Origin of the sequence: Clostridium folliculivorans, from assembly GCF_024341905.1 — a bacterium.
Taxonomy (GTDB): domain Bacteria; phylum Bacillota; class Clostridia; order Clostridiales; family Clostridiaceae; genus Clostridium_AR; species Clostridium_AR folliculivorans.
In genome coordinates, this window is sequence record NZ_BQXY01000006.1 from 1 (window position 1) to 115,343 (window position 115,343).

Sequence of the window (115,343 nt, forward strand, 5' to 3'; positions counted from 1 at the left end):
TTGGGTTATTGGTGCAAGAGGGCAAGAAGACACTATGTTTATAAAACCAATATTTAAGTATCAATGGGATAAAGTTGCTTTCAATGAGAAAGTTTATACTAAAATAGAAAAAAGCTCATACATTTCTGCATACGGAGACAGCAATATAAATGCAATAGCTATGAGACATAATAAAAATAAATCCATTAAGGTAGACAAAGAATATAGAATAAAATATATTTGGCCAAATTTGAAAAAGTGGCTATCAATCTTCCATGGAGTAGCCTCAAAATATCTGCAAAGATACCTTAGTTTTTTCATAATCATAAACTTGGATAAGGCGATCGATTATATGGAATTGATATATGATAGATTATTTGAAGGAAATAGATTTATAAAAACTGATGAAATAAGAATTACAAGTTCGCTTTTTTAAAGAAATTATAATTCAATGTAACTATGAATAATCCATGAGAAGTATATCGGGAATTTAGCTGTTTGTTGGATTATAATTTATTATAATTAGAAGAATATCTTGATATTAATGAAAATTAATAAAACCACTTATAAAACTATAAATGTTTAATGAACCTTTGAAACCATTAAAAAGATTATAAAGTGATCAATATAATTCTGAAAAAATTAACAAGAACATAAATCAACAAATATGATTTTGAAAAATTAATAAGCCAGTAAGGAAACTAATGTTACTCAAAATTAATCACAAAGAGATAGAGTTTTGTCCGAAAAGTATTTTTAATACTGTACTAGTTTTAGAAAAGTGGCTTTAAAATATATAGTTAATTATATGGTTGTCCACCTACATGTATCAATATTTAACAACATTTATTTAATAAATAATTGTATAAAGAAAAAATGTACTATAAGTACAGAACTATAATAATAGTAGTGTGGCTATTGCAAAAATACACTATTATAACTATTTTCATAATTTACTGCGATACTTTTATGAATAAAACTTATTAGAACTTATATATAAAGCTTTTGCTTTTGGATTTACCCTGTGCAAAAGTTGGTATCAATCTTGAAGCTATGAAAGAGATTATTGGAACAGTTAGTATTACAGCTAAGCTTCCTGTGAGACCTTGGATTATTTCTACATTAACCATGTCCATATTTATAAGCTGATTGTAGCTTACATTATAAAAGTAAATTATGATAATCATGTTTAGGGAAGCACCGGCAAAGGCTAGAATTAGTGTATTTGCCATAGTACCCATCATATCACGGCCTACATTCATGCCTGAAGTAAACAACTCTTTTTTACTAATCTTCTTATTTGATAAATATACTTCTTGTACAGAAGAAGCTATAGATATACTTAAATCCATTACTGCACCTAAAGAGGATATTAAGATTGCAGCCAGTAGAAGTCCTTCAACCTTGAGATTAAATTTTGCAGATATCATATTAAGGGTTTCCACATCTTGTGTGCTATAGCCAGTTAAATGAGCTAGTTTTCCTACAATTAAAGCAATTATAGCAGCGATGGTTACACCAAGAATTGTACCGAATATAGCTGATAAGGTCTTAGCACTATATCCATTAAGTAAAAGTAAGGTTATACAGGTTATTATCAATATAATTAGCACCGCTGAAAGCACTGGAGAGTAACCTCTATAAAGCATTGGAATAAATAAAAATATTATAGAAACAAAGGTGAAGGCTAGTCCGATAACTGACTTCATTCCTTTTCGTCCTCCAATAGCACATAATAAAGCGAAAAATATTATAACAAACGAATATTGTATAGGAGCTCTATAGTAGTTATAAACAATAACTTGATACTTTGAACCAGCAGTATCAATTTCTGTGATGATTTTCATGCCTTTTTTAACATATACACTATGAGTGTCGCTAAGGTAGTTAGTTATATCTTTAACCTCTCCTTTATGTTCTCCAGATAGTATCTTTACACTAATCTCTTGGCTTCCGAGAAATATACTAGAACCATCTTCAAAAGGCTTTACTGATTGACTTTTTATGGTTAAAACTTGGGCTTTCTCATATTTTACATAAGATTTATCATTTTGCTTACTATAACCTAATGGATGATTATTATTAAACATGTAAAGAAATGAAGCAAATAACAGAAAGAATATGGACCAGATTATAACCTTGCTGGTTTTTAAGTTTTTAAACACTATGGTACCTCCTCTAATTTAAACTATAGTGTTAAATGTAGTCCTAAATTTAAATATAAAGTATATAGAAAGCTGAAAAAAGCACTATTGTGAAGATAAGGTTAAAGGAATGTTAAGATTTTCAATAAAGATACAAAATAACAAGAAATTTACAAAAGTTAATTGGCAGTTAACTTATGCTAAATAAAAAGTTAACATAGAAGGACTATACTTCCAAATGGTGGTAAAAATATTTTAAGGAGGTATTTATTTAGTGCGAAGAAAATTAGTATCCTCAATTTTAGCTACAGTTATGGTGTTTACGACAGTTATGAGTAATGTAAGTACGGTATTTGCTGCAGACAATAATACAAACAATTCAACTACAAGTGCTACTAGTGGTACTACTGACAATATTAGAGAAATAACACTTTCACCAGGAAGAGATGCATCAGAATTAAACTTAACATGGTATTCAATGAAGAATTCAGGTGATGCCGAGGTTCAAATTGTAAAGAAATCTGATTATTATGGACAAACATTCCCAGCTGATAAGGCACAAACCTTCAAAGGAACTAAAAATGATGGAAACGATGGGCTTACTTCTAATAAGGTAGTGGCAACTGGAATAGTAAAGTCTACAGAATATGTTTATCGTGTTGGTGATGGCACAAATTGGAGCCAAGCTTACCAATATACATCACAGAATTCAAGCTCATATAATTTCATATTAGCCGGTGATCCACAAATAGGGGCAAGTGGAAATATTGACAACGACAAAACTGGTTGGGTATCTACAGTAAACAAGGCTGCAACAGCCTTTCCTAACTCAAGCTTTTTATTATCTGTGGGGGATCAGGTTAATAATGGCGGTGAAGTAAAAGGGATAAGTAACGAAACAGAATATTTAGCTTATTTTGCGCCAGAACAGTTAAAGAGCTTACCAATAGCGGCTATAGCTGGAAATCATGAAACCTATGGAGCTGGACATAATACACACTTTAATATGCCAAATGAATCAACATACGGAACAGTTTCAAGTGCTCCAACCTCAGGTGGAGATTACTATTTTACTTATGGAAACACTTTATTTATGATGATCAATAGTAATGATGTTAACTCTGCAGATCACGAAGCTTTTATGAGAGAGGCAATAGCTAAGAATCCAAACGCAACTTGGAAGGTAGCTTCTTTACATCACTCAATATACAGCTCAGCGGATCATGCAACAGATGATGATATAATTTCTAGAAGAAACTCATTGCCGCAGGTTTTCACTAGTTTAGGAATAGATGTAGTTTTAGATGGGCACGATCATTGTTATACAAGAACTTATCAAATGGTAGGCAATCAACCTACAAACCAAGTAAATGATAAGAAGGTTTCAATAACAAATCCATCGGGTACAATCTATCAGGATGAGACAGTTATTAAACCAACTGGTGTTGCTTACATCACAGCAAACTCAGCATCTGGAAGTAAGTACTATGAGATGAAGCAAGCAAATACTCAAAGCTATTATGAAGCGGTAAAGCAACAACTTCATGTACCTACCTTCTCTAATGTTGAAATAAATGATAACAGCATTACAATCACAACCTATAGAACTGATAATATGGAAAAGACTGATAGATATACAATAGCAAAGAGTGATATTAAAGATGAGCCAACACCAAGTGTTAGTGATATAACTTTTGCACCAGGTACTGCTACAACTGAGATTAACTTTACTTGGTATTCAGATGTAAATTCAAGAGATACTGAAGTACAGGTTGCTAAGAAGTCTGATTACACAAATGGAGTTTTCCCAGTAGCTAAAGCTAAGACCTTTGTAGGTAAAAAGGCTCAAGGAAATAATAATGCTATATCTAATAAGGCAAATGTAAAAGGATTATCTCTTGGAACTGAGTATGTTTATAGAGTAGGAAACGGGGTAACTTGGAGTGATACCTACAACTTTACAACTCAAAATCCAACAGATTATAACTTCTTACTTGCTGGAGATCCACAAATAGGAGCAAGTGGAGATATAAACAAGGACAAGAGCGGATGGATAGATACCTTAAACAAAGCAACCTCAGCTTTTAAAAATTCAAGCTTTTTACTTTCTTTAGGGGATCAAGTGAATAACGGCAAGGAGGTTACTGGCGGAAATAATGAGCCTGAGTACTCAGCATACTTTGCTCCAGAACAATTTAGAAACTTACCTATAGTAGCATTTGCAGGTAATCATGAGACTTCTGGAAAAGGACACAATACTCATTTTAATGTGCCAAATGAATCTTCTACTTATGGAATAGTTGATACTAAGCCTGACACTGGGGCAGACTACTATTTCAACTATGGAAACACATTATTTATGGTGTTAAATAGCAATGATACTAATACCGCTGATCATAAGGCTTTTATGGAGGAAGCTATAGCTAAAAATCCAAGTGCTACTTGGAAGGTAGTGGCTCTGCACCATTCCATATATAGCTCTGCAAATCATGAGACTGATGCAGATATAATAGCAAGAAGAAATACTATGCCTCAGGTTTATACTGAGCTAGGAATAGATGTGGTTTTATATGGACATGATCACTGTTATACAAGAACTTATCAGATGGTAAATAATGAAGCTAAAGTACAGAATAAGGATGATAAGAAGACAGCAAACAATCCTTCTGGAGCTACTTATCAAGATGAGAAGGTCACTGATCCTACAGGAGTTCTTTATATAACTGCCAACTCTGCTTCTGGAAGTAAGTACTATGAATTTAAGGAACCAAATAGCAGCAATTATTATGAGGCAGTTAAGCAACAGTTCCATGTCCCAACTTTCTCAAATGTAGCTGTAAATATAAACAGTATTATAATAACTACTTATAGAACTGATAACATGGAGATAACCGATAAATACACAATAGAAAAGACAAATGCAAAAGCTTCACAAGTTGTTAATAGTGATGCAAGCAAAGTTGTAGATACATTAAATAAGGCTGGTGAAGGTTCCAATATTACAGTAGATGTAAGCGGAAGCAAAACAGTTGATAAGACTATATTTGACTCTATAAAGGGAAAAGATAAAACTGTTAATTTTGTACAAGATGGTCTTCAATGGTCATTTAATGGTAAGGATATTACGAGTGTCACAAAGAATATAGATATGAATGTCAATATAGCAAGCGTAAATAATTCATCCTCATCAAACAAATCTGCAATTGCTGCAAAGGTTGGAAATGCAGGAGCTACAGTTGTATCCTTTGCAAACAATGGACAACTTCCAGGAAAAGCAACTGTAAAAATTAAATTAGATATGCAATGGCTTTTAGATCCAACTAATGCAAAGAAAAATATGTACGTATATTATTATAATGAAACAACTAAGAAGTTAGAAAACATAGCAAGCGGATTAAGTGTAAGTAACGGATATGCGCAGTTTAATATAACTCATAATAGTGACTATATAATCTCCGATAAGGATATATCAGAACCAGTAGCAATGAGCATAAGTGATGCAAGGGCAAAGGCCTCTGGAAGTGCTGTTTTAACAGGCGTAGTTACTAATGTTGTAGGAAGCAACGTATTTATGCAGGACGATAATGCTGCTATATGCCTAAACAATATACCAAAGGCTGATCTAAAGAGGGGAGATAAGATAACTGTAACAGGGGATTTATCAAACTATCATGGGCTTATTGAAATAACTCCAAAGGATTTACCAAGTGTTACAGTTGTAAGCAGCAACAATACTGTTACTCCTAAGGTTCTAACAATAAGTCAGGCAAATGACTCTGTACAGTCCCAGCTAGTAAGATTAAAAGGGGTTACTTTAAAAGATATAAATACTTCAGCATCATCAACAATAGAAGACAGCACTGGAAGTATTGTAATATATAAGATGCCAGAATTAAAGGACTTCAAGGTTGGCGATAAGATAGATGTGGTAGCATCTGTAATGAAATATGATACTACTTTAGAACTTTCAGTTTCAAGTGCTAGTGATATTACTAAGCCAGGTCAGGCTGAAGCAAACGGTGTAGTAGCAAAGATTGATGCACTACCAGCTACTTTAACTTTAGAAGACACACAAAAGGTTAGTGATGCAAGAAGTGCATACAATGCACTAGGTGATGATACAAAAATGCTAGTAACAAACTTAGCTAAGCTGACTTCAGCAGAAAATACAATAGCAAAGCTTCAGTCAGATAAAGCAGCTTCAGATGCAGTAATAGGAAAAATCAATGCTATACCAACAAGCTTAACTGTTGCAGATGCACAAAAGGTTACTGATGCAAGAAAAGCATATGATGTTCTAAGCGATGACCAAAAGAAGCTAGTAACTAATTTATCAGCATTAACCTCTGCGGAAGATAAGATTAAAGCTCTGCAAAACACAGCGCCAAACTCAGGAAACAACAATAATAACAATACAAATACTAACACAAACAATACATCTACTAGTACAAGTGGTTCAAGTAATCAAACTATAAGCACCATTCCAAAAACAGGAGCAATAATAGGTACTGGAGTATTACTTGTAATAGGAATAGGGCTAATTGGCTTAGGTATATTCTTTATAAGAAAAAATAAAAATGAACAAGTAGCAGAATAATAAAAGTAGTAGGGTAATAAAAAAGAGTTGTCTTTAATAGTTTTTACTGTTAAAGGCAACTTTTTATATTTATTATCATATTTTACACAGCGTTGAAAGAGATCTTTTTTTTCTAATAAAAGACTCCTTTATTAATTTGATTATTTGGATTGATAGCCTCATTAAATAGGTAAATCATCAAAATCATTTGTTGTGTTTAAATCAAATCTTATATTATTATTTTACCTTTTTTGGATTTTAAATAAACTGATCTTCAACAGAAATAATATTAGCTAAAAGTACAGTATAAAATATAGCTTGGTTTTGGTTATATAAGATGTTTAAATAAGTCATTAAAAAAGTTTTTATATCGTATTAAAATGTAATAAGCTAATAAAATTTTGCCACAATAATGTGGCCAAACTTTACATGTAACTAACGATGAAGTAAGAAAACTTATAATATATAATACACGTATAGGCAGGTGAGTGTATGTATTTAAACGATAAAAGGTTTTTGAAATTATTTAAGTTGCTTTCAAATAGTAGAGTCCCAATGAAAAGTGAAGAGCTATGTGAGCATTTAGAAATAGCACCACGAACATTAAGAAATGATTTGAAAAATTACAAGCTAACTTTCTTAGAAAATGGGGTTAAATTGATATCAAAACCAGGCGTTGGATATTATTTTGAAATTTTTCATCAAGATTTATACTTCAGATTTATACAAGATCTTATAAAAAAAGAAACACAAGATCAACATTTAATTCCAGTCTACCCCGAAGAGAGGATTAATTATTTAATAAAATTATTACTAAGTACAGATAAGTATATAAAGATAGAGGAACTAGAAGAGAAACTTTTTGTTAGTCGCTCAACATTAACAAATGATCTGAAAGAAGTTAGAGAAAGACTTGAGTATTATCATTTAGATATAGAGAATAAGCCTAATTACGGAATGAAACTTATTGGCGAAGAATTTAATAAAAGATCATGTATTTCAAAATATTATTTTCATACGGATTTATATGATTCAGTTGTATTGAGCACAGAAAAAAATGAACGTAAAGAAATCATCAAAAAATTATTATATGATACGATTACAGAAAATAATTTTACATTAACAGATATAGGATTTAGAAATCTTGTAATACACATAATGATTTTATTAATGAGAATAGATAAATTAATAGAAAATGAAATCATAGAACCTATATATATAAATCTAGAAGATGAAAAAGAATTTAAAATAGCAGGCATGATAATAGATAAATTAGAAAATCAATTTAAAGTTAAGCTTCCTAAAAAAGAAATATATTATATAACCATCCATTTATTAGGCAAAAAGTCAATGCAATATAATAATGATACCTTATTAATTAGCCAAGAAACTCAGGATTTATTGAATTATATATTTAAGCATATAAAACAAAATTTTAAGTTGGATTTTTCACAAAACTTCGAGTTATTTACTTGTTTAGCATTACATTTTCAACCTATGATGAATCGTTTAAAGTATGGGCTTTTTATTGAAAATCCTTTAATTGATAAAATAAAGAATGAAAATTCTTTGGCTTTTGAGATATCCCTTTATGTTGGAAGTATTATAAAAGAAATAAAAAATTATGACGTTAATGTTAATGAGATTGGATATATTGCATTACACTTTGCTTTGGCGCTTGAAAGACTTCATGAAGAAATAAGGAGTAAAAATATACTCGTTGTATGTGCTAGTGGAGCGGGAAGTTCACAAATATTGTTATATAAATTAAAACAAAAGTTTAAAAATTATATTAATGATATAAGAGTAGCAAAGCTGTATGAGTTGTTAGACATAGATCAAAGCAAATACGATTATATTATATCTACTGTTCCTATTGATTTTAACACTCAAATACCTGTCATTAACGTACAATATTTTTTAACTGAAGAAGATATTGATTTAGTAAAAAATATATTTACAGAAGCAGAAAATGACTATTCTTTTATAAATAAATACTTTAAGGATGAATTATTTTTTAAGGATTTGAAAGGGTCTACAAAAGAAAAAGTACTTAAAAATATGTGTGATGCAATTCAAAAGATAGTTGATATTCCACCAGATTTTTATAAGTTAGTTATTCAAAGAGAAGAGATGGCATCTACTGAATTTGGAAATAACATTGTATTGCCACATCCAATTAAACCTATAACAGATTCAACTTTTGTGGCAATAGCTATGCTTGAGAAAGCGATAAAATGGGACAAACAGCAGATTAAGTTTATATTTTTAATAAGTACACAAAAAGATAGTACGGAATCTCTAAGCTTATTCAATGAGAGCATAGCTGCTTTAGTTTTCAATAAAAAAGCTATGACTGAATTAGAGAAAAATCCAACTCTAAATACATTTAAGCGCATTATCAAGGAAATGGCTATTCAGGAAAAAGAAAATACAATTGATAGCATATTTAAATAATAGACATTAAGAGTTTATTTAAATTAGTCTAAGGAGAATTTAAATGAGAATAATACTTTGTTGCTCTCAAGGAATGTCATCGAGCATATTTGTGAGAGCACTACGAAAAGAGATAAAGGAACAGAATTTAGACTATACAGTAGCATCAATAGGACTATTCGAATTATCAAAATATATAGATAAGACAGATGTTGTTTTACTTGCCCCTCAAGTCAAATATGCTTTAAAAGATGTTTCAAAGATGAGTGGTAATTACAATATTCCTACAATTTTAATTAATGAAAGCGATTATGGAATTATGGATGTAAAAAAAGTTTTGAAAAGTATAAAAGTTGATTAATAAAATGCCACAGATATGTGGCATTTTATTAAGTTAAAATATGATTCAATATATCTTATTATAAGTACATAAAGCAAAGGAAATAATTCAATTATAGAAAGAGGTAGTAGTAATGAGAAAAATAGTACTATTATGTAATGCAGGAATGTCTACAAGTGCTCTAGTAACTAAAATGAGGCAAGCGGCTGAAAAGATAAATTATGAATGCGAAATAAATGCATATGCGGCAGTAGAGGCTTCAAATGTAACTAAAGGTGCAGATATTGTTTTTTTAGGGCCACAAGTGAAGTACTTATTAAGTGAAGTTAAAGAAAAGGTAAAGCCGATTCCAGTAGAAGTTATCGATATGATGGTATACGGAATGATGGATGGTGGAAAAGTTATAAATAGAGCAAAACAAGTGTTAGGGGATATATAAATGGACGGAATAGAATTAATAAGTTTCAAAATAATATCTGCAGTAGGAGAAGCGAGAAGTAATTATATTGAAGCGATTAGAGAAGCTAAAAAAGGTAATTTTGAAAAAGCTGATTCTCTTATAGAAGAAGGTGCAAAGGTTTTTATAGAGGGGCATCATGCACACTCTGAACTGATTCAGCAGGAGGCAAATGGAAAAGCAGTTGTACCAACCTTGATGTTAATGCATGCTGAAGATCAATTGATGAGTGCTGATGCATTTAAAATTATTGCGCAAGAGTTTATTGATGTTTATAGAAATACAAACTCTAGGTAAAACACATTTTAAATATGGGAATTATATTCCCGTGCAAATTGTGTAATCGTATAAAAACAATGAAAAGGTTTCCGAATGGAATAATTATTAGAGATATTATTATTAAAAATATTAATAATATATAAAAAAATAGGGGGAATTTAAATGGCTATTAATTTAGACAAGGTTCAAGAAAGAATACAACCTTTAACAAGTGCAATTGGGCAAAATAAATATTTGCAAGCAGTAATGAAAGGTATGATGTTAATATTACCAGCTACAATAATGAGTGCCTTTGCAACTTTACTTAAGATATTTCCAATACCGGCATACCAAAGTTTTATTGTTAGTAATGGATTAGGGAAATATTTTGATGTACCTATCAATTTTACAAATAACTTTATGGCAGTACTTGTTGCATTTGCGGTGGCTTATGCACTAGCTACAAGTTTTCAAGTGGATGCATTTCCAGCTGGATTAATATCAATGGTATCATTCTTTATTCTTACACCTTATACTCTAGGAGATATGGGGCCTCTTGGCCAAGCGTTTACTATTTCTAATCAATGGTTAGGTGCTATGGGAATATTCACTGGAATGATTGTTGCATTTGTAAGTACTAGGTTATACGTAGCTATTATCAAAGGTGGCATTGTTATAAAAGTACCTGACAGTGTTCCAGAATTTGTTGCTAAATCATTTTCAAGCTTAATTCCAGGTATTATAATATTAACAATATTTTCAATTATATCAGCAGCATTTAGTATGACAAGTTACGGAAGTATACATGTATTAATTTATCAATTCTTGCAAGCACCTTTAACTTCTTTAGGTTCAGGAGTTGGATCTGTTATTATAGTTGCTGTATTAGCTCAATTTTTATGGTTCCTTGGACTTCATGGACATGCTGTTACTTTAGGTGTAGTAGCACCAATATGGGCTGCAATGGATGCTCAACAACTTGCTGCTTTTTCATCAGGACAACACTTACCTAATATTACTGGTATGGCTTTCTTCTTTACTTATTGCGCAGGAAACTTAATACAACTAGCATTTATGTTAGCATTTATGGCTAAAAGTGCAAGATATAAAACTTTAGGTAAGGTTGCTTTTGTTCCGGCACTATTTACAATTGGTGAACCACTAGCTTATGGTACTCCTTTAGTAATGAATCTTGTATTCGCAATACCTTATGTATTATTGGATGGTATTGTAATGGCAGTAGCTTATTATTTAACTGTTTCTGGAATTCTTCCACCAGTAGCTGGCGTAAGTACACCAGCAGGTACACCAGTAATTCTTTCAGGATTTATACAAGGAAGCTGGAGAATTGCTGCATTCCAAGCTGTAGCAGTTTTATTTAGATTTGTATGTTGGTATCCTTTCTTTAAGATTGCTGATAATATGGCAGTAGAGGAAGAAAGAAAAGCAGAATTAGAAACAGTATAATTTATAAAATAAGTTCCTATCTTATAGGTGTTTTATTCAAATAAGATAGGAACTTATTATTGTTATAAAGATAATAAAAGGAGAATTATAAGTATGAATATAAGTAATATTAGAATCAATAATCAGGATTTATCTATAAAGGTAGATTCCAACTCATTAATAATAAGCTGGATAGCAGATAAAAGACAAAGGAGCTATGAAATTAATATAGAAAAAGAAGATATTAATATTTGCAAAAGTAAAAAAGTAAATTCTGCTGATAATATAATTTCTCTAAAGGATTTACAGTTAGAGCCAGAAACAGAATATACAGTGACAATAAGGTTATGGGGTGAATCTGATAATTGTACTGGAAGTACAAAATTTAGGACAGCCCTTTTTGGCGACTTTATTGGTAAATGGATATCAAATGGAGAAAAATTAGAAAATGAGATTGACTATTATAAAGACAACAGAAACTGTTTAATAAGAAGAAAATTTAATGTTAGTGATGAAATAAAGGAAGCTTTTTTATATATAGTGGGATTAGGGTATTATAATGTGTATTTAAATGGAGCAAAAGTTGGGGAGTCTGAATTAAATACTGATTGGACAAAGTATTCGAAAGGTATTTACTATGATGTTTATGAGGTTAGTAAGTTTTTAAATAAAGGTGACAACATAATTTCAGTTGAATTAGGAAATGGATGGTATAACCCAGCACCATTAAAATTATTCGGAAAATACAATCTTAGAGATGTGTTAGATATAGGGGAACCTAAGTTAGTTGCAGATTTAAAGATAAATACACAAGCTGATGAAAAGATTAATATTTCAACAGATGAATCTTGGGAAGTATCTAAAGGTCCGTATCTTTTTAATAATATATATTTAGGTGAAAGATTTGACGCTAGACTTGCTAATGAAACATGGAAGGGGTTTAACTCTTTAGATGTTAAATGGGAAAATGCTGTATTAACTACATCTCCAGGTGGAAAATTAATGGCTAGCTTTATTGAGAAAAGTGAAAAGGCTAAGATTGTTCAAGCGAAGAATATGAGCATAAATAAAAATCAAAATGTATTAATAGATTTTGGTGAAACAGTGCAAGGATTTATTGATATTAATTTTATTGGAGAAGCTGGACAAGAAGTGCAATTGATATATGGAGAAAACTTAAATTCAGATGGCACAGTAAATGTAATTTCAACTTTAGCAGGATTTGTTGGAAGATTTTTTGGCAATTTTCAAGTACCAGGTGGACCTGGAGCACCTGAAATAGCAGATCAGAGAGATTTATGTATTTTAAATGATGGGAAAACACATTATGTTAATAAATTTACCTATCATTCTTTTAGGTATGTTGAAGTTAAAGGAATATCATTAGAGAATATTACTGATATTAAGGCTATATATGTTCATACAAAATTGGAGGAAGCAGGTTCATTTAAATGTTCAAATGAATTATTGAATAGATTATATGAGGTGGCTAGGAATACAAAGTTAAATAATATACATTCACTTTTTGAAGATTGTGCAAGAGAGAGATTCGGATATGGTGGCGATGTAGTATGTCTATCAGCTTCGCAAATGTTTATGTTTGATACAGAAAACTTATATGAAAAAGTAATAAAAGATTTTAGATATGACATAAGAGAAAATGGCGGGGTTACAGAAACAGCACCATACATGGGGATAAAAAGTAATGGAACAGGAGATGGAGCAGGACCACTGGGATGGCAATTAGTATATTCTTATATAATCAAAAAAATGTATCAATACTATGGCAATACAAAAATTATAGAAAGTGAATATAAGTATGTAAAAAATCAAGTGGACTATTTAATTAGTCTTGGTCTTGAGTATTTATCAAAATGCTGCTTAGGTGATTGGGGAAGTACTGATGCAGTTGAGGTTGATAATAGAAAGGTGGCTCCTGCTGCTGGATTTACAGCAAGCTGTTTCTATTATTACCATATATATTTGCTATCTGAATTTGCAAAAATAATTGGAAATGAAGATGATTACGAAGAATATAGAACTAAAGCTGAAGAAGTAAAAAGATCAATAATTAGTTTATATAAGAATGAAGATGGTACTTATGCAGATAAGAGCCAAACTAGCTACGCATTTGCTTTGTATTTTAATTTAGATGAGGAGCCTCAAAAGCTTGCGGAGAAATTTGCAGATAAAATAAAGAATAACAACTATTATATAACTTGTGGTATTTTTGGAATGTTTATGACCTATGAAGTTCTAAATAAATATAGTTACCAAGATGTTGTTTATAAATGGATCAGCAAAGAAGGAGAAAATACTTTTTATAGTATGATTAAGAGAGAGCAAAGTACTTTAAGCGAGTATTTTGTTTATGGGGAGCCTGGATCAGACAACCATGCAATGTATAGTTCATATATACAGTGGTTTTATGAAGGATTGGCTGGAATAAACATTGCTGAAGATTCATATGGAGCAAATAAGATATTTATCAAACCATATTTTGAAGAGGATATTGATTTTGTTCATTGTAAATATAAATCTATAAAAGGAGATATAGTAAGCAATTGGATGAAAGATAATGATGAAATTTTATGGCATATTGAAATACCTAGAAATTTAAGCTCATGTTTGTTAATTTTAGATAAAAAATATAAGAATTTTGTACGGGAATTTGAAGTTGAAAAAGAAGATGAAAATTCTATTTATATAGAGATATCTTCTTGTAATGGTAGAGTTAATCTAAGGCTGTGCAATAATTAGAGGAAGATCGTAGAGTTAAGGACGGATAAAACTTGATATGTAAAAATAAGGAGTGTCATTTATGGAATTTTTAGTTTTAGATGTTGGTGGATCATCTATAAAATATGCAGTTATGAATGAAAAAGCAGAGTTTTTTGAAAAAGGGAAGGTACCTACTCCAGTGGATAAAATAGAGAATTTTATAAATTCAGTTGGAGAAATCTATGATATATATAAGCACAGAGTTAAAGGTATAGCTATGAGTATGCCTGGGCGTATAGATAGTGATCGTGGATATTTATATACTGGTGGAAGTTTAGAATATAATACAAATAAGGAAATCGTAGCATTACTTCAAAAACGATGCCCAGTACCTATTACAGTAGAGAATGATGGTAAATGTGCAGCTTTAGCAGAAGCTTGGCTTGGAAGTCTTAAAGATTGTGAGGATGGAATAGTTGTCATATTAGGCACAGGAGTTGGTGGAGGAATTATCAAGGATAAAAAGCTTCATAAAGGGAAAAATTTCATTGCAGGGGAGTTTAGTTTTATTTTTACTAATAATGCAGCTTTTCAAAGCGAGTATTCTCATATGTGGGCTGGACAAGCGGGTGTGTCTGGGCTATGTATTCCAGTGGCAAAAATTAAAAACTTACCTATAGAAGAAGTAGATGGAGTTAAAGTTTTTGAGTATGCAAATGCTGGAGATAAAGATGTCCTTAATATATTAGATGATTATTGCTATAGATTAGTTTTGCAACTTTTTAATTTGCAATATATTTATGATCCAGAAAGGATATCAATTGGTGGAGGAATAAGCAAGCAAGAGGTATTAATTAAATATATAAAAACGAATATTGAAAAACATTTCAATAAGTTAAATCCCAATATAGGGATAAAACCAGAAGTAACTACTTGCAAATTCTACAATGATTCAAACTTAATTGGAGCATTATACAATTATCTAATAAAATAGTTGATAAGTAAATTTACTTTATAATAAGGCTATGTTTAAGAAAATTGTTTAAATTAATTCTTTGCGTAAGCTCATTAAAGCGTCGGATGATTAACCAATTAATTTCAACACAGCGCTTTAACAGCGCCTATAATAAAAATATGACTGTGCTTCTCTGTTAAAAAGAAAAGTACAGTCATATTTTATTTAAACATAAGTTAATTAAGCTTATGTTTTTTTCTGTATTCAGAAGGAGTGCATTCATAATTCTTTTTAAATATTTTATAAAAAAAGTTAGTGTTTTCATATCCTATGCTTTTTGAAATATCTAATATTGAAAGATCAGAGTTTTTTAAGAGAAAACAAGCTTTTTTTAACTTTGCATCTTGTAATATAGATATAAAATTATTTCCTTGAAATTTTTTTATTATTGAACCTAAATAGGTTGGATGGAAGTGAAATTGTTCTGCAACAGAAGCTAAAGTTGCATCTTTACAATTATTTTGTATATAGAGAATTATATCTGTTATTTTAGTGTTTTTTAGTAAACCATAATTTTCAGAATTTGATTGGTTTTCAAATACTCTAAGAAGTTCTGAAAAAATTATTACCATATAACTGTTAATAACTTCGCTTGAACAAAGAGAACTATCAAAGTACTCGCAAAGGACATATTCCATCAGTTTTGCAAGTATTTCAGATTCCTCAGATCTAAAAAGGATATAATCATTATAATTATTACTTTGATAAATTGCATGAATAAAAAAGCTTGAAATTAAGTCATTACCAGATAGGCGATTTATTAAAATATCATCAAGATATTTTTTGCTCATAACACAGTTTATAATAATATCGTTTTCAGATGTTTGTGCAATTGAATGTACAACATTTGTATCTAATAAGCAAAATTCACCTTTTTTCATTTCAATTTTATTGCCGTTTACAGTTTGATGAAACTCACCGGAATACACATAAATCATTTCAATATAATTGTGATGATGCTCTGGAGTTTCAGCAAAACGAGGATGACATACAAATGTAATATCATCTGTTAAATTAAAAATAGTTCTATTATCAAAAGGCTTTTGAGAATTAATTAAAGCATTTTCAATAGATGAACTGTCAAAAAGAGCGAATTTCTTCATAATTTTCTCATCAAAATAATTATTTTTTATAAAGTTTTGTAATGAGTTAATATCTTTAGGATTTATTTTGCTTAATAAAAATCTCTCATAAAAAGTATATTCTCGTAAAAAAGAATCAAGTTCAGAAGAATTCATAACATCACCCTAGTTATATATTAATTTTTGATTCAGCTACTTAATACATAATAATTTAGCATAAAAGCAATTAAAAAACAAACCAAATAAAAAAATATACTTAAATAAATATAAGCTTGATTTTGGTTGTACAACATGTTTAAATACGTCATTAAAATAATAATCATATAATGTTAAAATGTTTACATGAAAAGCTTTTCAGGTAAAGTATCATAAATTAATTTTTATTTCAAGAATAGTAAACTTTGAGTATGTAATGGAGGTATTACAATGGAAGGTTTAGATAAGAATATCGCAGTTAATGAAACCAGTAAAATATCCTTTGTTGAGAAGTTGGCATTTGGTGGAGGCGGATTTGCTGGAAATATAATGATACAGTCAATTAATATGTATTTAATGTTCTTCTATACAGATGTATTTAAAATAAATGCTATGGTGGCAGGAACTTTATTTTTGGTAGCAAGATTAGTGGATGCAGTTTGTGATTTTACTATAGGTTATTTAATGGATCACACTAAGACTAAGTGGGGAAAATTCAGACCTTTTGTAATGTTTGGCTTTATACCGTTTTGTATACTAGGCGTAGCTTGCTTTGTTGTACCAGGCTTTAGTGATTCAGGAAAAGTAGTATATGCTTACGTAACCTATATAGGATTTATGATAGCAACAACAGTTGCAACATTGCCAGGTCAAGCAATATTACCAGCAATTACACAGGAACCAATGGAAAGAGTTAAACTTAATAACTATGCACAGTTTTTAGGTATGACTGGAATGATGATTGTAGCAGTAGGAATGATGCCATTTGTTCAGATGTTAGGTGGAAAAAGTATGGCTAAAGGCTTCATTCTTACAATGTCAATTTTTGCAGTAATTGCTGCAGCACTTTACTTGTTTTGGATTTCTAAAGTAAGAGAAAGAGTTGTTGTAAAAAAGGTAGAAGAAATAAAATTGAAAGATGCTTTGCCGATTATATTTCAAAACAAATACCTATTATTACTAGTAGGAGCTTTCGTGTTCTTTATGTCAGGCTTTACAATTAGAAACAATGTTCAAATGTACTATTTAATATATGCTGTTAGAAGACCAGATTTAATACCAACAGTCGGCTTACTTTCTATGTTGCCTTTAATCGCCACAATTCTTCTTGTTCCAGTTATAGTTGGCAAGATTGGAAAGAAGAATGCTTTAATTCTAGGTATGTCTATAGTTGTTATTTCAAACGTAATTCAATACTTTGTTGGATATAATAATTTGACAGCAATACTTGTTTTAACAGCGGTATTTGGTATTGGATCAGGATTATTTGTACCATTAGTATGGGGTATACTTCCGGATACAGTTGACTATGCTCACTGGAAATTTGGAAAACGTACAGAGGGCATAATAACTTCTACTTTTGTATTTACTCAAAAAGCTTCTTCAGGTATTGCAGGATATATAGCTGGAGCTGCTTTGGTTGCAGTTGGATATATGCCAAACGCAGCACAATCACCAGCAACATTAAATGGAATATCATTTTTATATAATATAGGTGGAGCAGTATTTGCAGTTATAGCAATAATCTTTATGTTATTTTATGATTTAGACTCGAAGAAATATAATGAAATCGTAGAGGATTTACACAAAAGAGATGCTGAAAACTAAATCTACTTTATAGATCTAAATATGACCGTACTTTTGTAAGTGGGAAAAGAGGTACGGTCATTGTTTTTTAACGAACAGTAAAGCATATATTTTAGTATAGAAAAGGAAGTTTGATTATGAAAATTGTTAGATTAAGAGCTAATCATTTTGAAAATCCAATTGGTTATGATATAAATGATCTAAATCTTTCATGGATTGTGGAGGATACGAAGGCAAAGAAGCAGGAAAGTGCACAAATAATAATCAGTAAAAGTGATAAGTTTCAACCAGAAAATATAGTGTTTGACAGTGGTAATTGTAAAGACGCAGACAGCCGTTCCTTTAGACCCAATATTAAAATGGATCCGTATAGTTGCTATTATTGGAAAGTAAAAGTTATAGGAGATAATGGGGAAGCTGCTGAAAGCGAGGTAGCTACATTTGAAACAGGAAAATTGAATGATCCATGGAAAGGTATATGGATTACCCCAGATTTAGATAATGGTATTCATCCATATATAAGAAAGTCTTTTTTGATTGATGGAGAAATTAAGTCAGCCAGGGTCTATGCTTCTGCTGCAGGTATTTATGAAATTGAGATTAATGGAGAAAAAATATCAGATGAATATCTATTACCTGGGTATTCTGTATATGACTGTTGGATGCAGTACCAGTCTTTTGATGTAACGAAGTACTTAAAATCTGGGAAGAATGCCATTGGTGCAATGATTGGTAAAGGGTGGTTCTCTGGACGTTTTGGACTAGGCGGATTCGAAAATACTTATGGTGATCGAATGACGTTAATATGTGAACTAGTAATAACCAAAGTAGATGGAACTAAAGTTGTTATAGCATCAGATGAAACCTGGAAAGCTCACAAAGGACCGGTTATTGAAAGCAGCATTTATGACGGAGAGTATTATAATGCAAACTTAGAAATAGCAGACTGGTCAAAAGATAATTGTGATGATGATAGTTGGTTAGGTGTAAAAACAGTTGAATTGAAAGTTGGACCTATGTCAGAGCGGTTAAGTCCTCCAATAGTAAAACATGAAACTTTTAGACCTAAAAAACTCATCACTTCAAAAGGAGAAATAGTTCTGGATTTTGGACAGAATATGGCAGGCTGGGTGGAATTTGATGTCAATATTCCTCAAGATGAAAGAGTAATAATTCAGTATGGAGAACTTCTTCAAAATGGCTGTTTTTATAGAGATAATTTAAGAAGTGCAAAAGCAGAATATAAGTATATTTCAAACGGTAAATCAGCTCATGTAAGACCTCATTTCACTTATTACGGTTTTCGTTATATAAAGGTGGAGGGTGTGAATGTAAACCCAGATGATTTTACTGCATATGCGATTTATTCACATATGGATGAACTGGGAGATATAAAAACTTCTGATGAAAGAGTAAATCGTTTGATTTTAAATGCAAAATGGGGACAAAAAAGTAATTTTGTAGATGTTCCAACAGACTGTCCACAAAGAGATGAACGTATGGGATGGACTGGAGATGCTCAGTTTTTTTCAGGTACAGCAAGCTTTTTTACTAATACAGCAGCATTTTATAATAAATATATGAGGGATCTCAGAGAAGAACAAAAATTGATTGATGGGTCAGTACCTGTGATTATTCCTCGTGTTAGAAATCAAAGAGAAGTTGGAACAGGCCATGGATCAAGTGCTTGGAGTGATGTAGCAACAATTGTTCCATGGACAACTTATCTATTCTTTGGGGATAAAGAAATGCTTGAAAAGCATTATGAAATCATGAAGGACTGGGTTGGTTATATAATAAGACAAGATGAAGCAGATGGGGGGAAACGTTTATGGCAAACAGGAAATCATATTGCGGACTGGTTAGCTTTAGATAATCCTGATAAAACAGATATTTTTAATGGAGGTACTGATCAATATTATGTTGCAACTGCATATTATTATTATTCTGTGAGATTGATTGGAGATGCTGCCGAAGCTCTTGAGAAGAAAGAGGATACAGCTTATTATAGAAAACTTCAGCAAGAAATAAAAGAAGCGTTTTGCAAAGAATATGTGACTCCAAACGGAAAAATTTCTGTAGATACTCAAACTGCTCATGTTTTGGCATTATTTATGGACTTGCTTCCAGAAACACATCGTACACGTGTTGCAGAAGCTTTAAAGATGAAATTAGTTAATAAAGGAACACATTTAGACACAGGATTTGTAGGAACACCATACATCTGTAGAGTTCTTTCTAATGTAGGTGCAAACGACTTTGCTTATAAGTTATTATTCAATGAAGATTTTCCAAGTTGGCTTTACAGTGTCAATATGGGGGCAACTACAATTTGGGAACGATGGAATTCAGTTAATGAAGATGGATCAGTGAGCAGTACCGGAATGAACAGTATGAATCACTATGCTTATGGTTCTGTAGTAGAGTGGATAGCAAGAGACATATGTGGATTAAATCCAGTTATTGATGAACCAGGATTTAAGAAAGCTCTTATTAAGCCTCAACCATTCAGATATATGAATAATGCTTCTATTACGTATAAATCTGTTTCAGGAACTTACAAAAGTGGTTGGCAGTTTGTGGACGAGAATAAAATAAAATACAATTTTGAAATACCATTTAATTGCGTGGCAGAGATAGTTCTTCCAGATGTTAAACTTGGAGATGTGATAATAAATGGAGAAAGATCTCTAATAATAGAAGAAAAAGATAATAATGTAGTAATGAAAGTAGAGGCAGGTAAGTTTGAAGTTATCTGTAAACCATCTTGTGATTACTACCCTTATTTAAATATAAATAGTTCCTTAAAGGATGTGCTAGCATGTGAAGAAGGGATAGCCATACTTAGAAAGTATATAGGTGCACAACTTGATAGTTTTAGGGAAATCCCAGAACTACTTGATTTATCATTTAATAAGCCACTAACAGCTAATCCTATTTTTGGGCCTTTATCTATTTTAAAACAAGATCAAATCGATTCTTTAGCAGAAGAATTAAGTAAATGCAGGGCAAAAATTTAAATAGAATTTGAAAATAGGAATGCTAAGCATAAGTACAGCATTCCTAATATATAAGAAAAAAACAATGTTGAAATGGGAGTGCAGGACAATGGAACAGTTGGAGTTCTTTAGAACTGAAAAAGTTTCCGAAAGGATAACAAGAATTTTTGGTCTCACAGGTGAGTTGATGTATTTAGTTGAAGGAAATAATAAATCTGTGCTAATAGATACAGGTACAGGTGTTGGAGATTTAAGCGAGTACGTAAAAAAGCTTACTAGTAATCCTATCACAGTAATTTTAACACATGTGCATGTAGATCATGCCTCTGGGGCAGCAAGTTTTGAGGATGTATACATGAATCATGTTGATGATGAAGTCTATAAGGAGCATAATAATTTGGATTTACGTAAAGATTATGTGAAGTCTCAATTTAAAGATTTTAATAAAATAAAAGATAGTGACTACGTAAAAGTAAAAACTTCAAAGGGATTTAAGCAGTTAACAGACGGGACTAGCTTTAATCTTAGTGGAGTAACACTAGAAGTTTATAATGCTGCAGGACATACCCCAGGTCAAATGGCAATTCTTTTTAAAGAAGAGAGAATATTAATGACAGGAGATGCAGCAAATCAAGCAACTTTTCTATTTGATAAAAATTCATTAGGATTATCTAGTTATGAAAAATCAATGAGAGACTTACTATTAAAAACAGAAGGCAAGTTTGATAGAATACTTCTTTCTCATGGAACAGGGGATGCACCAAAGGAATTAATAAATAATATTATTCAATTATGTGCAGAGATTAGAGAAGGAAATTCTGATGATATACCTTTTGATTTCATGGCACAAAGAGCATATATTGCTAAAAAAGTTAATGAACAATTTGATCGGATTGATGGTGGATTTGGGAATATAATTTATTCAAAAGAAAAAGTTAAAAAATAAAATAATTCTCTTAATTAAGAGTAGTAAGGACAGCTTAAACGGTGTACATCGATTTAGGTTGTCCTTTATTTTTATCAAATAAATAATGCAAGGTTAAAAGCGTCAAACACGAATTTAACCTTGCAAACAAGAATTTAACTTTTCTTTTTACGAATTTCTTTTAAATTGGGTATTGACCTAAAGTTAACTTTATCATTTATCATAGTTATGTAAATACAATTAATAAGTACTAAATTAAGATTTAAAATTGCGAATAATGAGTAAAAATGGGGGATTAGAGTTATATGAAACTAATAAAACAACAGCTACTTACAGGTGAAAGAGCATTATTCCATAGTAAAGACTTGAAGGTTTCTTATTCTACTTTTGCTGACGGTGAATCTCCATTAAAGGAGAGTAAAAATATTAAAATAGACCACAGTATTTTTAAGTGGAAATATCCCTTATGGTATTGTAAAGATATTTTGGTAGAAGATAGCGTATTGTTTGAAATGGCTCGTTCTGGAATCTGGTATACAGATAATATTGAAATAGTGAATACTATAATTGAAGCACCTAAGAACTTTAGACGTGCAAAAAGGATTAAATTAGATAATGTAAACATACCTAATGCTGGTGAGACTTTATGGAACTGTGATGAGATTTCTTTCAAAAATGTAACAGCCAAGGGAGATTACTTTGGTATGAACAGCTCAAATATCAAAATTGACAGATTTCAGTTGGTAGGCAACTATTCATTTGACGGAGGAAAAAATATTGAAATCCATAATGCAAAAATGCTGTCAAAGGATGCATTCTGGAACTGTGAAAATGTAACAGTCTACGATTCCTTTATTTCAGGAGAATATCTTGGGTGGAATTCTAAGAATTTAACCTTTGTAAACTGTACCATTGAGAGCTTACAGGGCTTATGTTATATTGACAATCTTGTGATGAAAAATTGTACATTGTTGAATACAACTCTAGCATTTGAATATTCTACAGTAGATGTACAGATTTGTAGTGAAATTGATAGTATTATGAACCCGTCTGGCGGTATAATCCGAGCAAAAGGGATTGGTGAACTGATTATGGATAAGACAAAGATAGATCCTGAGAAGACAAAGATTACAACGGGGGAAATAAAATATGCAATATGATTTTTCATCATTAACAAACAGGCATAATACAAATTCTCTAAAATGGGATGTGAATGAAAATGTGCTACCTATGTGGGTGGCAGATATGGATTTTAAAACCGCTCCGGAAATTATAGAAGCGATTCAGGAAAAAGTAGCAAAAGGAATTTTAGGTTATACCATTGTTCCAGACGATTGGTATCAGGCCATTAGTAACTGGTGGGAGAGAAGACACAATTTTTATATAGATAAAGAATGGTTGATTTTTTGTACAGGAGTTGTGCCTGCTATTTCTAGTGCAGTTAGGAAAATGACATCTGTGGGGGAAAACATACTGGTTCAGACACCTGTTTACAATATCTTCTTTAATTCTATTGTGAATAATGGCAGAAATATTGTGGAGAATAAGCTGTTGTATGATGGAAAACAATACAGTATTGATTTCAGAGATTTGGAAGATAAACTTTCTGATCCACAAACAACCATGATGATTCTATGCAACCCTCAAAACCCTATAGGAAAAGTATGGGATAAGGAGACATTGGAAAGGATTGGAGAATTATGCTATAAGCATCACGTGCTTGTTCTTTCGGATGAGATTCACTGTGATTTGACTGATATGCAGCATGAATATATTCCATTTGCCTCTGTTTCTGAAATATGTGCAAATAACAGTATCACATGTATTGCACCAACAAAAACCTTCAACATAGCTGGAGTACAAACTGCAGCAGTTATGGTTCCAAATGAGGTGCTAAGGCACAAAATAAATAAGGCGCTAAATACAGATGAAGTGGCTGAACCAAATGCAATAGCTATGGAAGCTACAATTGCAGCCTTCACTAAAGGAGAAAAGTGGCTTAACGAGCTTCGCTCCTATATAGAAGAAAACAAGAAAGTTGTAGAGAAGTTTATAGCATCTGAACTAACGGAATTATATCTGGTTCCTTCTAATGCAACTTATCTTTTGTGGCTTGACTGTAGTAGAATTGCACAGGATACAACCTGTCTATGCGAGTTCTTGCGTAGTGAAGTAGGATTATATCTTTCTACCGGCCAATCCTATGGAGAATCTGGAAGAGGTTTTATTCGGATGAACATCGCATGTCCAAGAGCACGTTTGGAAGATGGACTTACTCGTCTGAAAAAAGGATTTGAATTATATAAAAAGGTTTGTGGAGATACAGGTATTATATGATGGTGGGGAAGGTTATATTTATTTTATTTGTAACTTCCATAATTATTAAGGTAATAATCACATATAGAAATAACGAAAAATTGCCAGTACTAACTACTAAGGCAAGGCTCATTATAAAAACAAGAGATATTCACACTGATGTACATGTGAATGGTGCTATCACTAGTAATACAGATTTAATTTTAGTTTTTGAATTAGATACTGGCAGTAAGATAAAGTTTAAAGTTAGAGAGCGGATTTTTAGTGGAGTACCTGAGTATGAATGGGGCAAGTTAGATTATAAAGGGGAACGTTTTTTAAAATTTAGATCTGCTAGTGGATGCATAGAAAAATTATGATTAATAATAACTAAGTTAAGAAAGAGGGCCATCATGAACTATACAATTAGACAGGTTGCAGAAAAAATGGGGGTTACGGTTCCAACCTTGCGTTACTACGATAAGGAAGGACTTCTTCCTTTTGTATATAGGAAACCAAATGGAACTAGGGTTTTCAAAGATGAAGATTTTCAAAGACTAGATATCATAACTTGTATGAAGAATTCTGGAATGTCTATAAAAGACATAAAGAGGTACATGGACTTGTGTGAAGAAGGTGATAGTACCCTTAAAGAGCGTATGGATATTTTTCTTGAAAGAAAAGAAGATGTTCAAAAGCAAATGGAAGAGTTAAATAGGGTTATGCAAGCTATTATACACAAGATAGGGTATTATGAGACTGCAATTGAGGCTGGCACAGAAGCCATTCACAGACATCAAAAAGATCAAGACTAAGAAGATAAATATAGAAAGAATAATTACATTGTTAAATATAGATAAAAATAAAAAATGAGAGGTATGAGAATATGAGTAAATCAAAAGTATTATTTACAAAAAATATTACACCAGAGAGTTTGGTCAATATTTACAAAGAACTAGGAAAAGAACTAAGTGGTAAGGTTGCAGTTAAGGTCCATTCTGGAGAACCTGGAGGAAAGAACTTTTTAAAGCCAGAATTTATGAAAGAGTTAGTTGACTATGTTCATGGAACAGTAGTTGAATGCAATACAGCTTATCCAGGAAGAAGGATGGAGTCTAAAGAACATTGGAAAGCAATTCAAGAGCATGGATTTACTAATCTATTTAAGGTAGACATTATGGATGAAGAAGGAGAGCTGGAGCTACCAATTAAGGATAGCAAACATTTAAAAGTTAACTATGTTGGCAGTCACTTAGCAAATTATGATTCTTTATTAATATTATCTCATTTTAAGGGACATCAAATGGGTGGATTTGGAGGAGCATTAAAAAATACTTCAATTGGTATTGCATCAAGTAAGGGAAAGCTACATATTCATACAGCTGGAAATGCCGACAAACCTGATGGTTTCTTTAATACACCTCAGGATGCATTTTTAGAGTCAATGGCAGAAGCAGCCAGTTCAATCGTTGACTATAGAAAAGATAATATTGTATTTATTAATGTTATGCGTGACATTTCAATAGATTGCGATTGTAATTCTTGTCCAAAGGATCCGGAAATGAAGGATATCGGAATTCTTGCTTCTTTAGACCCAGTTGCTTTAGATCAAGCTTGTGTTGATTTGGTATATAAATCAGACGACCAAGGAAAAGCAAGTTTAATACATCGAATGGAAGAAAAACATGGAATTCATACTGTTGAAGAAGCTGCTAGGGTAGGTGTTGGATCCAGAGAATATGAACTAATTGATATAGAATAGAATAAATAAGATATTAAAAATAGGAAAGGAGCAGATAGAATGAAAAAGAGTATATCGATTTTTTTTACGCTTGCTGTTATTTTTACTTTTGTAGGATGTAATACTACTAAATTAAATAACAATAAGACATCATCTGAAAAGTCTACTGCTTCTGAGAGCAACTCAAGCTCAATTGATACAGAAAATAAAAGTCAAACAGATAGTGCCAAGGAGAATGCAATAGTGAAAGAAATGACTACCATAAATATATTAGTTCGAAATAAGACATTTATCGCAACTATTGAGGATAATGATACTACTAAAGCGTTTATTAAGCAATTACCCTTAACGGTGGATATGTCTGAACTCAATGGTAATGAAAAATATAATTATTTATCAAGTAATTTGTGCGCAGATAAATCTATATCTCCAGGTAAAATTAACGAAGGTGATTTAATGCTTTATGGTAATAACTGTCTTGTTCTTTTCTACAAGTCGTTTAATACCTCATATAGCTATGTAAAGATCGGACACATTGATAACACCACTGGTCTTCTTGAGGCTGTAGGCTCAGGTAAGGTAAATATTACATTTTCAATTAATTAATAATCTGAGTTTTATCAAAGAGAACTAGTTAATTAATTTCAATGAATTGGTATTAACAAGGAGGAAGTCCAATGCTTAATTTTTCGTATAACAATCCAGTTACAATACATTTTGGAAGTGATGCATTAGAAAAGCTCCCGGAAGAAATAAAAAAATATGGAGATAAAGTTCTACTTGTTTATGGAGGAAATTCCCTTAAGTCCAGTGGGAACTATGAAAAGATTACTGATGTACTTATAAAAAATCAGATTTCATATGTGGATTTTGGTGGAAATGTAACGCCAGCTTATTCAAAGGTATTGGAAGCAATAAAAATATGTAAGGATGGAGCTGTGGAGGTAGTGCTTGGTATAGGCGGCAGTGTATGCATGGATATGGCGAAGATCATTGCCTTCGGTGCTAAAAATGATAACCTTTGGGACTATCTTTCAGGAGAATTTTCACCAAAGGATAAAGAAATGTTGCCTGTAGGTGAAGTTCCTACATTCCCTTCAGGTGGTTCAGAAGTAGATGCAGCAGCTGAAATAGAAGATCATGAAAGCGGAGAACGTGGTTCATTGTATGGTAAATATCCTTCATTTGCTATATTAAATCCTGAATTAACATATTCAGTAAATCAGAAAGAAACTGCTTACGGTGCTCTAGTGACCTTTGCACAATTATTCTCAAGCTATTTTGGAGGAAGCAGTAAAATTGCTGAAGGCTTTTGCGAGACAGTGATGAGAACAGTTCTAGATAACATACCGGTTGTCTTAAATAATCCAAAGGATTACGAAGCAAGAGCTGATCTTATGTGGGCATCTGCGGTTAACACTTTTGGAATGATAAGATGTGGAAAAGAAGGTGCATGGTCCCTTTACGGCTGCGAAACAATTGCAGAGGAATTATTCCATGTAAACTATCGTCAGGCTGTAGCAGTCATTTTTTCAAAATGGATAAGGGTTATGTCATACCATTATAGCGATCAAGTGTATAATTATGCTGTTAATGTAATGAAGGTAGATCCAAATTCTAAAAGTAAAAAACAAGTGATAGAAGAAGGAATTACTGCAACAGAAAGTATTTATAAGCGATATGGAATTGCCACTACGTTTAATGAAATTGCAGAAGTTCCAGAAAAGGAAGCTATACTAGAAGCACTTAAAGAATTTGAGGATGATGATGTACTTACAAGGGACGAAGTTAAAGATATAATACTAAGATGTATTCTATAATAGATATTTAATTTTTACTTGTAAGAATATTTATTTTGTTTTAAGGCTATTGGATTTTAACGAAATATGTTAAGAAGAGAAGTGCTAATCTTGCGAGGATAGAGCGCTTCTCTCTTTGCTTCTTTCAAAACTGTAGCTTAAATATATCACTTAAAGTACAGAAATCCCTTACAACCCTGATTTTATCAATAACTTTTTAAAAAGTTATAAATTTTTAAAGTTAAAAAGTTAAATTTTTTACATGGTAAAAATTTAAAAAGTTTTAATTATAAAAATTTTTAAATTTACAGTTTTCTTGTGTTTTAAAGCATATATAACAATTTAGAAAATTAAAAGAGCAGGTTATTGATTTGAATTTTTAATAATATAATAGTGGTCTTGTTGATAAATTAGAAAGTGCTTATAATTAACTTAATGGAAAATATAACCTTAGGCAAAATCTAAAGTTTCAAGGGGAGAGCCATGAGCGAAAATTTAACAATTGAAGATTTACAAAATCAAGTAAACGAACTTACGGATAAGGTAGATAAATTGAATGAAATAGTTAGGCTTTTATGCAAATCAAAAATGCCGGATCCAAGATACCCATATTCACATTGGCTTTTATACAAAGGAATTGACAATAAATTAAAAAGAAAATTAGGCTATGTTTTGAATATACTAGAGATGAGATTTAGAGGTGAAGCAGTGGAAATACCTGAAAAAACTAGCTTTGTAGACGATGATTTAAAACAAGCTCTTTATGTTAATCAAAAGCCTACTTTTGGAGAAGTATGTGTGGTCTTAAAGAGCTTATTAGGAGAGAAGTGTCCAAGTGATGTTGATACGTCTATATTGCTGATGAGTTTACTGAGAGAAGGAAGGCATGTAGATTTATCAACACATCTTTTAGTCGATGCTTCTAAAAATACTGACTATTCTGCTCATAATTTTAGCCAGTTTATATAATATAAAGCTTAAGGGTTTAAATATAAGTAAATCTTTTATTAAGTATTAGTCTATATTATAATCTGTTATCTGATTAAGAGGAATAGATATCCCAGTTCAATTATTTAGAAAGCACACTACGATTTGTTTGACTGTTATAGAGAATTATTTTGATAGATACAATCTAATTGGAACTGGTTTATCTATGACATTTATTATTATAAGATATATTTTGTACTATCTTGGAAATGAACCGTTATTTATATCAATGCATGTACCGTTTATATATTCTGGGCTATCAGTTGCTAGCCAATATATTGTTTTTGCAACTTCCTCTGGTTTGGCGAATCTATCTAAATAAACGCTGCTTTTTATATCTTGTTTTCTTTGCTCAGGTATTAGCGTCATCATATCTGTTTCTACGGGTCCTGGGGCTACAGCATTTATTATAATCCCTTTATTTCCTAATAACTTGGCGAAACTTTTTGTTGCATTAATTAATCCAGCCTTTGATACACCATACCATATATCTGGATGTCCAATTTGTCCTGCAATTGACGATGTGTTTATAATTCTCCCATTGCCAGATGCAATCATTGATTTTGAAACATGTTTTATAAGTTCTATTGGTGCATAAAGATTGATATTCATAATTTTTTTTATTTCTTCTTCCGAATAAATATCATAAGGAATAGAACTCATTATTCCAGCATTATTAACTAATACATCTATATGACCAAGCTTACCAACTAACTTCTCTATGCCACTTAAATAAGATAAATCGTACTGGATCTTTTCAACATTCTCATTATCATTGAATTCAAAATCAGTGTAATCTCTTGCAACTGTTATAATTTTATAATTATCTTTAAGAAATAGTCGTGTACATTCTAATCCGATGCCCTTATTTCCGCCTGTTATTAATACAGTTTTCTTCATTACATTCACCTCTTTCTTATTAATTTTATAAGTTACATATTATTATATCATGTACTTTTATAAACATTATTGCATAAAAAATACAACTGGCAAGAATTAATAGAGTGGATTAATTTAAATAAAAATTTTGAAGCATTATATAATCTATGATTTTAAGAGTATAAAAATATTACCAAATTAAATAATTATAAAAAATGAATATAAACAAATAAAAGTTCAATAATATTAAACATAGAGCATATAATATATAAAAACACAAATTAGGTGTTGACAGTACATTGTATAATTGATAATATATGTATAATTTAATAAATAAAGGCTTTGAAGAGGAAGAGTAGTTATATAACTGAAATAAAGAGAGGGAATGACGGTGGAAATTTCCTATGATGTGTATTATGAAGGTAGCCTCTGAGCTGTAAACCGAAATCTATGAGAGAGTAGGCTTTAACGGAGATCCCGCTGTTAAAAGGGAAGTAGTATCGGCAGTATAAAATGCCCGCACTATAATGAGAGTGTACATCAGTACAAACTTAGGTGGTACCACGGAGATTATCCTTCGTCCTATATTTAGGACGGAGGTTTTTTTATTTTTATAAGAATTTTGAACTTCTGTTTTGTTTAGAATTAACGGCTAGTCGTTTTGATTTTATATAATATGCAAATTATTTATCAATTTATGATGCAGAAGATAGTGCACGATTTTCTAGTATTATAAACCAACTTTTTTTACTGTAAGGAAATATATAAGAATTTTATAGAAGCTAAACTTAGATATTTCAATAGGTATAGAAGTTTTTATGGATATACAGTAAAAGATAATACTTATTCGCCTGCCAAATTTTCCTCATATACATTCGGAAAGGCAGATGCGCAAAAAAACTCACTGAAGAAGGTAGCTTCAGTAACTTTTTATATAGGAGGAATCAATATGTTAAGTAAAAAATATAACCCATCAGAGGTTGAAAATAAATGGCAACAGTATTGGCAAGATAATGAGATATATAAATATGATTTTAATAGTAATAAAGAAACTTTTTCGATAGATACACCACCGCCTACTATAAGCGGAAGCCTTCATATAGGTCATATATTTTCCTATACTCAGGCTGAAATTATAGCAAGATTTCAAAGAATGCAAGGTAAGAATGTATTTTACCCTTTTGGTTTTGATGACAATGGTTTGCCTACAGAAAGACTTGTAGAGAAAGAAGAAGGTATAAGAGCATCATCTATGCCTAGAAGTGAATTTATTGAAAAGTGCTTAAACACCACTAAAAAATATGAGGAGGAGTTTAAAAGTCTTTGGACAGCAATGGGCTTTAGTGTAGATTGGAGTCTTCAGTATGAGACTATTAACAAAAGAGTACAAAGAATATCTCAAAAGGCCTTCATAGATATGGCTAAGGCAGGAAAGGCTTATATAAAGCAGTCACCGGTTTTATGGTGTACTACTTGTCAAACCTCCATAGCCCAAGCTGAACTTGAAGCAACAGAAAAGGAAAGCACCTTTAATTATATTCCTTTTTTTGTTGATGGGGAGGAAATTATAGTTGCAACCACTAGGCCAGAACTTTTATATGGCTGTGTATGCTTATTTATAAATCCAGAAGATGAAAGATATAAAAAGTATATATGTAAAACCGCTGTAGTACCACTTTATAACTTTGAGATACCAATTTATTCAGATGAAAAGGTAAGTTTGGAAAAGGGAACTGGTGTAGTTATGTGTGCAACATTTGGCGATACTACTGACTTAGAATGGTATGAAAAGCATAAATTGAGTTATAAAAGGGTAGTTGAGGCTAATGGTAAAATATCTGATGAAGTTCCTTATATAGGAGGGTTAAAGGTAGCTAATGCTAGAGAAAGGATAATAGAGCTTCTTAGAGACAATAACCTTTTAATAAAAAGTGAAGCTATTACTCATAAGGTTTCAATTCATGAGAGATGTGGAAAGCCAATAGAGATAATACCTTCAAAGCAGTGGTATATTGATATATTAAGTGAAAAAGAAAAGTATCTTGAAGCAGCTGACAGCATAAACTGGTACCCTGCTTCAATGAAGACTAAGTATATAAACTGGGTTGAAAACCTGAAGTGGGACTGGTGTATTTCAAGGCAAAGATACTATGGAGTTCCATTTCCACTTTGGTATTGTAATAAATGTGGTAAGACTATTTTTCCAAAGGAAGAGGAGCTTCCAATAAATCCTATAGAGACAAAACCAGCTTCTGTTTGTTCTTGTGGATGTAACGAATTCACTGCTGAAACAGCTGTATTTGATACCTGGGCTACTTCTTCTTTAACTCCAATGATAAATGCAGATTGGAAGGGTGAGAAGGATCTAACTAAGAAACTTATCCCTATGGGAATGAGAACACAAGCACATGAAATTATTAGAACCTGGGCCTTTTATACCATAGTTAGAAGTTTGTTTCATACAGGAAAGCTTCCTTGGAAGGATATAATGATATGCGGGTTCGTTTTAGCTAAAAAAGGAGAAAAGATAAGTAAGTCGAAAAATAATGGCACTTTATCACCAAAGGACCTTATTGATAGACATTCTGCTGATGAACTTAGATATTGGTCCGCAGGTGCAAGGCTTGGCACTGATACTATGTTTTCTGAAGAGGAACTTAAGCAGTCTAAGAGATTTATTACTAAGCTTTGGAATGCAGCAAGCTTTTGTATTATGCAGCTTCAAGATTTTGATGGAGAAAGACCAGAGGAGCTTCTACCGATTGATAGTTGGATTATAGAAAAAGCTAAAAGCATAGAAGAAACCATGAAAGGATATCTAAATCAATATGAGATAGGGCTAGCTAAGAAGGAAGTAGATGAATTTTTCTGGAGTGATTTTTGTGATAATTACCTAGAAATAATAAAGGACAGATTATATAAGCCTGAAATACACGGAAGCAATGAGAGGAAATCAGCTCAATATGCCTTATATAAAAGTCTTTTAGAAATACTGAAGCTTTATTCTATATACGTTCCGTACATTACTGAAGAGATATATCAAGAGTATTTTAGAGCTTTTGAAAAAAATATATCTATTCATAATTTAGGATGGGGGATTGATGTAGATACAGAAAAAGAGAAAATACTTGAATTTGGAGAATTTATTGAGGAGATTGTTTCAGAGGTAAGAAAGTATAAATCTGAAAGAAATCTCTCCTTAAAAGAAAGCTTGAGCAATCTGAATATTAATATGTCTAAGGAATTTAATAACTATTTTAATAGAACCTTAAAGGACCTAAAAGCATGTACTTGGGCAGAAAATATTGAATTGCATTTTGATGAAAAGTTTAGTGTAGAAATAATAAAGTAAGGTTGAATTGAAAAAAAGCATAGGCTAGATGGTATATAGCTTATGCTCTTTGATCTATTATGTCTATTATGTCTATTAGGATTAATAAATTTTGATAGAAGTTGTTTGATCGTTTACTGCAGAACCTACGTAAGAGCTATTTGATGTAAAGGTCCATTTTGTACCTGTGAAATTATCGTTTTGATATAGTTCCACAGTCCAGCCAGAAGGTACCTTTAAGGAAGAAATCCAGTCATTTGGGATTCCAGCAGCATTAAGCTGAGTCATGGTGTAATTTCCTTTTGGCAATGCTATTGAAGTTCCGCCATAATTAGCATCTTGATAGAAGATAGCATTGTTAACAGTTACTGTTTGATAGATTTTACCCATGCTTGTAAGGTTATCACTACTATCATATAAGGATGAGTATTTTGTTACTGGATCAGTAGGACATTTATCCATGAACCAAGCGTATCTTTCAACGAAAGGAAGGCTCTCTAGCATTGCGACTACACTTTGCATATAAGAATCTGCAGCCTGTTGAGATACTGGGACACTAGTTGGAATTCCCCATGCATTTATATCAACAGTTCCTAGTTCTGTGATCCAAATTGGTTTCTTATATTTGTTATATACATTAGTTATCTTAGTCTTTATATCATTTATTGAATTAGGGTTTGTGAAGTCTGGATAGAAGTGAAGGGCGATAAAGTCAACTTTATACCCTTTGTTGTTAGCTTGAGTCATAAAGTTATCAAGCCAGCCATTATCAGGCGTAGTTGGAGCAGGGGTTCCAAGACGTAAGCCAGTACTCATAAGTTGAGGCCAGTAACCTATTGCTTCATCAACAGACATGGCTGCTTGACCTGCTAAGTCAGGCTCATTGAAGGCTAGAAGATTTTTAAACTTTCCTGAAGCTTTGCCTTGAGTTAGGGCTGTAATATTTGAGGAAGTTACATAATCTCTTCCCCAAACCATAGGTACATACTCCATATTTGTAGAAGTTGTGGCACTGTAGTTAGTTGACCAGTTGTAGAACCAGCCTACATTAAGGTCGCTAAGTTTAGTAAGGTTATTATTGCAGTAGTAGTTAGAAGCAACTCCTTTTTTTGATACACTTCCAACTGCTAATGCCTTTTCAGGTTTGAAAACACCGAAAAGACCTACTTGTCCTATAACAACTAAGGATGCAAGTGAGAGTAGCAATGATTTCTTTTTAAATACTTTAGTGATCATTTTTATAATCCTCCTGTTTTATATATTTTTAATCTATTTAAAGTTTTAATAGATTACAGTACTGAAAATCGAAGAGTTATATAAAGAAATTTGTTGGAAAGATGAGAGATTTTAAAAATATATAATCTAATGAAAAGAGATTATATTGATGCATTTAGAAATGTAATCACTTAGTAGATTTTTTTAGTAGAACCCTTTAATGATAAACAAGAATAAGTCATAAATTGAAGTATTTGAGTAACGAATCAAAGATGTGTTTAGTTATTTTTATATTGATAAAAACTGAAAATGTATCGTTTTATAGAAAATATCATAACATAAAAAGTGGGAAAGTACATATAACCTGGCAAAAAATATGAAAATAAAAACCATAAGTTTATTTATTATAAAAAAGAGCATTATAAGTATTGTGAATATTATTAAAGGGAGTTGAAAAATATGAGTAAAGTGTTATATATAAAAGCAAATTGTAAACCAGATGAAGCATCAAGAACTTTTAAGATAGCTGATAATTTTATTGAGAAGTATAAGGAGCTAAACCCAAAGGATGAAATAATAACTTTAGATTTGTATAAAGAGGATATTAATTTCTTGTCAGCAGAAGATCTTGGGTCTGTTTTTGGTCCTAAGAATGAGGAAAGCAAGAAGCATCCTGTATTGAAATATGCATATCAATTTGCAGAAGCTGATAAATATGTTATTGCTGAACCTCTATGGAATCTAAGTATACCTGCTATACTAAAGGCATATATCGATTATGTAAGTGTCACAGGTATAACCTTTAGATATACAGAACAAGGTCCAGTTGGTATGCTTCAAGGTAAGAAGGCAATAAATATAGTGGCAAGAGGCGGTGCATACTCAGAAGGTCCTGCAGCAGACTTTGAAATGGGAGATAGATACCTAAGAACGATTTTTGGGTTCTTTGGAGTAACAGATTTTACCACAGTAGCAGCGGAGATGTTGGATGTTATGGGGCAAGATGTAGATGCAATAGTAAATGGTGCAATAAATAAGGCTAAAGATTTGGCGAAAAATTTCTAATTATTGAGTAAAGGATAGTTTATATAAATGTTAATGGATAGTTATTGTAACTATCCATTTTTATTTAGGGAATTATAAATCAAGTAGGCTATAGATAGGTATGCATAACAAATTTAAGACATAATATGAGTTTTATTAAGGTTAAGTGTATAACTGTATTAACACAGTTTATGTTTTTTATATTTGAAAACGATTTTAAAAGTTGTATATAATAAAATAGATTATATCTTTTAATACAATAATTTATAATTGTGCTCTGTTAAAATTCAATTAATACGTGTTTTGAATTATTTTCTAAAGAATTTCTATATAGGTATAAATTGATAGTTAAAATAAGGAGCTTAAATTAAAATCAAAAATTAGAATATAGTATCTATAATAAAATAATAAGGATTAAGAACATAAGGAGGATATACATATGAGTTTTCCTAAGAATTTTTTATGGGGTGGTGCTGTTGCTGCACATCAATTAGAAGGCGGATGGAATAAAGGAGGAAAAGGTCCAAGCGTTGCTGATGTTATGACAGCAGGTGCGCACGGAGTTCCAAGAGTCATTACTGATGGAGCAATTCCAGGCAATAACTATCCAAACCATGAAGCTATAGATTTTTATACTCATTATAAAGAAGATATTGCTTTATTTGGAGAAATGGGCTTTAAATGCTTTAGGACATCAATTGCATGGTCAAGAATTTTTCCTAATGGAGATGAATTAGAACCAAATGAAGAAGGACTAAAATTTTACGATGACATGTTTGATGAACTATTAAAAAATAATATAGAGCCAGTAATAACTTTATCTCATTTTGAAATGCCTTATGGCCTAGCAAAAAAATATGGTGGCTGGAGAGGTAGAGAAGTAATTGACTGTTTTGTAAGATATGCAAAGACAGTATTCACAAGATATCAACATAAAGTAAAGTATTGGATGACTTTTAATGAAATCAATAATCAAAAGAATGTGGATGTAGATATATTTGCATGGACTTGTTCAGGCGTTAGATTTGAAGCAGGTGAAAATAGAGAAGAAATAATGTACCAAGCAGTTCATCATGAACTTGTAGCAAGTGCATTAGCAATAAAGGCTGGACATGAAATAAATCCAGAGCTTAAGATAGGTTGCATGATTGCTTTTGTTCCAATTTATCCATTTTCATGTCATCCTGATGATATGATGCTTTCTGTAGAAGCAATGCATGACAGATATTTATTTGCAGACGTTCATTGCAGAGGACATTATCCAAAGTATGCATTGAAGGAATGGCAAAGAAAAGGTTATAATATAAAGATGGAACCTGAAGATGCTAATATACTACAAGAAGGAACTGCAGATTATATTGGATTTAGCTACTACATGTCTAATGCAGTTAAGACTGGAGCTAACGAGGCTGCAGATGGATTGTCTGGTGGTCAAAAGTCAACAGTTAAAAACCCTTATGTAAAAGCATCAGATTGGGGATGGCAGATTGATCCGGTAGGTTTAAGATATTCATTAAATATGTTATATGAGAGATATGAGTTACCATTATTCATAGTTGAAAACGGCTTTGGTGCTATCGATGTAAAAGAAGAAGACGGTACAGTAAATGATGACTATAGAATAGCATATTTAAGAGCACATATAGAAGAGATGGAAAAAGCTATAAACCTTGATGGAGTTGAGTTAATGGGGTATACTCCATGGGGATGTATAGACTTAGTTTCCTTCACTACTGGGGAAATGAAAAAACGTTATGGATTTATATATGTTGATAAAGACAATGAAGGTAATGGAACACTTGAAAGATCAAAGAAAAGATCCTTTGATTGGTACAAGAAGGTTATCTCAACTAATGGTGAGGATTTGAGTGATAACTAGTTAAGAGTAGAATAATTTAAAGTATCTATAATAAATAAGAAAGTAAAGCACAGGTTATTTAAAACGTGTCTTTACTTTCTTTTTATATATAAAAATAATTAGATAACATTAATATTAAACTAATAATGAGAAGCTTCTTTAAGTAAAGGAGTAAAGTGAATATTTCTTAGGCGATATCCCAACAGTTTTCGTAAATGACTTTAAGAAATTACTATAATCGTTAAATCCACATTTCTCGCACACATCATTTACATTAGAGCCAGATGCAAGAAGTGATTTAGCGATACTGATTCTTCTTGCTGTAATATACTTATTAATTGTAGTTCCAGTAGTAGATTTAAATATTCTACATAAATAAGAACTACTTATGTAGAAGTGCTTTGATAAACTTTCGATAGTGATTGGATTACAGATATTAAGATTTACATAAGTAAGGATATCTTCAACTAATTCATTATACTTGTAAGAGGCATCTTTCAAGTCATCCATAGCACTGGCTTGGTATAATGAATTAATCATTACCAATAATTCCATAAAGGAACTTTTCTCAATGATATCACTTCCGTATGCTTCAACAGAATTAATCTTATTTACATAATACATAAATCTTTGCTGCTGATCTTTTGTCAGTGATAATTTGTGATTAAAGTGTTCTGGACGGAAGGAAAAACAATAATCTAAATTAGTCATTGAAGTAGAAAGATTTCGTACAAATTCAGGATGTACAGATATAACAATTCGTTCTAGCTTCATCTGGTCAGTTTGAGATAAATAATGGCTTTCGTATTGGTTAATTACAAATAAATCACCTGGATTTATGTCATAGAATTTATTATTTATTAAAAATTGCTTACTTCCACAGATCGAATAATATATTTCATAACAATCATGAACATGAATATCCATACTTTTCTCATCTTTGTACAGATGGGCAATTGCAAAACTTTTAGTATTCATACATTGTAGTATCGACTCTTTGCATGAATTAAGCTCTTTCAAGATAGAATCACCTCTTTGTAATTTAGTATATATAAGAACTTATATTTCAAAATTGTTTCATAGAAATCGGTTTAAGATTCAGAAATATATGTAGGATAACATTTTTGAACCTTCAAAATTGAATCATTGATATAAGTATAAAATTGTTGTTCAATAATTGCAATATTTAATATAAAAAATAACAAGAAATTGAAAATGTTAATTGCTATACTTGATATAAAGATGCACCAGTTCGAACCGAAATCTATCTTTAAAACTCTCACGGTTTCTTGTGAGAGAATTTAAAAATAATAAGTTTTATTACGAAGTAGAAAGAAGACTTTATTGAGACATAAGTGTTCTTGACATTAAATGGTTTAGATTTTGTAAGTGGGCACATTTTTTATGTTGATTGAAGTATCTTAACTCAACTAGGAAAACTGAATCAATAAGCTATAAAAAAGTGGCTAACTAATTAATTTCAGAACAGTGCTTTAACAGCGATTAAAAAATAAGAAAACAAATAGGTTAGAATATAAAATTGGAGGAATTTATAACATGAAGATAGCATTAATCAATGAAAATAGCCAGGCGTCAAAAAATGAAATAGTATATACTGCTCTAAAGAAGGTTGTGGAACCTATGGGACATCAAGTATTCAATTATGGTATGTACGGGGCAGAAGATAAAAATTCTCTTACTTATGTTCAAAATGGTATACTAGCAGCTATATTACTTAATTCTGGTGCAGTAGATTATGTAATAACAGGCTGTGGTACTGGGGCAGGTGCTATGCTTGCATGTAACTCATTTCCAGGAGTTATATGTGGGTATGTAGTAGATCCATCTGATGCATATATGTTTGCTCAAATAAATGACGGAAATGCAATATCTATGCCGTTCGCAAAAGGTTTTGGATGGGGAGCAGAGCTTAATCTTCAATATGTTTTTGAAAGACTTTTCGAAGGTGAAAGCGGACGAGGATACCCAAGAGAACGTGTTGTACCTGAACAAAGAAACAAGAAGATATTAGATGAGGTTAAGAAAGTTACCTATAAAGATATCATAACAATACTAAAGGGTATAGACCAAGACTTATTAAAGGGAGCAATAAGTGGAGAAAAATTCAAGGAATATTTCTTTGAAAATTGCAAGAATGAAGAAATAGCTTCATATATAAGAGAAATATTAGTTTAATGGATGCACATATAACTTTAATCACGTAAATAGATATCCAAATGAAAAAATCGCTAAGGGATCATTTAGCGATTTTTTTTACATGTGCTTTCATTTGCTAAAAAAATAGTATAGAATAATAAGTGTGGCAATGTTCACGTGAACAATGGCGAATTTAATGAGTTTTAGAGATTTCAATATTCATTGATTATAACAAGATGAAGCAATACAAATTTATATAAATAGTTATAGAACAATTATAAAATGATCGGACGGTGATGAGTCTTGACTACAGATATGACAAAAGGTAGCATACCTAAACATTTGATTAGTTTTTCAATACCATTGATTCTTGGTAACTTATTTCAACTTACCTATAATGCAGCAGATTCTATTTTTGTAGGGCGTTTCGTAGGAACTAAAGCATTAGCTGCAGTAGGTACAGCCAATCCTATTATGAACATAGTTATGTTCTTAATAATTGGTATTTGCATGGGCGCATCTGTTTTAATGAGCGAATATTTTGGATCTGGGAATATCAAGAAACTTAAGAGGGAAGTTTCAACTACAATGATTGGTGGTTTCATCTTCACTTCATGCATAATTATTTTTTGTGTGGCATTTACTAAACCAATTTTACGATTAATAAGGACTCCAGAAGAACTTATTCCAGATGCCTCTATTTATTTAAGAATAATTTTCTTTGGGCTTATTTTTACCTTTTTATATAATGTTTTTGCGGCAACATTAAGAAGTATTGGAGATTCAAAAACGCCACTTAAATTTCTAATGATTTCATCTATTTTGAATGTGGTAATGGATATAATATTTCTAAAATTATTTCATATGGGAGTAGCTGGAGCAGCTATAGCTACCGTTACAGCTGAGATGTTTTCTAGTGTTTTTTGTATTGCATATATATATTTTAAGGTCCCACTTTTACGTTTTTCTAAAGAAGAAATTATATTAGATAAAGCTTTACTTAGAAGTACAATAAATTATAGCTGGGTTACTGCAATGCAGCAGACTTGTTTATATGTAGGAAAAGTATTGGTCCAAGGAGCGGTAAATCCACTAGGTATACAAGCTATTGCAGCCTTCAATGCAGTTAATAGGGTAGATGATTTTGCTTTTATGCCAGAACAAAGCATAGCCCAAGCAATGACTACTTTTTTAGCTCAGAATAGAGGTGCTAAGAAGAATGACCGTATTAAGCCAGGATTATGGTCGGGGTTAAAGTTAGAAACTATTTACTGGTTCATAATATGTGGAGTGATTTTTTTAGGATCAAGGACCATAATGAAACTTTTTATAAATGGTAGTGATGATGTAGTTGTAAATATGGGAGTAATGTATCTTGAAATGATGGCATTTTTCTATCTATTACCTAGTTGGACAAATGGAATACAAGGGTATTTTAGAGGAATGGGTGATTTAAAGATAACATTAATGTCAACCTTTGTACAAATGATTGGACGAGTGATTTTCTCTTATATATTTGCTCCAAAGTTCGGAGTTGCAGGCATAGCATTGAGCTGTGGTTTTGGATGGATTGTAATGCTAAGTTACGAAGTTCCATTCTTTATAAAGAGTATAAAGAAAAGCTAGTGTAAATCTTATATATTTATAAAAAGAAAAAAGTCTAAATGATATTGGTAAAATATAAATCAATATTATTTAGACTTTTTTCAAACGATATTGATTCGTTATTTTTAAACAATCTTTACAACAGTACCTATAGGTACTAAATTTGATAACTCCAGTACATCTTTGTTATACATGCGAATACAACCATTTGAGATGTTTTTGCCGATTGAAGCAGGATTATTAGTTCCGTGAATGCCGTAATCGCCATTAGGGGCATCGAGTCCTAGCCACCTTACACCAAATGGGCCACCTGGATTTGTAGCTTTATTTACTATCTTAAAGGTTCCTTTTGGAGTAGGTGTCGAAGCTTTGCCTACAGCAACTGTATAAGATTTAAAGAATTTATCGGACTTAAATAAGGTTAATGTATGGGCTTCTGTATTAATTGTAATACTATAAATTGCCCTATAATACTGAAAATAGTCATCTGAGAATGGGTAATCAAACATAGAGCTCCTAAAAAATAATAATTGATATAGAATATATTATTATGATTAATAAAATTAAGTGAATATAAGTTTAATGAATAAGATAATAATAATGCTTAATTAGAATTGGAGTGAATTTTTATCCAACTAGTGGTGAAATGTAGACTAATATTACAAAAGAACCTTTAAAAGACCAGTATATTTATGCTTGAAATTTATTACCAAGTTTTATTGTTTGGGATATAATAAAAGCACCACAGGTGCTATAGAAAGCTATAATGCATAATGATAATTAGTTTTTGGTAAATTAGGAGTGCTTAGTATTTTGAATATTAATACATAAAGCAAATAATTAATAAAAAGATAATAATAATTGTTATGCGTTAAAATTTTACATAAATGCATCGTGGTAAAACAAAAATATAATTGAAAAAGGCAAATTTGCCGAAAGGCAAAGACGCAAAGCTATGGGCCTAAACGGTTATATACCGCATGGTTGCCAGGTTGCCAGGATTCCTTTTAGGACCCTCCCGGCTTTCGATAGGAGGAGTTTATATGTTAAAATCAAAGTTTTTCTTAGCACTATTTATGGCAGTATCTTTAATTATCCCAACTCAAGCACTTGCAGCAAATAAAAATAGTGTTAAGACACCAGTAGTTACACAAACTACAAGTACGCAAAATTCAACATGGTTGTGGGATACACAGCAGATAGTAAGCAATTCAGATACTATACTTAATTTTGCGGCAACTAACAATGTTAAGAACATATACCTTCAAGTCAATTATAGCTTAAAACTTGATTATTATAAAAACTTCATTAGAAAGGCAGCTGCAAAAAGTATAAGTGTACAAGCATTACATGGAGCTCCAGATTGGGCATCAGATAACGGTGCATATAAGCAACAACAACTTTTTGATTGGTTAACCAAGTATCAAAGCTCTGCATTAATAAATGAAAAATTTAATGGTGTACACTTGGATGTTGAACCATATTTAAATACACAATATAACCAAAATATGAATGGAGTTATAGTTAACTATCAAGGTTTATTATTAGATGCGGTTAGCAAGACTAATGCACTAGGTATAAAACTAGCTGTAGATGTACCATTCTGGTTCGATGGTGTAACTTACAATACTAAATATGGAACTGGTAACTTAGCTGAGTGGATAATAAAGAATGTAAAAAATGTAGTTATAATGGCTTACAGAGATACTGCAGCAGGAACAAATGGGATAATTAGCGTAGTTTCTAAAGAACTAAGATTAGGTAAGCTATATGGCACTAAAGTTACAGTTGGAGTCGAAACTCAGAAATCTAGTGAAGGTGATTTTATAAGCTTTTATGAAGAAGGACGAGCTTGTATGAATCAAGAGTTGAATAAAGTTTATATAAGCTATAGTGGAAACTCAAGTTTTGATGGATTTGCAATTCATCATGTTATGAGTTGGATGGTTTTAAGAAAGTAATCCTATGTGTTAACAGACATTCTCGAAAGAGGGTGTCTGTTTTCTTTTAAAATTTTATTCAATAGGATTAAATAAGGTGAGATTATGGTAATTTACTGAAATGTAGTGAAGAACTTTATGGTAAATAAGCTTCAAGCCTCATTATAAAATATAAAGAAAAACAAGTAAGTCATGCTATAATTATAAAGGATACAAGCCTTAAATATTCTACTATATTTAGGTTTATAGATATAAAGATGACTAGCGCATAGCACTTAATATGCGCTAAACATGGACATGGAGGAATAAAAATGAACAAGGCTTTTGTATATTCAGATCAGTGTGAATTTCAACCAGCAGGAGAAGGCGTACAGAGAAAAATATTAGCATACGGTGAGCAACTAATGGCTGTTGAAGTGCATTTCGAAGAAGGAGCAGTGGGAACACTTCATAGCCACCCACATACTCAGCTTTCATATGTATTAGAAGGAGAGTTTGAGTTTGAAATTGGTGGGATTAGAAATATTGTTAAAAAAGGTGATACCTTATACAAGATTCCTAATGTAATTCATGGATGTAAGTGTATTAAAAAAGGAGTATTATTAGATGTGTTTACTCCGTATAGGGAAGATTTTATAAATAAAAGATAATGTTAAATCAAATAAAGCAACACTTCATATTTTGATATATAAATATGAAGTGTTCTATCTTTATATATCAAGAACAACCTTAATAGTTATTCTAATTTTAGGTGATTAAAAATAATAGCATAAATAACAATAATCGACAAAAGATACTAAAGTGTGTTGAAAGTACGATGAATAATATGTTAGAATTATATAGATAAAGTATTTTATAAGTAAAAGCTGAAAAATTTAACTTTTTAAGCAGAAATTAATGACAAACTTTGATATGAATTTTTATGAAATAGCAAAAGTAATGCTGATATTACACGAAAAATTTAATAGTAGAAATACTATAAAAGCACCGCTAAAAAGTGATGCTTTTTATATATTGAAAATTATATATAGTTAAAATTTACTGAAGTAAGTGTAAAATAGGATATATAGAAATGTATGGATTAAGGGTTATTCAATATATGGTAACCTATATAGTTGACTGGATGGTAATGAAACAAAACATTATTATTGTTATATATTACATAAGTCCATTTATTGATTGGTAGTTCTAAATTAATATTTACTATGATATGATACATTTATGAAACTTGCGAAAAAAACAATAATATGTCGAAACAGTAATTTTACGAGGAGGATGGAATCTTGGATATTTTTCTAGTCATAGGAGTTGTAACAGGTCTTCTTTCAGTTGTCGTAGGGATGATTGTAAAGGGGGCAAACGTAGCAGTACTATTAAATCCAGCAGCAGCAATAATTATTCTTGTAGGAACAACAGCAGCGGTGATGAATTCTTTTCCTAAAAAGGAATTTCTTAACATTCCTAGAATTTTTGGAAAACTTTTTAAAGGCGAAGGAAAGGAAGACCCTGCAGAAATAATAAAACAATTAGTAGAGATGGCTCAAACAACTCGTAAAAATGGGTTATTAGCACTTGAAAGCACTGTACAAGCTATGGAAAATAAATTTATGAAAAAAGGCTTAGAAATGGTTGTGGATGGTGTAGAACCAGCAGATATTGTTGAAGCATTAGAAATTGAAATTGATGGAACAGAAGAAAGACATAGGGCAGGAGCTTCGGTATTTACTACAGCAGGTGCCTCAGCACCTACACTAGGAGTTTTAGGAGCGGTTGTTGGACTTATAGGAGCTCTTGGTAACTTAAATGATACAGAAAAACTAGGGCATATGATAGCAGGAGCCTTCGTTGCTACACTTTATGGTATTTTCTTTGGATACGTTGTTTGTCATCCATTTGCATCTAGACTTAAAAGAAAGTCCCATGAAGAAATAAGTACAATGAAAATTATACTTGAAGGTATACTAGCTATTCAGGCTGGAAAGAACCCTAAGAGTATTGAAGCTAGATTGATTGGTATGTTAGAACCAAAGGAAAGAGAAAAAGTTATTAGTGCAAATGCTGAAAAGTAAAGGAGATAAGTGATGAGAAAGAAAAAAGAGCATCATGAAGAGCATGTAGATGAAACTTGGCTTATACCGTATGCGGACATGCTTACACTCCTATTGGCACTTTTTATAGTTATGTTTGCTATGAGTAAAGTAGATTCACAAAAGCTTGAAAAACTTAGTGCCGAGTTTAATGTTATATTTTCAGGTGGATCTTCTGTGATGTCTGAAGGTGGAACTAATGCAACTGCAGTTGTTCAATCGCAAGCGGCAAACGCAGGGACTTCAGCAGAGAAATCCAATACTCAAAAAGAAGAAGATACGATGAATGGACTTAAACAAAGCTTAGAATCAGAAATCCAAAGTAAAGGATATGCTGATAATGTTAAAGTTGAGGTTAATAAAGAAGGGTTAGAAGTATCAATACAGGATGCAGCATTGTTCAATTCAGGTGATGCACAAGTATTACAAAACGTAAATCCATTACTTCTTGAAATATCAAAAATGGTACGCGGATTAGATAATGAAATTAAGGTTGTAGGTCATACAGATAATGTGCCTATAAGTACTAGTAAGTTTAGATCAAACTGGGACTTAAGCGCAATGCGTGCAATAAATGTTATGAATTTTATGGTTAACTCAGGTGGAGTAGGTACGAATAAGATTTCTATACAAGCATATGGTGAATATAGACCTAAGTATAGTAATGATACAGCTGAAGGAAGAGCCAAGAACAGAAGAGTTGAAATTTTTATAATTCGTAAATATGCACAGACTACAGATACAAGTACTAGTACAAGTAAATAAAAAAAAGCTTACCAGCGAGTGGTAGGCTTTTTTATTTCAATAATAATATAAAAAACAGCTTTAAGAGTATAAAGATAATTATAAAAGAATAGAATTTACCAAAAGCTATATTTTTGAGAGGTAGAATTGTCAAGAAAGATATGTCAAAGAGAACTGATAACATCTACATTAAAGAGGCTAGAAAATAATAAAATAAAAAAGATAAACCTAATTTGGTTAGAAGCCTGTGGCTGTTCGGGAAATATAATTTCGCTTTTAGATGCAGCGACACCAGATGTTTATTATGTCTTATCTGAAATGGTTAACATGACCTACAATAATAGCATCATGGGAGCTGAGGGGCAAAGAGCGTTTGATAAATTTCTTGAAACCTTAGATACAGAATTTATATTGGTAGTAGAAGGGGCAGTTTCTTCTAAAGACTCTGGAATTTATAATATGGTAGCAAACTATAATGGGAAGATTATATCTGGGGCAGAAGCAGTAACCCTAGCTGCAGGGAAAGCAAAATATATTTTGGCAGTGGGTACCTGTGCCTCATATGGGGGGATTTCTGCAGCCAAGCCTAATCCTTCTTCAAGTAAGAGTGTTATTGAATTTCTAAGTAATCAATCATATCAGATTATAAGGGTTCCAGGATGTCCTGCAAATCCTAGATGGGTGATAAGTACTATAGCTCATTTGATATCATTTGGATTGCCACAATTAGATTCAGAATATAGGCCACTATTTTTATATGAAGAAACTATACACACTCATTGTTCAAGAAGATCTTATTTTGATAAGAAAATATTTGCAAAACAGCTAGGTGACAAAGAATGTATGTATCAATTAGGGTGTAGAGGTCCAATAACAAGGGCGGATTGCGCTTTAAGGAAGTGGAATGATAGAGTCAATTGGCCTGTAGAAGATAATACCCCTTGTATTGGATGCGTAAACAGAGGATTTCCAGATGAGATGGAGCCTTTTATCAATTTTCAATCAGGAGAAAAGTTATGAGTGAAAAAATTGTTATAAATCCTATCACAAGAATAAGTGGCTTTATGCAAATTGAAGTAACTATAGATAAGAATGTTATAATTGATGCCCGAAACAATGGGTTTTTGTTTAGGGGATTTGAGGAAATGTTAAAAGGAAGATCGCCTTTTGATGCTATTTATTTCACTGAAAGAATATGTGGTATATGTTCTACTGCTCATGGATTTGTATCTGCCCTTGCATTGGAAGATGCGTTAAAAGTTCAGCCTGATGAGAATGGAAGTATGATTAGACAGATAATGCATGGATGTGAATTTTTACAAAATCATATAAGACATTTTTATCAATTTACAATACCGGACTATGTACAAATAGATATGAACCCAGTAAACGATAATAATGGGCGAAAATATAAATTACCAAAGGATTTAAATACAAAGTTAAGTAATCATTATGTAGAAGCTCTTAAATATAGTAGAGATGCACATAAGATGCTGGCTATATTAGGTGGAAAAGCACCTCATAGTCATGGAGTTTTTGTTGGAGGCGTTACAGCCAATGTTATTGTGATAGATATTATAGAATTAAAATCTATACTGGCATCCATTAAAGATTTTATTAATAATGTAATGTTAGATGATATTAATATTATTTCAAGATATTACGGTGAGGATTTCAAGAACGGAAAAGGTTATGGCAATTTTATGAGTTATGGAGCTTTTGATAATAGTTTCAATGAACCCCAGACATATGTTAAAAGTGGCGTGATGATAAATAATATAAGATATGATTTTGATCCTGCAAAAATAGAAGAGGATTCTGTTTATACCTATAGCCCAAGTTCTGTTGGGGGTGGAAGTATATCTTCTGATACTAATAAGAAAGATGCTTATACATGGGTTAAGGCAGCAAGATATAATGGGATGCCAATGGAGGTAGGGCCACTTGCCAGATTGTGGATAAATGGAAAGTATACTAACGGCGTATCTACATTAGATAGGGTTACAGCTAGAGTTATAGAAGTTAAGATAATATGCGATATAATAGAAAGGCTTTTAGAGATGATAAAGCCTTCAAAAGCTACTCAACAGATATGGAAGGTGCCACAAAGTGCTGAAGGAGCAGGCCTTAGAGATACTACAAGAGGTGCATTAGCACATTGGATTAGCATAGCTAATCAAAAAATTAGTAAATACAATATAATAACACCATCTGGATGGAATATATCGCCAGAAGACTCTAAGGGAAATAAGGGTGTTATAGAAAAGGCACTAATAGGAACCTATATTGAAGATGTTAAAGCCCCTTCTGAAATAGGAAGAATAGTAAGGTCCTTTGATCCATGTGTTTCCTGTGCGACTCATGTAATAAGTGATCAATATAATGATTTTGTTATGAGGCTTGTATGATTAAAGTTATAGGTATCGGGAATATATTAATGTGCGATGATGGAATTCCAATGAAGATAATTAATGTTATTGAACATAAGCTGAGAAAATTAGATTTAGATATACAATTTATAAAGGCAGAAACTGATTTAGATTTTGCACTAGACTGTTTAGTAGATAATGATTTAATATTTATAATTGATAGTACCTATTTTGGTATAGAGTGTGGATCTGTTACATTAATTCCATTAGATGATAATGAACGATATATCAGTTCTTCATCCTTTATGCATAATAGAAGCTTAGTTTCAGAAATTAAAAATTCTAAATTCAATATAAGCGGTTTTATTATAGGGATAGAAGTAGATCAGATATGTTTTAGTTTGAGCTTATCGAAAAAAATGGTTAAAGAGTTTAACAATGTATGCAATAAGGTTTATGAGATAATTAAGGAAAATTGCACGAGCTTAATGTTGAAAAAAGCTGATAATTATCTTTAAATAAGTAATTATATTATACTGATTAAATTTTAATTTAGATAGAATATTAGATAGGTTATTTATGTGTTTTTTATAATGGAAATGAAATATCTATATGTAAGTATACAATATAAGAACTAGGGTTGACTTTTCAAGTTATGAGAAGTCAACCCTATATATTTTTAGAGATACAATATAAAAGCTATAAGCTAGTTATTACTTACTAATACTATAACTAATCTTCTGGTTCCCAAAGTTTTGTGCATTTGGAATAGCATTAGGGTTATTTTCATAATCAAAGAATATATCAATCCAGTATTGAGATTTTTGGAAGGCTAAATCCCCTTTATCTTGTACAACAAAGGAACTTTTATTTCCATAGCCAGGGAGGTAAAGAGGACTACTTGTAGTGATTATTGAACCGAATGGAAATATTGGTGCAGAATAAGCATTGGATCTATCTGATGGATGTACAGCACAGGTAGTATAAGGAGTTGGAGAAACTCCAGAAGCCGTAATTCCTCCTACTGGAGAGGTGTAAGCAGTAAAATCTTGATTAGTATAGGTTTGTCCATTTCCGGTGCTGCTTCCAGTTTCCACTATTCTCCACTTTTGAGCGGCACTTTCGTTATCTGAATAAATATCAACATTTGTATAATCAGCAGTTCCAGCTGCATAAACATCAAGAGCTTTTTTGCTATTGGTGTTTATAAGTTTATATGTTCCATCACTATTAGCTACAATGCTCCACTTTTGAGCAGCAGTACCATTGTCATCGTAAATATCAATGTTAGTGTAATCAGCGGTTCCGGCAGCATAAACATCAAGAGCCTTGTTACTATTTACATTTAGAAGTTTATATGTGCCATCAGAGTTAGAATATATTGTCCACTTCTGAGCATCAGTTCCATTATCTGTGAAGATATCAACATTAGTATAGTTAGCAGTTCCGGCAGCATAAACGTCAAGTGCTTTACCGCTACCAGCATTAATTAATTTATAAGTTTTTCCTGAAGTTATAGAGGCTGCAGAAGCATTGACAGGTTTCAGAATACCAACTGATAATAATGCTACAGCAGCTAAAGCTAGGAGCCTTTTAGAAAATACATGTTTACCCATTTTTAAAACACATCCTTTAATTTTATTAGATTTGAAAGATACATATATAGAAAAGAAATAAAAGTAGATTTTGGTTAAGTTATTTCAATAATTAAAGAGTCTTCATAATCACTCCTTTCTGAAAAGAAAAATAAGAAAATAAATATAAAAGAAAAGGGAATTAAAGAAATGTAACGTTATGATAAAGTTGAGGTGTCCTTGTTGCAAGTGTATTCACTAATTAAATTATATCAAGTTGCATTTAAGCGGTCAATATAAGGTCTGTTAAGTTTCTGCATGTTATTAATTTTATTTAGATGTCCTATCCTAGAACTTTTTGATAAGATATTGTTAAGGGATATTGTACTGACAGTCAATTTGAGAATATAATAGGATAAGTTGTCTTACCAATAGATTATAATTAATGTAGTATTATCAAAAGTTTGATACCTAAACAGGGTCTAGAGCGTCTAATTTATATTTGATTACTTTTGGTAAAGGGAGAAATAATAATGAGCGTATTAGTAGAACTATTAATGAAATTTTGGTACTTATGGATTTTAATGATTTTAGCTTTGATACTAGATCTTTTTATGCCGAGGATTAAAGACCGCCTTGGTGAAAAGTCAGTTGAATTTTACTTATCTGGATTGGATGAGAGTAAATACGAGATAATTAATCAATTGATATTAAAACTAGAGGAAAATACTATACAAATAGATAATATTGTTGTATCGAACTTCGGTATTTTTGTAATACAAGCTGAAAATTATAAAGGGAAGATCATTGGAAGAGAGTTTGATGAAAGCTGGCAGCAAAGACTTCATGTAAAGACGGAAAAATTACAGAATCCTATATGTGAAAATAATAAGCATATACAAGCTCTACAACAAATACTAAAAGAATTTGGCGAATTAAGATACATTCCAATTGTAACTTTTACAACTAATGTTGATTTGAAAGTTACATCCAATACTAATGTTGTGTATACAATCCATTTAGTGAAAACAATTAAAAAATACACTGAAGAAATAATAAGTGATATAGATAAAAAGAAAATTTATTCTGAACTTATGTCACTAAATACAGATAGAAATGATATATAAAGATGAAATACTTCAATTGAACAGATAAACTACTTTAATCCTTAGACTCCAAATAAAGATTTCCATGAATCTACGAATATTTATCTTGATAGATTCAAATATAAAGTAGTTTATATTTATAGAAGTAAAAATAAAACTTAATATCAGACCTGAATTTCTTAACTCATGTTTAGAAAAGATAGCTACGAAAAAAATCACTAATAAAGTATTAGTGATTTTTTTCTGTATAGAAAAGCGTCGGCAGTTGCTTTGTAATGCTTGATTATGAGGCGGAATTAAAAATACCTGCAAGTACTCTATGTTTAATAAAAGGAAAATCATTTGAATTTAAGTGAGAAGATAAAAAATAATCTATCTTCAATTTAAATATAACATCATTGGATTGTGTAGTCATCAGACAAGTAATTTAATCCTAAATCAGTAAAAAGCTGAGCATAAAAAGCAGAGTTTTTATCATCAGCAGTAAACTTAAGCTTTATTGAAGATTTAGAGCTTTTGTAAAAAATTATTATGAAAATTTTTACAAAATAGTATCTATACATATTAATCTTCGTATTAATATATATCGTATTCATTTTGCTCTATGTCACTTGTAAATTTTATGCCTTAATACATAAGTTTTATTGATTGTATTAAATGAGAGGTATATAATAAATTAGTGAAAATTTACAATAATATGGAAAAAGAGTGTTTTTTTATCTATAAGGTGATTTATGTTTGGAAAAGTGGAAAGTATTATAAGTGGCACATTTATTTTAATAGTAAGAGATTTTTGTAGAAAAAATTGTATCAATAATTTTACATTTATCATAAACAATATAGTCTTAAAAATTAATCATTGAACATAGAATGAAATATGACTTTAGAGAGGGGGCATGAAGTTAAAATTTCATTACTAAATTTTGCTGCGATTATAAAAGGAGATGGTATTACGGAAAAAGATAACAGTAAACGCAATAAAATTTTGATAGGTAGCATAATTTCTCTTACTGCTCTACTTGTAATATATTTAGGTATGACCATATATTTTAGGAATCATTTCTACTTTGGTTCAGAAATTGATAGTATTAGTGTTTCAGGAAAAACTGTAGAAGAAGTAGAAAAGCAAATGCCATCTACGGTTAAAGCCTATACGTTGCAGTTAGAATCAGATAATAGCAAAAAGGAACAGATTACTGCAGATGAAATTGGATTAAAGTATAATTCAAATGGACAAGTAAAAAACTTGAAAGACAAAGAAAACCCATTTGGCTGGGTAGTAGCAGTTTTTAACTCAAAAGAGTATAAAATTTCAGAAGCAGTTTCTTTTGATAAGGAACTGTTAAAGAAGAAATTAGATAGCCTATCTTTTTTTGAAAGCAGCAATATAGTTGAACCTAAAAATGCAAGTTTTAAATATGAAAATGGAACTTATAATATTGTAAACGAGGTTAATGGTAACAAAATCAATAAGGATAAACTATATAGTATTGTCTCAGATGCAATTCTTAAAGGCGATGAAATAATAGATTTAAAGAGTACAGATTGCTATGTTAAACCTCAAATTACCGCAAGTTCACAAAAAGTTATTGATACTAAAAATACTCTTAACAAATATGTGGCTTCAAAAATTACTTATACTTTTGGAAAAAGTACAGAAGTTTTAGATGGTGCTACAATAAACAGTTGGATAAAGCTTGATGACAATTTAAATGTTTCTTTAGATGAAAGTAAGGTAAAAGAGTATGTTTCTAAGCTCTCTAATACCTATGATACAGTTGGCAAAACTAGAGATTTCGCTACTACACTTGGAAATAAGATAAAAGTGAGTGGTGGCGATTATGGATGGTCCATTAATAATGCAAAGGAAGCTCAAGCTATAATTTCTGATATAAAAGAAGGAAAGTCTGAAACTAAAGAGCCTGCTTATACAATAAAAGGTGTCTCAAGAGATAATAATGATATAGGTAGTACTTATGTTGAAGTTGATATGTCAAAGCAGCACTTATGGTTTTATAAAGATGGTAAATTGGTAGTTGAAGGAGATGTAGTTACAGGTAATATAAGCCAAAACCACTCCACTAGAGTAGGAGTTTACTATATAAAATATAAAGAAAGAAATACTAACCTAAAAGGACAAGATTACAATGTTCCTGTTAGCTATTGGATGCCTTTTGATCAAGGCATAGGAATACATGATGCAAGTTGGAGAAGTGCATTTGGAGGCAATTTATATAGGACAAATGGTTCTCATGGATGCGTAAATTCACCATTTTATCTTGCTAAAGCTGTATATGAAAATATTCAAGTAGGTACACCTGTTGTTTGCTATTATTAATAAAGACTTTAAATAAGATTAGTAAATCTTGATTTGTTTATTCTATTTTAATCATTAATTTATGAATATTTGAAAATCTTATAATAACAAGATTTCAAACAAGCATAAATTAATGTTCTTTAGACAAGCTTAATAGTGAGACAAACTCAATGTTCCCTGTAATTTATACAAGGGTTTAGAAAGCTGTATCATAGCAATATGTTAGGATACAGCTTATTTAATTTATAGGTTATATTTATAGAGTTCCTAACTCAAATATTAATTTATACATACCTGAAGATCCCCAGAAGCCGGGATTTTCGAACAAGTATAAATTAAGTTTCGATATAGGAACTCTAAAAGCATAGTATGAATAGCCTTTTAATTTCAAGACGGTGCATATCGACATTGTTAGCTGTTTAAAGCAAGCAGGTTAGAGATTGTCCTGTTTATGTTAGTCTCAAAATCTATAGAGAAAGAATCAGTATTTATAATAGAGTATCTGCAGTTATTTGATTTATTTTGTATATAACTGAAAATTATCTGGGCTTCATCTATATCATTCTTATCAAAACAAATTGAGTTATTTAAGCTAACATTGCTAAAGTGCTCTAATGTAATTTTAATCAGTTGATCAACTAGTTGATTGTTTGGGAGAAGACTAAATTTTTCATTAAAAATAACTTTATTATCTTTAATTAGGAAAAATTTTATGGAGGATTTGTCCAAGTTTTCTATGAGCATTATATTTCTATTTAACTCCATGTAGTTGATCATATTAGTTCTGTTTACAATATAATTTATAGCTTGTATATAATCTCTATATTTTGCAGCAGCTTCAAACTCTAATTTATTAACTGCATCAAGCATTTTATACTCTATTTCTTCAATTACACCTGTGTTATTCCCTTTAAGTAAAGATATAATTTTATCTATAGTTGATAAGTAACTATCTTTAGGAAAGCTTTCCATACAGATACCCATACATAATCCTAAAGAATAATTTATACAGGCAGAAGAACTTTTGAATTTATTGCTACACAAAATTTTATAATGTTCTTTCAATCCCAGAAGAGCTCTTTCAATTTTATTAGAACTTGTATAGGGGCCAAAATACATATTTCCATCATTAATAGAGTAAGTATCAGATAGATATATTTCTGGATATTTACTATTTAAAGCAATTTTTATGTAGGAGTATGATATTGGGCTTTTCATCAATTTATTGTAAATAGGCTTGATTTCTTTTATCAGTTTACATTCAAGCATAAATGCTTCAAATTCAGTGTCTGTAATAATATAATCAAAATCCTTTAAGTTTTTCACTAGCTTAACAACTTTAGGAGAATGTGATTTTGAATTTGTAAAATAAGATGAAACTCTACTCTTTAAATTTTTAGATTTTCCAACATAAATTATTGTATCTAGAGAATCCTTCATAAGATATACTCCAGAACATGAGGGGAGATTTTTAATTTTCTCTTTTAAATCCACTATATCACCTTTCAAAAATATTATTAATTTATGCAAAAGTTATTACTACGTATTTACAGTAAATCCAAAAATATAACACTGTTTCTAAATAATATATACCTTAAAATTTAGATGGTACATGGTAATATTTCAATATAAGATAATTATCATTGCTTAATGATAGGGTTATAAATTCAGTTTATATATTTAATGACCAGTTGACAATGTCTATTTATGGAAGTATATGAGGAAGATAATATAAGATGCCTTAGAATAAAGGCGTATCTATATAGAATGAATATTGAACTAGATATAAATCTAGGAAGTCTGGCTATTAAGAGGAGGGGAAGAATGAATAAAGATATTATGACTGCTTCAAAAATACTACAGAATAATTCAAATGAATTAAAAGATAAATATAACTTTGGTGAAAATGTTTATATATTTGACGAGTCAATGCCAAAAGATTATATACAAGATATATGCGATAAAATATTTAGAGCTCAGGAAGCTAATCATTTTGGTGAAGAAAGATATGCTATTTTCTTTAAACCTGGTTCATATGACTTAAATATGAAAGTTGGGTTTTACACGCAAGTAGCAGGAATTGGGGAGACACCTTATGATGTAAACGTAACAGGCTCAATAGAGGTAGATGCTGCTTGGAGTAATGGTAATGCCCTTTGTAACTTTTGGAGAGTATGTGAAAACCTTAGTATAACACCAACCAATGGAGTTGCTAAGTGGGCAGTATCTCAGGCGTCACCATTAAGAAGAGTATATATAAAAGGAGATTTAACCCTATATGATGGAGGATGGTCAAGCGGAGGATTTTTAGCTGATTCATTGATAGAGGGAGAGATAATTTCAGGGACACAGCAGCAGTGGTTTTCAAGAAATAATGAATTTAAGACATGGAACGGAAGCTCATATAATATGTTTTTTGTAGGAGATACTAATCCACCTGAAGGACAATGGCCAGAGCATCCATTTACTAAGATTGAGGCTGCTCCTGTTATGAAAGAAAAACCATTTTTAATGATAGATGCCGATGGAGATTATAAGGTATTTGTTCCTGAGTTTCAAAGAGAGACTAAAGGGACTACATGGAAGGAAAGAAAGGTTTTAGGTAAGAAAGTATCTCTTGAAAACTTTTATATAGCTTATTCAAAAAGAACTAGTGCAAGAGATATAAATTGTGCTCTTGAGCAAGGTAAAAATATACTATTTACTCCAGGAATATATCATATTGATGAAACTATAAACATAAGGAAGAAAGATACTATAATATTGGGTATTGGAATTGCAACTTTGCTTGCTGATAATGGTGTAGTGATTATGTCTATTGACGATGTTGAAGGAGTAAATGTTTCAGGGTTACTTTTCGATGCTGGAACAGTAGAATCTTTGGTATTGCTAGAGGTTGGAAAAGAAGGTGAATCTAATAACAATTCATCAAATCCAATTGTGCTAAGTGATTTGTTCTTTAGAGTTGGAGGAGCAGATATAGGCAAGGTTGAGGTGTGTTTAAAGATAAATAGTGATTATGTGATTGGTGATCATTTTTGGGTATGGCGTGCAGATCATGGAAAAGGTGTAGGTTGGGATACCAATATCACTTCAAATGGAGTAATAGTAAATGGTAATGATGTCACCTTATATGCACTTATGGTTGAGCATTTTCATAAATATCAAACTATATGGAATGGTGAGAGAGGAAAAACTTATTTTTATCAAAGTGAAATCCCGTATGATGCACCAAATCAGGCTAGCTGGATGAATGGTAAGACTAAAGGATATGCATCCTATAAGGTTAGTGATAAGGTAAATTCACATGAAGCCTACGGTTTAGGGGTTTATAGTTATATCATTAATCGTGGCATTAAGCTTGATAGTGCCATTGAGATGCCAGATAAAAAGAATGTAAAGATCAAAAATGCAGTTACAGTTTATCTAAATGGTCACGGTGGGATTTCTAATATAATTAATAAAGACAACAAATCTGTGAATTGGTTTAATCGTATGAGTAGAAGTATGGAATACTTGCAAAAATAATAGTTCTAAGTAAAGGGAGATGTTGTAAAACTATTAAGGAAATAGTTTTGCAACATTTTTTTGTTTTAGTATATCTTACATATTTCAACAGGACGCTTTAGTAGCGCCATATTTTTAAGTTTTTTCACCAGAAGCTGTGAAAGTTTTAAAATAGACTTCAGATTGAGTATGCACATTTTTTATAATCACAGTAAAAAATAAAAAAAAATTATTATTTCGAATATAGTATATTGATTTATAGTTATATCTGTTATATATTATATATAACAAATATAACTTGTATAATTAAAAATGAGAGGAAGTGCAGAATGCTGATAAAGATAGATTTTCAAAGCGAAGTACCTATATACCTCCAATTAAAGAATCAAATTGTCCATGGAATAGCAAGTGGAGAGCTTAAGCCAGAAGAAAGTTTACCGTCAGTTCGTCAAATGGCAGAAGATATCGGTATAAATCTTCATACAGTAAATAAAGGATATAACTTATTAAAAGATGAAGGCTTTGTAACAATAGATAGACGTAAGGGTGCAGTGGTTAATGCAATTCCAATAAAGCAAAATGAAAAGGCTACAAATTCTTTGAAGGAAGAATTAAAGAACATTATTGCACAAGCTCATTGTTTTGGAGTTTCTAAGGAAGATTTTATTAGTGAATGTAAAAAATTATATTATGAATATGAGAAGTGAACCTTAAGGAGGTTTGTTTATGAGTGATTTATTTATTATGAATTTAATGTCTGCTTTAGTTATAGGATTATTGTATGTTACGTTTTTGCTTACTCCTAAAATGACTAGAAAGGATATAATATTTGGAATTGTAATACCACTAGATAGAGCCAAAGACAAAGAGATTGAAGCAGCTACCAAAAGTTATTATGCAAATATTACAATTTTCACTACTGTTATTGCTGTTCTATATTTTGTAGTTCAGAATACTATTTTTAATAATCCAGCAATTTTAGTAGCAGTAGTTTTTATTATAATTTTTGTGTATTTTTTAATATTTTTAAAAGCTAATAGTAGAATTAAAGCTTATAAAGCTAAAAATAACTTGCTAGCAAATAAAAAGCAGATGGTTTATGTAAATACAGAAATGTCACAAAAGTTGAGAAATACTGCAGTACTATCATCCTTTTGGTTCATAATACCTGCAATAATAGCGGCTTGTAATCTAATATTACCATTGATGAAATATGATCAGCTTCCTTCTAAAATAGGAATCCACTGGAATATATATGGAGTAGCAGATAACTTCATCGATAAGTCTGTAGGGGCAGTAATAACAAATGGGATGATGATGGTAATATTAGTAGGTATATTAGCTTTTGCTAACTACTCTATTGCAATTAGTAAAAACAAGATCGATGTAGCTCAGCCTATGTCTTCATCACAAAAATTATATAAATTTAAAAGATTTAATTCAATCATGTTATTTTCATTAACTTTAGTAATTTCTAGTTTAATAACAGTATTTAATTTAAATTCATTAAATCTAATTTCTGTTAATTTAGCAAAAATAACTCCAGTGTTGATAGTTGCCTTTGTACTGATAATTTTTGTACCGATATTCTTAACTTTTAAACTTGGCCAAGGAGGAAGTAATTTAAAAACTTCAACTAATGAAGATATCGATAATACTGTTAGTAATATAGATGATGATATATTTTGGAAGCTTGGATCAATATACTATAACCCAAATGATCCTTCGCTTTTCGTAGAAAAACGTTTTGGTGTTGGTTGGACATTAAACTTTGGCAATAAGATTGCCATTGCCATATCAATTGGATTTATAATTTTAATACTGGCAATGTGTATATTTCCTTTGATATTTTCTTAATTAATTTTAAAGTAAGGGGTAAATGTAATGGTAAGTAATAGTGTGATTATTTCTTTAGTTGTTGTTATGGTTTTATGTTTTGTAGTTCCTATAGGAACACTCATCTTCTTTAAGGTAAAAGAGCATTTCTCTATAAAAACTACTTTCGTAGGAATATTAGGGTTTGTGTTATTTAGCTTAGTACTAGAGCAGTTTATGCATAAGGCGGTGATATCCTCTAAAATATTAACAGTGGGTACGTTAGGTTTTGGTATTTATGGAGCACTTGCTGCTGGAGTTTTTGAAGAAGTTGGACGTTTTGTAATGTTTAAGACTCTGCTTAAAAAAAATAGAGAGTGGAAAGATGGTATAGGCTATGCAATAGGTCATGGAGGAATAGAGGCAATATTGTTAGGTGGATTAGGCATGGTCAATTCATTAGTTATAGCGCTAGCTGTAAATTCAGGTACACTAGGAGTATTACTAAAAGGCCAGAGTTCATCTGTTGCAGATACTGTGAAGAACTCTGTAGTAAATGCAACTGCTGCAGGGGTAGCACTTGGCGGAGCTGAGAGAGTATTTGCATTTATAATTCAAATAGCTCTTACTTTTGTAGTTTTATATGGAATAAAGCAAAGAAAGAATATATACCTTCTAATAGCAATTTTAATTCATGCTTTAGTTGATCTTGCGCCAGCTTTATATCAATCTAAGATTATAACTAGTGTTGCAGCTATAGAAGGATTGCTATGTATTTTTGCAATAGTTGGATTAGTATTTATAGTTAGAAGTAAGAAAATGTTTGAAAATGCTGAACTTAATGATTAATAATAGAAATAGAAATATGAGAAAGGCCATGCAAGTAAAGGAGCAAGTTCCTTTATGTGCATGGTCTTTTTTTCTTTAAGTCTAGCAGACTTTGTTTCTACCTGTACGCTTTGCAAGGTATAAAGCATCATCAGCTGCATCCAAGATATTATTGATATTAACTACTGAATCAGGATAAGAAGCTACGCCTATAGAAACTGTTACATGAATTTGCTTATTGTCCTCAATTGTGAATAAGGCTTCTTCTACATTTTTTCTTATCCGTTCTGCAATTTCGGCTGCATGCTTACAATTACAATCAAGTAAAATTGCGGTGAATTCTTCACCACCATTCCTAGAAACTATATCGAAGCTTCTGCAAGAATTCATTAGTATATCGCTAAACTGCTTCAAAACCAAGTCCCCAGACGAATGACCGTAGGTATCATTTACTTTTTTAAAAAAATCTATATCTAGCATAAGAATTGATAAATGTTCATTTTTTTCAACAGTGTTATGTATGAGGTGATTTAACATATTATCAAAAGATCTTACATTATTAAGTCCAGTAAGAAAATCCTTAGTAGATTCATATTTTAGCTTTCTATTAAGAGTATTAATTTTAGTTATATAATTTAAAATGTAGTACACTAAGGCACATACAATAATATTGCTAATTATATAGTTTTTCAATACTATGAAGAGGAAAGTATAGTTTGAGATAAGTATTGAAAAAACTACTATTCCATACAGTAGATTTAGTAAAGTCATATGGAGGAACTTTAATTTGTAGTTAACTTTAAGTTTGTATACAATGCTGTAAGCTAATAATAAAACAATTAAGCCTAAGGATCCTACTATAGAAGCCTCATTGATACCATAATAACCAATTCTGAATATCACTATAATAATTGTAGTTATAAGGTTAGATAAAAAACCTCCATAAATTGATGAAACAATCATAGCTATTATCCTAAAATCTAAGTGTATCTTATCATATATGGTAATGCCGTAAAAAATTAAAACACATCCTACAAAGCCTGTTAAGAGTCCTAATAATATCTTATCTTTTATAGTGGTATTGTCTTCAAAGTTAATATTCTTATGTTCAAACAATTGATTGCCGAGAAATAAGAATGTTATAAGAATGGTAGCATTTACAAACAGTAAACTAATCATATAGCTCACCTCCAAACAAAATTATTATATACAAATTATAGCATAGCTTGTACATTTGTTGGATATGAATAAAAAATAATTATTAATAAATAAAATTTACTTGAAAATAGTTTCTCAAGAAAAGGTTTTAGATTAAAGTAGTTTATCGGTGAAACTGCTCTAATACAGTTTTAATAAAAAGTAATAAGAAAAGTATTCTTATATTGCCAGTAGGAGTTATAATAATAAAGTGGTGTTTATATCACAAGAGTGAGTAATAAAGCTATATAAACACTTCAGAACAGAATGTATATTTAAAAACTATATTCTCATAAACAAATAGGTTCGAACTGGTACATCTATATCGATTAATTCTATTTAGAAAGGCGTATATAGGAACTTGGCGATTGGGTAATAAATATTTATAAGTAGATTCTTATAAATATTTATTGTTTATATTTCGCGCAGTGGTCTTATACGTAGGTGACAAAATGAAGTTTATCCGTAAAGATATCATCACTATGACACTGCCAATTCTTGCGGAGCAATTATTTGTAATGTCTATGGGAATGGTAAACACCATGATGGCAGGCCATATAGGAAAAGAAGCTGTATCAGCAATTGGTATGGTAGACTCAGTAAACAATATTTTTATAGCTTTCTTTTCAGCACTAGCAATTGGAGGAATGGTTGTAGTAGCCCAATTTATAGGACAGGGAAATACGAAAAAGGCAAATGAATCTATGAAACAAGCATTGTACTCTGGAGTATTTATAACGCTAATCATTACACTTCTAATGTTTTTATTTAAAGAACCACTAATAAAGCTTCTTTTCGGATCTGTAGATTATGAGGTTATGCATTCAACAGATAAGTACTTATCTATAACACTTTTAACTTATCCGTTTATAACAATAGATCTAATCTGCAATGGTATACTTAGAGGAGCAGGAGATACTAAAACGCCTATGAAAATAACTATTTTCATGAACATTATGAATGTTGCTTTTACTTTTTCTTTTATAAATATAGTAAAGTTAGGGGTCACAGGTGCAGCAATAGGCATAGCTTTAGCTAGAGTAATTGGTGCGTTGCTTGTATTAAGTGTTTTATTAAGAGGATCAAAGATTATTAAGTTAACGGAAATAAAGAAATTCAAACCTAATAAAGGCTTGCTTACTCCTATATTTTCAGTTGGGTTACCGGCTAGCGTTGAATCTTTGGTATTTAACGGAGGGAAGTTAATAACACAAATATATATTGTTAATATGGGAACTGCGGTTATAGCTGCAAATTCTATAACAAACTCAATTGGTGGGATGATAAATATACCTGGAAATGCTTTATGCGTTACTGCTACAGCATTGGTAGGTCAATACATGGGAAGAGGGGATAGTAAGGAAGCTGAAAAAACTCTAGCTTATATCACTAAACTTGCAACAGTTGCTTTAACAATTATGGCACTGGCGGTTTTGCCCTTTTCAAGAATACTTCCTTCACTATATACTAGTGATCAAGAAATAGTTAATCTCAGTGCTCATGTTTGCAGACTATATTCTATCTTTACTCCAGTTTGGGCAATTTCTTTTGTATTACCATCGGGACTTAAAGGTGCAGGTGATGGTAAGTATACAATGATTACGTCGTTTATAGGTATGTGGGCTTTTAGAGTTACTATGGGATACTTCATAGGAGTCACTTTACACTTTGGACTTGCAGGTGTATGGATGGGAATGTTCATAGACTGGGTAGTTAGAGGAATATTATATTTCATTAGATTTGTAAGAGGAAAATGGAAGAATCGTGTAGTAATTCAGAGAATGGTTGAGACAACCTCAGCATAAATTATTTAAATATCAGTAAAAATCATCAATAAGTATATTGAATAGATCAATAGAATAATAAGCAAAATATATGCTAACTAAAGTTGGGGATTAAAAAAGTAGCTAAAGGTTTTAGCTACTTTTTTATTTTCATTATATATTTAAATAAAGGGAAATCAAAATACTAAGAGACATGGATGTACCACTTCATAATAAAACTTATTATTTTTAAAACTCTCACCAGAACCAATGAGAGTTTTAAAAATAGATTTCGGATCGAAGTGATACAGCTATATTAACTTTCATTAAATTTTCGAACATTATCAAACTTATATTTTAATATTATTGATGCTAAAACCAAGGTTACTGCATTTGCTGCTATTATAGCAATATCTTTTATGTAAGCACCATAGATTAACCAACAAAATACACCAATTGTAAAAAGAAGATACATAACGAAAGATATACCTGCAGTATCTTTTGTTTTTATTGTTTTTACTGCTTGGGGAACAAAGGAAACCGTTGTTAAAATCGCTGCTATTATACTTATAAACTTAAAAAACATCATGCCCTCCTTCGATATATAAACTTTATTTATTATGGTGCTTTACAAGCTAAGTTTATTATATAAATAAGGACATTTCAATTGCTAAAGTTTACTACTGTATTGGTACAGTTGAGGATGGCATTACATAAACTATTAGATTACATTGATTAAAGTGAACCGTATATGACATTCCTAAGTCTTGGCTGATGGTATTCTTCGAAGTTAGGGAACATCTGCTGCATATAAACAGCAGAGAGTTTTTCTTTACGATCTATCATAACCCAAGTGCCTGCCATTCCGCACCAACCGAATTCTCCTAGGGAACTATTTGAACCAGCTTTTGCTTTGTCTATCATTACTCTTACTCCAAGCCCATACCCGTAACCAGCTTGATAAGGCCAATCAAAATCTAATAGTTGTTCTGGACTTAGATGATTTGTAGACATAAGTTCAATAGTTTTATGACTAAGTATTTTAACTCCGTTTAGCTCACCACCATTGGCAAGCATCTGAGCAAAACGACTATAGTCACTTAAAGTAGACAATAGACCTGCACCGCCACTTTCAAAAATAGCATCAGGTTTATAATTTGCATCCATATTAGTGATTTTTGTTAAGATTCGATCTTCTGAACGGTTGTAGAGGCTACATAGTCGGTGGAGTTTATCTTCTGGAATTCTGAAAAAAGTATCTTTCATTTCTAGAGGATCAAAAATTTTATCTTTAAAAAATTCTCCCAGTCTTTTATTAGATACAACTTCTATTAAGGCACCAAGGATATCATGACTATAACCGTATTGCCAATGAGTTCCAGGATCGAAAGCTAGTGGCACGGTTGCAATCGCTTTTGAAAAATCTCTAATATCATATTTTTCGCCAGAAGAAAATCTTTCTGCAAGGTCTTTTTCTACTTTTGTGATACAACGAGCGGTTTCTATGTTATCGCCTGGATAAGTTAAGCCAGATGACATTGTAAAAAGATCTTTTATAGTTATAGGTCTTGATGCAGGTGAAGTGTATAGAGCTCCATAAGGAGTGTATCTATGGACTATAGAGTTTTTGAACTCGGGTAGGTATTCTCCAATTGGATCATTAAGAAGAAATAAGCCTTTCTCATATAAAGTAAGTGCAGCAACGCAAGTAACAATTTTAGTCATTGAATAAATTCTATATATAGTTTCTTCTGATATTGGTACATTGTTTTCTAAATCTGAAAATCCTACAAAATTACTATATAACTGATCTCCATTTTGAGACACTGAACAGGAACATCCAGCAGGACCTTTTTCTACAAAACTTTTTAATAAGGGAGTAAGCCTTTCAAACTGACTCATATTAAAACCTCCTTCTAATAATCTATATAGGGAAATTATAGTATTAACGTTTACAGCTATCAATGTTTCGTTGAGTTATTTTAAAACTTTGTAAAATGATACAAAAATATAATTTATAAAAAATATTTTATAAATAAAAATAAAGTTAGACCAGTAATTAGGCCTAACTTTATTTTAGTCTGATGAAATAATAAGTTAAATGGTAAAAGCTCGCTATTATAGTTAATCTTCATATTTAATGGTGGTAAACATTCCTCCAGTTGATTTTGTCATATTATTTGACATGTGGTGGGCAATGTGGCAGTGGAATGGCCAAATGCCAGGGTTGTCAGACTTAAATATTACATCCCATGTCTCACCAGGCGCAACATGGATTGTGTTTTTTAAGAGATAATTATTATAACTCATACTATTACCATCAGATGCAACAACTAAAAATTGATGGCCATGAAGATGTATTGGATGAGCGTTCATAGAAATATTGCCAAGTCTTATTCGAACTATACTGTTTAAACTAGTAGTCATTGATGTTGTGAAAGGGAAGGAACGGCCGTTCATAGTAAAAAAGTTGAAATCATGAGACATTGGTTCAATATCATATAGGCCAGATCTAATCGTACCCATTTCAAGACCTTTTAAGTGAAATTCTTGAAGCATAATAAAATAGTCATAGTCTATATTGGACTTTTGTGTAGGATCTAAGATTATTAAACCTCCACATAGTCCCATCATTTCCTGGTGACTATTGTTAAAATGAGTATGATACATGTGAGTTCCTGGAGGATTAACTATATTAAATCTATAATCAAAATAGCTACCAGGCTGTATTTTTGGAGTAGGCTCTACATCAGGTACTCCGTCCATATTGTTAGGAACATCTAGACCATGCCAATGAATACTGGTTGGTTCTGGAAGATTATTATAAACTCTGATGTTAACTATATCACCTGGATAAACTAAAATCGTAGGTCCAGGAGTGCTTCCATTATATCCCCACGCATTAATAAAGAGATTAGGAAGCAATTCTTGCTTAACTGGTTCAGCAACTAACTCAAAATACTTGATTCCATTTTTTGTTATACTGGGTAATGTATTTATATCTGGAGTAATAATCAAGGTAAGACATCCTTTAATATTAGTTATTCATTATATTATATAAGAAAGGATTAACTGGTGTTACTGGCGATTTATGTATAGTATCGCAAGTTTACAATGAAAACATCAAATGATATACTTATAAAGATGTAACACTTTAATATTTGTACAGTTTTATGAAGGTACATACTTCAAGTGCTAGGAGGAAACAATGAGTAAGGATACATATCATCATAAAGACCTAAAAGAAGCTCTTATACAAAATGGATTATTCCTTTTAAATGAAGTTGGAATAAAGGATTTTTCTTTAAGGAAAGTTGCGGCTATGTGTGGAGTGAGTCATGCAGCACCTTATAAGCATTTTAAGGATAAAGATGAGTTAATAGAGGCTATAAACAACCAGGTGTGGAATAGTTTTACTTTGAAACTTGAAGAATCAGTAAGCTCCAATGTAACTGGGTCTAAAATTCAGGTTGTAGAGATTGGGAAGGCTTATGTGCAGTTTATGGTGGAGAATCCTGAATATTTAAAATTCATGTTTCTTTCAAATAATGATAAGGCTATTAAGATTGAGAATAATGAGTTTATAGGGCATGAAGAAACTTCTTTTGAAGTATTCAAGAATGTTGCACAAAAATATCTTGAGGAAAATGGATTTGATAAAGAGCAGCAAATCGGGGCAATATTGGCTATGTGGAGCATGGTTCATGGTATAGCTTTGCTGATTTGTAACAATAGTATAAAGTATGAAGGAGATTACTTAGAATTAGTTGAAAAAATGCTAGGCACAAGCTTGATTAAAAAGAATAAATCATAGAGTTTATATTTTGGAACTCAATTTACAGATGTTACAAAATATTGATATTTGAAGATTTTAGATGCTTATAAATTAATGATTGAAGCTAGAGCGTATATGGTAATAATAAACAACTGAACTGTCTTTGTGTATTATATTAACTATATTATCGAAAATATATATTAGCAAGAAAAAGTAATATATTGACAAGGTTTACAAGCTATAATATAATTTCAATGTAATATAAATTGATAGGATTGTAACTGGTTAGCAGGCAAGACCTAAATTAATATAAAAACACAAGGTGGCTTTGCGTTTTTATATTAATTTAGGTTTTTTATTTTATTGCATTAGGGAATTATAAAATTTTTAAATTAGCTAAACCTAAATATTTCAATGCTTTTATAAGTTTTTTATGATTATGCAGTAAAAAATAGAGCTTATTCGCCTGATAAATTTTCCTAATATACATTCTGAAAGGCAGATGCGCAAAAAAAGCTCACTGAAGAAGGTCTTTTCAGCGACTTTTTTATGAATAAAGATGTGAAAATGTGATATGTGTACAAAAAGAAAAGGGGGCTAGGGATGAAAGTAAAGAAAGTATTTAACAATAATATTTTGCTAGCTGAGGATGAGAATCTACTAGAAATGGTGCTTCTAGGGCGAGGTGTAGCATTTCAGAAGAAACCTGGTGATGATATAGGCTTGGAAAAAGTAGAGAAGACCTTTGTTCTTAATTCACCTGAACTCGCTAATAAATTTATAGAATTAATTAAAGAAGTTCCTGTAAATCATCTTGAATTGACTAATAAAATAATTGAGGAAGCACAAACAGATTTAGGAGTAAATCTTAACGAGAGTATTTACATTGCTCTAGCAGATCATGTTAATTATGCTTTAAGCAGATATAAGCAGGGCATAAACATGAAGAATGCATTACTTTGGGAAATCAAGAAATTCTATAAGAAAGAATTTGCAGCAGCATTGAAGTCATTAAAGCTTATACAATATTATGAAGGTATATCTCTGCCTGAAGATGAGGCTGGATTTATAGCATTACATTTTGTAAATGCACAACAAGGTGGAGAAGATATTAAACAGACCATCTTAGTTACAGAAATGGTTGAAGATGTACTGAAAATTGTTAAATTCCACTATAATTTAAATATTGATGAGTCAAGTTTAAACTATAGCAGATTTGTTACACACATAAGATATTTTGCAAAGAGACTTTTAGCGAAAGAACTTTCAGGAAGCGATGAGGACTTTCTATATGAACAGATAAAAGAAAAATACCCTGAGGCTCATGAATGTGCTCTAAAGGTTAGGAATTATATAAAGAAGAAATTTGACGTACTTATAACAAACGATGAGATGCTTTATTTTATGCTACATATAAACAGAGTAACTCAAAGAGAAGGAAAGTAATCAAGTATTAAGTACGATAGGCCTAATTTAATTATAGTGAAATATAAATTTACTATAATTAAATTAGGTCTTTGCTTTACTATTTATCCATTAGGTGAATTGTTAGGAGTAAGTATATATTTTTGACAACTACTTTATATTAGTTGATTAAGAAATATAGATAATTTTAAAGGTTACATACATATGCGGTAGTTTAATGATTTAAAACTTTTACAGTTTTCTATAAATAAGATTGAAGATATAAGTTTTGATAAGTGACGGCAGTTGTAAGAAAGGAAAAATAATGAATTATAATGAGTTTGCAAAAGATATATTAGAAAAGATTGGGGGGATATCTAACGTAAAAAGTGTAACTAATTGTGCTACCAGATTGAGATTTAAGCTGAAAAATATTAAGAAGGTTGATATAGAAGGCATAAACACAAATAAGGAAATTATGGGAGCCGTAAACAAAGGGGGACAATTTCAGATAATAGTTGGAACAGATGTAGCACGTATATGCAATGAAATAAGGAAGATAGGAAACTTTGCTGAAGAAGATATGAGCGAAGATAAAGAAATAAGATCTCCAGGGACTGCAATATTAGATACTATTTCCGGAGTATTTACTCCCATATTACCTGCAATAACTGGAGCTGGTATGTTGAAAGCAGTGCTAGCTTTATTTACAGCTTTTAATATATTATCTAAATCAAGTGAGACTTATTACGTATTAAATTTTATAGGTGATGCAGGGTTTTACTTCCTACCTATATTTTTAGCATATACCTCTGCAATTAAGTTTAAGTGTAATCCTTTTTTAGCGATGAGTTTAGGTGCGGTACTTTTACATCCAGACTTTTCTGCTTTAGTTCAAGCAGGGAAGAATGTAAGTTTTTTAGGAATTCCTATTACTTTATCAAAATATTCATCTTCAGTAATCCCTATTATTTTAATAGTTTGGGTGATGTCTTATATTGAGAAAATTGCTGATAGAATTTCACCAAAGGCTATTAAGTTTTTTACTAAACCATTGTTAGTTTTATTAGTTTCAGCTCCACTAGCATTGATTGTAATAGGGCCTTTAGGAACGCTAATAGGTGATTTACTAAGTACTGTTATAAATTATTCTAATGCTAAAGCAGGCTGGTTGGTTTTGACCTTACTATCAGGGACTATGCCACTTTTGGTTATGACTGGGATGCATTACAGTGTAGTTCCTATAGCAATGGAAGCAATAAATAAGTTTGGATTTGAATCTCTCATAGTGCCAGCTATGCTCTCTTCAAATATTGCTCAAGGAGGTGCAGCTCTAGCCGTAGCTATAAAGACAAAAAACAAAGAACTTAAGCAGCTAGCTAGTTCATCAGGAATAACTGCAGTTTTTGGAATAACAGAACCAGCCATGTATGGAGTTAACTTAAGGTATAAGAGGCCTTTTGTAGCAGTGTTAATAGGAGGAGCTTGTGGAGGATTTTATGCAGCAGTAACAGGATTAAAGTCGTACACTCTCGCATCACCAGGACTTGCTGCTATACCAATTTTCTTAGGAACAAGAGCTAATTTTATTAATGCAATTATAGTATGCATAATCTCATTTGTAGTGGCTTTTGTATTGACATGGATATTAGGATTTGAAGAAATACAAAAGCAAGAAAAGGTAAAATTTGAAAATGTGGATGCACATGAACAGGAAAAGCCAATAACACTTCAGCAAGATTCACTAAACAGAAAGATACTTGTAAGAAGTCCTATTAAAGGAGAGGTGATAGACTTATCAAAAGTCAACGATGATACTTTTGCAGATGAGATTATGGGCAAAGGCATAGCAATTAATCCAGCTGAAGGGATAGTTTACTCTCCTGTAAACGGAAGAATAACAATGCTATTTCCTACAAAACATGCAATAGCTATAACCTCTGATGAGGGAGTTGAGATATTGATACATATTGGTATTGATACTGTACATTTAGAAGGTAAGTATTTTGAAGCTTTTGTAAATACAGGAGATATAATAGACGTTGGTGACAAACTTATAAGTTTTGATTGTGATTCAATTAAGAAAGAAGGTTATGATGTAATTACTCCTGTAATAGTAACAAACTCTCATAAATATCTAGAAATACTTAAAGCTGATAATGTTACTGTTGAGCATGGAGATGATCTTTTAACTATCATATAATTCATCTGAATATTATATTTTTATGGGTTTTCAATTTATAAATCAGTAACTTTAAACTCAATAGTATCTTAATTACAAAGATTAATTAAGATACTATTGCTTTATGATTTTAAATAAGTTATAAATTATGGATTTTACTATAAATAAAAATGCCAGTATTGAAAGCGTTGCTTCAGTACTGGCATTTAATTTTTAATCTTCTATGAATTTTATTAATTCTTTATTGAATTTATCTTTTTCCTCATAGAATAAACCATGTCCGCTATTTTCAAAAGGTACTAGTTTAGAATCTTTGATTCCTTGATTTAATGCAACTGCAAGTGGGAAAAGGCAAACTTTATCATGTATTCCGTGAAGAATTAGAGTTGGTACTTCAATTTTCCTTATATCAGAAAATAACTCTTCATCTCTAAAGGAAGTTGCAACAGCTGCAGTAGCTATTCCTGAAGCTTCAAGTCCCAGGTTAAAGAACCACTGTGAAAATGGCTTAGTTATGTTTTGGAAGAAGAACATTTCACCAAAGCTTCTGAGCATTTTAGGTCTATCTTCATATGTTTGTTCAATAAGAGATGTTACATCTTCTTTGCTAATGCCAGCTGGGAATTCTGGTCTTCTAGTTAAGCTAGGCGCTGCTGCACCAAATAGAGCAAGCTTTGATACACCATACCCCTTATGACGAGACATGTATTTAACAGCTATTGCACCTCCTACAGAATGACCACATAAAGTGAAATTCTTTAACTTTATGGCATTAACAACACATCTAACATCATCAGCCAGTCTATCATAGTCGTAACCTTCAGCAGGCTTATCTGATTTTCCGAATCCTCTTATATCAATGCCAATGCATCTATATCCAAGCTTAGGTAATTCATCAAATTGATATTCAAACAAATTATGATTTGCAGGCCATCCATGAATAAATAATATGGTTTTATCACCTTTTGGATTAATATCTTCTACATATATTTTTACATCATCATCTGTCTTAACGTAATATCCCAATGCAATCTCTCCATAATAGAATTATTTCATTAATAGACTATTCTGGTGAAAGGATATTTGTACCATATGATAGAAAATATATTTTTAAATCATGAATTTATATTTTAGGTGCTGTTAAAGAACCGTGTTGAACATAGATATAATTAAAAAGAATTTTATTTTTTGGGAACCTAAAGTCTAAGTAGTACGTCTTATAGATGTGTGTTAAATCAAAAAGCGCTTTTTAGATGTATCACCTTGAAGCTGAATCAATTTTTAAAACTCTCACGGCTTTTGGTGAGAGAATTTAAAAATAATAAGGTTCATTACAAAGTGGTACATCCTTAATATGATACAAATGCTCATTAAAAAATAAAGAGGAGAATAGTTATGTATTTTGATGAGGTAAGTGAAGGAATGGTTGAATTAGATGACAGTCGTACAGCTTTTGAAAACAATATAATATTAGCTAAAGAAGGAGATAAAGATACTTTTATAAGTGTCATCGAAGAATACAAGATAGATCTATATAGAATGGGAAGAACTATTTTGGATAGTGATGATGATATTGGTGATGCTATGCAGGAAACTGTGCTTAAAGCTTATAAAAGTTTGAAAAATCTTAAGAATCTTCATAGCTTTAAGACTTGGCTTATAAAGATAATGGTTAATGAATGTAATAACATATTGAGAGGGAAAAAGAAGATAGTTTTTCTAGATAAAGTATTTCATAAAGAAGAAAGCTATACGGATGATTATAATTTTGATAAACAACCTGTGCTGAAAGCAATAAAGAAGTTAGAGTCTAAATTTAGAGAACCAATATTTCTTTATTATTATGAAGACTTAAGTATTAAAGAAATATCAAAATGCCTTGATATTTCTGAAGGTACAGTTAAATCCAGACTATCAAGAGCAAGAAATAAGCTTTTCCAGTTATTAAAGGAGGTACAGGAGTAATGGAAGAAAAGTTGTTTAACAGAATTATGGAAAAAGAGATGAGTAAAGAAGAAGAATTAAAAATTCCAGACTCAATTAATATAAAGTTAGGTAAAGCATATGAAATTATTAAGAATGATGAAGCAGATAATGTAAAGAAAAGAAAAACTAATAGGAAAAGAAACGCAATAATTGCTGCATCCTTAGCATTTTTAGTTTTAACTACAGTTGTGGTTACACCTGCATTAGCTGATAATATACCTCCTTTAAAGGAGCTTTCTCAGTATCTAAAAAAAATGTATTTTTATAATGATAATTATATAACTAAAGCTAGTCAAATCAATATGAGTAAGACCTATGATGGTATTGAGATAGCGTTGCAAGGAGTTATATATGATGATTCTAGTTTGAAGTTTATTTATACTGTGACAAGTGATAAAAAACTTCAATGGGGAGTACAGTTGAGAAAAAACAGTTTAAAAATAAATGGTAAGGAACTACCAAATAACCAATATTTTGATAGGATATCAATGGATGATAGAAAAATATCTAAGGAAGATGATAAACTAGAAAAATATGCAGTAATAACAAGCTATGATATATCTGATTTGAAATTGGATGATGATGTCAGTATAGATTGGTGTATAAATGAGATTCATACGCAAAACTATAAATTTGCTGAAGGAAATTGGGACTTTAACTTTAAAGCTTCCAAGGAGTTGTTGAAAGAAAATTCAAAGATTTTTAATATAAATTACAGTACCAATATAGGAGGATATAAATTTTCAATAGACAAGATAATTTTTACACCATTAGAAACTAAAATCCTAGCAAGTCATGATCCAAAGTTTTATGATGAATATTATAAAGTAATAAAATCAGAAAAAAAAGAAGATGAAGTACTTAAAGAAAAAATAGAACAACTTGATGGCGAGCTTAATTTTAATAATTTATATATATGTGATGAAAATGGCAAAGCTTTAGAGGGCATTGGAGGAAGAGGATATAATGGAAAAGAGGTTATGCTTTTTAAGCCGATGACATATATACCAAAGAAATTAGTAATAACTCCATTTAGTTGGAAATTAAACAATAGAATTAATAAGGTATATAAGGATGATCAATTTATAAATCTAAAAGATATAAAGGCACCATTAGAAATTAAACAAGGTAAAGACATGAGTTTTAATATAAATTCAATTGAGCAAGATAATAATAAACTAAAGATAAACGTAGCTTTTAAAGGCGATTTTATTGAGAGAAGAGCTAGAGAGCCTTTTGTAATAGTTCCAAAATCAGCGAAAAAGTATCAGTCAAATATTGATCTGTTTGATAGTGAGGCTTCCAATGTAAGAAAGGTTGATTCATGGGAGTACTATGAGAAAGCTAGTAATATAAATAATACTTTAGACTATGAATTTAATCTTAATAAAGATGAAGAATATTATTTAGTCTACAATAAGTATGAAGATGGTGCCTTTATGAAAGATAGACAAATAACGCTAGATTTGAGTAAATAATTTTAATGAAGATTCATATCTTTAAAACTAAAGGTATCAACATAATTAAAGAGTTATTCATGTAGATATTTATGAAAGCTACGAGAACAAAAGTTATCGTAGCTTTATTTATTAAAAAAATGGCTATGATACTTTAATTAATTAATACAATCTATTGTTTCAAGAAATAAAATTACAATTTAAACTGATGCTTGGATAAAGAATATATACTGTAAAGTTAATTTAGCTTCAGTAATTATAAAAATTTAAAGTGGTTATATTACCCACATTGAAAAAAATCGAAAAATCAACCCTATTTTATAATTTTGGATACTTGATTAATAAATGGAATAATATTAAACTTTATACATATGAAACTATAATAATAAATATGTGTTACTGAAAAGCTTTTTGTGTAATGAAAAAACAAGTATGTAAGTTATAAAGGAGGGGATTATGCTATATAAGTCACAATAATTTTGATTTGAATGATAACTTTGAGCAACATCAAGAGAAGACGACATTTGTAAACAATTTTTAGATAACCCTAAATAATTATATGAATAACAGGAGGTAAATTAATATGTTAAGAAAAAGTAAGGGATTATCAGTTACAATTGCTACCTTGATGCTTTTAGGGACTATGGTTACTTCTACAGTAAAAACAAAAGCTGCTACTATCGGAAGTACAGGTTTCTTAAAGACTAGCGGAACAGTAATAAGAGATAACAAGGGAACAGGCTCAGTAGTAAATCTACGTGGTACCAATCTAGGTGGTTGGCTATTACAAGAAGGTTGGATGTCTCCAATTGGCGTTACAGATGAATGGACTTTACGTGAAACTTTGACCAATAGATTTGGTGAGGCTACTAAAGAAAGCTTAATTAATACTTATCAAAATGCATGGTTGAATACCGGTGACTTAGATAACATAAAGAATATGGGCATGAACTTTGTACGTGTTCCTATATACTACCTTGATTTAATGGACAAGTATGGTAACTGGAAGTCAGATCCATGGAGTAAGCTAGATTGGCTTGTAAATGAATGTTCTACTAGAGGAATATATGTGTTACTTGATCTTCACGGAACTTTCGGAGGGCAAAACACTTTTGACAACTGTGGAGAAGCAAATTCAGATCCACAACTTTGGAAGAATACTCAATATCAGGATAGAACGGTAACCTTATGGCAAGGTATAGCTAATCGGTACAAGGGCAATGCAACAGTAGCTGGTTATGACTTATTAAATGAGCCGGACAGAGTTGGAAGAGATCAATTAAATGGATTATATAACAGACTTTATCAAGCAATCAGAGCTATAGATCCAGATCATATGATATACATGGAAGGTGCATGGGATTGGAATCAACTATATGCGCCATCGGTTTATGGTTGGACAAATGTAGTTTATGAAATGCACTATTATGCTATGGCAAATAGTCAACCTACTGACTGGAATGCTCAAAACGGATTAATAGATTCAGCAGTTCAAGGTATGAAGGACCATCAAAATTCATGGAATATACCAGTATATGCTGGGGAATTCTGCGTATTTGATTTTGACGATTTATGGGAGAAGTTCTTATCACAAATGAATTCTATAAATGCATCATGGACAAACTGGACATACAAGATTACCAATGGCAGCAACCATTGGGGTTTCTACAAGTACAACACTAATGCAGTACCAGATATAAACAATGACAGTGCTGACACTATAGCTTCTAAATGGCAAAAATTCAATACTGCAAACTTCTTACCTAATACATCTTTCCAAAATTTAGTTAAAAAATATACATCTACAGCGCCAGTAACTTCTCAATATTCATATTTAACAGCAAGAGCTAACGGAAAAGTAATCAGTGCTGATAACTATGGAAACGATCCATTATTAGCTAATAGAGATACTGCTGGAGATTGGGAGTTATTTAAGGTTATAGATAACGGAGACGGGACTATCTCTTTCCAATCTAAGGCTAATGGAAAATATGTTGCTGCAGATCTTAATAATGGAAATAAACTTATAGCTAGAAGTACTTCAATCCAACAGTGGGAGAAATTTAAGAAAGTACCACAAGCAGATGGAACTGTAGCGCTTCAAGCCATGGCAAATAATCTTTATGTAACTACAGATTTAAATAACAATGGTGTGTTATATGCAACTAAAGCATCAGTTGGAGGTGCATGGGAAGCATTTAATCTTACGCAACAATAAACTTATATTTAACATTGTGTTGAGGATTAAGGTGTCGCTCTATCTGATACTTTAATTTTAACAGTAATATTAAGAACCATATTTAATATAAGCCAGATTCAATAGATAAATACGGAAACCAAAATTTTAAAATGGTATTTTGACTTACTTGATAGTATATAGTGAATTCTCTAAAACAACCCTTTAGAAATTCCATTATAAATATACTACCTAGTAGTCGAAATACCATTTTGTAGTTGTATAAGTTCAATATTATTATCTCTAAATTTCATTATATTATTTAAATATCTTCCTCACCAAGTTAATTCTATTTCCGTAAGGTGGGAATATCAATTTTAGATCTACTTTAGTGCTTTTCTTAATGATGCTCTTTTTATGTGTGAATATCTCAAAGCTATATCTACCGTGGTAAGCACCTATTCCAGAATTGCCTACGCCACCAAAAGGCAGCTGGGAACTTGCCACATGGGAAATAGTATCATTAACGCAACCTCCACCAAAAGATATACTGTTTAATGCAAGATTTTCTACAGTTTTATCTTCAGTGAAGATGTAGAAGGCTAATGGCTTAGGATGTTCATTAATCATTCTGATAGCAGCACTTATATCTTCATACTCAAGCAAAGGGAGGATAGGCCCAAAGATTTCATCTTCCATTACTGCATCCTGCCAGGTCACATTGTCTATGATAGTTGGTTCAATATATAAAGTGCTTATGTTGTAATTACCACCGTAAACAATTTTTGATTTGTCTTTATTAAGTATAGATGCTAGGCGATTAAGCTGTCTTTCATTTACTATCCTTCCGTAATCAGTGCTCTTTGAAGCATCAGCTCCGTAAAAATTTACAACTGTCTCTTTCAACTTTTTTATAAATTCATCCTTAATGCTTTTATGTACTAGCACATAATCAGGTGCAATGCAGGTTTGACCAGCATTGATGAGCTTTCCCCATAATATTCTTTTAGCTGCAATAGCTAGATTTGCAGTTTTATCAACTATAACAGGGCTCTTACCTCCAAGTTCTAAGGTAACTGGAACTAGGTTTTTAGCTGCTGCCTCCATTACTATTTTTCCTACAGGCACACTGCCTGTAAAGAATATATAATCAAAAGGTGAATTTATAAGAGCTGAGGTTGTTTCTCTTTCTCCTTCTATGACTCTTATATAATTAGAATCGAATGTCTCTTCAATTATCTTTTTTACCAAAGCTGAAACGGTAGGAGTACTCTCCGAAGGTTTTAATACCACACAATTTCCTGCGGCTATAGCACCAATTAGAGGCTCGATTAAAAGCTGAAAAGGATAGTTAAAAGGCCCAATTATGAGCACTGTACCGTAAGGTTCGTGAACAATATAACTTTTTGATGGAACTTGATGAATAGGACTTCTAACAGTTTTACTCCTAGACCATTTTTTTAGATTACGAGTAAAATTACTTATGCTGTCTAATGTAAATCCAATCTCTGTGCTATAGGCTTCAAATTCACCTTTTCCTAAATCTCTATAGAGGGCATTCAGAATTTCTTTTTCATGGTTTTTAATAGAAGCTTTCAATTTTTTTAAAGCATCAATTCGGAAGTCTATATCTTTAGTTTTTCCAGTGAGGAAATATTCTTTATGTTCTATTAGGATGCTTACAACTTTTTTATTATCTAAAATATCCAATTTAAATCACCTCTAAATATAAAGTTATTTATAATAATAAGACATTTCTATTTCTGTCCTATTTTAAGAATATTTTTGTAAATATTCGGTAAATGTAATCCTGTAGTCACTAGTTTGATTCAATTAATATTTTTATTTTACACATATAGTAGCCAATATGCTATAAAAAATGAGTCACTCTAAGATAAGTATTTATCTAAAAGTGACTCATTTACATATTATTTTCTTTAACCAGCCATGTTATTTATGGCATCAGCAGGATCATATACTGAAATATGGTCAAGTGAAGGGTTTTTATTGGTATCAGTTGGCTTAGGGAATATAAGCATCAACTGATAAGTTTTATTTACGTTATATATAATTATATGCTGAGTACTAGTTTTATTTATAACTGAAGGTTTTCCTAAGGTCTTTTGTACATCGTTATATTTTATATCCTTTAAATAACTCTTAAAGGATCTTACATCAAAAACTTGATCACCTTTGTTTAAACCAAAATGAAAACCTTTCTTATTATAAAGAGCGTAACGAGCAGAGGTATGACCTTCTCCTACATAATCAATTTTATCGGGGTCACCCCATTTAGTTGCTACATCTCCAAATAGAGTATCCTTACTTGCAAACTCGCAATCAGGAACTTTACCTTGTTTAGAAAGAGTATAGATATTTTTTAAAAGTTCTACACTCTTATTGGTGGTAGTTGTCTGACCTTGTGAGGACGGAGAACTATTGGAATTTGCGTTATTATTAACAGTATTTGAAGTATTACTATTATTGTTATTAGTTGTACTATCTGAAGTGTCTGGAACACTTACATTTGAGTTGCTAGAATTATTGGTATTTCCATTTTGAGTTGTATTATCTGTTACAGCATTATTGTTATTTGTAGCTTCATTATTTTTTGGATTTGTTAGGCTTCCGCAACCTACCAATAAAGTTAAAGATAAAGCTATTATTGACCAGGCTATACTTTGTTTTTTGAATTTAGTAATCATAATTATTCTCCTTTTAATTTCTCCTTTACTAACTATTGAGGTAACACCAGGTGTCCATTTGTAGTCAGTGTATGAGGCTGCAATTTTAAGTAAAGTTTCTCCATATTCCTTATATGCAGTTTTAGAGATTGTTCCTAAGACGAAGCTGTCACAGCTTAATTCACAGTCTTTTCTTGCTTTATTAAAAGCTATCCATATTATTGGATTAAACCAATAGATGACTTGCAGAGATGTCATAATCCAGTTCAGCATTAAATCATTCTTTTTTAGATGAGAGAGTTCATGTAATATTATATATTCTAAATCTTTTGGGTCTAACTCTTTTGATAAAAATCCAGGTATTAATATTTTGGGTGTGATTATACCTAAGATACAAGGACTAGTTATATAATTACTATATATTATTTTGACGTTACGGTTTATTCTAAGCTTTTTCTTACACTTATCTAGTATAAGGTATAGGTCTGCCGCATTGCTTTTACTGCTAGAGTTTATTTTTAAGTTAAATAATATATAAGAAAATAATATATAAGAAGCTAATAAAGTCACTCCAATGAGCCAGAACATTGGAAGGTTGTATTTATAGCTAATAGTCTCAAAGAGGCTGTATGAACTAGGTGTATAAGCTATATCAGGCAGTGCGTCTTTTTGTGAATCAATAGTATTTGATGAAGCTTTAGGAGTATTGATACTTACTTTCCCAGGGGATATTGGCACCTTACTGATATTATTTTCTTCTATTATGCTAGAAATATTCTTACTAAGGTTATCTCCAATTCCCACATTTGTATAATTAAATAAACTTATATTGCTGTCAATGGAGTAGGGGAGCATAAGTCTAATGATAACTATAAGCCAAATATAATAATGCCAAGATCCGCTAAACTTATTTTTGAATATTAATTTGATTAGTGATATCAAAATAACTGCAGCACTGGCCATTAAAGAGAGATATACGATAGATGTGAATATTTTATTTAATAAATCCATAAATCCACCTACTTATTAGTTTTTTCATCTAGAAGCTTTCTTAGTTCATGGATTTCATCAGCACTTAACTCTTCTTCCTTAATAAAATTTGATAGAAGGAGCTTAAGAGAACCACCATAAAGTTTCTGGACAAAGGTCTTAGTTTCCTGACTTTTTAAATCTTTTTCAGATATTAAAGGGCTATATTTATAGGTTGTAGACGTCTTATCCACATCTACAGCGCCTTTTTTTACCAATCTTGTTATGAGAGTGTGGATAGTTTTTGGGCTCCATTCACTATTATCTTTTAAAGCATCAACAATTTCCGAGGAAGTACATAGTTTTTTTAACCATATTACCTCCATAACTTCCCACTCAGAATCAGATATTTTGGGTAACTTACTCATTATTTATCCTCCTACAATTGTAATCCTAATTTTATCCTACAACTGTAGGACGAAATTGTCAACATATACAAAATGGAAGGTAAGTGAAGCAATGCTCATATAAATTATTGTTTGCTTTGTTTTTTGGAGAAATTGAAAAGTAGAGTTCTATAAAAAGTTTATTTAGTTTAATAAAGTTCAGTTTTTAATAAATAGGGATAAGCTGTAGCAAAGTTTTGGATGAAATAGTTTAGCTTATATATTCTTAAGGTAAATATAAGGATACAGCTATAGGAAGTAATGGTAATAGGTGCTATTATTTATATAAATATAGTATGTAAATAAGATGGTTTCGGAATATTTTAATTAAAAAGGGGAGGGCTATAATGAAAAACAAATCTATATTAATAATCATTTCAGTGTTAACACTTTGCATATTTGCTATAACGGGATGTTCCAGCAGTTCAAAGACTACAGAAGAGACTAAGGCTTCGGAAAGTACAGCTCAAGCTACAGCAGAAAAATTTTTATATGAGTTTTATGAAGTAAATTCAAGTAAGGATGCAGAGGATATGCAAGCTCCTGACAATATTAATAAGGCTCATGATAAGTTCAAAACTGTAACTACATCCAAGGATTTAGATTCATTGATTGCAAATAGATTTTACGTTAGAAATCTTAAGTTTTGCTCTACAAATAAATGCAGTGTAAAAGCCACTAAGATAGAGTTTGAGAAAACCTTTGAGGACAAGAAGGAAGGAAAGTTTGGATTTAACTATACTGCATCGGTAGAGGCGACATATGATAAAGATCAAAAGAGTGAAAAGGATACAGAAAAAGGTTATGTAGGGCTTATTTATGAGGACAATCAGTGGAAAGTGTATTCTAATTCGATAAATAATGCATCAAAGATGCTTATTAAAACAAAATAAAATTACTTAAGAAAGATATTAATGAAAATATATAAGTTTTATTTAATTTGGTTCATAGATAAATAGATTAGAGTGTATTTACTACGATACTTTTATGAATAAAGCTTATTAGAATTTATATATATAATAAAAAGATAAGCAAAAAATTAAACAACAAGCCATCCGCTATTTTTTATAACAGATGGCTTGTTGTTTCTGAGCAGCATTATATTATTGTGGGTATACTAAGTTCTTTTCAGTTATAACTTCTAGAACCTCTTTTAAGAATTTATTTGCTAGGTATTTAGCCATTGGAAGATTCATATCTAAATAGTTTCCGCAATCTCTAGCTGATGCACCAGGGATATCACCTTCAAAGTCAGCTATAAATTTGTACATTTCAGTTAATAAACCTACAATATCTTTTGACTCATAATCGCCTTCAAGTATTATATAGAAACCAGTTCTGCAGCCCATAGGTCCAAAATAAACAGTCTTTGATGCATAAGTTTTATGATTTCTTAAGAAAGTAGCACCTAAGTGCTCAAATGCATGCATTTCTGCAGTGTTCATAACAGGTTCAAGGTTTGGCCTGGTCATTCTTATATCAAAGGTTGTAAGAACTACATCTTTAAAATTATCTTTTCTTGAAACATATACACCTGGAAGTAAGTCCAAGTGATTTACTGTAAAGCTCGCGATCTTCTCCATTTTTAATCACTCCTATTAATTTAAAAAGTATAATAATTATAATACTTTTCTTTTACTTAATCATTAAAATTTTTACATGTAATACTATTTATTTTTTAACTTTAATTAAGCTTATAATACTCATATCTAATTGTTATATCTCAAAATATAAGCTTCGCAAAGAGACTGGGAACATACAAGTGTGAATTTTAGTCGCAAATATGATGTATATAATAAGATATTCAGAAGCATATCAAAGTATTCCAATAAGTTTAATAGAATTTTATCATTTTTATGAATTGGTAGTCAAGCGGTTAGCATGTGTACAGCACTTGATTCAGTAATTTTACAGAAGCACATAAGCTTTTTTGAGGTAAAGTAATATGAAATTATTGTTCATTTATAAAAGTGAAGTTTAATGGGTTTTTGTCAACTAATCTTGGATAAGAGTGTTTTGGATATCCTACCATAACAGCGCCAGTGATTTTTTTATCTTTAGGAATGTTAAACAATTCTAGTACTGGAGAATTATCTTTTGTCGCAAATCTTTCAAACATTCCAGCCCAACAAGATGCTAATCCTAGTGTAGGTGCATATAACTCCAAGTATGTTAATGAAATAATTGAGTTTTCTCTTCCACGTGCAAAATCAGCATCAGCGATTGCAAGTATAAGAGCAGGGGCTCCTCTTAAAATAGTATCTAGTCCTTTTTCACGATAAGGTTTGGTAAATTCGCTTGAAACATTATTTTTTTCGAATTCTTCAATAACAAGTTTAACAGCGTTATCAAGTAAGCTTCTGTCATTAATTATGCCATAGGATATGCCTTGAAGGTTATGTCCATTAGGAGCATAATGAGCGATATTAACAAGATCTATTAATTTTTCTCTTGGAACAGGAGTAGTCTTATAAGAGCGGATAGAACGTCTTGAACGAATAAAGTTCTCTGCTTCTTCAGGGGTCAATTTAGGAAAGTTTTTTGAACTAATTTGATTTGATAGAGGAGTCTTTATGTTGTCCATAGCCTCTCTAGGACAAATAGCAACACAATGGCCACAGGCAATGCAGTTTTCAGGACAAATTTCTTCAGGACCATTTGTACCCAATTTAAATACTTGCTCAGGACATTCATTTACACAAAGTCCACATTTGATACATTTTTCTCGATCTACAGTTGTTAAATTCATTTTTTATTCTCCTTTTTTTATAGGAATATTGATGTATAGCTTCAGATTAAACTTTTTTAAAATATTAAATTGTGCATCTATAGATGTACCACTTTAATTATTATAAAAATAAATTAGGATGTTAAACAGGCATTAAATTATCATAGGATAATTTAATTTAGAAGCTTATTAGTAATTAAATAATAAGCATATGCGAGAAAGAGTACAGCACAGCTTGCAATCATAATTCCCATTGCTCCAAATAAGTGATATACATTAGTACTTATCAATGATCCAAGTGATCCGCCTAAATAGTAGCCCACCATATAAAGTGAATTTAATCTACTATGGTTTTGAGGATTTAGTTTGTATATTCGTCCTTGGTTTATAGACATATTCATTCTTGAACCTATGTCTAAAGTAAAGGTCACAATAATAAGAATTATAAGTTTTGACCATCCTATACCTAAAATTAAAAAGGATATAAACATTATGGCTAAAGCAAGAAGATTCCATAAGGTAACTTTTTTACTGTTAGTAAGCTTACCAGCAAAACCAGCTGCTAATGCGCCTGCCATACCTAAAAAACCAAATGCTCCAACTATTGAACTTCCATAATTATAAGGATGATTTTCTAAAATAAGTGACAAAGAAACCCAAAAAATATTAAAAGCGCAAAAAGCTGAAGCTCCAAAAACGATGGTCTCTATCAATACCTTTTCTTTCCTTAATAATGGAGGTAAGGACAATATAATATCTTTATATGTATTTTCTTTTTCCACAGAATCACTTGGAAGTACATAATATAAATATGCTGAAAAAAGTAATATGACAACTGCCGCGATTTCGTGCACAGCTCTCCAACCGAATAACTCACCAATAACACCTCCGAATACTCTACCTAAAAGTACTCCAAGAAATACTCCTGTTAGTAAGTGTCCAACTATTACCCCTCGCTTTTCTGAGGAAATATTAGATGAAACAAATGGGATTATAAGCTGGGCTGAAACACTAGAAAGTCCCATTAAAAATCCGATAATTACTATAATATAAAAAGAATGCACTAAAGTCATTAAAAATAATAAAATAGCTGAAAAAATTAGACTTAGAATGATAAGCAATCGTCTACTATATCTATCACCTAGTGGAACTATAAATAGTAATCCAATTGTGTAACCTATTTGTATAGCTGTTATGAGCGTACCAGTGGACGAAATAGACACAGAAAAATCTCTAGAAATATTGGTTAATAAAACTTGGTCATAATATAAGTTAGCTACTACTATTGCACATATAATCGTGAGCAGTATAAATAAATTATTTGAAAATTTTTTTGTTCTGTAAGCACTATTCATTTTCACATCTTCCTTTCAATAAGTAATGAGTTTAGTATATAATTAAATCATTATTTCAAATAGAAGTTAGATTATCCTATGATAATTAGTACCAGTTTAATAGGTTAAATATAGCAGTATAAGTATCAGTATTTGAATAGAAATTGGGGAGATAGTGATGGATAAGAATAAAGAGCTTGGATTATTTTTAAAAAAGAAGCGGTCAACCTTGAGGCCTGAGCAATTTGGAATCAAGTTAGAAAAAAGAAGAAGGGTAGAAGGCCTTAAGCGAGAGGAAGTTGCTGATTTAGCTGGAGTAAGTCTTGATTGGTATGTAAGAATTGAACAAGGTCAAGATGTTAACCCTTCAGTAGAGGTTTTACTTGCATTGAGTAGAGTTTTGCAGCTGAACAATGAAGAAAAAAGATATCTATTTAACTTGTCTGATAAAAAAATGCCTGCAGAAGATACTTCTAAAATTATTATTTCTGATACATTACAAAAATTTTTGGATAGTCAAAATCCTAATATAGCATATATTACAGATAGCAAACTTACTATAATCGGCTGGAACAAAGCCGCTCTAAAAGTTTACGGTAATTATGAAAGAATGAGTGAAAAAGAAAGAAATTCTGTATGGAGATCTTTTAATGACAATTATATGAAAGAACTTTTAGATAATTGGGAGGGGCACTCTAGATTACGTGTTGAGCAATTGAGAGCTAACTATAGTTGCTATGAAAATGATGCTAAAATAAATGAAATTATTGATGAATTAAATTCTAAAAATTCATTTTTTAATGAATGGTGGAATGAGCAAGGGATCAAGGGAACGCCTGAAGGACAAAAACTTCTGCACCATCCTATGGTTGGTAAACTATATTTAAGTTATATATCCTTTAAATCCACAGAAATAGAAGAGGCAAGTATTACTATACAAATGGCTGTGGATGACGAAACAAAAAATAAACTAGAGAAGCTTTTAAAGCTTTAAAGAGTAAAAAACAAGAATATACCACCTAACAAGTGTCTCATATACATTAAAAAAGGTAGATGAGAAAGAATTACTAATAGAAATCGAAATAGTGGTTTTAAATAAAGGAGGAGAGTTTATGGAGAATTTAGGATTCTATAATGGTGAGTACGATTTGATCGAAAACATGAAAATCCCAATGAATGACCGTGTATGCTATTTTGGTGATGGAGTATATGATGCAACTTATAGCAGAAATCATAAAATATTTGCATTAGATGAGCATATTGATAGATTTTTTAATAGTGCAAAATTACTGTCTATTAAAATTCCCTATACAAAGAATGAATTGAAAGATTTGCTGCAAGAAATGGTTAAAAAAGTAGACTCAGGAGAGCAGTTTGTATATTGGCAGGTTACAAGAGGAACTGCTATGCGTAATCATGCTTTTCCTGAAGCTGAAGTAAAAGCTAATGTTTGGATTTTGCTTACTCCACGTAATATCAAGGATATGTCAAAGAAAGTAAAACTAATTACTTTAGAAGATACTAGATTTCTTCATTGCAATATTAAGACTTTAAATCTTTTGCCAAACGTCATTGCAGCACAAAAAACTGAAGAGGCAGGATGTGATGAGACAATATTTCATAGAGCAGATAGAGTCACAGAATGTGCTCATAGCAATATTTCAATAATAAAGAACGGTGTTTTCAAAACAGCTCCAACTGATAATTTGATTTTGCCAGGCATAGCAAGGGCTCACATAATAAAGATGTGTGAAAGGTTTAATATACCTGTAGACGAAACCCCTTTTACTGTAAAGGAACTTATGGAAGCAGATGAAGTTATAGTCACAAGTTCAGGGCAGTTTTGCATGAGTGCTTGTGAGGTAGATGGAAAGCCGGTAGGAGGAAAGGCATCAGAGATAGTTGGAAAGTTGCAGGCAGCATTACTTGAAGAGTTTTTAGAACAAACAAACTAAGGGCGGGAATATGATTCATTAAGCTAGAAAAGTTAACCATATTTTATGCGCACTTAAATATATACAATTTAATAAATTAATTGAGAGCCATCTACAAGAATGATATGGCTCTCTTTTACTGTAAAAAAGTATAAAGCTTTTATTCCTGTTAAACCTAGGGATTTCAAAGATTATATAGGTGGAATATATACAATAGGATGGGAAATTCTCCTAATACACTTAACTAATGAACATAAAATATTGGACAGACCAGAATATATATTTGATAATCCTATTACCATTAATAGTTAACAGAAATATCGCTTAGTTTTATTAGATAGGAGTGGATTATCTATACATGGGACGTATTTGAAAGAAAATCAGTAATATTACAAAATATTGTCATACAAGATGTATATAGATGCATATATTCAGAATGGTTTCCTTCTTCATCAGGTATTGATAAAAGTCTCGTGCATACAAAGACATTCTTGAGATGACGAGCAATATACATGTGAAGTCGGATTCCTATAAGAAAACGAATGAACTTTTGAGTAGAAAGGGGGGAATATAATGGCAAAAAACAAGAGAGGCAAAGGTATCAAAAAAATTCTTAATTGGAGAGGAACTTGCCCTGTTTGCAAAAGAGGTGGAGTTAAGCTTCTTTGGGATAAAGTTACTGAAAATGGAACAATAAAAGTATGTAAGGTATGTGGAAATAAATAAAATAGTATTTTTTATCAAGGAGCAGCCATAGATTTACTTTAATTAAATCTATGGCTGCTCAAATAATTTTCTGCTAGGCTGATTTTATTTATTGTTATACATCTTATCATAATAATTTTTATAGTCCCCGGAAGTAACATTTTCTATCCATTGTCTATTATCTAAATACCACTGAATAGTCTTAACGATACCAACTTCAAAAGTAGTCTCAGGATACCAGCCTAGATCTTCTTTTATCTTATCTGGTGCTATACCATATCTTCTATCATGACCTTTTCTATCTTCTACATATTTTATTAGGTCTTCAGTTACAGTGTTATCAACATGTTCATGTATATAGGCTATGACAGTTTTGACTATTTGGATATTAGTTCTTTCGTTATGTCCGCCAACATTATATACCTCACCGATTCTTCCATCGTTAATAACCATATCTATAGCCTTACAATGATCTTCTACATAAAGCCAATCTCTTATATTTAATCCATCACCATAAACAGGTAAATCCTTATGGTTTAAGCAGTTGTTAATAAGTAATGGAATTAATTTTTCTGGGAAATGATATGGGCCGTAGTTATTTGAACATCTCGTTATAGTTACAGGCATATTGTAGGTATCAAAATAAGCTTTTACCATAAAGTCAGCTCCAGCCTTGCTTGATGAATATGGACTGTGAGGATCAAGTGGAGTTGTTTCCATGAAGTAACCTGTTTCTCCAAGTGAACCATATACTTCATCAGTAGATACTTGATGATATCTTACTCCTTCCTTCCATCCATTTTCTCTTTCCCATGCAATTTTAGCGCAATTTAGTAGATTTACTGTGCCTAAAACATTTGTCTGCGCAAATATTTCTGGTTCCTTTATGCTTCTATCAACATGTGATTCTGCAGCAAAGTTAACAACATAATCTATATCATATTTTTCAAAAAGTGATGTAACGAGCTTCTTATCGCAAATATCTCCTTGAACAAATATATAACTAGGATTTCCTTGAACATCCTTTAGGTTTTCAAGATTACCCGCATAAGTTAGTTTATCTAAATTAATGATTGTTATGTCACTATATTTTTTGAGCATGTAAAGAACGAAATTTGAGCCTATAAATCCAGCTCCTCCTGTTACTAAATAAGTTTTCATAATAAGTTTTCTCCTCTCAATATATCTATTTAAAAAATTATCCGGATAAAGTTTTTCGAAGTTAAAATAAGCCTAATCTAAAAATACATATCTATTACTTTTGGCATACAAATAACCCAGCATATTTTGATACTTTAAATATGCCTGTTTTTTCAACCTTTGCTTTAACATACTTTTCAAACTCGTCATATCTGCCAGCTAGTATTTCATGCTGATTCCCGTGACAAGATAATATATAATCCAATAAGGGCTTGTATTGATCTATAATTAATTTATCTTCGTAGATAAGTTTCTCCATAGTAGGAAAGTAATCTATAAGCTGTGCTTTGCCATTTTCTAATCCAAAGATCTCTTCCAAATGTACTTCAGATAAAGATATCCTGCTATCAAAACTTTTTGTAAGAGTTTCAATTTCTTTCATATGCTTTAATCCGTAGGTACTGCAGTAAAAATGGCCACCTTTTTTTAAAACTCTTTTTATCTCTGAAAAAGCCTGTTTTCTGTCTTTAACATAGAAAATCATATGATTTGCAACTACTTTATCAAAGCTTTCATCTTCATAGGGTAAGTTGACACAATCTACAATATGAAACTTCAGATTTGCTTTTAATTCTTTAAGATTTTCTTTACTGTCATTTAGCATTCCATGAGAAATATCAGATAATACTATCTCCGAGCTCTCTGGAATCTTATTCTGAGATTTCTTCCAAAGCTGACCATCGCCGCAACCTATCTCAAGAATTTTATCTTTCTCACAAACACATATTTTATCAAATATCCAATTGAACCAGCCATATTTATTTACACTAAACTTGTCATGAAGATTTATTCTTACTTTTAAGTTTCTAGAATCCTTATATTGGGTTGATAAATCCTTCTCCATATTTGTAACGTGTATGATGTCTACTATCTTGCTCCAATCAGGATCATCTTCTTCAACAACCTTCTTTGCCTCAATAATTGATTTTTCTATAAGCTCCAGATGGTTGATTTTATTTCTTACCATTTCCAGCTGTAAATCTAGTGAGTTCTTTAAACTATCAATCTTTGAATCCTCTGAAATAACTAAAGCTGCGATATCCTCTAAAGAGAATCCTAAATACTTTAAGGTCAGTATAACTTGAAGTTTTGCAAAATCTTCATCAGTATATAGCCTATATCCAGCTTCACTGAGGCTTGAAGGCTTTAATAGTCCTTTGTTATCATAAAATCTTATGGTTCTTATGGTGACTCCTGCCTTTTTAGCAAATTCACCTGCCGTGTAAAAATGTTTATCTCTCATAATATTTATCACCCAACTTAATTATAAGCGGTTACCTTAGGTAAGGGTCAATAGTTTAATTTTTACTATAAAAGAAATTATGAAATTGGATGTTGACAATTTTTGTATGAAAAAATACAATTGTTGGTAATATAGAAATTGATGAAAAAGAAAGCAGTTGTTAAATATGCAAACAGAAAGAGCTGTACCATATAGTTAAAAATTTATAGAGATATTTTATTGAAAGGAAGTGTCATTCATGGAAGATAAGATCTTATGTATTTTAGCTCAGTATGATGAAAAAACTCAGCAAAAGTTAAGAAATGTTCAAAAAGTCTTACTTGAAAATGGATTTGTAGGACGACAAACAGCGGATGTCCCTTATCACATGACCCTTGGGACATTTAAACTATCTGAAGAGGAAAGTCTTAGAGAAAAAGTAAAAGAAGTATCTAAAAATTTTAGAGGCTTTGATATAAGACTAAATAATATTGGATTGTTTGAGCTTGATGTGTTGTTTATAGCGCCTTTAGTAAATTATGAGCTTCTAAATTTGCAGAAGTTTTGCAGTGATGATAATGAGTGGACAGCCCATACAACACTATTAATTGATGATCATGAAGTGATTCATAAAGCATTACCAATTGTAGCAGAGAGGTTTAAAAGTTTTGTGGGTAGGGTAGAGTCTATAAGTTTATATGAATTTTGGCCAACTCGGTTAATTTTAGAAGAAAATCTTAAGATATAAATATCATTGAAAAGAGGTGGAAGAACTTATTTCTTTTACCTCTTTTCATTTTATAAACTAAAGATAAACAATAATTTAATAAAAATGTAAGATTATTTTAATCTGAATTTAATCTACATTGTACACAATGATTAATGTAGAAATGCTTGCATTTTAAATTTGATAAAGAGTTGAAAAACTTTTTAAATATATAGATGATGGAGGTTTGACAATATGAAAAAGAAAAATATTGCAATGCTTACTAGTTTGGCATTAGGAGGTACTTTGTTATTTGGAACGGCTCTAGTAAATGCATCACAATTGTCAGGTTATGAAACATATAAAGGAGCTGTTATGGATACTAAAAACTTGAAAAATGAAACAGCTGCTCTAAAGGTTTCAATAACTGATAACGGAACTACTCTTGCAGATTTAACTGAAAACTTGAAACAAAATCAAGGAGCTAATGCAATGAGTAGCATTACTACAATAAAAACAGCCAACACTACTAAAACTATTAGTAATTACTTACAAGATGGAAAGCGTGTACAAAAGTCAAGTGACAGTAGTGATTACCTAGTTTCAGGTACTGGAAATAAAAAATTCCAGAATAAAGAAAAAACTGAAAATCCTCAGGTAGTACAGGGAGTAGGAGTAATAATTGATACCCTTGTAGGAAGCATGAAGGATGGAGTAACTGCAAGTGACAATGGGGATGGGACAAAAAAGGTTAATATACAATTGAGTGATAGCCAGGTGACTCCATTGGTAAATGCATTAGTTTCAATTGCTATGGCAAAGGATAATAATGAATTTGCAGATAAAAATGAAAAGGCTGACATGAAGAATCTTAAAAATGTAATTCCACAGCTTCAAAGTGATGTAAAGGTAGTAAGTGTTGATTCTACGGCTGATATTAGTAAGAATGATACAATTGCAGACCAAACAGCTAAGATTGTTATCTCAGGAAAAGATGCAGCTGGAAAAGTTCATACTATTGAAATTAACGCTAATATGGAACTTTCAAACATAAACAGCACCACTCCAGATAAAGTAGATTTAACTGGTAAGCAAGTTAAGACTATGGAAAATAAGTTTAGATAAGCTTAAGATTAATTAAAATAAGTGTGAAAGATTGATAACATACATATATATGGAACTCAATCTTTCACATAACTGTTTGTTGAAGGAGAAATATATGGAGAAGGTTTTAGAAGTAAGTGGCTTAACCAAAATCTATAACAATGGCAGAGGCGTGAAAAACATTAGCTTTCAAGTGGCTAAAGGAGAAATATTTGGCTTTCTTGGTCCAAACGGAGCTGGTAAAACAACTGTAATGAAATCAATTGTTGGATTAAATAATTTTCAAAGTGGAGAGGTCAAGATAATGGGATTTGACCTGAAAAACCAATTTGAAGAAGCCTTAAAAGCAGTTGGCTCAATAATTGAAACAGCTGATGCCTATGAATATATGTCTGCATATAACAATTTGAAAATAGTAGGAAGATTTTATGGTGGTATAAAGGAATCAGATATTGATAACATTCTTGAAGTAGTCAAACTTAAAAAGCACAAAAATGAAAAAGTTAGTAAGTTTTCATTAGGAATGAAACAAAGATTGTCTCTAGCTATGGCACTTTTATCTAAACCTGATTTGGTTATATTGGATGAACCTACAAACGGGCTTGATATAGAAGGAACGGTTCAAATGAGGAACATGATAATAGAGCTTGCTAAAGAAAAAAATATGACATTTTTTATTTCAAGCCACTTGATTCATGAAGTAGAACTTATGTGTGATAAAGTAGCTATAATTCATAATGGAGAGCTTATAAATAATGGAGTTTCAATGAAAGATATAAAAGAAAAATATAAAAGTCTAGAAGATTTTTATATGAATGTAGTTAATGGGAGGGATAAAGATGAGTAATCTAGGGGCAAATATAATTAATGAAATTCAGAAGCTTTTTTTAAAAAAGAGAACTGTGGTATTTTTAATTGTTACTGCATTAATCAGTTTTTTGTCAGCTTTCTTTATCTCGGCAATTCAATCAAAATTAGTATTTATATCATTGACTGCTGAAAGCTTCCCCTTGATAATTTTAAGTATTATTACAAATGCATTTATCCCTTTATTTATTTTCATGCTGGCAGCAGAAGTTTTTTCAGGTGAAACTGCAGACAAAACTATGAAATTAGTTCTTACTAGGCCAATTAGCAGATTTAAGATATTCCTTTCCAAGAATATTGCTATTGCTGCATTTGTAGCTATAAACTTAGTTGCAGTTTTATTTGTAACATTATTAGCGGTAGCTGTATTTAGATTTAGTAGTATAGGTAATGTGCCACATATAATATTCAGCTATATTATAGATATAGTACCTGCATTAGTATTAGTGACTTTTGCTTCTTGTGTTGTTCAATTTTTTAAAAGTAGCAATGGTGCCCTTATTAGCTGCATTTTAACTTTTATTGGTATTAAAGTATTAGCAATATTTATTAAAGGTTTTAACAACTCTATATTCACAACTTATTTAAACTGGTATACACAGTGGTCTACTGGTGGAGCGAAGCTTTTAACACATATAAACTTGTTATTTATGCTAATTGCATACGGAATAATATTTTTTACTTTTGGATTTTATTTATTTGATAAGAAAGAATTTTAGAAATTAGAAGGAGATAGAAATGGTAGAAACGATAGTAAACTGGGCAATTTTTGTTTTGGGGAAACTAGGGTACTTTGGTGTGTTCTCATTGATGGCATTAGAAAGTGCATGTATTCCTATTCCAAGTGAAGCAATTTTACCTTTTGGGGGGTACCTAGCATCATCCGCCTATAATGGGCAGAGATTAAATCTTATCTTGGTTATATTGATTGGTACTTTAGGTGGAACCTTCGGATCAGTTTTTATGTATTATATAGCAGCTAAAGGAGGAAGACCATTAGTTGAAAAATATGCTGAAAAATTAAGATTGTCAAAGGCTCATCTTGAAATGAGTGATAGATATTTTGAAAAGTATGGAGAAAAAATAGCTTTTTTCTCAAGATTACTTCCAATTATCAGGACATTTATATCATTGCCAGCAGGAATAAGTAAAATGAATTTTAAAAAGTTTGTTGCTTATACATTCCTAGGATCATTGATTTGGAGCATATTACTCGGATATGCTGGATTTGCAATGGGAGAAAACTGGACTAAAATCCGTACATTACTTCATTTTGCGGATTATATTGTGGTGGCGGCAGTTATTGGTGTAATTGGTTACGTTATTATTAAAAAAAGAAGAAAAGCGATTGAAGAGAATTAATAATTTAATTTTGAAATCTTCTTTGTAAATTACGATAAAAGTTACATATTATAAAAGGTACAAAGTATCAATTCCAACACGGTGCTTTAACTGCGCCTTTATTTAAAATATAAATCTAATTCTGTTACCCTAAGAGTCTATTATTTAGATTTTAAGGGTTTTTATTCTTTAGAGAGATTAACATTTTAATTCTAATCTAAATTTAATGTTATTCTCAGATTGTTTTAATATTAAAATGATAATATAAAAATAGATTATTAATGAATTTTACAGCATAAGTATTAGGAAAGGGACAAGCCGTAGATTACGATTTGACACTTCTTAAATGTTGCTATACATCTTATAAGTAGAATGAGGTGATTATATGTATTTAAGCATCTTGAAGAAAATAAATGTTTTTGATAATTATATTTTGTTATCAGTGAAAAGATATTTACAAAACAAATATTTTGATAGAATAATGACTTTAATTACTAGTATGGGAAATTTAGGTGCCATTTGGGTTATTATAGCTTTAGTTTTAATTTTAGATAAAGATTACATAGTAGTTGGAGATACAGTGATACTAACATTAATTATAAGCACAATTGTTGGAGAAGGACTGGTGAAGCATCTGGTAAGACGTATTAGGCCATGTAATTTTTACAAAAATATAAATATGCTGATAGCTAGACCGGATTCTTATTCCTTTCCATCAGGGCATACATTATCTTCCTTTGCTGTTGCAGAAGTATTATCAACATACTTTAGTGAATATAAGTTGCTATTCATTGGAATTGCATTTTTGATTGCATTATCAAGGATATATTTATTTGTTCATTATCCAACTGATGTCATAGCTGGAATTATAATTGGGACACTATGTTGTAAATTAGTATTTGTACTTTTAAATGAAGTAGATTTAGCTGATATTAATGGATTTATACAAAGTTTAATATAGAAGGGAATAACTGAAGATGAATTTGGATTTTTTTAGATTGATAAATAATTTAGCAAATAAAAATGTAGTTATGGATAAAATAATGATTTTCTTTTCAAAAGATGTACCTTATATTTTTATGGCAATAACCGCCATAGTGTTTTTCGTAGGAATTATAAATAAAAGAGATGAGTATAGAAAAATTGCCTTTAATACCTTCCTCATTACACTAATTAATTTAATAATTAGTTTTATAATTGGAAATATATATTACGTTAATAGGCCTTTTGTTAATAACAAAGTGAATTTATTAATACCTCACCCAGCAGATGCATCTTTTCCAAGTGACCATGCAACTGGAACAATGAGCATAGCATTAGGACTTAGAAGATATAATAAGATGCTTAGCATAATATTAATGGTACTTTCATTAATCGTAGGGTTTTCAAGAGTATATGTAGGGCATCACTATCCTTTAGATATAATTGGTGCATACATTATTGTTGCTGTAACAGGACATATTTATGATTTGAAATTAAGAGATAAAGTTAATAGTTTATATGATGTTGTTGAGAAAAAAATAATAGCTATCCGTTTATAATGGATAGCTACTAAAGGGTTCCTATGTCGAAACTTAATTTATACTTGTTCGAAAATCTCGGCTTCTGGAGATTTTCGGGCATGTATAAATTAATAGTTGAGCTAGGAACCCTATAAAGATGAACCACTTCGGTCCGAAATCTATTTTTAAAACTCTCACTGGTTCTGGTGAGAGAATTTAAAAATATAAATTCCATTACGAAGTGGTTCATCTATTTTTATGCTTTTATCTACAATTAATAAAATCAGGCCTTCCAGCTACATGCAGTTTCTTCAAAAATATCAATCAAAATGAATAGACAAAAACCTAATAAACTTAGTATTATTATCCCTGCATACATTTCGTTATAGTCAATTCTGCTCCAGGCATCTAGGATATAATACCCCATACCATACTGAGTTCCGTAACCTTCGGCAAAAAATAAAATAGATAGCGCAGTTCCTATTGAAAGTCGTACGCTAGTAAGTAATTCTGGCAAAATTGCTGGCAAGGTTATATGTATGAATATTTGAAGCTTTGAGGCACCAAGACTTCTTAGGGGGTTGTAGGTTTCTGATGGAATGTTCAGAACTGAATCCCTAACTGCTACAATAATCTGAAATACAAGTATCAACACAATGATAAATATCTTTGATAAATCCCCTAGGCCAAATAACAGCATTACTACTGGAAGTAGCGCTGTTTTTGGAATTGGATAAGTAAAGTAAACTAGCGGATTTAATATTTTATTCCATACCTTTGAATAGGCCATAAGTAGACCAATTACAATCCCTATAAATAAAGATACGCTGAGTCCATATCCAACCCTGTATAGACTGACTAAAACATGTATATAAAGCTTTTCGCTGAATATGTTGCCAATGTTAAGATATACATCCGTAGGCTTCGGAAGTACCCTCATATGAATTATGCTAGCAAGAAGGTACCACAGAATGTTGAATAGCACAAAGCCTTGAACAAATAGCTTAATTTTCTTTAATGCCTTCATATTTTCCATCCCTTTTTTATTATAGTTCTAAGCTGTGATGATAATTTTAGATATTCTTCACTTTCTCTTAAATGCTCAGTATTAAACAAAGGATTATCTATTATTTTAACAATGGTACCAGGACAGTGGGACATAATTACAATTCTCTTTCCCATGTAGATAGCCTCTTCTATGCTATGAGTAACGAAAACGGTAGTTGTTTTATACTGATTCCACATATCAATGAAAAGTTCCTGAGCCTCTTCCCTTGTTAAAGCATCTAAGGCTGAAAAAGGCTCGTCCATTAAGAGTAAATCAGGATTCATGATAAAGGCTCTAGCTATAGAAACCCTTTGCTTCTGTCCTCCACTGAGCTCATTGGGATATCTGTTTCTTAATGAATAAATATCTAATCTATTTTGGATGTAATCAATTCTCTCATTAATGGAACTATCTAGGGCTTTACCTTTTATCTTAAGAGCCAAGGTGCAGTTTTTCTGAACATTTTTCCATGGAAGAAGTCCAAAGTTTTGAGGTATAAAACCAATATTATGTTTCTTAGGAGACAGCTGTTCACTATTTAGTTTTACTTCACCTTGATAATCCTTTATTATGCCGCTCAGTACATTAAGTAAAGTAGATTTGCCACAGCCTGAGGGACCAATAACCGCATATATGTCTCCAGGGGCGATTTTCATACTGACAGGCCCAAGAGCTGTTACTAAATTTCCCTGAGATTTATAACTTACTGAAAGATTATTTATATCTAACATAGGAGGCCTCCGTAAAATTATTTAATTCCTATATCATTCATTACATCTTTAGGTGTTAAAGTCTTTTTAACAAGTCCATTTTTTACGGTCCAATCAATAACTGCTTGAACATCAGCTTCCTTAGGTAGAGCATTTTTCTTAAACTTAGGTAAGTTAAGCTTTCCTTTCATATCAGCTGGATAACCAACAGATTTTATAATTGTATCTTCATATTCAGAAACAGGTGTATTATTTAAGTAATCTACAGCTTCATTGTAAGCTTTGTAAAATGCTTTAATTTCTGAACTCTTTGAGTCTATTGATTTCTGAGTAAAAGCTGTTACTGAAGAGTAAACATTAATATCGCCTGCACTACCAAGACGTATTCCACCATCTTTTAAAGCAAGAGAAGCAAAAGGTTCAGGCAGAAGAGCTGCATCAATATTACCGTTTCTAAGCATTTCAAGTCTTGTAGGAATAGCTGGAACTATAGATTTTTTTACTTCTTTAGGGTCTATAGAATTTTTTTCTAATATCTTATCTAGAGAGTATTCTATAGAAGTTTTCTCAGAGATTGCTACACTTTTACCTTTTAAATCAGCAACTGATTTTATTCCTGATTTTGAGTTTGCGATAAGCATGAAATCACCATTGGTAACTCCAGTTATCTTTACATCAAAGTCGGCATTTTGATAAAGAGAAATTGCTATTTCATCACAAATAACTCCATCTAAATTTCCAGCTTGAAATGCAGCATCCCTATCTTTAGAGTTTTTGAATGTTTGTAGATTAACGTCTACACCTTCCTTTTTGAAATATCCTTTTTCATTACCTATTACAAGTACAGCAGCATCTACAGAAGACATCGCTCCAAAGTTTAGTGTCTGCTTAGAAGAAGTTTTTGTAGATGTTGAAGCTCCTTCCTTTACAGGTGAGCAGGCAGCTAAGGACAGCACAAGTGCTGAAGAAGTTAATAAAGCTAATATTTTTTTTAGTTTAATCATTTTTGTGGTCCTCCCATTTTGTAAATAATGTATTTTCTATAGAAAGTGAATCTAAAATCTTTCCAACAACGAAGTTAATTAAATCATCCATGCTTTGAGGCTTATGATAAAAACCTGGCACAGCTGGTAGAATAGTAACTCCAAGCCTAGAAAGCTTTAGCATATTTTCAAGATGTATTGCGTTCAGTGGTGTTTCCCTAGGAACTATAATAAGTCTTCTATTTTCTTTTAAAGAAACGTCTGCAGCTCTGCATAATAAATTCTTAGCCAGGCCCATGCTGATTTCTGCTAAAGTTCCCATGGAGCAAGGAAGTATAATCATAGCATCAAATTTATAAGAGCCACTTGCAACTCCAGAGAATAAGTTGTCTATATCTTCAAGCTTCATATGCTCATACTTTTCTCTTAAACTTAAAAACCACTCATCAAGATCAATGGAAGTTTCGTATTTCATAACCTTTTTGCCATTATCAGTGCAGATTATATGTACAAAGACTTCTTTTTTTAAAAGTTCTTCAATTAATCTTAGTGCGTATATACTTCCACTTGCACCTGTGATTCCAACAACTATTTTTTTCATATGTAATCCCCTTTGGATAATTTATATTTTTTCAAAGCTATATATTTTAGGCTTTATTTAAGAATACAATGGAAAATTATGTGGCACTATAGAGATACTATTATGAGCAAGCTATTAGAATTAAATGATTTTTGGATATGAAATACCGTTAAGAAACTGTATTTGTCCGAACGTAGTGAGTTTATACAGTTTTAGGTATTTCATAGGAGAAAATCATATTAATTCTTTGCGAAGCTCATTCGAGTATCGGAATAGGGACACATTATTTTTAATAAGGTACATTAGTATAGCCTAATTGTTATATTAGTGCATCAATAACTCCGCATACTAAAAATGTAATGCTAATTATCTGATTTATACCGTATGAAGCTATTTTTACATTGGTTAAATTATTTGGTGAAACCATCTTATGTTCAGCAATAAACAAAACAGATATGATTGCAAGTCCAATGTAATAGATAACGCCTAAATGACTGCTTAAAATTCCTACTATAACTAATAAGCCTAAGGTTATACCGTGAAAAAGAGTAGAAATATGTAGAGCATTACTTACTCCAAATCTTGCAGGTATTGAATGTATTCCATTAGCAGTATCAAAGTCATAATCCTGTGCTCCGTATATTATATCGAAGCCTGCAACCCATAGAGTGTTAGCGGCACCCATAAAAAGAGGAAGCCAAGAGATTTTTCCTGTGATTGCAAGCCAAGCTCCTACAGGTGCGGCTGCTGAGGTGATTCCTAAAACCAAGTGACAGGCCCAAGTAAAACGCTTTGTATAGGAGTAAATAACCATCAAAAATAATGCTATTGGTGATAGAATTAAGCATAATGGATTTAGCATTGCGGCAGAGATAACCATTAATAAAAAACATCCTACAACAAATAATATTATTTCCTTCTTTTTCATTAAGCCTTGAGGCAACTGTCTTGTAGCTGTTCTTGGGTTTTTAGCGTCTATTTCGGCATCAATAACTCTGTTGATAGCATTTGCTCCTGTTCTTGCGCCCATAAAGGCAAGTAGTATCCAAAATATCTTATAAGGAGAAGGAAGTCCATTACTTGCTAGTAGCATAGAAATAAGTGCAAAAGATAAAGAAAAAATTGTGTGTGAAAACATAACTAATATTCCATAGTCATGGATCTTTTCTATAGCTTTATTCAATATCATATTCAGCCCATCTCCTTGAAACAAGATCTTTGATATCATCTGACATTTCAATATCATCTGGCCATTCTCTAGTATGACCTTCAGTTGTCCACTTCTTAGTAGCATCTATACCCATTCTATAGCCATAATGAGGAAGATTAGATGCATGGTCAAGAGCATCTAGAGGACCTTCAGAAATAACCACATCTCTTTTGGCATCAATATTATTAAAGACCTTCCAGGCTACAGTTGATATGTCTTTAGGATCAATATTTTCATCAACAACAATTATCATTTTTGTATACATCATTTGACCAATACCCCATAGGGAGTTCATTATCTTTTTAGCATGTCCAGGATAGCGTTTTTTGATAGAAACTATAACACAGTTATGGAAAACTCCTTCTAGTGGAAAGTTAAAATCAATTATTTCAGGGTATTGCATCTTTAATAAAGGTAAGAAGATTCTTTCTGTAGCCTTACCCATATAGCAGTCTTCCATAGGTGGTTTACCTACAACAGTGGCTGGGTATACTGCCTTCTTTTTATGAGTTATGCAAGTTACATGAAATACTGGATAGTAGTCTGCGAGAGAATAATATCCTGTATGGTCCCCAAAAGGTCCTTCAAGTTTTAAATCTTCATTAACATCAACATAGCCTTCTATAATAAATTCAGCATCTGCTGGAACATATATATCATTAGTTATAGATTTAACAAGCTTAACCGGAGATTTTCTTAAAAATCCTGCAAACATCATCTCATCGATACTTTTTGGAAGTGGAGCAGTTGCAGAATAAGTAATTGCTGGATCACATCCAAGAGCCACGGATACAGGCATCTTACCCCCTAAAACTTTATATTTTTCATAAATCTCTCTGCCATCTTTATGCAAATGCCAATGCATTCCGGTGGAGTTTTTGTCATAAACTTGAAGTCTGTACATTCCTGTGTTTTGAATTCCTGTTTCAGGGTCCTTAGTCATAACAAGTGGAAGAGTTATAAAGCGGCCACCATCTCCAGGCCAGCACTTTAATATTGGAAGTCTTGAAAGATCAGGATCATGATCTATAACTTCCTGACAAGCACCTTTAGTAGGTAATTTTATAGGAAATACTGTTGCCATTCTAGTAAGTCTTGGAAGAGACTTGATTTTCTTCATAAGTCCAAGATAGTTTGACATATCTATAAATTCTTCGATATCACTTCCAATATCATCTAGCTTTTCAACCCCCAAAGACATACTCATTCTCTCATAAGTGCCCATAGCATTTATAAGGACAGGATATTCTGATCCTTTTACATTTTCAAATAATAGAGCAGGTCCATATTTCTTTGATACTCTATCAGTTATTTCAGTAATTTCTAGTTCTGAGTCTACCTCTGTTTTTATTCTTTTAAGCTGGCCTTTATCGTCCAAATGTTTAATAAAATCTTGCAAATCTTTGTAAGCCATAAGTTTTCTCCTTTTGTAAAAAGTTTTAAGATTTAATGTATTAATATTTAAGTATATTGAAGTTGTATTTTTTCTAAAACCTTAGCTAAGCTTTCAATCATTGAAGCTATATCTTCTTTTTCAATAACTAGAGGAGGTTGGAAAGCTAGGACATCTCTATTCAAACCATTTTTTCCAATTAGAAAACCATTATCCTTCATCTCTTCCAAAATAATATCTGTAATTTCAGCAGAATCTACTTTATTATTTGATGTTTTAATTTGTATACCAAGCATTAGACCAGCACCTCTAACTTCAGCTATAAATGGTGAGGAAAGCTTTTCTAGTTCTTGTCTTAAGTAAGAACCTAATTCCTTTGACCTTTGAACTAAGTTGTTTTTCTCAATATAAGTTAAAACACTTAGTGCAGTTTGAGCTGCCACAGGATTACCTCCGAAGGTAGAAGCGGAAGGCCTGTTAAAGGACTTAGCTATTTCATCAGTGGTTGAAAAAGTGGATATAGGAATTCCATTTCCGAGTGCCTTAGCAGTAACAATAATATCAGGAACTACGTCGTAATGCTCTACGCAAAACATTTTACCAGTTCTTCCATAGCCAGTTTGGACTTCATCACAAATCAGCAATACATTATGTGAATGAAGCAACTCTAATACTTTCTTCAAATAATCTATTGGATACATTATGATTCCGCCATTACCTTGAAGAGGCTCTAATATCATTGCACATATTTCATCACCATGTTCTTTTAAAACTGCTTCAAGTTGGAGCAAAGATTTTTCCATTGCCTCTTCATATGTACTGTCTGGAGAGTAAGGTCTTACAATGAAAAAAACATTATCATTTACTAAATTATCATCTAATCTCCACATTGGTATTCCAGTAACGCTTAGAGTTAGATGAGTTCTTCCGTGTAATGCACCAGTTAATGCAATGAACTTGTTTTTTTTAGTATGGAGTCTCGCAAGTGCCATAGCGCCTTCATTTGCTTCAGAACCCGTAACGCAAAAGAAAGTTCTTTGGATATCTCCAGGAAGTATGTCAGATAGTTTTTCAGCAAGTTCTACCATAGGCTGAGTTAAATAAAGTGTGGTTGTATGCTGTATTTTACTTAATTGCTCAATAGTATCTTTAAGAACTTCTGGATTTGAGTGTCCACAATTCATAACAGATACACCAGCAAAGAAATCAATATATTTCTTACCATTGTGATCAAAAACATACTGCATAGATCCGCTAACTATTTGAGGTGGATTTTTATAAAAGTTAGAGGTAGCAGGGAAGAAATAATCTTTTCTTTTTGTCATGATATTATCAGGACCCATATAATTCATAATTTAAATCACTCCTTATGTTTGTAGAATATGAAAAACTTAGTTATTTTTCACACCCATTTATGAAAATTTAATTTATGTTTGTTCTAAAATTACAGTTTCTAGCAATTTTAGTGCAAGTATAAATTAGTAATTAAGACTGTATAGAGATATAAAGTTCGTTATAAAATTGGCACAGTAAAAACTATTGTTTAAAATTAACAATACTATTATATATGAAAACTTTAAGCTATATAGATTTGAATGATAATGCGCCAAGTGTAAAACCTGCTCTACTTGATTGCAACTCTGAATATAGCTCTTTACATTTAGATTTATCTAAAATAGCAGTTTGATAAACTTCAATAATAGTTTTTAACTCATCTAAAGTGTAAGTTTGTCCTTCTATACGAAGACTAATTGCCTTTTCAAAATTTAAATCATCAAGCAGTGGTAGTAAACAAAACTCTTTAGAGGTAAATAAATGATTTTTTTCATTTTGATCTATATAAACAGGGTTTTCACCTTTATCAGTCATTAAAACTAACACATCATTTCCTACATATTTATTGTCACATTTTTCTATAGGTTTTAAGGCGTTAATATTTTCATAGAGATTATGATCTAAATACATAACTCTTAATGGCCCATGAGCTATTAGTTCAAGTGGTGACTCTGACAAACTTATAAACTTCGCAAGTTCATTATTTTTTATTTCTAAAGATACAGTAGTTTCATTAACTCCAAGACTTCTATAGAATTTAGTTGCTTTTTCATTATAAATATTTAAGTTATAGTTTGTGATTAAAGTGTACTTATGTCCATATCTATTGATAGCTCCTAAATTTGATACAAGTAATCCGTCGAATAAATGTCCATATTTTTCTAAGTAATAATCTATCATATCAAATTGAAGTTCATTCATCATTTGTGGTAAATCTAGATAAATTTCAGTTTTGTTTTTTATGTTAACTAAGTCATGTAGTTGCTCTAGGCTTATAAAATGATCAGGGAGTAAAACCTCACAAGGTAAGTAGATTCTATCTACTCCTAGCTCAATAGAAAGCTTTGCTTGAGCGTAATTATTTACCTTAACTGATAGCTTGTTTTTATAAGCTACTTTGTTATTGTAATTATTTAAATCTGCTTGAAGCTCACTTATAGCTTTCTCATTAATTTCTGGTTCTTCAGTAGGCACAGAGAAAACTTTACCAGTAGAATAGAATTTACCTGTTCCTTCATAACGGGTGTTTATAAAGTCTAAGCCTGGTCTACCAAAAGCATAGGCAGTGGTAAAATCACGCTTTCTCCCATCAAATAATTCAGTAGCATGCTCTTTTCGATTGAAGCTTAAAGGATCTTTTAGGTATCTATCAATTGCATCTCCATAGAAATTTACTAAATCAACTATAAAATCAGTATCTCTCATACGTCCTTCGATTTTAAATGATGTAATTGAGGCTTCAATAAGCTCAGGAATATGTTCATACATATACATATCCTTTGCAGCAAGAGGGAATTCAGTGTTAAATAAAGAACCATCTTTTTTTATAACATAAGGCCATCTGCAAGGCTTAAAGCATCTACCTCGATTAGAACTATTACCAAAGACTGTAGAACTATAATAACAGTTTCCACCGTTTGCAGCACACATATCTCCATGAACGAAGTATTCAGTTTCGATATTGGTTTGATTCTGCAAATGCTTAGCAGTTTTCAAATCCATCTCTCTCGATAATACAACTCTAGTTACACCAAATTCTTGCAGTGCTTTTACAAACTCAATATTATGTACATTCATCATTACAGAAGAATGAATCTCGAAGTTGTTAAAGTTATGTTCTTTACAAATTTGGAGAATTCCAAGATCTTGAACTATAATTCCATCGACAGGGATATCGTTTAAGAAACTTAGATACTCAGTTGCTTCATCAATTTCACTATCATTAAGCATATTATTTACTGTAATATAAACTTTCTTATTGACAGCATGTGCCATATTTAAGGCTTCTTTTATCTCTTCATCAGAAAAGTTAAAGCCCTTTCTCATCATTCTCATGTTTAATGATTTGCCTCCAAGATAAATTGCATCGCAATTTGCTTGTACCATCTTTTTGAAGGTTTCCATGGTTCCTGAAGGGGCTAGTAGTTCTATTTTTTTATTATTAAAATATCTTGCCATATTTCCTCCTGAAATGCATTACATGCAGATTTAGATTTTTGTAATACGTTTTATGCATAAATATTAACACATATATTATAGTACATTAAAATTGTAGAAAACTACAAGTCCACTTGGAAGGTTTTATAAAAAAGAACTTTAGCTTGTATAAACTGGAAAATTGTATAGAACTTATTTTTAAAAAGGTCATAACTATTGAGGGACAAGCATATTATAAATTGTTAATATTTAAAATGTATTTTGCGAAGGGTATAAAAAGGTATGAATAAAATAGACTTTAAAAATTTTAATATAAAAAAGCTGTTTGAAAGTAAGCTTTTTGGAAATCTTATTATTGTAATATCAGCTATTGTATTATTATATTTAGTAGGAACAATATATTTTGCTAATCATTTCTTTTTTAATACAGAAATTAACGGAATTGATGTATCATTAAAGTCTCATAAAGCAGTAGAAGAAATAATAAAGAATGGCGTTAAAGGATATAGCCTAACCTTAATTGAAAGAGATGGAATAAAGGAAGAAATTTCTGGACAGGCTATTGAGCTGAAATATAATGATAGAAACAGTTACTTCGAGGTTTGTAAAGATATAAATATATTTAAGTGGGGGATTTCGTTATTTAAAAAGCAAGAATGTTATATAGAAGACCTATTTACATATAACAAGATTAATTTAGAGAATAGAATAAATCGATTAGGTTGTTTAAATAAAGAAATTATTGAACCTAAAAATGTAAGTTTTATATATTCTAATGGTTCCTATGAAGTAGTGAAAGAAGTGTACGGAAATAAGATAAATAAAGCTAATTTAGATAAAGCCATAGAGAAGAATATATTAAGAGGAGAACCAACATTGAACTTGAATGAAAGTCTTTGTTACGATAATCCAAAGTATACTTTAAATTCTGATATAACTGCTAAAACTAAAAAATTGCTAAATGAATATATATCATCTAGAATCATTTATTTATTTGGTGATAAAAATGAAATATTAGATAGTGATACAATAAATCAGTGGCTTAGTGTTGATGATAATCTAAAGGTAGTTGTAAATGAAAAAGCACTTAAAGAATATGTGAGTGCATTAAGTAAAAAATACGATACTATAGGCATAGCAAGAAAGTTTAAAACCTCTGTAGGAAAAACATTAGAGGTTAGCGGCGGATTTTATGGATGGAAGATTGATAGAGATGCTGAAGTAAAAGAATTATTAGAAACCTTAAAGCTTGGAAGAACACTTGAAAGAGAACCTATATATGCTCAGAAGGGTGTAACTAGAGGAGAAAATGATATAGGTAATACTTATGTAGAAATAAATATAACAGAGCAGCATCTATGGTTTTATAAAGATGGAAAGCTTGTAACTCAAGGTGATGTAGTAACAGGTAATCCTAATCGGGGGAATGGCACAAAGCTTGGGATATACATGCTTAATTATAAACAAAAGGGCTCAACCTTGAGAGGTGAGGATTATGAAGCAGGTGTCACATATTGGATGCCTTTTAACGGAAATATAGGAATGCATGATGCAAGCTGGAGATATTCTTTTGGAGGAGATATATATAAGAGTAATGGAACTCATGGTTGTGTGAATTGTCCCTTATATCTTGCTAAAACAATATTTGAAATTATAGAAGAGGGAACTCCTATAATTTGTTATGAGGAATAGAAGATTACGTTTATTCTAAGCAAAAGGCATGACAAGGAGTTTGCTAGGATAGAAAGTTAATGATACTACATCTATATATATAGATGAATTATTAAAATAGCCTTTTCCATTGATATTAATATGGGAAGGCTATTTTTAACTGTATAGAAAGTTAAAAAATTTTCATTTATTGATACAAACTTCTTTTATAAATACATACTTTGTGATGATAGCGAAGCTTTGAAAAATATTGGATTTGATGATGTTAAGAAAAGGATGAAATATAAATAATATATAAAATACTGTAAATACTATTTAATTATCTGCACTATGTTTTTTGATTAAATAATATTGTATAGCATCAGAATAATAATATGGTTGTCATTAAGGCTTTGAGGTCTGCTAGGCAAAGTTATGTATACTGCTATGAATATAAAAAGAGGTGTTTTTGTGATTAATCTCGTTAGAAATCCAGATATATATCATGGAAAGAATGAAAAAACTGATTTTTTTGAAGGCTGGTATTTTAAGCTGGTACAACCGCGTACTGGTGATACATACTGCTTTATACCAGGGATATTCTTAGGTAAAGAAGAAAACTCACATAGCTTTATCCAGGTTATGAAAGGGAATGAGAGAAATTTTAAATACTTAAAATATAGAGAAAATCAATTTAAAGCTAGTGCATCGGAGTTTAATTTTCAAGTAGGAGAAAGTTCTTTTTCACTTAATGGGATTAGTCTAGATATAAATCAGCAGTATGAAAGGATATTTGGCACATTATACTTTGACAATATCGTTAGGTGGCCAGATAGTGCTATTAATCCTGGTAGTATGGGGTTTTACAATTATTTAAGTTTCATGCAGTGCTACAGCCAAGTTTGTGCTGTTGATGGTAACATAAGAGGAAAGCTATCTATTAATGGTAGATTAGTTGATTTCACTGGAGGTAAACTATATATTGAGAAAAACTGGGGGAAATCATTTCCTTACTCCTACATTTGGGCTCAGGGAAATTCCTTTAAAGATGGAGACGGATCGATTACATGTTCTATAGCTAATATACCGATGCCTTTTCCAATAAAGAGTTTCACAGGTTTTTTAATAGGAATATATGCAAAAGGAAGATTTTATAAGTTTACAAGTATAAATAAAAGTTCTCTATCCATTAGTTGTGAAGAAGAAAAAATCATCTTAAAAACATATAATAAAAACTATTTTTTAACAGTAGAAGCCTTATATAAACAAGACTATTTCATGAAGCTATATGCACCACGTGGTGGAAAGATGATCCCCGTGGCAAGTGAAACTCTTCAAGGAAAACTAAATGTTACACTTTTTGATAAAAAGAAAGGGAATATGATTTTTAATGATAGTTGTTTTTCTGCTGGCATTGAGTTTTCAGAAAGTTATATGGAGTTGATTTACAAATAAAAATTTAGAGTATAAAGAGTAAATAATGGCAGGTAACTTTATTTGCTTTTATAACTTTCATAAAATAAGAAATAAGGAAATAGGATTTATATTTTAATACTTTACTTTGCTTAAAGTGTGCTCAGTATTGGACAATATCCTTCTTCCTTTAAGCTATAGAAAACTTTAAAAAATAAACCTAGATTATTTGGAAAAGAAAAAGAATACAAACTAATATTAGAAAAGGACAAACTTCATAAAAAGCAAAGGCAATAATAATATAGAATACTTAAGTAAAATACGATATGATGGTATAAGATTAATAAAATAGATATACTGATATAAATACTTAGGACGAGGGGCATTAGGTTTAAGATGAGGATAAATAAACTTCTTAGTAATTTAGGATTTTGCTCGAGAAAAGAAGCTAATAGAATTATAGAAGAGGGTAGGATAACGGTTAATGGAATTAAGTGCATTCCAGGACAATGGGTTGAACTTGAAGATAACATACTAATTGATGGAGAACCAATACCAGTTACTGAAAAAGTATATATTGCTTTAAACAAGCCCGTAGGGATAACTTGCACGGCTGCAAAGGAAATAAAAGATAATATTATAGACTTTATGAATTATGATAAGTATATCTTTCCAGTGGGAAGATTAGATAAAGAATCACAAGGTTTGATATTAATGACCAATGATGGAGAGCTTGCCAATAAAATTCTAGAATCAGATAATATGCATGAAAAAGAGTATGTGGTCACAGTAGATAGAAGCTATGATGATCAATTTCTTGGGCCAATGGCAAGTGGAGTAGATATCGGAGGAGTTATAACTAGAGAATGTACCGTTAAAAGGATTAGTGAGGATACTTTTTCCATAGTATTAACTCAAGGACTTAATAGGCAGATTAGAAGGATGAGTAGAGCTTTAGGATATACTGTTATAAAGCTTATTAGAATAAGGATATTAAATATAAACATTAATGGCATAAAAAATGGTGAGTGGAGATATCTCGCAGAAGATGAGCTTCAAGCACTAAAAAGTATAATATGATTAATTTAATAAAGAGAAAGCATAAGCTGATGAGTATCTCGACAGATTATGTTTTCTCTTTATTTTTGAATATAAGTTATATCTAAGTAAAATAAAAATTAGTAATAGTAGAATTAAGTTAACTAGTACTAATTTTAATATTGCTATTTGCTTGAAGATATAAATTTTTCACTGTAAGTAGAAAGATTTCTCTCAGTTTTAGCTAATTGCTCGTCCACAACACTAGCATCTTCAATATGACTTATTATAGTAGAGACAGTTGTTTTTAGAACTTCATCAACAGTTCCTATTTCCTTGTTCATTTGTTCTACGTTTTTTCTCTGAGTGCTTATAGTACCTATAACTTCTTTAATTTCTTTTTCTACAACAGATATTGAAGATAAACTATTTTCTATCTTTTCTATGGCCCTACTTGATGCAGCCACACCCTTAGTTATAACAGCATTTGATTTATCGGCATTGCTAAGAACTACTTTCGTTTCACTTTCAATGCTAGAGATAAGATTTGAAATATCTAAAGTACTATTTTTAGTTATCTCGGCTAATTTTCTAACTTCATCCGCAACAACTGCAAAGCCCTTACCTTGCTCACCAGCTCTTGCTGCTTCTATGGCAGCATTTAAGGCAAGTAGATTTGTTTGACTTGCTATATTAGTAATAAGCTGAACTACCTCATTTACCTTACTAAACTTTCTAGCAAGCTCGTTTATACTATTGGTACTGTTGTTATTTTCATTTTCTAAAGACTTTATTATCTCGTCCATTTCCTCAATGGCAGCTTTGCCTTCATTAGACTTGTTAACAGTATCTTTTGTTATTTCTATCAACCTACTACCGCCTAAATTAAGATTATCAGTAGAGTTTATAGTTTCTTTGGAAAGTTCTGAGATATTGTCCATATGGCTTTTAACTTGATCAGCAAGGTCAACTAAAACATTATGTTGTTCATTAACTATATTGTGCTGTCCAACAGTTTCACTCAATAATTTATTTGCAGATTCTATAAATTGGATAGTTTGTTCTTTAAAGTTATTGTGGGTATGTTGTAAACTTGATGATTCTTTAGGTAGAGATTCTTGTAATTTTTCTTTGTTTTTTCTAAACATAAAATAAAACTCCTTGATATTATGATTCGATTTTTTAAGTAAATACATATAAAAATTTAAATAATAGATAGCTAATAATTGTTACATCTGAGTATTTGAGTAAATATATGCATTATTTATTATGGTTTAAACCCTTAGCTGAAATGATATATTTATATATCGGGATTATTATAGGAAACCTTTAAGTAAATCTATGTATACCTTTATAGTTTAAGATTTTGGCTTTGTTTAACATGTTTTTTTAACCAAATGAAAAAATCTCTGCATGAGCTGCTGCAGAGACTCTTAAGGTTATGTTTAGTAATACTGTTAAAATTTTATATAAACATAACCTTCTTATTATATTTCCTTTGAATATACTGCAGATGGATTTGGAGTTAGTACAATAAATAAAGACATATCTTTATCTGAGGTATTCTTTATACTAAATACTTCTACGCCTTTACAGTGAATAACATCACCAACTGTAATGTTATTTGGATTTCCGTCAACAGTCATTTCACCATCTCCAGATAAAACATGAACTAAAAGATCACTTTGTTCATGATTATGTGGTGGAACTCCTTGCCCAGGTCTAAAATTAAGTACAAAACTTAAAAGTTTATCTTCTTTAAATATTATTCTTTTAGTAATTGAATCGTCACTGAAAGCAATTTTGTTTGATATTTTCTCTATTTTCATAATAACCCTCCAAGATTAATTAATTTTATATTATATAGTTTGCATCTATTTATGAAATTTAATTATTTTTTATTTAAATTTAATTATTGCTTATTTAAGGATATTAAGGAATAGGCTAGATCTAGCATATTAAAATAAATTCTTAAGAATTTTCATTTTTTGCATTTATTTAATTTTAATTCATGAATTGGGTATTATTAGCGTTTTAATTACTTAACAATTACATTATATCCAAAATAAAATTTTAATTCTGTGATTTAAATCAAAGAATTGTTTAAAGATTAGTATTACAATTTGAGTATAGAAAAACACGGCAGGAGGATTTAGGAATGGATAAGATTAAGGCATTAACTGATATATTAACTAGATTGAATAATGGTGAATCAATAGAAAGCATTAAAGAGGAAACACAGGATTTATTAGAAAAGATAAGCCCAACTGAATTATCTTTAGCAGAACAAAAATTAGTTGAGGATGGTATGAAGACTGAAGATTTAAGAGGTTTATGTGTAATTCATATGGAGATGTTAAAAGATACTTTAGAGAGACTTAAAGCATCAGTTAATAAACAACATCCGTTATATATGATGATAACAGAACATGATAGCATCCTAGGATTTTTACAACAATTAGAGCAATTAAATAATAAGATTCAATGTATGGATGAAAATTCTATCGTTGAAGAAAATGTTAAAAATCTTGGAGTACTAGCTAAGAATTTAATTTCAGCAGAAAATCATCACTTAAGAGAAGAAGATGCATTATTTCCTGAACTAGAAAGATTAGGCATCACTGGTCCTACAAGAATTATGAGAATGGAGCATCAAGAACTTAGAGCAAGAAAGAAGAATTTATTACAATTATCAGAACAGTTTGATCCTGCAAACTTAGAAGAATTCAAAAAACAAGTTGATGATAATGCTAAGTATTTGATATTTAATTTAAGAGATCATATATTTAAGGAAAACCACATATTATATCCATCAGCACTTGAAAGTGTTGAAAATAGTGAAAAGTGGCAGGAAATAAAAGATAAATGTGATGAAATAGGATATTGCCCATTTAGTGAAATTTAGCATTAATTCCATAGCTTTTAAAACTGTATGTTGAAATTATATGGTTATCCATCCAATGCTTTAATGAGCTTACGCAAAGAATTAATACGATTTTCTCATATTCCATGTCTAAAACTGTAAACTCACTACGTTCGAACAGTACAGTTTTTTAACGCCATTACATCTGAGGAAATCATTTAATTCTAGTAGCTCGCTCATAGAGCATCTCCTGTATAACCATATAATTTGGATAATGCTTTTAAATGATTACTTAGAAACTTATCCAAAGCTAAGAACAGTACACCTTGCCCCCCTCAAGGTTTACTGTTCTTAGTTTTTTTCTTTATAGTTGCAAGTTAAGTATATTCTCAAAATACACATTATTATTTAAGGAAATGATTATAAAATTGATACTAATATTTGTAAGTGATACAATTAATATAAAAATTCATCAACAAAAATTCTGAGGAAAGAGTTGATTAGCGTGAATATATCGGTATTAGGTTGTGGACGTTGGGGGAGCTTTTTAGCTTGGTATGCTAACAAAGTAGGACATAAAGTAACTTTGTGGGGGAGAAGCGATTCTTCTAACTTAAAGGAGCTAAAGTTAAAAAGATCAAATGAATATTTAAGATTACCTGAATCTATAGAGTTAACAGATTCTTTAGAAAAAGCAATTTATTTTGGTGATATAATAATTATTTCCATTAGTGCTCAGAAACTTAGGGAATTTTGTAAGCAACTTAGAGAAAATTCAATTACAGATAATAAGAAATTTATACTATGTATGAAAGGTTTGGAAAGCTCCAGTGGAAAAAGATTATCTCAGGTTTTTAAAGAAGAGATGGGGGCTATGGTAAGTAGCGCAGTTTGGCTAGGTCCTGGACATGTACAAGATTTTGTGCAAGGAATACCTAATTGTATGGTGATAGGGTCTGAAGATATAGAATTTACTAAGGTTATTGTGAATGCACTTAACAGTGAATTAATTAGATTCTATTATGGTCAAGATCTAATAGGAAATGAAATTGGAGCTGCAACTAAAAATGTCATTGGTATAGCTGCTGGAATGTTAGATGGACTAGGCTATAGCAGTCTTAAAGGAGCATTAATGGCTAGAGGAACAAGGGAGATATCTAGATTGGTTAGAGCTATGGGTGGAAATGATATTACTATATATGGATTAAGTCATTTGGGTGACTATGAAGCGACATTGTTTTCGAAAAATAGTCATAATAGACAATTTGGAGAAGATTTTGCTAAAGGGCTTAGATTTGAGAAATTAGCTGAGGGAGTAGCAACTATAGAGGCTCTACAAAAACTATCTTCTATATATAATATTGATTTACCTATATGTAAAGCCCTATATGAAGTTATATTTAACAAGAAGAACATTGAAAAGGAATTATTGAGTTTATTTTTGAGGCCAGTAAAATTTGAGTTTTAATTAATACAGGTTCCAATAATAATATTGTAAATAAACTCTTATTTTAATAATAAGCGCAACCAATGAATAGTGAGGTTACCCAAAGTGAAGAACATCGACTTATCTGCAAATAAAGAATGATGTTCTTTATTATATTTATAGATTAAGGTTTCTTTGTGTAGTCTGAACTTGAATTTCTCTTAGACTGCTTCTCTCGTATGTAAGTAATAAATGATAGTAAGACTCCTAAAGTAAATAACAGTATTGGCATAAGCCAAGGTTTTGTTATCATAATCTTTGATTTCCACGCAAATATAAAATCTTTCATAGTAACTCTCAGCTCCTAAAATATGATTAACATTTATCATCAGATAGATTTTTTCTAATTAGAGAGACGATTAATAATATTATTGGAAGTATGTAAAATAATAAAAGCCATAGGTTATAAGGCATGATTTTTAGACCTGCCTCTATATGTTCAGTAGAGTTAGAGGCCATTGACATACCAAGGTATAATATTATTGCTGCTGCAGGTATAACAAATATCCTATGGCTTTTTGTATATGTAAGCTGTTGAATCCCGCGAACTCCTGAATAAAGGTGAATACAAATTTTAAAGAATGCAGTAGTAAGGAATAAGAGCACATTTAGTGCATCAAGGTTTTGTATGAAGTCACCTATTTTTATTAATCTAACTAATCTAAACATTGGGAAAATGCTTCTTGAAAAAATAGTCTCACCTAGAACAGCTACTGCAAAAAAATCTAAAGCAGATATAAAAATTCCAGAAAGTAAGGTTGCTATTAAAACAGTTCTGGTAAGCTTATTTTTATTGTTAACAAAAGGATATATCATAGCAAGTTCTATACTTTGACCAAAAGTCTGAGTTATGCCTAGTGGAAAAACAGCCTTCCAGATATCCTTCCAGCCTTTGCCTAAATAGGGTTTGATATATTGTAAGTTTATAATGTCTGAACTAAATATTAATATAACGATTAATATTGAAATAATAGATGTAAATGGTATGAAAAGTTCACCAAGCCGTCCAATTACTTCTATACCCGAAAACACCGCATAACTAGCAACAAATATTAATACTAATGAAGTTATAATGTGAGGAGTGTTCGGCAAAAGGGTGTTTGGAATTAGTGACCGTAAATCTCCAATAATACGACCACCTACATATAAAAACTGAATAGTATACATCCAGGAAATAGGTGTACCAATCCACTTTCCAAACTGTTTAGGATACCATTCCACTAATGATAGTCCTGGATTTAGTGAATAAAGTTTTAAATATATGTAATTTATAAGTAAACCTATAAAAGTGCAGATTAATACAGATATCCATGCAGATCTGCCAGCTTCAGAGGAAAAACCAAATATTACAGTTGTACCAATCTGATAAAATGCAACAAGAGAAAATAATTGAAAATTAGAAATCTTATTCAAAGAAATATCCCCTTTATTTATAAAAATCACCTTAAAATATCCTCTTCTTTTAATTGAAGGGATTTAGCATCAAAACCAATTTCAGTTACATCTACATCACAAACAACTGAAACTTTTAATGATGGTAATAAGGTTTTCCAATCTTTTTTGTATTGATCTTCCCATTGTTTAGGGTACTTTCCACGAACAATGGAACCAAAACCAAACACATCAGAAGAGTTTGCATTTTTTGCTTTATCTATAGCAGATTCTGCTAAGTTTTTTATTCTATTTTCAAATAAAGTATCAATTTCATCTATTACTGAAGGTTTTGTTAAATCTAATTTAGTTGTGTTTTCAGATATATGAGCTTTAGTTTTAATAAATATTTTTATACTTAACTGATCTTTTTCTATAATAGGCGTTATTTTTGTTATGCTATTTAAAACCTTTGCGGTAACGTCTCCACCACCGGATTCTTTTGGAAAGGTCACAGTTCCTGACCCAAGTTTTATTTTATTCTGTATGTAAAGCACTCCCCTATAGGTATCATAATCTATAAAATCAACTAATTTTGATTTGTTAAATATTCCAGCCCCAGTAATACTAGCTACTGAAGCAGTAGAAGGATTATCTTTTTTATCTGATTTTGTAACTTCTAGTAGTGGAATTATAGGATCTATGCCATCTTCTGTTAATGCAATTAAAAAATCTTTTATCTGGACTTCAGCTTTTACATTTAAAGATTTTAATTTATCTATTTCTTGGGATATATTTCTTTCAAGTGAGGAATCAGTATCAAAGATTTTACTTGCAGATCCTTTTACCAAAAACATGTAAGTTTTTATAGATGGCTCAGGATGTCTTGGGAAAAAATCTAGATATTCTGAAGCATTTTCTCGGGCAAGGTACTCTCCCATCAAGACGTTTTCCATTTGTGAGAAAAACAATTTTCTGGATATTTTTTTAGAGATTTTATTGCACGCATCCATGATATCGTCTCCTTCCGAAGAAAAGATAATCACATCATTGTTTTGAGGAGTTTTTATATCTCCAGATGATATTTGTGATGTTGGGCGTATGCATAATAAGGTTACTTTTAAATTATCATATTCACCTTTATCAAGAGCCATGCTTGATACAATAATTAAATCGTTTATGTCGTTATTATCCCAGCATCCAGTTAGTAACATAGTTAATATTAAGATTATAGATAATAAGTTTATTTTCATAGTATTGTTCTCCGATTAATAGAAACTGTTTGATAATAATATATTCTATTTAACTTTATGTCTTTTTAAATTATTGTTCTGAATATAGCCAGGGCGATTTTTTACCCCCCACCATGGCATTCTCATTAATGTATCCTTTAAGCTTGAAAACATAAATGGAGCTAATGGAGCTAGATAAGGGATTCCAAAGGATTCGATTCTAGCTAGATGTATCAAAAGACATAATCCCCCCATATAAAGTCCATATAATCCTAAGGTACCAGATAAAATCATTATTCCAAATCTAAGAACCCGTATTGATAAAGCTAAATTATACCTAGGAATTATAAAGGATGAAATACCCGTAATAGAAACAATTATTACCATGGAAGAAGAAACTATGCCAGCTTTTACAGCAGCTTCACCTATTACTAAGGCTCCAACTATACTTACTGTTTGCCCTGCTGGGCTAGGAAGTCTTATTCCTGCCTCTCTTAGCCCCTCAAAGAAACCTTCCATAAGTAAGGCTTCCATTAATACAGGAAAGGGTACTCCTTGCCTCGAAGCTATTATTGTTAATAATAAATTTCGAGGTATCATGCCCTGATGAAAACATAAAACAGCTATATAAAAAGAAGGTAATAATAATGCATTTATCAAAAATACATATCGAATAAATCTCAAAAGCAAAGTAGCTATATAATTTTGATAATAATCTTCACTTGATTGCATTGCTTGAAAAAAAGTTTGAGGAGCAATAAGTACTATTGGGGTATTGTCTACAATAATACCTACATGCCCTTCAAGCAGCGCACTTGCAAGTCGGTCAGGTCT

General features: G+C 31.1%; 95 protein-coding genes, 1 pseudogene, 1 riboswitch and 1 other annotated feature (1 of these 98 running past the window's edge). Of the genes and pseudogenes, 61 read left to right on the forward strand and 35 right to left on the reverse strand.

Annotated elements, in window-relative coordinates; genetic code table 11:
• A pseudogene (locus OCU55_RS16380) lies at window positions 1-415 on the forward strand (hypothetical protein); the annotation flags it as partial.
• 547 nt (window positions 416-962) lie between these two features.
• Here the strand turns inward: OCU55_RS16380 and OCU55_RS16385 are convergent.
• The gene (locus OCU55_RS16385; protein ID WP_261853370.1) at window positions 963-2,144 is read right to left on the reverse strand and encodes a YibE/F family protein; all 1,182 of its coding nucleotides are present in this window, start codon (window positions 2,142-2,144) and stop codon (window positions 963-965) included.
• A gap of 253 nt (window positions 2,145-2,397) precedes the next feature.
• Here OCU55_RS16385 and OCU55_RS16390 point away from each other — a divergent pair, with 253 nt between their 5' ends.
• The 8 genes from OCU55_RS16390 (at window position 2,398) to OCU55_RS16425 (ending at window position 15,351) form a co-directional block, all read left to right on the forward strand.
• On the forward strand, window positions 2,398-6,720 hold the full coding sequence (locus tag OCU55_RS16390; RefSeq protein WP_261853371.1) for a metallophosphoesterase: 4,323 nt from the start codon (window positions 2,398-2,400) through the stop codon (window positions 6,718-6,720).
• Between the two features lie 471 nt (window positions 6,721-7,191).
• Complete coding sequence (locus tag OCU55_RS16395) at window positions 7,192-9,156, forward strand: BglG family transcription antiterminator (protein ID WP_261853372.1); 1,965 nt, start codon at window positions 7,192-7,194, stop codon at window positions 9,154-9,156.
• 43 nt (window positions 9,157-9,199) lie between these two features.
• Entirely contained in the window at window positions 9,200-9,496 is a 297-nt protein-coding gene (locus OCU55_RS16400) for a PTS sugar transporter subunit IIB (protein ID WP_261853373.1), read from the forward strand.
• A gap of 112 nt (window positions 9,497-9,608) precedes the next feature.
• A complete protein-coding gene (locus OCU55_RS16405; RefSeq protein ID WP_183276076.1) occupies window positions 9,609-9,914 on the forward strand; it encodes a PTS sugar transporter subunit IIB in 306 nt (101 codons plus the stop codon).
• Complete coding sequence (locus tag OCU55_RS16410; protein WP_183276077.1) at window positions 9,915-10,229, forward strand: PTS sugar transporter subunit IIA; 315 nt, start codon at window positions 9,915-9,917, stop codon at window positions 10,227-10,229. It begins immediately after the preceding gene.
• Window positions 10,230-10,373: 144 nt separating this feature from the next.
• Complete coding sequence (locus OCU55_RS16415; protein WP_261853374.1) at window positions 10,374-11,657, forward strand: PTS sugar transporter subunit IIC; 1,284 nt, start codon at window positions 10,374-10,376, stop codon at window positions 11,655-11,657.
• 93 nt (window positions 11,658-11,750) lie between these two features.
• Window positions 11,751-14,396: a family 78 glycoside hydrolase catalytic domain gene (locus OCU55_RS16420; RefSeq protein WP_261853375.1), complete on the forward strand. Its 2,646-nt coding sequence runs from the start codon at window positions 11,751-11,753 to the stop codon at window positions 14,394-14,396.
• 61 nt (window positions 14,397-14,457) lie between these two features.
• Complete coding sequence (locus OCU55_RS16425) at window positions 14,458-15,351, forward strand: ROK family protein (RefSeq protein ID WP_261853376.1); 894 nt, start codon at window positions 14,458-14,460, stop codon at window positions 15,349-15,351.
• 197 nt (window positions 15,352-15,548) lie between these two features.
• Here the strand turns inward: OCU55_RS16425 and OCU55_RS16430 are convergent, their stop codons facing one another.
• Complete coding sequence (locus OCU55_RS16430) at window positions 15,549-16,610, reverse strand: AraC family transcriptional regulator (protein ID WP_261853377.1); 1,062 nt, start codon at window positions 16,608-16,610, stop codon at window positions 15,549-15,551.
• A 270-nt stretch (window positions 16,611-16,880) separates the two neighbouring features.
• Between OCU55_RS16430 and OCU55_RS16435 the strand changes: the two genes are divergently transcribed.
• The 11 genes from OCU55_RS16435 (at window position 16,881) to OCU55_RS16485 (ending at window position 28,964) form a co-directional block, all read left to right on the forward strand.
• Window positions 16,881-18,257 carry an MFS transporter gene (locus tag OCU55_RS16435; RefSeq protein ID WP_261853378.1) on the forward strand — a complete coding sequence of 459 codons (1,377 nt, stop codon included), beginning with the start codon at window positions 16,881-16,883 and terminating at the stop codon, window positions 18,255-18,257.
• Between the two features lie 116 nt (window positions 18,258-18,373).
• Window positions 18,374-21,256 (forward strand): alpha-L-rhamnosidase, encoded by a 2,883-nt coding sequence (locus OCU55_RS16440; protein ID WP_261853379.1) that lies wholly within the window; start codon window positions 18,374-18,376, stop codon window positions 21,254-21,256.
• A gap of 88 nt (window positions 21,257-21,344) precedes the next feature.
• Window positions 21,345-22,181, forward strand: a complete 837-nt coding sequence (locus OCU55_RS16445; protein WP_261853380.1) for an MBL fold metallo-hydrolase — start codon at window positions 21,345-21,347, stop codon at window positions 22,179-22,181.
• A 284-nt stretch (window positions 22,182-22,465) separates the two neighbouring features.
• A complete protein-coding gene (locus OCU55_RS16450) occupies window positions 22,466-23,320 on the forward strand; it encodes a DUF3737 family protein (RefSeq protein ID WP_261853381.1) in 855 nt (284 codons plus the stop codon).
• Complete coding sequence (locus OCU55_RS16455) at window positions 23,310-24,497, forward strand: MalY/PatB family protein (RefSeq protein ID WP_261853382.1); 1,188 nt, start codon at window positions 23,310-23,312, stop codon at window positions 24,495-24,497. The genes OCU55_RS16450 and OCU55_RS16455 overlap by 11 nt, the downstream gene beginning before the upstream one ends.
• The gene (locus OCU55_RS16460; protein WP_261853383.1) at window positions 24,494-24,835 is read left to right on the forward strand and encodes a DUF2500 domain-containing protein; all 342 of its coding nucleotides are present in this window, start codon (window positions 24,494-24,496) and stop codon (window positions 24,833-24,835) included. Before OCU55_RS16455 ends, OCU55_RS16460 begins: the two co-directional genes overlap by 4 nt.
• A gap of 33 nt (window positions 24,836-24,868) precedes the next feature.
• Window positions 24,869-25,270, forward strand: a complete 402-nt coding sequence (locus OCU55_RS16465; protein WP_261853384.1) for a MerR family transcriptional regulator — start codon at window positions 24,869-24,871, stop codon at window positions 25,268-25,270.
• A gap of 71 nt (window positions 25,271-25,341) precedes the next feature.
• Window positions 25,342-26,217, forward strand: a complete 876-nt coding sequence (locus OCU55_RS16470) for a DUF362 domain-containing protein (RefSeq protein WP_261853385.1) — start codon at window positions 25,342-25,344, stop codon at window positions 26,215-26,217.
• Between the two features lie 39 nt (window positions 26,218-26,256).
• Window positions 26,257-26,802, forward strand: a complete 546-nt coding sequence (locus OCU55_RS16475) for a cyclophilin-like fold protein (protein WP_261853386.1) — start codon at window positions 26,257-26,259, stop codon at window positions 26,800-26,802.
• Between the two features lie 71 nt (window positions 26,803-26,873).
• Entirely contained in the window at window positions 26,874-28,016 is a 1,143-nt protein-coding gene (locus OCU55_RS16480; RefSeq protein ID WP_261853387.1) for an iron-containing alcohol dehydrogenase, read from the forward strand.
• 462 nt (window positions 28,017-28,478) lie between these two features.
• Complete coding sequence (locus OCU55_RS16485) at window positions 28,479-28,964, forward strand: hypothetical protein (protein ID WP_261853388.1); 486 nt, start codon at window positions 28,479-28,481, stop codon at window positions 28,962-28,964.
• A 216-nt stretch (window positions 28,965-29,180) separates the two neighbouring features.
• On the opposite strand, the gene OCU55_RS16490 is transcribed toward OCU55_RS16485, so the two are convergent.
• Window positions 29,181-29,882 (reverse strand): SDR family NAD(P)-dependent oxidoreductase, encoded by a 702-nt coding sequence (locus OCU55_RS16490; protein ID WP_261853389.1) that lies wholly within the window; start codon window positions 29,880-29,882, stop codon window positions 29,181-29,183.
• A 312-nt stretch (window positions 29,883-30,194) separates the two neighbouring features.
• Window positions 30,195-30,449: a binding site (T-box leader), on the forward strand.
• A gap of 361 nt (window positions 30,450-30,810) precedes the next feature.
• On the opposite strand from OCU55_RS16490, the gene OCU55_RS16495 reads away from it, so the two are divergent.
• Window positions 30,811-33,213, forward strand: coding sequence for a valine--tRNA ligase (locus OCU55_RS16495; protein WP_261853390.1), 2,403 nt, complete (start codon window positions 30,811-30,813; stop codon window positions 33,211-33,213).
• A gap of 81 nt (window positions 33,214-33,294) precedes the next feature.
• Here the strand turns inward: OCU55_RS16495 and OCU55_RS16500 are convergent, their stop codons facing one another.
• On the reverse strand, window positions 33,295-34,428 hold the full coding sequence (locus OCU55_RS16500) for a glycosyl hydrolase (RefSeq protein ID WP_261853391.1): 1,134 nt from the start codon (window positions 34,426-34,428) through the stop codon (window positions 33,295-33,297).
• Window positions 34,429-34,866: 438 nt separating this feature from the next.
• On the opposite strand from OCU55_RS16500, the gene OCU55_RS16505 reads away from it, so the two are divergent.
• Window positions 34,867-35,472: an FMN-dependent NADH-azoreductase gene (locus OCU55_RS16505; RefSeq protein WP_261853392.1), complete on the forward strand. Its 606-nt coding sequence runs from the start codon at window positions 34,867-34,869 to the stop codon at window positions 35,470-35,472.
• A gap of 418 nt (window positions 35,473-35,890) precedes the next feature.
• On the forward strand, window positions 35,891-37,330 hold the full coding sequence (locus tag OCU55_RS16510; protein ID WP_261853393.1) for a 6-phospho-beta-glucosidase: 1,440 nt from the start codon (window positions 35,891-35,893) through the stop codon (window positions 37,328-37,330).
• Window positions 37,331-37,468: 138 nt separating this feature from the next.
• On the opposite strand, the gene OCU55_RS16515 is transcribed toward OCU55_RS16510, so the two are convergent.
• The gene (locus OCU55_RS16515) at window positions 37,469-38,329 is read right to left on the reverse strand and encodes an AraC family transcriptional regulator (protein WP_261853394.1); all 861 of its coding nucleotides are present in this window, start codon (window positions 38,327-38,329) and stop codon (window positions 37,469-37,471) included.
• A gap of 537 nt (window positions 38,330-38,866) precedes the next feature.
• Between OCU55_RS16515 and OCU55_RS16520 the strand changes: the two genes are divergently transcribed.
• A complete protein-coding gene (locus tag OCU55_RS16520) occupies window positions 38,867-39,505 on the forward strand; it encodes an RpiB/LacA/LacB family sugar-phosphate isomerase (RefSeq protein WP_261853395.1) in 639 nt (212 codons plus the stop codon).
• Between the two features lie 264 nt (window positions 39,506-39,769).
• A complete protein-coding gene (locus OCU55_RS16525; RefSeq protein WP_261853396.1) occupies window positions 39,770-41,092 on the forward strand; it encodes an MATE family efflux transporter in 1,323 nt (440 codons plus the stop codon).
• Window positions 41,093-41,196: 104 nt separating this feature from the next.
• Here the strand turns inward: OCU55_RS16525 and OCU55_RS16530 are convergent, their stop codons facing one another.
• Window positions 41,197-41,580, reverse strand: coding sequence for a L,D-transpeptidase (locus tag OCU55_RS16530; protein WP_261853397.1), 384 nt, complete (start codon window positions 41,578-41,580; stop codon window positions 41,197-41,199).
• Between the two features lie 403 nt (window positions 41,581-41,983).
• Window positions 41,984-42,071, forward strand: a riboswitch (cyclic di-GMP riboswitch).
• Window positions 42,072-42,114: 43 nt separating this feature from the next.
• Here OCU55_RS16530 and OCU55_RS16535 point away from each other — a divergent pair.
• From OCU55_RS16535 to OCU55_RS16565, 7 genes are all read left to right on the forward strand, one after another.
• The gene (locus OCU55_RS16535) at window positions 42,115-43,032 is read left to right on the forward strand and encodes a hypothetical protein (RefSeq protein ID WP_261853398.1); all 918 of its coding nucleotides are present in this window, start codon (window positions 42,115-42,117) and stop codon (window positions 43,030-43,032) included.
• Window positions 43,033-43,322: 290 nt separating this feature from the next.
• The gene (locus tag OCU55_RS16540) at window positions 43,323-43,661 is read left to right on the forward strand and encodes a cupin domain-containing protein (protein WP_261853399.1); all 339 of its coding nucleotides are present in this window, start codon (window positions 43,323-43,325) and stop codon (window positions 43,659-43,661) included.
• A 633-nt stretch (window positions 43,662-44,294) separates the two neighbouring features.
• Window positions 44,295-45,080: a flagellar motor stator protein MotA gene (gene motA, locus OCU55_RS16545; RefSeq protein WP_261853400.1), complete on the forward strand. Its 786-nt coding sequence runs from the start codon at window positions 44,295-44,297 to the stop codon at window positions 45,078-45,080.
• A gap of 12 nt (window positions 45,081-45,092) precedes the next feature.
• A complete protein-coding gene (locus OCU55_RS16550) occupies window positions 45,093-45,863 on the forward strand; it encodes a flagellar motor protein MotB (protein WP_261853401.1) in 771 nt (256 codons plus the stop codon).
• A 126-nt stretch (window positions 45,864-45,989) separates the two neighbouring features.
• On the forward strand, window positions 45,990-46,862 hold the full coding sequence (locus OCU55_RS16555; protein ID WP_261853402.1) for a hydrogenase small subunit: 873 nt from the start codon (window positions 45,990-45,992) through the stop codon (window positions 46,860-46,862).
• The gene (locus tag OCU55_RS16560) at window positions 46,859-48,250 is read left to right on the forward strand and encodes a nickel-dependent hydrogenase large subunit (RefSeq protein ID WP_261853403.1); all 1,392 of its coding nucleotides are present in this window, start codon (window positions 46,859-46,861) and stop codon (window positions 48,248-48,250) included. The genes OCU55_RS16555 and OCU55_RS16560 overlap by 4 nt, the downstream gene beginning before the upstream one ends.
• The gene (locus OCU55_RS16565) at window positions 48,247-48,729 is read left to right on the forward strand and encodes a hydrogenase maturation protease (RefSeq protein ID WP_261853404.1); all 483 of its coding nucleotides are present in this window, start codon (window positions 48,247-48,249) and stop codon (window positions 48,727-48,729) included. Before OCU55_RS16560 ends, OCU55_RS16565 begins: the two co-directional genes overlap by 4 nt.
• 195 nt (window positions 48,730-48,924) lie before the next feature.
• Here OCU55_RS16565 and OCU55_RS16570 read toward each other — a convergent pair whose 3' ends face one another.
• Window positions 48,925-49,827, reverse strand: coding sequence for an RICIN domain-containing protein (locus OCU55_RS16570; RefSeq protein WP_261853405.1), 903 nt, complete (start codon window positions 49,825-49,827; stop codon window positions 48,925-48,927).
• Between the two features lie 491 nt (window positions 49,828-50,318).
• Between OCU55_RS16570 and OCU55_RS16575 the strand changes: the two genes are divergently transcribed.
• Together OCU55_RS16575 and OCU55_RS16580 are read left to right on the forward strand one after the other, a co-directional pair.
• Window positions 50,319-50,912, forward strand: a complete 594-nt coding sequence (locus tag OCU55_RS16575; protein ID WP_261853406.1) for a nuclease-related domain-containing protein — start codon at window positions 50,319-50,321, stop codon at window positions 50,910-50,912.
• 856 nt (window positions 50,913-51,768) lie between these two features.
• Window positions 51,769-53,229 (forward strand): L,D-transpeptidase family protein, encoded by a 1,461-nt coding sequence (locus OCU55_RS16580; protein WP_261853407.1) that lies wholly within the window; start codon window positions 51,769-51,771, stop codon window positions 53,227-53,229.
• A 390-nt stretch (window positions 53,230-53,619) separates the two neighbouring features.
• Here the strand turns inward: OCU55_RS16580 and OCU55_RS16585 are convergent, their stop codons facing one another.
• On the reverse strand, window positions 53,620-54,702 hold the full coding sequence (locus OCU55_RS16585) for a UvrB/UvrC motif-containing protein (protein ID WP_261853408.1): 1,083 nt from the start codon (window positions 54,700-54,702) through the stop codon (window positions 53,620-53,622).
• Between the two features lie 330 nt (window positions 54,703-55,032).
• On the opposite strand from OCU55_RS16585, the gene OCU55_RS16590 reads away from it, so the two are divergent.
• The 4 genes from OCU55_RS16590 (at window position 55,033) to OCU55_RS16605 (ending at window position 59,379) form a co-directional block, all read left to right on the forward strand.
• The gene (locus OCU55_RS16590; protein WP_261853409.1) at window positions 55,033-56,736 is read left to right on the forward strand and encodes a sialidase; all 1,704 of its coding nucleotides are present in this window, start codon (window positions 55,033-55,035) and stop codon (window positions 56,734-56,736) included.
• A 308-nt stretch (window positions 56,737-57,044) separates the two neighbouring features.
• Entirely contained in the window at window positions 57,045-57,422 is a 378-nt protein-coding gene (locus OCU55_RS16595; protein WP_261853410.1) for a GntR family transcriptional regulator, read from the forward strand.
• Window positions 57,423-57,441: 19 nt separating this feature from the next.
• A complete protein-coding gene (locus OCU55_RS16600; RefSeq protein WP_261853411.1) occupies window positions 57,442-58,572 on the forward strand; it encodes a DUF1648 domain-containing protein in 1,131 nt (376 codons plus the stop codon).
• Window positions 58,573-58,599: 27 nt separating this feature from the next.
• Window positions 58,600-59,379, forward strand: coding sequence for a YhfC family intramembrane metalloprotease (locus tag OCU55_RS16605; RefSeq protein WP_261853412.1), 780 nt, complete (start codon window positions 58,600-58,602; stop codon window positions 59,377-59,379).
• Between the two features lie 81 nt (window positions 59,380-59,460).
• On the opposite strand, the gene OCU55_RS16610 is transcribed toward OCU55_RS16605, so the two are convergent.
• Window positions 59,461-60,537: a GGDEF domain-containing protein gene (locus OCU55_RS16610; RefSeq protein ID WP_261853413.1), complete on the reverse strand. Its 1,077-nt coding sequence runs from the start codon at window positions 60,535-60,537 to the stop codon at window positions 59,461-59,463.
• Between the two features lie 470 nt (window positions 60,538-61,007).
• On the opposite strand from OCU55_RS16610, the gene OCU55_RS16615 reads away from it, so the two are divergent.
• Entirely contained in the window at window positions 61,008-62,360 is a 1,353-nt protein-coding gene (locus OCU55_RS16615) for an MATE family efflux transporter (RefSeq protein ID WP_261853414.1), read from the forward strand.
• A gap of 274 nt (window positions 62,361-62,634) precedes the next feature.
• On the opposite strand, the gene OCU55_RS16620 is transcribed toward OCU55_RS16615, so the two are convergent.
• The 3 genes from OCU55_RS16620 to OCU55_RS16630 form a co-directional block, all read right to left on the reverse strand.
• A complete protein-coding gene (locus tag OCU55_RS16620) occupies window positions 62,635-62,904 on the reverse strand; it encodes a SemiSWEET transporter (RefSeq protein ID WP_261853415.1) in 270 nt (89 codons plus the stop codon).
• Between the two features lie 149 nt (window positions 62,905-63,053).
• On the reverse strand, window positions 63,054-64,220 hold the full coding sequence (locus tag OCU55_RS16625; RefSeq protein WP_261853416.1) for a serine hydrolase domain-containing protein: 1,167 nt from the start codon (window positions 64,218-64,220) through the stop codon (window positions 63,054-63,056).
• Window positions 64,221-64,442: 222 nt separating this feature from the next.
• Window positions 64,443-65,336: a multicopper oxidase family protein gene (locus OCU55_RS16630; protein WP_261853417.1), complete on the reverse strand. Its 894-nt coding sequence runs from the start codon at window positions 65,334-65,336 to the stop codon at window positions 64,443-64,445.
• A gap of 190 nt (window positions 65,337-65,526) precedes the next feature.
• On the opposite strand from OCU55_RS16630, the gene OCU55_RS16635 reads away from it, so the two are divergent.
• The 3 genes from OCU55_RS16635 to OCU55_RS16645 all read left to right on the forward strand — a co-directional run bounded on the left by OCU55_RS16635 (window position 65,527) and on the right by OCU55_RS16645 (window position 69,700).
• Window positions 65,527-66,132: a TetR/AcrR family transcriptional regulator gene (locus tag OCU55_RS16635; RefSeq protein ID WP_261853418.1), complete on the forward strand. Its 606-nt coding sequence runs from the start codon at window positions 65,527-65,529 to the stop codon at window positions 66,130-66,132.
• A 564-nt stretch (window positions 66,133-66,696) separates the two neighbouring features.
• Complete coding sequence (gene licT, locus OCU55_RS16640; RefSeq protein ID WP_261853419.1) at window positions 66,697-67,539, forward strand: BglG family transcription antiterminator LicT; 843 nt, start codon at window positions 66,697-66,699, stop codon at window positions 67,537-67,539.
• Window positions 67,540-67,822: 283 nt separating this feature from the next.
• Complete coding sequence (locus OCU55_RS16645; RefSeq protein ID WP_261853420.1) at window positions 67,823-69,700, forward strand: beta-glucoside-specific PTS transporter subunit IIABC; 1,878 nt, start codon at window positions 67,823-67,825, stop codon at window positions 69,698-69,700.
• Window positions 69,701-69,892: 192 nt separating this feature from the next.
• On the opposite strand, the gene OCU55_RS16650 is transcribed toward OCU55_RS16645, so the two are convergent.
• A complete protein-coding gene (locus tag OCU55_RS16650) occupies window positions 69,893-70,705 on the reverse strand; it encodes an alpha/beta fold hydrolase (protein ID WP_261853421.1) in 813 nt (270 codons plus the stop codon).
• A 369-nt stretch (window positions 70,706-71,074) separates the two neighbouring features.
• Between OCU55_RS16650 and OCU55_RS16655 the strand changes: the two genes are divergently transcribed.
• The 3 genes from OCU55_RS16655 to OCU55_RS16665 all read left to right on the forward strand — a co-directional run bounded on the left by OCU55_RS16655 (window position 71,075) and on the right by OCU55_RS16665 (window position 75,340).
• Window positions 71,075-71,644: an RNA polymerase sigma factor gene (locus OCU55_RS16655; protein ID WP_261853422.1), complete on the forward strand. Its 570-nt coding sequence runs from the start codon at window positions 71,075-71,077 to the stop codon at window positions 71,642-71,644.
• A complete protein-coding gene (locus OCU55_RS16660; RefSeq protein WP_261853423.1) occupies window positions 71,644-73,143 on the forward strand; it encodes a DUF4179 domain-containing protein in 1,500 nt (499 codons plus the stop codon). Before OCU55_RS16655 ends, OCU55_RS16660 begins: the two co-directional genes overlap by 1 nt.
• Before the next feature lie 562 nt (window positions 73,144-73,705).
• Entirely contained in the window at window positions 73,706-75,340 is a 1,635-nt protein-coding gene (locus OCU55_RS16665; protein WP_261853424.1) for a cellulase family glycosylhydrolase, read from the forward strand.
• Window positions 75,341-75,616: 276 nt separating this feature from the next.
• Here OCU55_RS16665 and OCU55_RS16670 read toward each other — a convergent pair whose 3' ends face one another.
• The 3 genes from OCU55_RS16670 to OCU55_RS16680 all read right to left on the reverse strand — a co-directional run bounded on the left by OCU55_RS16670 (window position 75,617) and on the right by OCU55_RS16680 (window position 79,379).
• Entirely contained in the window at window positions 75,617-77,008 is a 1,392-nt protein-coding gene (locus OCU55_RS16670) for an aldehyde dehydrogenase (protein ID WP_261853425.1), read from the reverse strand.
• Between the two features lie 227 nt (window positions 77,009-77,235).
• Window positions 77,236-78,993 carry a M56 family metallopeptidase gene (locus OCU55_RS16675; RefSeq protein ID WP_261853426.1) on the reverse strand — a complete coding sequence of 586 codons (1,758 nt, stop codon included), beginning with the start codon at window positions 78,991-78,993 and terminating at the stop codon, window positions 77,236-77,238.
• A gap of 8 nt (window positions 78,994-79,001) precedes the next feature.
• Window positions 79,002-79,379 carry a BlaI/MecI/CopY family transcriptional regulator gene (locus tag OCU55_RS16680; RefSeq protein ID WP_261853427.1) on the reverse strand — a complete coding sequence of 126 codons (378 nt, stop codon included), beginning with the start codon at window positions 79,377-79,379 and terminating at the stop codon, window positions 79,002-79,004.
• Between the two features lie 365 nt (window positions 79,380-79,744).
• Between OCU55_RS16680 and OCU55_RS16685 the strand changes: the two genes are divergently transcribed.
• The gene (locus OCU55_RS16685) at window positions 79,745-80,290 is read left to right on the forward strand and encodes a hypothetical protein (RefSeq protein ID WP_261853428.1); all 546 of its coding nucleotides are present in this window, start codon (window positions 79,745-79,747) and stop codon (window positions 80,288-80,290) included.
• Between the two features lie 210 nt (window positions 80,291-80,500).
• Here the strand turns inward: OCU55_RS16685 and OCU55_RS16690 are convergent, their stop codons facing one another.
• From OCU55_RS16690 to OCU55_RS16700, 3 genes are all read right to left on the reverse strand, one after another.
• On the reverse strand, window positions 80,501-80,980 hold the full coding sequence (locus OCU55_RS16690) for an S-ribosylhomocysteine lyase (RefSeq protein WP_261853429.1): 480 nt from the start codon (window positions 80,978-80,980) through the stop codon (window positions 80,501-80,503).
• Window positions 80,981-81,348: 368 nt separating this feature from the next.
• The gene (locus OCU55_RS16695; protein WP_261853430.1) at window positions 81,349-82,146 is read right to left on the reverse strand and encodes a nitroreductase family protein; all 798 of its coding nucleotides are present in this window, start codon (window positions 82,144-82,146) and stop codon (window positions 81,349-81,351) included.
• Window positions 82,147-82,298: 152 nt separating this feature from the next.
• The gene (locus OCU55_RS16700) at window positions 82,299-83,480 is read right to left on the reverse strand and encodes an MFS transporter (protein ID WP_261853431.1); all 1,182 of its coding nucleotides are present in this window, start codon (window positions 83,478-83,480) and stop codon (window positions 82,299-82,301) included.
• 157 nt (window positions 83,481-83,637) lie between these two features.
• On the opposite strand from OCU55_RS16700, the gene OCU55_RS16705 reads away from it, so the two are divergent.
• The 3 genes from OCU55_RS16705 to OCU55_RS16715 all read left to right on the forward strand — a co-directional run bounded on the left by OCU55_RS16705 (window position 83,638) and on the right by OCU55_RS16715 (window position 86,119).
• Window positions 83,638-84,453, forward strand: a complete 816-nt coding sequence (locus tag OCU55_RS16705; RefSeq protein ID WP_261853432.1) for a helix-turn-helix transcriptional regulator — start codon at window positions 83,638-83,640, stop codon at window positions 84,451-84,453.
• A gap of 118 nt (window positions 84,454-84,571) precedes the next feature.
• Window positions 84,572-85,414: a D-amino acid aminotransferase gene (locus OCU55_RS16710; RefSeq protein WP_261853433.1), complete on the forward strand. Its 843-nt coding sequence runs from the start codon at window positions 84,572-84,574 to the stop codon at window positions 85,412-85,414.
• A 552-nt stretch (window positions 85,415-85,966) separates the two neighbouring features.
• Window positions 85,967-86,119 (forward strand): PIN domain-containing protein, encoded by a 153-nt coding sequence (locus tag OCU55_RS16715; RefSeq protein WP_261853434.1) that lies wholly within the window; start codon window positions 85,967-85,969, stop codon window positions 86,117-86,119.
• Window positions 86,120-86,203: 84 nt separating this feature from the next.
• On the opposite strand, the gene rfbB is transcribed toward OCU55_RS16715, so the two are convergent.
• Entirely contained in the window at window positions 86,204-87,259 is a 1,056-nt protein-coding gene (gene rfbB, locus OCU55_RS16720; RefSeq protein WP_261853435.1) for a dTDP-glucose 4,6-dehydratase, read from the reverse strand.
• 94 nt (window positions 87,260-87,353) lie between these two features.
• Window positions 87,354-88,541: a MerR family transcriptional regulator gene (locus OCU55_RS16725; RefSeq protein ID WP_261853436.1), complete on the reverse strand. Its 1,188-nt coding sequence runs from the start codon at window positions 88,539-88,541 to the stop codon at window positions 87,354-87,356.
• Window positions 88,542-88,779: 238 nt separating this feature from the next.
• Between OCU55_RS16725 and OCU55_RS16730 the strand changes: the two genes are divergently transcribed.
• The 7 genes from OCU55_RS16730 (at window position 88,780) to OCU55_RS16760 (ending at window position 94,079) form a co-directional block, all read left to right on the forward strand.
• The gene (locus OCU55_RS16730; protein WP_261853437.1) at window positions 88,780-89,268 is read left to right on the forward strand and encodes a 2'-5' RNA ligase family protein; all 489 of its coding nucleotides are present in this window, start codon (window positions 88,780-88,782) and stop codon (window positions 89,266-89,268) included.
• 213 nt (window positions 89,269-89,481) lie between these two features.
• Window positions 89,482-90,351, forward strand: coding sequence for a hypothetical protein (locus tag OCU55_RS16735; RefSeq protein WP_261853438.1), 870 nt, complete (start codon window positions 89,482-89,484; stop codon window positions 90,349-90,351).
• A 94-nt stretch (window positions 90,352-90,445) separates the two neighbouring features.
• Window positions 90,446-91,177, forward strand: a complete 732-nt coding sequence (locus OCU55_RS16740; protein ID WP_261853439.1) for an ABC transporter ATP-binding protein — start codon at window positions 90,446-90,448, stop codon at window positions 91,175-91,177.
• Window positions 91,170-91,916: an ABC transporter permease gene (locus tag OCU55_RS16745; RefSeq protein WP_261853440.1), complete on the forward strand. Its 747-nt coding sequence runs from the start codon at window positions 91,170-91,172 to the stop codon at window positions 91,914-91,916. The genes OCU55_RS16740 and OCU55_RS16745 overlap by 8 nt, the downstream gene beginning before the upstream one ends.
• 19 nt (window positions 91,917-91,935) lie before the next feature.
• The gene (locus OCU55_RS16750) at window positions 91,936-92,559 is read left to right on the forward strand and encodes a DedA family protein (protein ID WP_261853441.1); all 624 of its coding nucleotides are present in this window, start codon (window positions 91,936-91,938) and stop codon (window positions 92,557-92,559) included.
• 364 nt (window positions 92,560-92,923) lie between these two features.
• Window positions 92,924-93,499 (forward strand): phosphatase PAP2 family protein, encoded by a 576-nt coding sequence (locus OCU55_RS16755; protein WP_261853442.1) that lies wholly within the window; start codon window positions 92,924-92,926, stop codon window positions 93,497-93,499.
• A 16-nt stretch (window positions 93,500-93,515) separates the two neighbouring features.
• Window positions 93,516-94,079 carry an undecaprenyl-diphosphatase gene (locus OCU55_RS16760; RefSeq protein WP_261853443.1) on the forward strand — a complete coding sequence of 188 codons (564 nt, stop codon included), beginning with the start codon at window positions 93,516-93,518 and terminating at the stop codon, window positions 94,077-94,079.
• 244 nt (window positions 94,080-94,323) lie between these two features.
• On the opposite strand, the gene OCU55_RS16765 is transcribed toward OCU55_RS16760, so the two are convergent.
• From OCU55_RS16765 to OCU55_RS16800, 8 genes are all read right to left on the reverse strand, one after another.
• On the reverse strand, window positions 94,324-95,067 hold the full coding sequence (locus tag OCU55_RS16765) for an ABC transporter permease (protein WP_261853444.1): 744 nt from the start codon (window positions 95,065-95,067) through the stop codon (window positions 94,324-94,326).
• Window positions 95,064-95,819, reverse strand: coding sequence for an ABC transporter ATP-binding protein (locus tag OCU55_RS16770; protein WP_261853445.1), 756 nt, complete (start codon window positions 95,817-95,819; stop codon window positions 95,064-95,066). Before OCU55_RS16770 ends, OCU55_RS16765 begins: the two co-directional genes overlap by 4 nt.
• A 17-nt stretch (window positions 95,820-95,836) precedes the next feature.
• Window positions 95,837-96,802, reverse strand: coding sequence for an ABC transporter substrate-binding protein (locus OCU55_RS16775; RefSeq protein WP_261853446.1), 966 nt, complete (start codon window positions 96,800-96,802; stop codon window positions 95,837-95,839).
• A complete protein-coding gene (locus OCU55_RS16780; protein WP_261853447.1) occupies window positions 96,795-97,382 on the reverse strand; it encodes a UbiX family flavin prenyltransferase in 588 nt (195 codons plus the stop codon). Before OCU55_RS16780 ends, OCU55_RS16775 begins: the two co-directional genes overlap by 8 nt.
• A gap of 298 nt (window positions 97,383-97,680) precedes the next feature.
• On the reverse strand, window positions 97,681-98,550 hold the full coding sequence (locus tag OCU55_RS16785; protein WP_261853448.1) for a UbiA-like polyprenyltransferase: 870 nt from the start codon (window positions 98,548-98,550) through the stop codon (window positions 97,681-97,683).
• Entirely contained in the window at window positions 98,537-99,985 is a 1,449-nt protein-coding gene (locus tag OCU55_RS16790) for a menaquinone biosynthesis decarboxylase (RefSeq protein WP_261853449.1), read from the reverse strand. The genes OCU55_RS16785 and OCU55_RS16790 overlap by 14 nt, the downstream gene beginning before the upstream one ends.
• A 47-nt stretch (window positions 99,986-100,032) precedes the next feature.
• Complete coding sequence (locus OCU55_RS16795; protein WP_261853450.1) at window positions 100,033-101,316, reverse strand: aspartate aminotransferase family protein; 1,284 nt, start codon at window positions 101,314-101,316, stop codon at window positions 100,033-100,035.
• A gap of 229 nt (window positions 101,317-101,545) precedes the next feature.
• Window positions 101,546-103,477 (reverse strand): U32 family peptidase, encoded by a 1,932-nt coding sequence (locus tag OCU55_RS16800; RefSeq protein WP_261853451.1) that lies wholly within the window; start codon window positions 103,475-103,477, stop codon window positions 101,546-101,548.
• Window positions 103,478-103,738: 261 nt separating this feature from the next.
• Between OCU55_RS16800 and OCU55_RS16805 the strand changes: the two genes are divergently transcribed.
• The 3 genes from OCU55_RS16805 (at window position 103,739) to OCU55_RS16815 (ending at window position 107,599) form a co-directional block, all read left to right on the forward strand.
• Window positions 103,739-105,148, forward strand: a complete 1,410-nt coding sequence (locus OCU55_RS16805) for a L,D-transpeptidase family protein (protein ID WP_261853452.1) — start codon at window positions 103,739-103,741, stop codon at window positions 105,146-105,148.
• A 429-nt stretch (window positions 105,149-105,577) separates the two neighbouring features.
• The gene (locus OCU55_RS16810; RefSeq protein ID WP_261853453.1) at window positions 105,578-106,561 is read left to right on the forward strand and encodes a tocopherol cyclase family protein; all 984 of its coding nucleotides are present in this window, start codon (window positions 105,578-105,580) and stop codon (window positions 106,559-106,561) included.
• A 354-nt stretch (window positions 106,562-106,915) separates the two neighbouring features.
• Window positions 106,916-107,599 carry a pseudouridine synthase gene (locus OCU55_RS16815; protein WP_261853454.1) on the forward strand — a complete coding sequence of 228 codons (684 nt, stop codon included), beginning with the start codon at window positions 106,916-106,918 and terminating at the stop codon, window positions 107,597-107,599.
• A gap of 143 nt (window positions 107,600-107,742) precedes the next feature.
• Here the strand turns inward: OCU55_RS16815 and OCU55_RS16820 are convergent, their stop codons facing one another.
• A complete protein-coding gene (locus OCU55_RS16820; RefSeq protein ID WP_261853455.1) occupies window positions 107,743-108,705 on the reverse strand; it encodes a methyl-accepting chemotaxis protein in 963 nt (320 codons plus the stop codon).
• Window positions 108,706-109,044: 339 nt separating this feature from the next.
• Window positions 109,045-109,386 (reverse strand): cupin domain-containing protein, encoded by a 342-nt coding sequence (locus OCU55_RS16825; protein WP_261853456.1) that lies wholly within the window; start codon window positions 109,384-109,386, stop codon window positions 109,045-109,047.
• Between the two features lie 329 nt (window positions 109,387-109,715).
• On the opposite strand from OCU55_RS16825, the gene OCU55_RS16830 reads away from it, so the two are divergent.
• Window positions 109,716-110,462, forward strand: coding sequence for a DUF438 domain-containing protein (locus tag OCU55_RS16830; protein ID WP_261853457.1), 747 nt, complete (start codon window positions 109,716-109,718; stop codon window positions 110,460-110,462).
• Window positions 110,463-110,925: 463 nt separating this feature from the next.
• A complete protein-coding gene (locus OCU55_RS16835; protein ID WP_261853458.1) occupies window positions 110,926-111,888 on the forward strand; it encodes an NAD(P)H-dependent glycerol-3-phosphate dehydrogenase in 963 nt (320 codons plus the stop codon).
• A 142-nt stretch (window positions 111,889-112,030) separates the two neighbouring features.
• Here OCU55_RS16835 and OCU55_RS16840 read toward each other — a convergent pair whose 3' ends face one another.
• The 4 genes in view from OCU55_RS16840 to OCU55_RS16855 are tightly spaced (at most 45 nt apart) and all read right to left on the reverse strand, a layout consistent with a single transcriptional unit that may run on beyond the window.
• Entirely contained in the window at window positions 112,031-112,195 is a 165-nt protein-coding gene (locus OCU55_RS16840) for a hypothetical protein (protein WP_261853459.1), read from the reverse strand.
• Between the two features lie 26 nt (window positions 112,196-112,221).
• Window positions 112,222-113,319 (reverse strand): GerAB/ArcD/ProY family transporter, encoded by a 1,098-nt coding sequence (locus OCU55_RS16845; RefSeq protein ID WP_261853460.1) that lies wholly within the window; start codon window positions 113,317-113,319, stop codon window positions 112,222-112,224.
• Window positions 113,320-113,345: 26 nt separating this feature from the next.
• Window positions 113,346-114,530, reverse strand: a complete 1,185-nt coding sequence (locus OCU55_RS16850) for a Ger(x)C family spore germination protein (RefSeq protein ID WP_261853461.1) — start codon at window positions 114,528-114,530, stop codon at window positions 113,346-113,348.
• A 45-nt stretch (window positions 114,531-114,575) separates the two neighbouring features.
• A protein-coding gene (locus tag OCU55_RS16855; protein WP_261853462.1) for a spore germination protein crosses the window boundary here: on the reverse strand, window positions 114,576-115,343 show its 3' end. It continues 804 nt past the right edge of the window; the window shows 768 of its 1,572 coding nt (coding positions 805-1,572); its start codon lies beyond the right edge, outside the window — the gene reads right to left on this strand; its stop codon occupies window positions 114,576-114,578.

Bases quoted from the DNA above. Each gene is read 5' to 3' on its own strand.
- OCU55_RS16395 (WP_261853372.1), top strand. From the start codon at position 7,192: ATGTATTTAAACGATAAAAGGTTTTTGAAATTATTTAAGTTGCTTTCA.
- OCU55_RS16400 (WP_261853373.1), top strand. From the start codon at position 9,200: ATGAGAATAATACTTTGTTGCTCTCAAGGAATGTCATCGAGCATATTT.
- OCU55_RS16405 (WP_183276076.1), top strand. From the start codon at position 9,609: ATGAGAAAAATAGTACTATTATGTAATGCAGGAATGTCTACAAGTGCT.
- OCU55_RS16410 (WP_183276077.1), top strand. From the start codon at position 9,915: ATGGACGGAATAGAATTAATAAGTTTCAAAATAATATCTGCAGTAGGA.
- OCU55_RS16415 (WP_261853374.1), top strand. From the start codon at position 10,374: ATGGCTATTAATTTAGACAAGGTTCAAGAAAGAATACAACCTTTAACA.
- OCU55_RS16420 (WP_261853375.1), top strand. From the start codon at position 11,751: ATGAATATAAGTAATATTAGAATCAATAATCAGGATTTATCTATAAAG.
- OCU55_RS16425 (WP_261853376.1), top strand. From the start codon at position 14,458: ATGGAATTTTTAGTTTTAGATGTTGGTGGATCATCTATAAAATATGCA.
- OCU55_RS16430 (WP_261853377.1), bottom strand. From the start codon at position 16,610: ATGAATTCTTCTGAACTTGATTCTTTTTTACGAGAATATACTTTTTAT.
- OCU55_RS16435 (WP_261853378.1), top strand. From the start codon at position 16,881: ATGGAAGGTTTAGATAAGAATATCGCAGTTAATGAAACCAGTAAAATA.
- OCU55_RS16440 (WP_261853379.1), top strand. From the start codon at position 18,374: ATGAAAATTGTTAGATTAAGAGCTAATCATTTTGAAAATCCAATTGGT.
- OCU55_RS16445 (WP_261853380.1), top strand. From the start codon at position 21,345: ATGGAACAGTTGGAGTTCTTTAGAACTGAAAAAGTTTCCGAAAGGATA.
- OCU55_RS16450 (WP_261853381.1), top strand. From the start codon at position 22,466: ATGAAACTAATAAAACAACAGCTACTTACAGGTGAAAGAGCATTATTC.
- OCU55_RS16455 (WP_261853382.1), top strand. From the start codon at position 23,310: ATGCAATATGATTTTTCATCATTAACAAACAGGCATAATACAAATTCT.
- OCU55_RS16460 (WP_261853383.1), top strand. From the start codon at position 24,494: ATGATGGTGGGGAAGGTTATATTTATTTTATTTGTAACTTCCATAATT.
- OCU55_RS16465 (WP_261853384.1), top strand. From the start codon at position 24,869: ATGAACTATACAATTAGACAGGTTGCAGAAAAAATGGGGGTTACGGTT.
- OCU55_RS16470 (WP_261853385.1), top strand. From the start codon at position 25,342: ATGAGTAAATCAAAAGTATTATTTACAAAAAATATTACACCAGAGAGT.
- OCU55_RS16475 (WP_261853386.1), top strand. From the start codon at position 26,257: ATGAAAAAGAGTATATCGATTTTTTTTACGCTTGCTGTTATTTTTACT.
- OCU55_RS16480 (WP_261853387.1), top strand. From the start codon at position 26,874: ATGCTTAATTTTTCGTATAACAATCCAGTTACAATACATTTTGGAAGT.
- OCU55_RS16485 (WP_261853388.1), top strand. From the start codon at position 28,479: ATGAGCGAAAATTTAACAATTGAAGATTTACAAAATCAAGTAAACGAA.
- OCU55_RS16490 (WP_261853389.1), bottom strand. From the start codon at position 29,882: ATGAAGAAAACTGTATTAATAACAGGCGGAAATAAGGGCATCGGATTA.
- OCU55_RS16495 (WP_261853390.1), top strand. From the start codon at position 30,811: ATGTTAAGTAAAAAATATAACCCATCAGAGGTTGAAAATAAATGGCAA.
- OCU55_RS16500 (WP_261853391.1), bottom strand. From the start codon at position 34,428: ATGATCACTAAAGTATTTAAAAAGAAATCATTGCTACTCTCACTTGCA.
- OCU55_RS16505 (WP_261853392.1), top strand. From the start codon at position 34,867: ATGAGTAAAGTGTTATATATAAAAGCAAATTGTAAACCAGATGAAGCA.
- OCU55_RS16510 (WP_261853393.1), top strand. From the start codon at position 35,891: ATGAGTTTTCCTAAGAATTTTTTATGGGGTGGTGCTGTTGCTGCACAT.
- OCU55_RS16520 (WP_261853395.1), top strand. From the start codon at position 38,867: ATGAAGATAGCATTAATCAATGAAAATAGCCAGGCGTCAAAAAATGAA.
- OCU55_RS16530 (WP_261853397.1), bottom strand. From the start codon at position 41,580: ATGTTTGATTACCCATTCTCAGATGACTATTTTCAGTATTATAGGGCA.
- OCU55_RS16535 (WP_261853398.1), top strand. From the start codon at position 42,115: ATGTTAAAATCAAAGTTTTTCTTAGCACTATTTATGGCAGTATCTTTA.
- OCU55_RS16540 (WP_261853399.1), top strand. From the start codon at position 43,323: ATGAACAAGGCTTTTGTATATTCAGATCAGTGTGAATTTCAACCAGCA.
- OCU55_RS16550 (WP_261853401.1), top strand. From the start codon at position 45,093: ATGAGAAAGAAAAAAGAGCATCATGAAGAGCATGTAGATGAAACTTGG.
- OCU55_RS16560 (WP_261853403.1), top strand. From the start codon at position 46,859: ATGAGTGAAAAAATTGTTATAAATCCTATCACAAGAATAAGTGGCTTT.
- OCU55_RS16565 (WP_261853404.1), top strand. From the start codon at position 48,247: ATGATTAAAGTTATAGGTATCGGGAATATATTAATGTGCGATGATGGA.
- OCU55_RS16570 (WP_261853405.1), bottom strand. From the start codon at position 49,827: ATGGGTAAACATGTATTTTCTAAAAGGCTCCTAGCTTTAGCTGCTGTA.
- OCU55_RS16575 (WP_261853406.1), top strand. From the start codon at position 50,319: ATGAGCGTATTAGTAGAACTATTAATGAAATTTTGGTACTTATGGATT.
- OCU55_RS16580 (WP_261853407.1), top strand. From the start codon at position 51,769: ATGACTTTAGAGAGGGGGCATGAAGTTAAAATTTCATTACTAAATTTT.
- OCU55_RS16590 (WP_261853409.1), top strand. From the start codon at position 55,033: ATGAATAAAGATATTATGACTGCTTCAAAAATACTACAGAATAATTCA.
- OCU55_RS16595 (WP_261853410.1), top strand. From the start codon at position 57,045: ATGCTGATAAAGATAGATTTTCAAAGCGAAGTACCTATATACCTCCAA.
- OCU55_RS16600 (WP_261853411.1), top strand. From the start codon at position 57,442: ATGAGTGATTTATTTATTATGAATTTAATGTCTGCTTTAGTTATAGGA.
- OCU55_RS16605 (WP_261853412.1), top strand. From the start codon at position 58,600: ATGGTAAGTAATAGTGTGATTATTTCTTTAGTTGTTGTTATGGTTTTA.
- OCU55_RS16610 (WP_261853413.1), bottom strand. From the start codon at position 60,537: ATGATTAGTTTACTGTTTGTAAATGCTACCATTCTTATAACATTCTTA.
- OCU55_RS16615 (WP_261853414.1), top strand. From the start codon at position 61,008: ATGAAGTTTATCCGTAAAGATATCATCACTATGACACTGCCAATTCTT.
- OCU55_RS16620 (WP_261853415.1), bottom strand. From the start codon at position 62,904: ATGTTTTTTAAGTTTATAAGTATAATAGCAGCGATTTTAACAACGGTT.
- OCU55_RS16625 (WP_261853416.1), bottom strand. From the start codon at position 64,220: ATGAGTCAGTTTGAAAGGCTTACTCCCTTATTAAAAAGTTTTGTAGAA.
- OCU55_RS16635 (WP_261853418.1), top strand. From the start codon at position 65,527: ATGAGTAAGGATACATATCATCATAAAGACCTAAAAGAAGCTCTTATA.
- licT (WP_261853419.1), top strand. From the start codon at position 66,697: ATGAAAGTAAAGAAAGTATTTAACAATAATATTTTGCTAGCTGAGGAT.
- OCU55_RS16645 (WP_261853420.1), top strand. From the start codon at position 67,823: ATGAATTATAATGAGTTTGCAAAAGATATATTAGAAAAGATTGGGGGG.
- OCU55_RS16655 (WP_261853422.1), top strand. From the start codon at position 71,075: ATGTATTTTGATGAGGTAAGTGAAGGAATGGTTGAATTAGATGACAGT.
- OCU55_RS16660 (WP_261853423.1), top strand. From the start codon at position 71,644: ATGGAAGAAAAGTTGTTTAACAGAATTATGGAAAAAGAGATGAGTAAA.
- OCU55_RS16665 (WP_261853424.1), top strand. From the start codon at position 73,706: ATGTTAAGAAAAAGTAAGGGATTATCAGTTACAATTGCTACCTTGATG.
- OCU55_RS16675 (WP_261853426.1), bottom strand. From the start codon at position 78,993: ATGGATTTATTAAATAAAATATTCACATCTATCGTATATCTCTCTTTA.
- OCU55_RS16680 (WP_261853427.1), bottom strand. From the start codon at position 79,379: ATGAGTAAGTTACCCAAAATATCTGATTCTGAGTGGGAAGTTATGGAG.
- OCU55_RS16685 (WP_261853428.1), top strand. From the start codon at position 79,745: ATGAAAAACAAATCTATATTAATAATCATTTCAGTGTTAACACTTTGC.
- OCU55_RS16690 (WP_261853429.1), bottom strand. From the start codon at position 80,980: ATGGAGAAGATCGCGAGCTTTACAGTAAATCACTTGGACTTACTTCCA.
- OCU55_RS16695 (WP_261853430.1), bottom strand. From the start codon at position 82,146: ATGAATTTAACAACTGTAGATCGAGAAAAATGTATCAAATGTGGACTT.
- OCU55_RS16700 (WP_261853431.1), bottom strand. From the start codon at position 83,480: ATGAATAGTGCTTACAGAACAAAAAAATTTTCAAATAATTTATTTATA.
- OCU55_RS16705 (WP_261853432.1), top strand. From the start codon at position 83,638: ATGGATAAGAATAAAGAGCTTGGATTATTTTTAAAAAAGAAGCGGTCA.
- OCU55_RS16710 (WP_261853433.1), top strand. From the start codon at position 84,572: ATGGAGAATTTAGGATTCTATAATGGTGAGTACGATTTGATCGAAAAC.
- OCU55_RS16715 (WP_261853434.1), top strand. From the start codon at position 85,967: ATGGCAAAAAACAAGAGAGGCAAAGGTATCAAAAAAATTCTTAATTGG.
- rfbB (WP_261853435.1), bottom strand. From the start codon at position 87,259: ATGAAAACTTATTTAGTAACAGGAGGAGCTGGATTTATAGGCTCAAAT.
- OCU55_RS16725 (WP_261853436.1), bottom strand. From the start codon at position 88,541: ATGAGAGATAAACATTTTTACACGGCAGGTGAATTTGCTAAAAAGGCA.
- OCU55_RS16730 (WP_261853437.1), top strand. From the start codon at position 88,780: ATGGAAGATAAGATCTTATGTATTTTAGCTCAGTATGATGAAAAAACT.
- OCU55_RS16735 (WP_261853438.1), top strand. From the start codon at position 89,482: ATGAAAAAGAAAAATATTGCAATGCTTACTAGTTTGGCATTAGGAGGT.
- OCU55_RS16740 (WP_261853439.1), top strand. From the start codon at position 90,446: ATGGAGAAGGTTTTAGAAGTAAGTGGCTTAACCAAAATCTATAACAAT.
- OCU55_RS16745 (WP_261853440.1), top strand. From the start codon at position 91,170: ATGAGTAATCTAGGGGCAAATATAATTAATGAAATTCAGAAGCTTTTT.
- OCU55_RS16750 (WP_261853441.1), top strand. From the start codon at position 91,936: ATGGTAGAAACGATAGTAAACTGGGCAATTTTTGTTTTGGGGAAACTA.
- OCU55_RS16755 (WP_261853442.1), top strand. From the start codon at position 92,924: ATGTATTTAAGCATCTTGAAGAAAATAAATGTTTTTGATAATTATATT.
- OCU55_RS16760 (WP_261853443.1), top strand. From the start codon at position 93,516: ATGAATTTGGATTTTTTTAGATTGATAAATAATTTAGCAAATAAAAAT.
- OCU55_RS16765 (WP_261853444.1), bottom strand. From the start codon at position 95,067: ATGAAGGCATTAAAGAAAATTAAGCTATTTGTTCAAGGCTTTGTGCTA.
- OCU55_RS16770 (WP_261853445.1), bottom strand. From the start codon at position 95,819: ATGTTAGATATAAATAATCTTTCAGTAAGTTATAAATCTCAGGGAAAT.
- OCU55_RS16775 (WP_261853446.1), bottom strand. From the start codon at position 96,802: ATGATTAAACTAAAAAAAATATTAGCTTTATTAACTTCTTCAGCACTT.
- OCU55_RS16780 (WP_261853447.1), bottom strand. From the start codon at position 97,382: ATGAAAAAAATAGTTGTTGGAATCACAGGTGCAAGTGGAAGTATATAC.
- OCU55_RS16785 (WP_261853448.1), bottom strand. From the start codon at position 98,550: ATGATATTGAATAAAGCTATAGAAAAGATCCATGACTATGGAATATTA.
- OCU55_RS16790 (WP_261853449.1), bottom strand. From the start codon at position 99,985: ATGGCTTACAAAGATTTGCAAGATTTTATTAAACATTTGGACGATAAA.
- OCU55_RS16795 (WP_261853450.1), bottom strand. From the start codon at position 101,316: ATGAATTATATGGGTCCTGATAATATCATGACAAAAAGAAAAGATTAT.
- OCU55_RS16800 (WP_261853451.1), bottom strand. From the start codon at position 103,477: ATGGCAAGATATTTTAATAATAAAAAAATAGAACTACTAGCCCCTTCA.
- OCU55_RS16805 (WP_261853452.1), top strand. From the start codon at position 103,739: ATGAATAAAATAGACTTTAAAAATTTTAATATAAAAAAGCTGTTTGAA.
- OCU55_RS16815 (WP_261853454.1), top strand. From the start codon at position 106,916: ATGAGGATAAATAAACTTCTTAGTAATTTAGGATTTTGCTCGAGAAAA.
- OCU55_RS16820 (WP_261853455.1), bottom strand. From the start codon at position 108,705: ATGTTTAGAAAAAACAAAGAAAAATTACAAGAATCTCTACCTAAAGAA.
- OCU55_RS16825 (WP_261853456.1), bottom strand. From the start codon at position 109,386: ATGAAAATAGAGAAAATATCAAACAAAATTGCTTTCAGTGACGATTCA.
- OCU55_RS16830 (WP_261853457.1), top strand. From the start codon at position 109,716: ATGGATAAGATTAAGGCATTAACTGATATATTAACTAGATTGAATAAT.
- OCU55_RS16840 (WP_261853459.1), bottom strand. From the start codon at position 112,195: ATGAAAGATTTTATATTTGCGTGGAAATCAAAGATTATGATAACAAAA.
- OCU55_RS16850 (WP_261853461.1), bottom strand. From the start codon at position 114,530: ATGAAAATAAACTTATTATCTATAATCTTAATATTAACTATGTTACTA.